At 75.4% G+C, this 111,713-nt stretch carries 118 protein-coding genes (1 of these 118 running past the window's edge); 55 read left to right on the top strand and 63 right to left on the bottom strand.

Annotated features, from left to right (window positions below; genetic code table 11):
- Together BLS21_RS09405 and BLS21_RS09400 are read right to left on the bottom strand one after the other, a co-directional pair.
- A protein-coding gene (locus BLS21_RS09405) for a class I SAM-dependent RNA methyltransferase (protein WP_281241929.1) crosses the window boundary here: on the bottom strand, positions 1-304 show its beginning. The gene continues 1,004 nt to the left of window position 1, outside the view; 304 of the gene's 1,308 nt are visible here — the first part of the coding sequence; the start codon lies at positions 302-304; the stop codon falls past the left edge of the window.
- Positions 305-380: 76 nt separating this feature from the next.
- Positions 381-2,420 (bottom strand): APC family permease, encoded by a 2,040-nt coding sequence (locus tag BLS21_RS09400; protein ID WP_091216906.1) that lies wholly within the window; start codon positions 2,418-2,420, stop codon positions 381-383.
- A 161-nt stretch (positions 2,421-2,581) separates the two neighbouring features.
- Here BLS21_RS09400 and BLS21_RS09395 point away from each other — a divergent pair, with 161 nt between their 5' ends.
- Together BLS21_RS09395 and BLS21_RS09390 are read left to right on the top strand one after the other, a co-directional pair.
- A complete protein-coding gene (locus tag BLS21_RS09395; protein ID WP_091217596.1) occupies positions 2,582-3,250 on the top strand; it encodes a potassium channel family protein in 669 nt (222 codons plus the stop codon).
- The gene (locus BLS21_RS09390) at positions 3,250-3,918 is read left to right on the top strand and encodes a potassium channel family protein (RefSeq protein ID WP_091216902.1); all 669 of its coding nucleotides are present in this window, start codon (positions 3,250-3,252) and stop codon (positions 3,916-3,918) included. The genes BLS21_RS09395 and BLS21_RS09390 overlap by 1 nt, the downstream gene beginning before the upstream one ends.
- 69 nt (positions 3,919-3,987) lie before the next feature.
- Here the strand turns inward: BLS21_RS09390 and BLS21_RS09385 are convergent, their stop codons facing one another.
- The 7 genes from BLS21_RS09385 to BLS21_RS09355 all read right to left on the bottom strand — a co-directional run bounded on the left by BLS21_RS09385 (position 3,988) and on the right by BLS21_RS09355 (position 8,791).
- The gene (locus tag BLS21_RS09385; RefSeq protein WP_091216899.1) at positions 3,988-4,809 is read right to left on the bottom strand and encodes a DUF3159 domain-containing protein; all 822 of its coding nucleotides are present in this window, start codon (positions 4,807-4,809) and stop codon (positions 3,988-3,990) included.
- Entirely contained in the window at positions 4,806-5,183 is a 378-nt protein-coding gene (locus BLS21_RS09380; RefSeq protein WP_091216897.1) for an OB-fold nucleic acid binding domain-containing protein, read from the bottom strand. The genes BLS21_RS09385 and BLS21_RS09380 overlap by 4 nt, the downstream gene beginning before the upstream one ends.
- On the bottom strand, positions 5,180-5,974 hold the full coding sequence (locus BLS21_RS09375) for an alpha/beta hydrolase family protein (protein WP_091216894.1): 795 nt from the start codon (positions 5,972-5,974) through the stop codon (positions 5,180-5,182). The genes BLS21_RS09380 and BLS21_RS09375 overlap by 4 nt, the downstream gene beginning before the upstream one ends.
- Before the next feature lie 150 nt (positions 5,975-6,124).
- On the bottom strand, positions 6,125-6,838 hold the full coding sequence (locus BLS21_RS09370) for a DUF3710 domain-containing protein (protein WP_091216891.1): 714 nt from the start codon (positions 6,836-6,838) through the stop codon (positions 6,125-6,127).
- A gap of 1 nt (position 6,839) precedes the next feature.
- Entirely contained in the window at positions 6,840-7,334 is a 495-nt protein-coding gene (dut, locus tag BLS21_RS09365) for a dUTP diphosphatase (protein ID WP_217636066.1), read from the bottom strand.
- A gap of 116 nt (positions 7,335-7,450) precedes the next feature.
- Complete coding sequence (locus BLS21_RS09360) at positions 7,451-8,320, bottom strand: hypothetical protein (protein WP_245700230.1); 870 nt, start codon at positions 8,318-8,320, stop codon at positions 7,451-7,453.
- 168 nt (positions 8,321-8,488) lie between these two features.
- The gene (locus tag BLS21_RS09355; protein ID WP_012948011.1) at positions 8,489-8,791 is read right to left on the bottom strand and encodes a DUF4193 domain-containing protein; all 303 of its coding nucleotides are present in this window, start codon (positions 8,789-8,791) and stop codon (positions 8,489-8,491) included.
- A gap of 323 nt (positions 8,792-9,114) precedes the next feature.
- Here BLS21_RS09355 and BLS21_RS09350 point away from each other — a divergent pair, with 323 nt between their 5' ends.
- A complete protein-coding gene (locus BLS21_RS09350; RefSeq protein WP_091216886.1) occupies positions 9,115-10,161 on the top strand; it encodes a phosphotransferase family protein in 1,047 nt (348 codons plus the stop codon).
- A gap of 53 nt (positions 10,162-10,214) precedes the next feature.
- Positions 10,215-10,754 carry a LytR C-terminal domain-containing protein gene (locus BLS21_RS09345; RefSeq protein ID WP_091216883.1) on the top strand — a complete coding sequence of 180 codons (540 nt, stop codon included), beginning with the start codon at positions 10,215-10,217 and terminating at the stop codon, positions 10,752-10,754.
- A gap of 60 nt (positions 10,755-10,814) precedes the next feature.
- On the opposite strand, the gene BLS21_RS09340 is transcribed toward BLS21_RS09345, so the two are convergent.
- On the bottom strand, positions 10,815-11,633 hold the full coding sequence (locus tag BLS21_RS09340) for an inositol monophosphatase family protein (protein ID WP_091216880.1): 819 nt from the start codon (positions 11,631-11,633) through the stop codon (positions 10,815-10,817).
- Positions 11,634-11,691: 58 nt separating this feature from the next.
- Between BLS21_RS09340 and ppgK the strand changes: the two genes are divergently transcribed.
- Together ppgK and BLS21_RS09330 are read left to right on the top strand one after the other, a co-directional pair.
- On the top strand, positions 11,692-12,435 hold the full coding sequence (gene ppgK, locus BLS21_RS09335) for a polyphosphate--glucose phosphotransferase (RefSeq protein WP_091216877.1): 744 nt from the start codon (positions 11,692-11,694) through the stop codon (positions 12,433-12,435).
- A gap of 303 nt (positions 12,436-12,738) precedes the next feature.
- Positions 12,739-14,013, top strand: a complete 1,275-nt coding sequence (locus tag BLS21_RS09330; protein WP_091216874.1) for an RNA polymerase sigma factor — start codon at positions 12,739-12,741, stop codon at positions 14,011-14,013.
- 71 nt (positions 14,014-14,084) lie between these two features.
- On the opposite strand, the gene BLS21_RS09325 is transcribed toward BLS21_RS09330, so the two are convergent.
- On the bottom strand, positions 14,085-15,323 hold the full coding sequence (locus tag BLS21_RS09325) for an FAD-dependent oxidoreductase (protein ID WP_091216872.1): 1,239 nt from the start codon (positions 15,321-15,323) through the stop codon (positions 14,085-14,087).
- A 484-nt stretch (positions 15,324-15,807) separates the two neighbouring features.
- On the opposite strand from BLS21_RS09325, the gene BLS21_RS09320 reads away from it, so the two are divergent.
- From BLS21_RS09320 to BLS21_RS09310, 3 genes are all read left to right on the top strand, one after another.
- Positions 15,808-16,032 carry a DUF7455 domain-containing protein gene (locus BLS21_RS09320; protein ID WP_091217591.1) on the top strand — a complete coding sequence of 75 codons (225 nt, stop codon included), beginning with the start codon at positions 15,808-15,810 and terminating at the stop codon, positions 16,030-16,032.
- Between the two features lie 143 nt (positions 16,033-16,175).
- On the top strand, positions 16,176-18,407 hold the full coding sequence (locus BLS21_RS09315; RefSeq protein WP_091216868.1) for a VanW family protein: 2,232 nt from the start codon (positions 16,176-16,178) through the stop codon (positions 18,405-18,407).
- Between the two features lie 142 nt (positions 18,408-18,549).
- Positions 18,550-19,617 (top strand): YihY/virulence factor BrkB family protein, encoded by a 1,068-nt coding sequence (locus BLS21_RS09310; protein ID WP_091216864.1) that lies wholly within the window; start codon positions 18,550-18,552, stop codon positions 19,615-19,617.
- A 234-nt stretch (positions 19,618-19,851) separates the two neighbouring features.
- Here BLS21_RS09310 and BLS21_RS09305 read toward each other — a convergent pair whose 3' ends face one another.
- Entirely contained in the window at positions 19,852-20,082 is a 231-nt protein-coding gene (locus BLS21_RS09305; protein WP_091216861.1) for a DUF3039 domain-containing protein, read from the bottom strand.
- A 77-nt stretch (positions 20,083-20,159) separates the two neighbouring features.
- Here BLS21_RS09305 and BLS21_RS09300 point away from each other — a divergent pair, with 77 nt between their 5' ends.
- Both BLS21_RS09300 and BLS21_RS09295 read left to right on the top strand, forming a co-directional pair.
- Positions 20,160-21,110 (top strand): pseudouridine-5'-phosphate glycosidase, encoded by a 951-nt coding sequence (locus BLS21_RS09300; protein WP_245700228.1) that lies wholly within the window; start codon positions 20,160-20,162, stop codon positions 21,108-21,110.
- 2 nt (positions 21,111-21,112) lie between these two features.
- Entirely contained in the window at positions 21,113-21,982 is an 870-nt protein-coding gene (locus BLS21_RS09295; RefSeq protein WP_091216858.1) for a carbohydrate kinase family protein, read from the top strand.
- A gap of 98 nt (positions 21,983-22,080) precedes the next feature.
- Here the strand turns inward: BLS21_RS09295 and BLS21_RS09290 are convergent, their stop codons facing one another.
- Positions 22,081-22,422 (bottom strand): DUF3099 domain-containing protein, encoded by a 342-nt coding sequence (locus BLS21_RS09290; protein WP_091216855.1) that lies wholly within the window; start codon positions 22,420-22,422, stop codon positions 22,081-22,083.
- A gap of 157 nt (positions 22,423-22,579) precedes the next feature.
- Positions 22,580-23,164 carry an HhH-GPD-type base excision DNA repair protein gene (locus BLS21_RS09285; protein WP_217636065.1) on the bottom strand — a complete coding sequence of 195 codons (585 nt, stop codon included), beginning with the start codon at positions 23,162-23,164 and terminating at the stop codon, positions 22,580-22,582.
- A gap of 254 nt (positions 23,165-23,418) precedes the next feature.
- Here BLS21_RS09285 and BLS21_RS09280 point away from each other — a divergent pair, with 254 nt between their 5' ends.
- A complete protein-coding gene (locus BLS21_RS09280) occupies positions 23,419-24,063 on the top strand; it encodes a dihydrofolate reductase family protein (RefSeq protein ID WP_091216849.1) in 645 nt (214 codons plus the stop codon).
- Between the two features lie 58 nt (positions 24,064-24,121).
- On the opposite strand, the gene BLS21_RS25855 is transcribed toward BLS21_RS09280, so the two are convergent.
- The 4 genes from BLS21_RS25855 to BLS21_RS09265 all read right to left on the bottom strand — a co-directional run bounded on the left by BLS21_RS25855 (position 24,122) and on the right by BLS21_RS09265 (position 27,706).
- Positions 24,122-24,307 carry a hypothetical protein gene (locus tag BLS21_RS25855; protein WP_245700225.1) on the bottom strand — a complete coding sequence of 62 codons (186 nt, stop codon included), beginning with the start codon at positions 24,305-24,307 and terminating at the stop codon, positions 24,122-24,124.
- Between the two features lie 149 nt (positions 24,308-24,456).
- Positions 24,457-25,512 (bottom strand): class I SAM-dependent methyltransferase, encoded by a 1,056-nt coding sequence (locus BLS21_RS09270; protein ID WP_091216844.1) that lies wholly within the window; start codon positions 25,510-25,512, stop codon positions 24,457-24,459.
- 493 nt (positions 25,513-26,005) lie between these two features.
- A complete protein-coding gene (locus BLS21_RS26190) occupies positions 26,006-26,131 on the bottom strand; it encodes a hypothetical protein (protein ID WP_281241925.1) in 126 nt (41 codons plus the stop codon).
- A 54-nt stretch (positions 26,132-26,185) separates the two neighbouring features.
- A complete protein-coding gene (locus BLS21_RS09265; RefSeq protein WP_091216842.1) occupies positions 26,186-27,706 on the bottom strand; it encodes a cation:proton antiporter in 1,521 nt (506 codons plus the stop codon).
- A 222-nt stretch (positions 27,707-27,928) separates the two neighbouring features.
- Here BLS21_RS09265 and BLS21_RS09260 point away from each other — a divergent pair, with 222 nt between their 5' ends.
- The 5 genes from BLS21_RS09260 (at position 27,929) to BLS21_RS09240 (ending at position 32,678) form a co-directional block, all read left to right on the top strand.
- The gene (locus BLS21_RS09260) at positions 27,929-28,930 is read left to right on the top strand and encodes a HAMP domain-containing sensor histidine kinase (RefSeq protein ID WP_217636063.1); all 1,002 of its coding nucleotides are present in this window, start codon (positions 27,929-27,931) and stop codon (positions 28,928-28,930) included.
- Complete coding sequence (locus tag BLS21_RS09255) at positions 28,927-29,586, top strand: response regulator (protein WP_091216839.1); 660 nt, start codon at positions 28,927-28,929, stop codon at positions 29,584-29,586. Before BLS21_RS09260 ends, BLS21_RS09255 begins: the two co-directional genes overlap by 4 nt.
- Positions 29,587-29,797: 211 nt before the next feature.
- Positions 29,798-31,243, top strand: a complete 1,446-nt coding sequence (locus tag BLS21_RS09250; RefSeq protein ID WP_091216836.1) for a hemolysin family protein — start codon at positions 29,798-29,800, stop codon at positions 31,241-31,243.
- Positions 31,240-32,259: a hemolysin family protein gene (locus tag BLS21_RS09245; RefSeq protein WP_091216834.1), complete on the top strand. Its 1,020-nt coding sequence runs from the start codon at positions 31,240-31,242 to the stop codon at positions 32,257-32,259. The genes BLS21_RS09250 and BLS21_RS09245 overlap by 4 nt, the downstream gene beginning before the upstream one ends.
- A gap of 248 nt (positions 32,260-32,507) precedes the next feature.
- A complete protein-coding gene (locus BLS21_RS09240; RefSeq protein WP_091216831.1) occupies positions 32,508-32,678 on the top strand; it encodes a CsbD family protein in 171 nt (56 codons plus the stop codon).
- Positions 32,679-32,825: 147 nt separating this feature from the next.
- Here BLS21_RS09240 and ngg read toward each other — a convergent pair whose 3' ends face one another.
- Positions 32,826-34,577, bottom strand: coding sequence for an N-acetylglutaminylglutamine synthetase (ngg, locus tag BLS21_RS09235; protein ID WP_245700223.1), 1,752 nt, complete (start codon positions 34,575-34,577; stop codon positions 32,826-32,828).
- Between the two features lie 342 nt (positions 34,578-34,919).
- On the opposite strand from ngg, the gene dtd reads away from it, so the two are divergent.
- Positions 34,920-35,351, top strand: coding sequence for a D-aminoacyl-tRNA deacylase (gene dtd / locus BLS21_RS09230; protein ID WP_091216825.1), 432 nt, complete (start codon positions 34,920-34,922; stop codon positions 35,349-35,351).
- Between the two features lie 252 nt (positions 35,352-35,603).
- Positions 35,604-36,587 (top strand): RNA polymerase sigma factor SigB, encoded by a 984-nt coding sequence (gene sigB, locus BLS21_RS09225; RefSeq protein WP_091216823.1) that lies wholly within the window; start codon positions 35,604-35,606, stop codon positions 36,585-36,587.
- Positions 36,588-36,773: 186 nt separating this feature from the next.
- Here sigB and BLS21_RS09220 read toward each other — a convergent pair whose 3' ends face one another.
- Together BLS21_RS09220 and BLS21_RS09215 are read right to left on the bottom strand one after the other, a co-directional pair.
- Positions 36,774-39,392, bottom strand: a complete 2,619-nt coding sequence (locus tag BLS21_RS09220) for a bifunctional acetate--CoA ligase family protein/GNAT family N-acetyltransferase (RefSeq protein WP_245700222.1) — start codon at positions 39,390-39,392, stop codon at positions 36,774-36,776.
- Between the two features lie 133 nt (positions 39,393-39,525).
- A complete protein-coding gene (locus BLS21_RS09215; protein ID WP_091216817.1) occupies positions 39,526-40,707 on the bottom strand; it encodes an acetoin utilization protein AcuC in 1,182 nt (393 codons plus the stop codon).
- A 141-nt stretch (positions 40,708-40,848) separates the two neighbouring features.
- On the opposite strand from BLS21_RS09215, the gene BLS21_RS09210 reads away from it, so the two are divergent.
- Positions 40,849-41,556, top strand: coding sequence for an iron-dependent transcriptional repressor DtxR (locus BLS21_RS09210; RefSeq protein ID WP_091216814.1), 708 nt, complete (start codon positions 40,849-40,851; stop codon positions 41,554-41,556).
- Positions 41,557-41,644: 88 nt separating this feature from the next.
- Positions 41,645-43,729, top strand: coding sequence for a S9 family peptidase (locus BLS21_RS09205; protein WP_245700220.1), 2,085 nt, complete (start codon positions 41,645-41,647; stop codon positions 43,727-43,729).
- A 97-nt stretch (positions 43,730-43,826) separates the two neighbouring features.
- On the opposite strand, the gene BLS21_RS09200 is transcribed toward BLS21_RS09205, so the two are convergent.
- From BLS21_RS09200 to BLS21_RS09190, 3 genes are all read right to left on the bottom strand, one after another.
- A complete protein-coding gene (locus BLS21_RS09200) occupies positions 43,827-44,900 on the bottom strand; it encodes a DUF4192 domain-containing protein (protein WP_091216808.1) in 1,074 nt (357 codons plus the stop codon).
- 94 nt (positions 44,901-44,994) lie between these two features.
- Complete coding sequence (locus tag BLS21_RS09195; RefSeq protein ID WP_091216805.1) at positions 44,995-45,843, bottom strand: hypothetical protein; 849 nt, start codon at positions 45,841-45,843, stop codon at positions 44,995-44,997.
- Between the two features lie 107 nt (positions 45,844-45,950).
- Positions 45,951-46,244, bottom strand: a complete 294-nt coding sequence (locus BLS21_RS09190; RefSeq protein ID WP_091216803.1) for a Dabb family protein — start codon at positions 46,242-46,244, stop codon at positions 45,951-45,953.
- A gap of 88 nt (positions 46,245-46,332) precedes the next feature.
- On the opposite strand from BLS21_RS09190, the gene BLS21_RS09185 reads away from it, so the two are divergent.
- The 5 genes from BLS21_RS09185 (at position 46,333) to BLS21_RS09165 (ending at position 51,268) form a co-directional block, all read left to right on the top strand.
- Entirely contained in the window at positions 46,333-47,586 is a 1,254-nt protein-coding gene (locus tag BLS21_RS09185; protein WP_091216800.1) for a glycosyltransferase family 4 protein, read from the top strand.
- Positions 47,587-47,588: 2 nt separating this feature from the next.
- Entirely contained in the window at positions 47,589-48,335 is a 747-nt protein-coding gene (locus tag BLS21_RS09180; protein WP_245700275.1) for a class I SAM-dependent methyltransferase, read from the top strand.
- Between the two features lie 40 nt (positions 48,336-48,375).
- Positions 48,376-49,422 carry a prenyltransferase/squalene oxidase repeat-containing protein gene (locus BLS21_RS09175; protein WP_245700219.1) on the top strand — a complete coding sequence of 349 codons (1,047 nt, stop codon included), beginning with the start codon at positions 48,376-48,378 and terminating at the stop codon, positions 49,420-49,422.
- A complete protein-coding gene (locus BLS21_RS09170) occupies positions 49,419-50,300 on the top strand; it encodes a glycosyltransferase family 2 protein (RefSeq protein WP_091217582.1) in 882 nt (293 codons plus the stop codon). The genes BLS21_RS09175 and BLS21_RS09170 overlap by 4 nt, the downstream gene beginning before the upstream one ends.
- Before the next feature lie 86 nt (positions 50,301-50,386).
- Entirely contained in the window at positions 50,387-51,268 is an 882-nt protein-coding gene (locus tag BLS21_RS09165) for a glycosyltransferase family 2 protein (RefSeq protein WP_245700217.1), read from the top strand.
- A 49-nt stretch (positions 51,269-51,317) separates the two neighbouring features.
- Here BLS21_RS09165 and BLS21_RS09160 read toward each other — a convergent pair whose 3' ends face one another.
- From BLS21_RS09160 to BLS21_RS09145, 4 genes are read right to left on the bottom strand one after another with little or no spacing between them, the layout of a single operon-like run.
- Positions 51,318-51,647 carry a TraR/DksA family transcriptional regulator gene (locus BLS21_RS09160; protein WP_091216792.1) on the bottom strand — a complete coding sequence of 110 codons (330 nt, stop codon included), beginning with the start codon at positions 51,645-51,647 and terminating at the stop codon, positions 51,318-51,320.
- A complete protein-coding gene (locus BLS21_RS09155; RefSeq protein WP_175479519.1) occupies positions 51,637-52,296 on the bottom strand; it encodes a class I SAM-dependent methyltransferase in 660 nt (219 codons plus the stop codon). Before BLS21_RS09155 ends, BLS21_RS09160 begins: the two co-directional genes overlap by 11 nt.
- Positions 52,293-53,579: a YibE/F family protein gene (locus BLS21_RS09150; RefSeq protein WP_091216786.1), complete on the bottom strand. Its 1,287-nt coding sequence runs from the start codon at positions 53,577-53,579 to the stop codon at positions 52,293-52,295. Before BLS21_RS09150 ends, BLS21_RS09155 begins: the two co-directional genes overlap by 4 nt.
- A 50-nt stretch (positions 53,580-53,629) precedes the next feature.
- Positions 53,630-54,052 carry an STAS domain-containing protein gene (locus BLS21_RS09145; protein WP_091216783.1) on the bottom strand — a complete coding sequence of 141 codons (423 nt, stop codon included), beginning with the start codon at positions 54,050-54,052 and terminating at the stop codon, positions 53,630-53,632.
- 224 nt (positions 54,053-54,276) lie between these two features.
- Here BLS21_RS09145 and BLS21_RS09140 point away from each other — a divergent pair, with 224 nt between their 5' ends.
- From BLS21_RS09140 to BLS21_RS09115, 6 genes are all read left to right on the top strand, one after another.
- Positions 54,277-54,774 carry an Hsp20/alpha crystallin family protein gene (locus tag BLS21_RS09140; RefSeq protein WP_091216781.1) on the top strand — a complete coding sequence of 166 codons (498 nt, stop codon included), beginning with the start codon at positions 54,277-54,279 and terminating at the stop codon, positions 54,772-54,774.
- Positions 54,775-54,866: 92 nt separating this feature from the next.
- Positions 54,867-55,223: a MerR family transcriptional regulator gene (locus BLS21_RS09135; protein WP_091216779.1), complete on the top strand. Its 357-nt coding sequence runs from the start codon at positions 54,867-54,869 to the stop codon at positions 55,221-55,223.
- A gap of 35 nt (positions 55,224-55,258) precedes the next feature.
- Positions 55,259-55,600 (top strand): metal-sensitive transcriptional regulator, encoded by a 342-nt coding sequence (locus BLS21_RS09130; protein WP_091216776.1) that lies wholly within the window; start codon positions 55,259-55,261, stop codon positions 55,598-55,600.
- A gap of 35 nt (positions 55,601-55,635) precedes the next feature.
- On the top strand, positions 55,636-55,842 hold the full coding sequence (locus tag BLS21_RS09125; protein ID WP_091216774.1) for a heavy-metal-associated domain-containing protein: 207 nt from the start codon (positions 55,636-55,638) through the stop codon (positions 55,840-55,842).
- A gap of 11 nt (positions 55,843-55,853) precedes the next feature.
- Positions 55,854-56,741 carry a hypothetical protein gene (locus BLS21_RS09120; RefSeq protein ID WP_091216771.1) on the top strand — a complete coding sequence of 296 codons (888 nt, stop codon included), beginning with the start codon at positions 55,854-55,856 and terminating at the stop codon, positions 56,739-56,741.
- A gap of 13 nt (positions 56,742-56,754) precedes the next feature.
- Positions 56,755-58,986: a heavy metal translocating P-type ATPase gene (locus BLS21_RS09115; protein WP_091216768.1), complete on the top strand. Its 2,232-nt coding sequence runs from the start codon at positions 56,755-56,757 to the stop codon at positions 58,984-58,986.
- 21 nt (positions 58,987-59,007) lie between these two features.
- Here the strand turns inward: BLS21_RS09115 and BLS21_RS09110 are convergent, their stop codons facing one another.
- The 3 genes from BLS21_RS09110 to BLS21_RS09100 form a co-directional block, all read right to left on the bottom strand.
- Positions 59,008-59,670, bottom strand: coding sequence for an alpha/beta fold hydrolase (locus BLS21_RS09110; RefSeq protein WP_175479517.1), 663 nt, complete (start codon positions 59,668-59,670; stop codon positions 59,008-59,010).
- A gap of 181 nt (positions 59,671-59,851) precedes the next feature.
- Positions 59,852-60,784 (bottom strand): M56 family metallopeptidase, encoded by a 933-nt coding sequence (locus BLS21_RS09105; RefSeq protein WP_091216765.1) that lies wholly within the window; start codon positions 60,782-60,784, stop codon positions 59,852-59,854.
- 2 nt (positions 60,785-60,786) lie between these two features.
- Positions 60,787-61,152, bottom strand: a complete 366-nt coding sequence (locus BLS21_RS09100; RefSeq protein ID WP_091216762.1) for a BlaI/MecI/CopY family transcriptional regulator — start codon at positions 61,150-61,152, stop codon at positions 60,787-60,789.
- A 114-nt stretch (positions 61,153-61,266) separates the two neighbouring features.
- Between BLS21_RS09100 and BLS21_RS09095 the strand changes: the two genes are divergently transcribed.
- Genes BLS21_RS09095 through cydC form a run of 3 tightly spaced genes read left to right on the top strand, consistent with a single transcriptional unit; the run spans position 61,267 to position 67,221 of the window.
- The gene (locus BLS21_RS09095; protein ID WP_091216759.1) at positions 61,267-62,808 is read left to right on the top strand and encodes a cytochrome ubiquinol oxidase subunit I; all 1,542 of its coding nucleotides are present in this window, start codon (positions 61,267-61,269) and stop codon (positions 62,806-62,808) included.
- A 34-nt stretch (positions 62,809-62,842) separates the two neighbouring features.
- Positions 62,843-63,859 carry a cytochrome d ubiquinol oxidase subunit II gene (cydB, locus tag BLS21_RS09090; protein WP_091216755.1) on the top strand — a complete coding sequence of 339 codons (1,017 nt, stop codon included), beginning with the start codon at positions 62,843-62,845 and terminating at the stop codon, positions 63,857-63,859.
- Positions 63,856-67,221, top strand: a complete 3,366-nt coding sequence (gene cydC, locus BLS21_RS09085) for a thiol reductant ABC exporter subunit CydC (RefSeq protein ID WP_091216752.1) — start codon at positions 63,856-63,858, stop codon at positions 67,219-67,221. The genes cydB and cydC overlap by 4 nt, the downstream gene beginning before the upstream one ends.
- Before the next feature lie 104 nt (positions 67,222-67,325).
- On the opposite strand, the gene BLS21_RS09080 is transcribed toward cydC, so the two are convergent.
- Entirely contained in the window at positions 67,326-67,640 is a 315-nt protein-coding gene (locus tag BLS21_RS09080) for a hypothetical protein (protein WP_091216749.1), read from the bottom strand.
- A 136-nt stretch (positions 67,641-67,776) separates the two neighbouring features.
- Between BLS21_RS09080 and BLS21_RS09075 the strand changes: the two genes are divergently transcribed.
- A complete protein-coding gene (locus tag BLS21_RS09075) occupies positions 67,777-68,322 on the top strand; it encodes a dihydrofolate reductase family protein (protein WP_091216746.1) in 546 nt (181 codons plus the stop codon).
- Here BLS21_RS09075 and BLS21_RS26185 read toward each other — a convergent pair.
- On the bottom strand, positions 68,307-68,432 hold the full coding sequence (locus BLS21_RS26185; RefSeq protein WP_281241924.1) for a hypothetical protein: 126 nt from the start codon (positions 68,430-68,432) through the stop codon (positions 68,307-68,309). The two genes, BLS21_RS09075 and BLS21_RS26185, sit on opposite strands and share 16 nt — an antisense overlap.
- 18 nt (positions 68,433-68,450) lie before the next feature.
- On the opposite strand from BLS21_RS26185, the gene BLS21_RS09070 reads away from it, so the two are divergent.
- Positions 68,451-68,678: a hypothetical protein gene (locus tag BLS21_RS09070; RefSeq protein WP_091216743.1), complete on the top strand. Its 228-nt coding sequence runs from the start codon at positions 68,451-68,453 to the stop codon at positions 68,676-68,678.
- Positions 68,679-68,681: 3 nt separating this feature from the next.
- Here the strand turns inward: BLS21_RS09070 and rraA are convergent, their stop codons facing one another.
- On the bottom strand, positions 68,682-69,173 hold the full coding sequence (rraA, locus tag BLS21_RS09065) for a ribonuclease E activity regulator RraA (protein ID WP_091216741.1): 492 nt from the start codon (positions 69,171-69,173) through the stop codon (positions 68,682-68,684).
- 81 nt (positions 69,174-69,254) lie between these two features.
- Here rraA and BLS21_RS09060 point away from each other — a divergent pair, with 81 nt between their 5' ends.
- Positions 69,255-69,947, top strand: a complete 693-nt coding sequence (locus BLS21_RS09060) for a GntR family transcriptional regulator (protein ID WP_245700215.1) — start codon at positions 69,255-69,257, stop codon at positions 69,945-69,947.
- Positions 69,944-71,119: an MFS transporter gene (locus BLS21_RS09055; RefSeq protein WP_245700213.1), complete on the top strand. Its 1,176-nt coding sequence runs from the start codon at positions 69,944-69,946 to the stop codon at positions 71,117-71,119. The genes BLS21_RS09060 and BLS21_RS09055 overlap by 4 nt, the downstream gene beginning before the upstream one ends.
- 2 nt (positions 71,120-71,121) lie before the next feature.
- On the opposite strand, the gene BLS21_RS09050 is transcribed toward BLS21_RS09055, so the two are convergent.
- Genes BLS21_RS09050 through BLS21_RS09035 form a run of 4 tightly spaced genes read right to left on the bottom strand, consistent with a single transcriptional unit; the run spans position 71,122 to position 74,385 of the window.
- A complete protein-coding gene (locus tag BLS21_RS09050) occupies positions 71,122-72,201 on the bottom strand; it encodes an isocitrate/isopropylmalate dehydrogenase family protein (protein WP_091217573.1) in 1,080 nt (359 codons plus the stop codon).
- A gap of 5 nt (positions 72,202-72,206) precedes the next feature.
- Positions 72,207-73,619 carry an NAD-dependent succinate-semialdehyde dehydrogenase gene (locus tag BLS21_RS09045; RefSeq protein WP_091216735.1) on the bottom strand — a complete coding sequence of 471 codons (1,413 nt, stop codon included), beginning with the start codon at positions 73,617-73,619 and terminating at the stop codon, positions 72,207-72,209.
- Positions 73,616-74,077, bottom strand: a complete 462-nt coding sequence (locus BLS21_RS09040) for a cupin domain-containing protein (RefSeq protein ID WP_091216732.1) — start codon at positions 74,075-74,077, stop codon at positions 73,616-73,618. Before BLS21_RS09040 ends, BLS21_RS09045 begins: the two co-directional genes overlap by 4 nt.
- Positions 74,074-74,385, bottom strand: coding sequence for a putative quinol monooxygenase (locus BLS21_RS09035; protein ID WP_091217570.1), 312 nt, complete (start codon positions 74,383-74,385; stop codon positions 74,074-74,076). Before BLS21_RS09035 ends, BLS21_RS09040 begins: the two co-directional genes overlap by 4 nt.
- 70 nt (positions 74,386-74,455) lie before the next feature.
- On the opposite strand from BLS21_RS09035, the gene BLS21_RS09030 reads away from it, so the two are divergent.
- On the top strand, positions 74,456-75,517 hold the full coding sequence (locus BLS21_RS09030; protein WP_217636061.1) for an Ldh family oxidoreductase: 1,062 nt from the start codon (positions 74,456-74,458) through the stop codon (positions 75,515-75,517).
- Positions 75,514-76,209 carry a GntR family transcriptional regulator gene (locus BLS21_RS09025; protein WP_091216727.1) on the top strand — a complete coding sequence of 232 codons (696 nt, stop codon included), beginning with the start codon at positions 75,514-75,516 and terminating at the stop codon, positions 76,207-76,209. The genes BLS21_RS09030 and BLS21_RS09025 overlap by 4 nt, the downstream gene beginning before the upstream one ends.
- A gap of 6 nt (positions 76,210-76,215) precedes the next feature.
- On the opposite strand, the gene BLS21_RS09020 is transcribed toward BLS21_RS09025, so the two are convergent.
- From BLS21_RS09020 to BLS21_RS09005, 4 genes are all read right to left on the bottom strand, one after another.
- Positions 76,216-77,289 carry an alanine racemase gene (locus tag BLS21_RS09020; protein WP_175479516.1) on the bottom strand — a complete coding sequence of 358 codons (1,074 nt, stop codon included), beginning with the start codon at positions 77,287-77,289 and terminating at the stop codon, positions 76,216-76,218.
- Positions 77,290-77,404: 115 nt separating this feature from the next.
- Positions 77,405-77,800 carry a universal stress protein gene (locus BLS21_RS09015; RefSeq protein WP_091216723.1) on the bottom strand — a complete coding sequence of 132 codons (396 nt, stop codon included), beginning with the start codon at positions 77,798-77,800 and terminating at the stop codon, positions 77,405-77,407.
- Positions 77,801-77,882: 82 nt separating this feature from the next.
- Complete coding sequence (locus tag BLS21_RS09010) at positions 77,883-78,578, bottom strand: response regulator (protein ID WP_091216721.1); 696 nt, start codon at positions 78,576-78,578, stop codon at positions 77,883-77,885.
- Positions 78,575-80,182, bottom strand: a complete 1,608-nt coding sequence (locus tag BLS21_RS09005; RefSeq protein WP_091216718.1) for a sensor histidine kinase — start codon at positions 80,180-80,182, stop codon at positions 78,575-78,577. The genes BLS21_RS09010 and BLS21_RS09005 overlap by 4 nt, the downstream gene beginning before the upstream one ends.
- Positions 80,183-80,367: 185 nt before the next feature.
- On the opposite strand from BLS21_RS09005, the gene BLS21_RS09000 reads away from it, so the two are divergent.
- The 4 genes from BLS21_RS09000 to BLS21_RS08985 all read left to right on the top strand — a co-directional run bounded on the left by BLS21_RS09000 (position 80,368) and on the right by BLS21_RS08985 (position 84,176).
- Positions 80,368-81,375, top strand: a complete 1,008-nt coding sequence (locus BLS21_RS09000; RefSeq protein WP_091216716.1) for a Bug family tripartite tricarboxylate transporter substrate binding protein — start codon at positions 80,368-80,370, stop codon at positions 81,373-81,375.
- Complete coding sequence (locus tag BLS21_RS08995) at positions 81,372-81,887, top strand: tripartite tricarboxylate transporter TctB family protein (RefSeq protein ID WP_091216712.1); 516 nt, start codon at positions 81,372-81,374, stop codon at positions 81,885-81,887. The genes BLS21_RS09000 and BLS21_RS08995 overlap by 4 nt, the downstream gene beginning before the upstream one ends.
- Positions 81,887-83,500: a tripartite tricarboxylate transporter permease gene (locus BLS21_RS08990; protein ID WP_091216710.1), complete on the top strand. Its 1,614-nt coding sequence runs from the start codon at positions 81,887-81,889 to the stop codon at positions 83,498-83,500. Before BLS21_RS08995 ends, BLS21_RS08990 begins: the two co-directional genes overlap by 1 nt.
- A gap of 250 nt (positions 83,501-83,750) precedes the next feature.
- Positions 83,751-84,176: a nuclear transport factor 2 family protein gene (locus BLS21_RS08985; protein WP_175479515.1), complete on the top strand. Its 426-nt coding sequence runs from the start codon at positions 83,751-83,753 to the stop codon at positions 84,174-84,176.
- A 4-nt stretch (positions 84,177-84,180) separates the two neighbouring features.
- On the opposite strand, the gene eutC is transcribed toward BLS21_RS08985, so the two are convergent.
- The 5 genes from eutC to BLS21_RS08960 form a co-directional block, all read right to left on the bottom strand.
- Positions 84,181-84,936 carry an ethanolamine ammonia-lyase subunit EutC gene (gene eutC, locus BLS21_RS08980; protein ID WP_091216705.1) on the bottom strand — a complete coding sequence of 252 codons (756 nt, stop codon included), beginning with the start codon at positions 84,934-84,936 and terminating at the stop codon, positions 84,181-84,183.
- A 10-nt stretch (positions 84,937-84,946) separates the two neighbouring features.
- On the bottom strand, positions 84,947-86,359 hold the full coding sequence (locus BLS21_RS08975) for an ethanolamine ammonia-lyase subunit EutB (protein ID WP_091216702.1): 1,413 nt from the start codon (positions 86,357-86,359) through the stop codon (positions 84,947-84,949).
- On the bottom strand, positions 86,356-87,822 hold the full coding sequence (gene eat / locus BLS21_RS08970) for an ethanolamine permease (protein WP_175479514.1): 1,467 nt from the start codon (positions 87,820-87,822) through the stop codon (positions 86,356-86,358). The genes BLS21_RS08975 and eat overlap by 4 nt, the downstream gene beginning before the upstream one ends.
- 401 nt (positions 87,823-88,223) lie before the next feature.
- Positions 88,224-89,123, bottom strand: coding sequence for an SDR family NAD(P)-dependent oxidoreductase (locus BLS21_RS08965; protein ID WP_091216700.1), 900 nt, complete (start codon positions 89,121-89,123; stop codon positions 88,224-88,226).
- Between the two features lie 122 nt (positions 89,124-89,245).
- Entirely contained in the window at positions 89,246-89,638 is a 393-nt protein-coding gene (locus tag BLS21_RS08960) for a hypothetical protein (RefSeq protein WP_091216697.1), read from the bottom strand.
- A gap of 91 nt (positions 89,639-89,729) precedes the next feature.
- Between BLS21_RS08960 and BLS21_RS08955 the strand changes: the two genes are divergently transcribed.
- The 4 genes from BLS21_RS08955 to BLS21_RS08940 all read left to right on the top strand — a co-directional run bounded on the left by BLS21_RS08955 (position 89,730) and on the right by BLS21_RS08940 (position 91,748).
- Positions 89,730-90,311, top strand: coding sequence for a hypothetical protein (locus BLS21_RS08955; protein WP_091216694.1), 582 nt, complete (start codon positions 89,730-89,732; stop codon positions 90,309-90,311).
- Between the two features lie 40 nt (positions 90,312-90,351).
- On the top strand, positions 90,352-90,621 hold the full coding sequence (locus BLS21_RS08950) for a DUF2277 domain-containing protein (RefSeq protein WP_091216692.1): 270 nt from the start codon (positions 90,352-90,354) through the stop codon (positions 90,619-90,621).
- An 82-nt stretch (positions 90,622-90,703) separates the two neighbouring features.
- The gene (locus tag BLS21_RS08945) at positions 90,704-91,243 is read left to right on the top strand and encodes a hypothetical protein (RefSeq protein WP_091216689.1); all 540 of its coding nucleotides are present in this window, start codon (positions 90,704-90,706) and stop codon (positions 91,241-91,243) included.
- Between the two features lie 40 nt (positions 91,244-91,283).
- Entirely contained in the window at positions 91,284-91,748 is a 465-nt protein-coding gene (locus BLS21_RS08940) for a PGPGW domain-containing protein (RefSeq protein ID WP_175479513.1), read from the top strand.
- Positions 91,749-91,803: 55 nt separating this feature from the next.
- Here the strand turns inward: BLS21_RS08940 and BLS21_RS08935 are convergent, their stop codons facing one another.
- Positions 91,804-92,052 carry a hypothetical protein gene (locus tag BLS21_RS08935; RefSeq protein ID WP_091217564.1) on the bottom strand — a complete coding sequence of 83 codons (249 nt, stop codon included), beginning with the start codon at positions 92,050-92,052 and terminating at the stop codon, positions 91,804-91,806.
- Between the two features lie 113 nt (positions 92,053-92,165).
- Here BLS21_RS08935 and BLS21_RS08930 point away from each other — a divergent pair, with 113 nt between their 5' ends.
- Positions 92,166-92,675, top strand: a complete 510-nt coding sequence (locus BLS21_RS08930) for a DUF6328 family protein (RefSeq protein WP_245700211.1) — start codon at positions 92,166-92,168, stop codon at positions 92,673-92,675.
- Between the two features lies 1 nt (position 92,676).
- On the opposite strand, the gene BLS21_RS25545 is transcribed toward BLS21_RS08930, so the two are convergent.
- Positions 92,677-92,871 carry a DUF559 domain-containing protein gene (locus BLS21_RS25545; RefSeq protein WP_217636060.1) on the bottom strand — a complete coding sequence of 65 codons (195 nt, stop codon included), beginning with the start codon at positions 92,869-92,871 and terminating at the stop codon, positions 92,677-92,679.
- 316 nt (positions 92,872-93,187) lie between these two features.
- Here BLS21_RS25545 and BLS21_RS08920 point away from each other — a divergent pair, with 316 nt between their 5' ends.
- Together BLS21_RS08920 and srmL are read left to right on the top strand one after the other, a co-directional pair.
- Positions 93,188-94,642 carry a glycosyltransferase family 39 protein gene (locus tag BLS21_RS08920; protein ID WP_245700210.1) on the top strand — a complete coding sequence of 485 codons (1,455 nt, stop codon included), beginning with the start codon at positions 93,188-93,190 and terminating at the stop codon, positions 94,640-94,642.
- Positions 94,643-94,869: 227 nt separating this feature from the next.
- Entirely contained in the window at positions 94,870-96,012 is a 1,143-nt protein-coding gene (srmL, locus tag BLS21_RS08915; RefSeq protein WP_091216684.1) for a PheS-related mystery ligase SrmL, read from the top strand.
- 101 nt (positions 96,013-96,113) lie between these two features.
- On the opposite strand, the gene BLS21_RS08910 is transcribed toward srmL, so the two are convergent.
- The 7 genes from BLS21_RS08910 to BLS21_RS08880 form a co-directional block, all read right to left on the bottom strand.
- On the bottom strand, positions 96,114-97,340 hold the full coding sequence (locus tag BLS21_RS08910) for an HNH endonuclease signature motif containing protein (RefSeq protein WP_091216682.1): 1,227 nt from the start codon (positions 97,338-97,340) through the stop codon (positions 96,114-96,116).
- Between the two features lie 135 nt (positions 97,341-97,475).
- Positions 97,476-98,135 carry a glycosyltransferase gene (locus BLS21_RS08905; RefSeq protein ID WP_091216679.1) on the bottom strand — a complete coding sequence of 220 codons (660 nt, stop codon included), beginning with the start codon at positions 98,133-98,135 and terminating at the stop codon, positions 97,476-97,478.
- Complete coding sequence (locus tag BLS21_RS08900; protein WP_091216678.1) at positions 98,132-98,986, bottom strand: NAD-dependent epimerase/dehydratase family protein; 855 nt, start codon at positions 98,984-98,986, stop codon at positions 98,132-98,134. The genes BLS21_RS08905 and BLS21_RS08900 overlap by 4 nt, the downstream gene beginning before the upstream one ends.
- Positions 98,983-99,768, bottom strand: coding sequence for an aldolase/citrate lyase family protein (locus BLS21_RS08895; protein ID WP_245700208.1), 786 nt, complete (start codon positions 99,766-99,768; stop codon positions 98,983-98,985). Before BLS21_RS08895 ends, BLS21_RS08900 begins: the two co-directional genes overlap by 4 nt.
- Positions 99,769-99,806: 38 nt before the next feature.
- A complete protein-coding gene (locus BLS21_RS08890; RefSeq protein WP_091216673.1) occupies positions 99,807-100,859 on the bottom strand; it encodes an ABC transporter ATP-binding protein in 1,053 nt (350 codons plus the stop codon).
- A gap of 34 nt (positions 100,860-100,893) precedes the next feature.
- Positions 100,894-102,396: an ABC transporter permease gene (locus BLS21_RS08885; RefSeq protein WP_091216670.1), complete on the bottom strand. Its 1,503-nt coding sequence runs from the start codon at positions 102,394-102,396 to the stop codon at positions 100,894-100,896.
- Positions 102,397-102,476: 80 nt separating this feature from the next.
- A complete protein-coding gene (locus BLS21_RS08880; protein WP_091216668.1) occupies positions 102,477-103,499 on the bottom strand; it encodes an iron ABC transporter substrate-binding protein in 1,023 nt (340 codons plus the stop codon).
- Between the two features lie 96 nt (positions 103,500-103,595).
- Between BLS21_RS08880 and BLS21_RS25850 the strand changes: the two genes are divergently transcribed.
- Positions 103,596-104,480: a GNAT family N-acetyltransferase gene (locus BLS21_RS25850; protein WP_245700207.1), complete on the top strand. Its 885-nt coding sequence runs from the start codon at positions 103,596-103,598 to the stop codon at positions 104,478-104,480.
- A gap of 86 nt (positions 104,481-104,566) precedes the next feature.
- On the opposite strand, the gene BLS21_RS08870 is transcribed toward BLS21_RS25850, so the two are convergent.
- Together BLS21_RS08870 and BLS21_RS08865 are read right to left on the bottom strand one after the other, a co-directional pair.
- Positions 104,567-105,544 carry a bacteriorhodopsin gene (locus tag BLS21_RS08870; RefSeq protein ID WP_217636059.1) on the bottom strand — a complete coding sequence of 326 codons (978 nt, stop codon included), beginning with the start codon at positions 105,542-105,544 and terminating at the stop codon, positions 104,567-104,569.
- Between the two features lie 338 nt (positions 105,545-105,882).
- Positions 105,883-106,575 carry a maleylpyruvate isomerase family mycothiol-dependent enzyme gene (locus tag BLS21_RS08865; RefSeq protein WP_175479512.1) on the bottom strand — a complete coding sequence of 231 codons (693 nt, stop codon included), beginning with the start codon at positions 106,573-106,575 and terminating at the stop codon, positions 105,883-105,885.
- 198 nt (positions 106,576-106,773) lie between these two features.
- Between BLS21_RS08865 and BLS21_RS08860 the strand changes: the two genes are divergently transcribed.
- Together BLS21_RS08860 and BLS21_RS08855 are read left to right on the top strand one after the other, a co-directional pair.
- Positions 106,774-107,157, top strand: a complete 384-nt coding sequence (locus tag BLS21_RS08860) for a PaaI family thioesterase (protein ID WP_091216662.1) — start codon at positions 106,774-106,776, stop codon at positions 107,155-107,157.
- 211 nt (positions 107,158-107,368) lie between these two features.
- A complete protein-coding gene (locus BLS21_RS08855; protein WP_091216660.1) occupies positions 107,369-108,739 on the top strand; it encodes an FAD-binding oxidoreductase in 1,371 nt (456 codons plus the stop codon).
- Between the two features lie 60 nt (positions 108,740-108,799).
- Here the strand turns inward: BLS21_RS08855 and BLS21_RS08850 are convergent, their stop codons facing one another.
- The 5 genes from BLS21_RS08850 to BLS21_RS08835 form a co-directional block, all read right to left on the bottom strand.
- Positions 108,800-109,033: a hypothetical protein gene (locus BLS21_RS08850; protein ID WP_091216657.1), complete on the bottom strand. Its 234-nt coding sequence runs from the start codon at positions 109,031-109,033 to the stop codon at positions 108,800-108,802.
- A 163-nt stretch (positions 109,034-109,196) separates the two neighbouring features.
- Complete coding sequence (locus BLS21_RS08845) at positions 109,197-109,619, bottom strand: hypothetical protein (RefSeq protein WP_091216654.1); 423 nt, start codon at positions 109,617-109,619, stop codon at positions 109,197-109,199.
- 172 nt (positions 109,620-109,791) lie between these two features.
- Complete coding sequence (locus tag BLS21_RS08840) at positions 109,792-110,763, bottom strand: hypothetical protein (protein ID WP_091216652.1); 972 nt, start codon at positions 110,761-110,763, stop codon at positions 109,792-109,794.
- A 153-nt stretch (positions 110,764-110,916) separates the two neighbouring features.
- A complete protein-coding gene (locus BLS21_RS25095; protein ID WP_175479511.1) occupies positions 110,917-111,090 on the bottom strand; it encodes a hypothetical protein in 174 nt (57 codons plus the stop codon).
- 125 nt (positions 111,091-111,215) lie between these two features.
- Positions 111,216-111,680 (bottom strand): NUDIX hydrolase, encoded by a 465-nt coding sequence (locus BLS21_RS08835; RefSeq protein ID WP_091216649.1) that lies wholly within the window; start codon positions 111,678-111,680, stop codon positions 111,216-111,218.
- Positions 111,681-111,713: the final 33 nt, after the last annotated feature.

The raw sequence follows: 111,713 nt of genomic DNA, 5'->3' as shown, positions 1-111,713 counted from the left end.
GCTGCCAGTCGCAGCCTCCGCAGCGCCCCGGGCCGCTGTACGGGCAGGGCCGCGGCACCCGGTCGGGAGCGGCCTGGAGCACCTCGACGGCGTCGGCGCGGCAGAAGCCGGGATGCCGGTCCTCGGTGACCCGGACGACGACCCGCTCGCCGGGCAGCGTGTGCCGCACGAAGACGACCCGCCCCTCGTGCCGGGCGACGCAGTGCCCGCCGTGGGCCACGGGGCCGACGGTGACCTCGAACTCGCGGCCGGTCCAGCCCGCGCCCCGGTCGGGGCCCGCCGCCCGCTTCCGGCCCCGCTGCAGGGCCCCGCCGCGAGCCTGCGAGCGGCGGGGGCCAGCGGGGTCCTGCTCCGAGGGGTGAGGACGGGGTCCTCCGCCTTCATCCATAGGGCGTGTGCTCCGCCTCGTCGGTCAGGCCCCGGCGCAGGTCACCGGGCGCGGGCCCGATGCCGCGCAGTCCGGCGTCCTCCCGGCCGATCGAGCTCTCCAGCTGCCAGGGCACCGTGGTGATCATGACGCCGGGCTGGAACTGCAGGCGGGCGCGCAGCCGCAGCGCGCTCTGGTTGTGCAGCACGTTCTCCCACCAGTGGCCGACGACGTACTGCGGCACGAAGACGACCACCAGCTCGCGCGGGCTGTCCCGGCGGATGGACTTGACGAAGTCCACGACCGGCCGGGTGATCTCCCGGTACGGCGACTCCACCACCGTCAGGGGCACGGGGATGTCGTAGCGCTCCCACTGCTGCTGCAGGGCCCGCGTCTCGGCGTCGTCCACGTTGACCGTCAGCGCGGTGAGGTGGTCGGGCCGGGTCGCCCGGGCGAAGGCCAGCGCCCGCAGCGTCGGCTTGTGGACCTTGGAGACGAGCACGACGGCGTGCACCTTGCTGGGCAGCAGCCGCGAGTCGGTGTCGGGCACCAGCTGCTCGGCGACGTGCGAGTAGTGCCGGTCGATCGCCTTCATCAGCAGGAACAGCACCGGCATCACCAGCAGGACCAGCCACGCCCCGCGGGTGAACTTGGTGACGACGATGATCACCAGCACGATCGTGGTCAGGCTGCCGCCGACGGCGTTGATCGCCTGCGACCGGCGGATGCGGCGGCGGGCCTGCGCGTCGTCCTCCGAGCGCAGCTCCCGGTTCCAGTGCCGGACCATCCCCCACTGACCGATCGTGAAACTGGTGAAGACCCCGACGATGTACATCTGGATCAGCCGGTTGACGTCGGCGTCGAAGGCGGCGATGAGCAGCGCGGCGAACCCGGCCAGCAACAGGATGCCGTTGCTGTAGACCAGCTTGTCGCCGCGGGTGTGCAGCTGCCGGGGCAGGAAGCGGTCCTGGGCCAGCACCGAGCCCAGCAGCGGGAACCCGTTGAACGCGGTGTTGGCCGCCAGGATGAGGATCAGTGCGGTGGCCGCCTGGATGTAGAAGAAGCCCGGCGACGTCGGCCCGCCGAACGTCGCGGCGGCCAGTTGCGCGATGACCGTCCGCTGCGGCTCGGTCTCGCAGGCGGTGAAGCCCACCAGGTCGCACGGGTGCTCGGCGTACTTCACGTCGGCCGCGAGGGCCAGCGCGGTGACGCCGGAGAACATCGTCGCGGCGATGCCGCCCATGAGCGCGAGCGTGGTGGCGGCGTTGCGGCTCTTCGGCGGCTTGAACGCCGGGACGCCGTTCGCGATCGCCTCGACGCCGGTGAGGGCCGTGCACCCGGAGGCGAAGGCGCGCAGCACGAAGAAGACCAGCGCCAGGCCGGTCACCTGCTCGAACCCGGGCTCGGGGGTGATGGTGTATCCCGCGCTCTCGGCGACGACCGGCGATCCGGTGAACAGGTCGCGCACCAACCCGGTGACGATCATCACCAGGATGCCGGAGATGAACAGGTAGGTCGGGACGGCGAAGGTGCGGCCGGACTCGCGCAGGCCCCGCAGGTTGGCCGCCGCGAGCAGCGCCACCAGCCCGACGGCGAGCGCGACGCGGTGCTCGTTGAGCGCCGGGAACGCCGAGATGATGTTGTCGGTGCCGGCCGCCACCGACACCGCCACGGTGAGCACGTAGTCCACGAGCAGCGCGCTGGCCACGGTCAGCCCGGCGAACTGCCCGTGGTTCTTCATGGCGACCTCGTAGTCGCCGCCGCCCGAGGGATAGGCCCGCACCACCTGGCGGTACGAGAGGACGACGGTCACCAGCAGCAGGACGACGGCGATCGCCAGCCAGGGGGCCAGGTAGAGGAACGCCGTCCCGGCCAGGGTGAGGACGATGAGGATCTCCTGCGTGGCGTATGCCACGGAGGAGAGCGGGTCGCTGGCGAAGATGGGCAGCGCCAGGCGCTTGGGCAGCAGGGACTCCCCGAGCCGGTCGCTGCGCACGGGACGGCCGAGGACCAGGCGCTTCGGGAGTTGTCCGAGATCGGACAGCGTTGGCACGGCGGCGATGGTACGGACGCCGGGACCCCTCCCGCCCCCGTCCGGAGGGTGAGTTGTGGCGCTGCGGACCGCGGTCCCACCGCGGCCCAGGTGTAGCTTCGCGGCCGGACACGCGCCGGGTCCGACCCCGGCGCACCGCACTCGTGAGCCGGGAGTCGCTCGTGCACGTGGTCGTGATGGGCTGCGGCCGCGTCGGGTCGGCGATCGCCCGCCGGCTCGAGGAGGTCGGCCACAGCGTGGCCGTGATCGACCAGGACCCGGAGGCCTTCCGCCGGCTGGGCCCGGACTTCACCGGCCGCCAGGTCACCGGCCTGGGCTTCGACCGCCAGACGCTGCTCGACGCCGGCATCGACTCCGCCGGCGCCTTCGCCGCGGTCAGCAGCGGCGACAACTCCAACATCATCAGCGCGCGCGTGGCCCGCGAGACCTTCGGCGTCCAGCACGTCGTGGCCCGCATCTACGACTCCAAGCGCGCCGAGGTCTACGAGCGGATGGGCATCCCCAGCGTCGCGACCGTCCCGTGGACGGTGAACCGGCTGCTGCGCGAGCTGCTCTCGGTCAAGGTCAGCGAGCTGTGGCGCGAGCCCACCGGGCAGGTGCTGCTCATGCGGGTCACCGTCACCGAGCCGTGGGTCGGCAGGCGGCTGGCCGAGCTGGAGACCGCCTCCGGGGCGCGGGCCGCCTGGCTGGTGCGCTACGGCGAGGCCCAGCTGCCCACCGCGGGAACCGTGCTGCAGGACGGCGACCAGCTCGTGGTCGCCTCGACCGACGCGATCACCCAGCGGGTGCACCAGGTCGTCGAGCAGGGCCCCACGGGAGGGGGACACTGATGCGGGTCGCCATCGTGGGCGCGGGCGCCGTCGGGCGCTCGATCGCCGGGGAGCTGCTGTCCAACGGGCACACCGTGATGCTCATCGAGAAGGACGGCCGCAAGGTCCGCACCCGGGCGGTGCCCGGCGCCGAGTGGGTGCAGGCCGACGCGTGCGAGGTCTCCTCCCTCGAGGAGGCGCAGCTGGCCACCTGCGACGTCGTCGTGGCCGCGACCGGCGACGACAAGGCCAACCTGGTGGTCTCGCTGCTGGCCAAGACCGAGTTCGCGGTCAACCGCGTCGTCGCCCGGGTCAAGGACCCGCGCAACGAGTGGCTCTACACCGAGGCGTGGGGCGTCGACGTCGCCGTCTCGACCCCGCGGGTGCTCGCCGCGCTGGTCGAGGAGGCGGTGACCGTCGGCGACGTCGTCCGGCTGATGAGCTTCCGCAAGGGCGCGGCCAACCTGGTCGAGATCACCCTCGCCGAGGACACCCCGTGGGCCGGGAAGCCGCTGCGCGAGGTGCCCCTGCCGCGGGAGACGGTGCTGACCGCCGTCCTGCGCGGCGACCGGGTCATCACCCCCACCCCGGACGAGCCGCTCGAGGTCGGCGACGAGCTGCTGTTCGTCACCCACGCCGACGTCGAGGAGCAGCTGCAGCAGGTGCTCTCCCCCACGACCTCGCTCTAGGAGGCCGGCTCCAGGAGGCCCCCTGCCCCCACCGGAGCAGGACCCCGCAGGGGACCGCTGGGTGTACCGCTAGGCGGCGTCGGCCCGGTGCCGGTGCCGGTGCAGCCGGGACACCACCCACAGCGTCACCACGACCTCGACGGCGGTGACCGGCAGGCCCAGCAGCAGCGAGGCCGTGCCCAGCAGCTCCACCTCGTCGGCGCGGTAGAGCACCCACTGGACGGCGACGCGGACCAGGAAGACGACGCCCCACATCAGCGTCAGCCAGGAGTAGGCGCGCACCATCCGCGGGTCGTCGCGCCAGTGCCGCTCGGGCGCGGGGTCGGCCGGCCGGGCGCCGGTCGCGGGGTCCGGCGGTGACCGGTGGTGCAGCGTCGCGTTGACCCGGTCGATGCGGCGGCGCAGACCGGGCATCGAGTGCGACGCCATCGAGCCCAGGTGGCTGGGGGCGAGGAACTCGGCGACCACGCCGACCAGCGGCCAGCGGACGGCGATCGAGCCGATCAGCACCACGCCGAGGGCGGCGTTGCGGATCAGGCCGGGGACGAAGAAGTCGCGGGCCTGACCCGAGGCGGCGGCGATGGCCACGGCGATCGCGACGCCGAAGAGCCCGCTGAAGGCCTGCTGCACGCTCTCCCGCCGCACGAGGCGCAGCGCGAAGAGCAGGACGGCGACGGCGAGCGCGGACCAGATGCCGGCGCGCAGCCCGGCCACGGAGTTGGCCACGATGAACGCGACCGTGGGCAGCGTGGCGTCGAGCATGCCGCGCCAGCCGCCGAGCTGGTCGAGGACCAGGTGCCGGTCGAAGGCCAGGCCCTGCGGCCCGGTCCCGGCGCCGTCCGCGGGACGCGCCGGACCGGGGCGCCCGTCCCCCTCGGGCGCAGCCGTCACCCGGCGCTCAGCTCGTACCGGGGGTTGTAGATGACCTGCCGCCCGTCGAAGGAGGCGAAGCGGCCGTGCGCGGTGAGCGAGCGGCCGGGCTCGATGCCGGGGATCCGCCGGCGCCCGAGCCACACGAGGGTGACCGAGCCGGAGCCGTCGAACAGCTCCGCCTCCAGGGTGGGCACCGTCTCCCGCGGCGTGTAGACGACCGACTTCAGCCGGCCGGTCACGGTGACGACGGCACCCTTGCGGCAGGCGCTGACCGCCTCGCAGCCGGCGTTCGCCGAGCCCGCGCGCAGCTCCTCCGCGTCGATCGTGTGGTCGTCGGCGGTCAGCCGCTGCAGCGTCCGCGCGAACCAACCGCTCTGGCGTGTCTGCGTCACGGCCCCAGCGTAGAACCGCCGCGGACCCCCTCGGCACGCGACCGCAGCCAGTTCCGCGCCAGCGCCCACGGCTCCCCCGCCGGGTCGATGAGCACCATGTGGTCACCCGGCACGAGACGCACGTCGACGGCGCCGCCCTGCGCCGCGGCGGCAGCCGCGTAGCGGGTGCTCTGCTCGGCCGGGACGACGTCGTCGCCGGTGCCGTGCACGCACAGCAGGTCGACGCCGGTCGGGACCAGCCGCACCGGGTCGGCTGTCGCGTAGCGCTCCGGCGCGTCCGCGGGCTCGGCGCCGAGCAGGTCCTGCACCGCCCCGTCGCCCAGCCGCTGCGCCGCGGCGCGCTCGAGGTCGAGCACCCCGGCCTGCAGGACGGCGGCGGCCACCCGGACCCGCGGCCGCGCACCCGGCGCCTCCCCCGGCAGCCGCGACCGCCCGGCCGCCCATGCGGCCAGGTGCCCGCCGGCGGAGTGTCCGACGACCGCGACGTCGGAGAGGTCCAGCCGGTCGGCGCCCGCCAGGTCCGGGAGCGCGTCGAGCGCCGCGGCGACGTCCTCCAGGGTGGCCGGCCAGCCGCCACCGGCGCCGACCCGGCGGTACTCGACCGCGACCGCGGCGAGGCCGGCCTCGGCCAGGTCCGCGGCGAGCGGGCGGGCCAGCTCGACGCCGTACGCGGCCCGCCAGAAGCCGCCGTGCAGCACGACCGCCACGGGCGCCGGGCCGGTGCCCGCGGGCAGCGTCAGCTCGAGGAACTGGTCGGGGTGCGGCCCGTAGGCGGTGCGGACGGCGCTCACGTGCCCTCCTCGCTGGCGCTCGTCGGCCGCGTTCGCGGCGCTGCTGCACCCACGCGCGAGCTCGCGAGCTCGCTCACGTGCCCTCCCCGCTGGCGCTCGTCGGCCGCGTTCGCGGCGCTGCTGCACCCGTGCGCGAGCTCGCGAGCTCGCTCACGTGCCGGGCGCGGCCTGCGGCGGGGTCCCCGGCTGGCGGACGGCCTGCTGCGCGGCCAGCTGTGCGGCGGCCTGCGGCGGGAGGGTCAGCGGCAGCTGCTCGCGGACCGGCATCGGCGCGCTCCCGCGGACGACGACGATCTGCCGGAACGCCTGCTCCAGCGCCGCCGCGGCCTCCGGGTTCTCCGCCGCCGGGCCGCTGATCATGCCGCGCAGGAACCAGCGGGGGCCGTCCACGCCGACGAAGCGGGCGGGCCGGCGCACCGGAGCGGGCGCGGGCTGGCCGGGCTGCGCCGGCGGCGTCGCCCGCACGAAACCGGCCAGCTCCGGCCCGAACGGCCCGTCGACCTCCTCGAGGTGCCCGCCCTGCCCCGAGGCGCTGCGGGCGAGGTCCGCGCGGACGTCGTCCCAGATGCCGGCCGCGCGGGGCGCGGCGAACACCGCCACCTGCAGCAGCGAGTCGCCGTAGCGCAGCGTGGCGCCGATGACCTTCTGCTGGGCGTTGACGTCGACCCGCAGCTCCGTGCCGGGGACCGCCGGCAGCAGCAGCGACCCCAGGTCGATGCGGGCGACCCCGTCGTCCGGGGCGTCGGCGGAGTCCCACGGTCCGGTGGTCGCCGCGACCTCGCGGACCTTGTGCTGCGGCTCCGGCGGCACCCCGCGCTCGCGCAGGCTGCGGTCGATCCGGTTGCGTCGCCGTCCGAACGGCATGTCAGTCGGTCCCCTTCTCCTGGACGCTCGCGTGGCCACCGGTCGACCCGTGGCCCCCGGCGCCCCGCGCGCTCTCCGGCAGCTGCTCGACCGGGACGAAGCGGGCGCGCACGACCGGCTGCACCACCAGCTGGGCCACGCGGTCGCCGCGCCGCAGCGTCAGCGGCGTCGTGGGGTCGAGGTTGACCAGGTTGACCTTGACCTCCCCGCGGTAGCCGGCGTCGATGGTGCCCGGGGCGTTCACCAGGGACAGGCCCACCCGGTGGGCCAGGCCCGAGCGGGGGTGCACGAAGCCGGCGTAGCCCTCCGGGATCGCCACCGCGACGCCGGTGCCCACCAGCGCGCGCTGCAACGGCGCGAGCTCGAGGTCCTCGGCGATCGCCAGGTCGGCGCCGGCGTCCCCGGGCAGGGCGTAGGCGGGGACGACGTCCTCCGGGGAGGACAGCCGCACCGGGACCTCCACCTCGGGGACGGCGGGGTGGGAGGGGTCGGGCACGTCCGCGACCCTATAAGGACCACCCTCCTCCCCCGCCTCGCGAGTGACCGGGCCGCGTCGAGCGACGTCCCGGGTCCGCCCCGAGGGTGCGAGAGGTGGGAGGACGGGGTCCTCCTTCAGGGGCGGGGGCGGCGCAGGTCGGCGAGCACCCGGCGGGCCAGAGCCTCGGTCGCCTTCCGGTTGGCCCGGCCGCCGAGGGCCGCGCCGACCAGGAAGGGAGCCGCGCCGGGGACGCTGCGGGCCATCCGCCGGGTCATCCGGCGGCTGAGCGTGCGCAGGCCGGCCGAGCCCAGGACGGCGCCCAGGCCCGGGACGGCGGAGTCCTCGACCGCCCGCTGCCGCGTCCAGCTGGACAGGTAGGCCAGCGCGCGGTCGCGGGCGTCGCCGGGGGCCCGCCGCCCGTACAGCTCGTGCAGCTCGCCGAGCAGGACGAGCTCGACGGCGGCGGTGAGCACCGTCTCCGCGCCGAGCTCCAGGGGCAGCGCCACCAGCGAGGGCGGGGCGAGCCACGAGGCCGCGGACAGCCCGCCGGTCGCGGCGCCGATGCCGGCGGTCAGCGTCGCGGCCCGGGAGACCAGCGCGTCGGCGATCTCGTCGTCCGTGGCGCCGGGGTGGGCCGCGCGCAGCCGGGCGGCGTCCCGGATCGGCAGCCGCGGGGCGGCGGTGGCCAGCAGGTCGCCCAGCAACGCGCTGGGGGTGCGGGGGCTCCCGCCGTCGTCCGCACCGGCCGGCGCGGTGTCCCGGGCGCCGCGGCCGACGCGCGACCCGGCGGCCGCGACCGCGGCGACGACGTCGCGCAGCGTCGCCGCGGTCGAACGGCGCCCCTCGGGAGGCGCCTCGCTCGCCCCGCCCACCAGGCCGGACACGGCCTCGGCGAGCAGCCGGCCGGCCCGCGCGAGCGGGCCCTCCTCCGCGGGCGGGGCCGTGGGCCCACCGGCCGCGCCGGGCACGACCGGGCGCGGTGGCGGGACGTCCCGCACTGGCACGGTGCGATCGCCGTGGTCCGTCACTGGTCCCTCACTCCTCCGGTCGGCGTGCCGTGGTACGGCCTGGTTGCGGGGTCCCGCCGTGAACTCGGTGACCTGCTGGAACGGCCCTCCTGCAGGGGCCCGCCCCGAGCGCCAGCGCGGGGTGGGGGGCAGGAGGGTCCTCTCTCAGGCGGCGCAGTCGCGGCAGAACAGCTGGTCGCCCTTGGTGGCGGCCAGGCGGCTGCGGTGCTGCACGAGGAAGCAGCGCGAGCAGGTGAACTCGTCCTCCTGCTTGGGCAGCACGCGGACGGTCAGCTCCTCGTTGGACAGGTCGGCGCCGGGGAGCTCGAGGTTCTCGTTGAAGTCGGTCTCGTCGACGTCGACCGACGAGGACTGCGCCTCGGCGCGCCGGGCCTTGAGCTCCTCGAGCGAGTCCTCGCCGAGCTCGTCGGCCTCGTTGCGGCGCGGGGCGTCGTAGTCGGTGGCCATGGGAAGTGCCCCTCCTCCGGGGTCGTCGCGGGCGCAGCCCGCATGGTCCGCGGCGGCGCGCGGTGGCGCCGCCGTGCTGTCCGGTCGCCGGAGGCGACCGGGGGTCGGTGGGCCGGTGACCGCGGAGGCGGGCACCGGCCGGTGCTGGTCGTTCCCGCGCCGTCCGACCCACCGGCGGACGGCGGAGCAAGCCGGCACGGTCTGACCGGCGGACCCCCCAACGTCGCGCGGCCCCCGTTTGTGCCCGACGCGCGAGGGGGGAACCACCTCGCTGCCGGGCCGGGTCGGACGGGACGCGGAGCGCCAGAGGTTACCCTGCGCCCGTGTCGACTCCTGTGGGTGCTGATCCGGCCGTCGTCGGGCCCTACCTGGCCTCCGTCCTGGGCGACGAGCGGTGGTCCCGGGTACGGGTCGAGCTCATCGCGGCGGGCATGTCCAACCTGACCTACACGGTGACCCCGGAGGGCGGGGCGGACGGCGAGGCGGTGATCCTGCGCCGCCCGCCGACGGGTGCGGTCCTGGCCACCGCGCACGACATGGCGCGCGAGCACCGGGTCGTCTCGGCGCTCGTGCCCACGCCCGTCCCGGTGCCGCGGACGCTGCACCTGTGCACCGACCCGTCCGTCCTGGGCGCGCCCTTCTACGTGATGGAGCGGGTCGTGGGCCTGCACGTCGTCGACCGGATCCCGGCTGGCTACGCCGACGAGCCGGCCCAGCGGCGGGCGATCGGCGACGGGCTGGTCGACGTCCTGGCCGACCTGCACGCCGTCGACCACGTCGCGGTGGGGCTGGGCGACTTCGGCCGGCCGGAGGGCTTCATGGCCCGGCAGGTGCGCCGCTGGACCCAGCAGTGGGACGCCACCCGCGACCGCGAGCGGCCGGGCCTGGACGCCCTCGCCGCGCGGCTGGCCCAGACCGTGCCCACCACGCAGCGCAACGGGATCGTCCACGGCGACTTCCGGCTGGACAACTGCCTGCTCGACCCGCAGACCCCCGGCCGCATCCGGGCGGTGCTGGACTGGGAGATGTCGACCCTCGGCGACCCGCTCGCCGACCTGGGGATGCTGCACGTCTACTGGCCGCAGGCCGGTGAGGAGGCCGTCGCCGGGCAGAGCACGGTGACCGCCCTGGAGGGCTTCCCCACCCGCGCCGAGGTCGCGGCGCGCTACGCCGAGCGCAGTGGCCTGGACCTCTCCGACCTGCCCTGGTACGTCGCCTTCGCCTACTTCAAGTTCGCCGCGATCGTCGCCGGCATCGTCGCCCGGTCGGCCGCCGGCGCCATGGCGGGCAAGGACACCGCCGGTTACGCCGACCGCATCGACCCGTGCGTGGAGCGGGGACGCGCCGCACTCGACGACGGTGTGATCTAGACACCCCTCCCGGCCCTAGACTCCGGTCGACCGTCAGTGACCGAGGAGAGCCCGTGAGCGCGCCGCCCACCGACCGTTCCGCGGTGCGTCCCCGCAGCGGCCGCCGGCCGATCCCGCCGCTGGTGTTCCTGCTGGTGCTCGCCCTGGCCGCACTGGTCGTCTGGTGGAACGTGTTCGACACCGAGGGCGAGCTGGAGGCCGAGGAGGCCCAGGCCTGCGCCAGCGCGTCGGCGGCGCCGCCGTCGCTGGACCCGACCACGGTCGCGCTGCGCGTCTTCAACGCCACCGACCGGGGGGGCCTGGCCCAGGAGGTGGCCGCGGCGCTGCAGGAGCGGGGCTTCGTGGTGGAGGAGATCGCCAACGACCCCACCGAGCGCGAGGTCACCGGCGTCGGCGAGCTGCGGCACGGCCCGCGCGGGAACGAGGCCGCCGCCTTCGTCCGGCTGTTCCTCCCCCAGGCCGGGGACTTCCTCGACACCCGGGCCACCGCCACGGTCGACGTCGTCATCGGCCCCGACTTCGCCGGCCTCGCCCCGCCGGAGGAGGTCCAGGCCGCGCTCGCCGCAGGCGCCAGCGCCGCCGCCGCCTGCTGAACGACCCCGTCCTCCCACCCCTCGCACGCTCAGGGCGGCGCCCTGGACGGGGCCGTTCCATCATGTTGCGACGCGGTGCAGCCGGGTGAGCAGGGCGAGGAACTCGTCGGCCACCGACGGGGCCACGGCGATGCCCAGCGGCTCGGCGAACGGCCGCCCGGGCAGACCGGTGACGACGACGCCGGCCTCGGCCGCGACGAGCGCGCCCGCGGCGACGTCCCAGCGGTTGAGGTGCATCTCGTAGTAGGCGTCCACCCGGCCGCCGGCCACGGTGCACAGGTCCAGGGCGGCCGAGCCGTGCCGCCGGATGTCGCGGACCTCCGGCAGCAGCTCGGCGACCACGGCGGCCTGCGCGCGGCGCTGCTCGGCCCGGTAGCCGAAGCCGGTCGCGACCAGCGCCTGCCCCAGGGAGGCCGGCCGGCTGCCGGTCAGCCGCACCGGCTCGGCGCCGGGCAGGGTCAGGTGCGCGCCGCCGCCCGCGGTGGCCGAGAACAGCTCACCGGTGGCGGCGTTGAGCACCACGCCCGCGACGGCCTGCCCGTCGACCTCCGCGGCGATCGACACCGCGTACGCGGGCAGGCCGTAGACGAAGTTGGTGGTGCCGTCGATCGGGTCGACGACCCAGCGCACCCCGCTGGTGCCGGTGCGCTCGCCGCCCTCCTCCCCCAGCAGCCCGTCGTCCGGACGGGCGCCGAGCAGCCGGCTGGTGACCAGCTCCTCGCAGGCGCGGTCCACGGCGGTGACCATGTCGACGGGGCTGGACTTGACGTCCACCTGCTCGGCGGCCGAGGCGCGTCCGCGCGCGACCAGGTCGGCGGCCTCACGAGCGGTGGACACGGCGAGGTCGAGCAGGTCGGCGGGCTCCGGCGTCGTGGTCATGGCCCGATCCTGCACGAGCGGGTCTGGCGCATGGCCGGACGATCACTACCCTGACCGCGTGCTCGGGTTCGGCGTGGACATCGGTGGCAGCGGGATCAAGGGGTGCGTCGTCGACCTCGACAAGGGCGAACTGCAGGGGGAGCGGCTGCGCATCGAGACGCCGCAGCCCTCGCTGCCCGAACCGGTCTACGACGTCGTGGGGCGGATCGTCGACTCCTTCGGGTGGGAGGGGCGCATCGGCGTCACCTACCCCGGCGTGGTGAAGAGCGGGGTCGCGCGCACCGCGGCCAACGTCGACAAGAGCTGGTTGGGCACCCACCTGGCCGAGGGGCTGGCCTCCCGCATCCCCGGCACCGTGCAGACGCTCAACGACGCCGACGCCGCCGGGATCGCCGAGATGCGCTACGGCGCCGGCCGCGACAAGCGGGGCATCGTCCTCATGCTGACCTTCGGCACCGGCATCGGCAGTGCGCTGTTCACCGACGGCGTCCTGGTCCCGAACACCGAGTTCGGGCACATCCAGGTCGACGGCCACGACGGCGAGAAGAAGGCCTCGGCCGCCGCGAAGGACCGCGAGGACCTCAGCTACCCGCAGTGGGCCAAGCGGGTGGACCGCTACCTCGACGTCCTGGAGGCCGCCGTCTGGCCGGACCTCATCATCGTCGGCGGCGGGGTGAGCAAGAAGGCGCACAAGTGGGTGCCCCAGTTGTCGACCCGCACCCCCGTCGTCCCCGCGCAGCTGCTCAACGACGCCGGCATCGTCGGCGCGGCCCTGGCCGCCGAGGAACGCATCGGGCAGTGACACCGGAGGTGCGCGCCCACCCGCCGCCGGATCACCACGGAGAGTGAGAACGCCCGTGGACCTGGTGTCCTCCCCAGGTCGAGGGGCACCCCGTCGGTCCGAAGCGGTGGACCCACCACAACGCGTCGTTACAATGGAGGAGCCCCGCTCCCGTCGCCCCCCAGCGGAGAGACATCCCCCGCCCGCGCCCCGGCCAAACCCGGAGCGCCCGTCGGGCCCTCCCGCTCCGGACGCCGGCCGAGGCCGCTGCCCGGGGACCAGACGGCTCCCCGGGGAACGCACCCAGCACGGGAAGGAACCTGAGTGCCCGCCGACCAGCCAGCACCGGCCAAGGCCCCCGCTCGCAAGCGGACGGCCAAGAGCGCGGCGAAGCCGACCGCCGCCAAGGGCGCCCGCAAGCCCACGATCTCCCCGTCGCCGGGAGGCGGCGAGGGCGCCGTGCTCACCGCCGTGGCCTCCGACGGCGCCACGGTCGCCGTGGTCGACGCCGGCGGCGAGGGCTTGAAGATCGACGAGACCGTCGTAGCGACCCCGGACGGCGTCGCCGAGACCGACGCTCCCACCCCCGAGGAGGTCGCCGAGGGCGGCGACTTCGAGTGGGACGACGAGGAGGAGTCCGAGGCCCTCCGCCAGGCCCGCAAGGACGCCGAGCTCACCGCCTCCGCCGACTCGGTCCGCGCCTACCTCAAGCAGATCGGCAAGGTCGCGCTGCTCAACGCCGAGGAGGAGGTCGACCTCGCCAAGCGCATCGAGGCCGGGCTCTACGGCGCCGAGCGGCTGCGCCAGGCCGAGGAGGAGGGCCAGAAGCTCTCCCCGCAGATGCGCCGCGACCTCAACTGGATCGTCCGCGACGGCGAGCGCGCCAAGAACCACCTGCTGGAGGCCAACCTCCGCCTCGTGGTCTCCCTCGCCAAGCGCTACACCGGCCGCGGCATGGCGTTCCTGGACCTGATCCAGGAGGGCAACCTCGGTCTGATCCGCGCGGTCGAGAAGTTCGACTACACCAAGGGCTACAAGTTCTCCACGTACGCCACCTGGTGGATCCGGCAGGCGATCACCCGCGCCATGGCCGACCAGGCCCGCACCATCCGCATCCCGGTGCACATGGTCGAGGTCATCAACAAGCTCGGCCGCATCCAGCGCGAGTTGCTCCAGGACCTCGGGCGTGAGCCCACCCCGGAGGAGCTGGCCAAGGAGATGGACATCACCCCGGACAAGGTGCTGGAGATCCAGCAGTACGCCCGCGAGCCCATCAGCCTCGACCAGACCATCGGTGACGAGGGCGACAGCCAGCTCGGCGACTTCATCGAGGACTCCGAGGCGGTCGTCGCCGTCGACGCGGTGAGCTTCACGCTCATGCAGGACCAGCTGACCAGCGTCCTGCAGACGCTCTCCGAGCGGGAGGCCGGCGTCGTCCGGCTGCGGTTCGGCCTGACCGACGGCCAGCCGCGCACCCTCGACGAGATCGGCCAGGTCTACGGGGTCACCCGTGAGCGGATCCGGCAGATCGAGAGCAAGACGATGTCGAAGCTGCGCCACCCGAGCCGCTCCCAGGTGCTGCGCGACTACCTCGACTGAGCCCACGACGCAGGGTCCGGTCCGCTCCGGCGGGCCGGACCCTCGGTCGTCCGGCGGCCCCCGACGCCGGCTCACCACCACAGCGGCCCGAATCGCCGCGCCCGTGCCGCCACGACGGACCACGGGGTGGACCCGTCCTTCGCCTGGTCGATGGGGTTGATGCCCAGCCGCATCGTGAGGTCGGCGCGCACCATGTGGACCCGGTTCTCGAACAGCATCTTCTCGCTGATCCAGGAGATGGCGTCCACCTCCGGTCTCCACTCCTCGTCGTAGGACGCAGCGGCGGCGACCAGCCCCGCCGGGGTGGTGCCGGACCGGCCGATGGCGAGGTCGAGTGCCATCGCGGACTCGAGCGCGGCGTTGACGCCCTGCCCGATCGGGGGGAAGGGGCCGGCCGCGTCGCCGATCAGCACGCAGCGTCCGGCGGACAGGCGTGAGCAGGTCAGCGTCTGGCCGATGTGGTGACACCGTCGCCGGGCGAACGCGGCGACCGCCTCGGGTGAGGCCAGGTCCAGGATCCGAGGGCAGTGGCGGCGCAGCCACGCGCGGGCCTCGTCGACCGACCCGAACCGTAGTTCGCGCCGGGTGCCGACGCCGCAGAACCACCGTGGGGCGTCGCCGTCGTCGTCCGCCTTGATCGCCCCCGCCACGCAGAACGGCCGGGTCGCCAGCGCCTGGAGGTAGTGCGGGTCGAGCTGGTCGGAGAGGCGGTCCAGCTCGACCATCGTGAGGTGGTTCGGCAGTTCCGCCCGTTGCAGCTCGAAGCCCGGCACCTGCTCCTGCACCGCTCGGCGCACGACCGATCCGGCACCGTCGGCGCCGATGACGAGGTCGAAGCGCCGGGTCCTCGGCGCCGCCCCCGGCGGGGTCCAGGTCACCCTCCCGGTCGCCACGTCGACGGCTTCCACGAGGCAGCCGTAGTCGAGCTGCACCTCGTCCTCGACCGTCTCCCCGAGGGCGTCGGTGAGCGCGCGCAGGATGTCGCCCCGTGAACCGGTCCATCCCGGCGCGCGCCACTCCTCGACCACCCGGCCGCCGTGCTGGATGCCGCGGAATGCCAGCAGCCGGGCGTCGAAGTACGCCGTCGCGTCGATGTGCTCCAGCGCCCGGTGGCCGTGTCCGGTGATGTCGATCGTGTAGGAGCGCTCGGGATCGAACCGGGGGCTCACCTGCGGGTGGTCGTGCCGTTCGAGCACGGTCGTGCGGATGCCGCGGCGAGCGAGCGCGATCGCCGTCAGCAGCCCGGCCGGCCCGGCCCCGATGACGACGATGCCGCCGCGCTCCGGCGGGTCGTGACGTTGGTCACTCATGGCGGCCCTGGATCCCGTGCCGTCGGATCCCCGTGCCAGGCGAGCCTGCACCCGCGGCACGAGGGTCACGAGGGGCGTTGGCCCCCACTGCCCTCGCGGATGCGTCCGGTGGGTCGCTCCGTCGTCCAGGACGATGACGGCACGATTGCGGGATGGTCACGATCTCACCCCGATGAGCCGGTCCGCCGGTGTACGCCGTCACGCGCCGGGTAGACGGCGTAGCGTGGTGCCCGTCAAGACAGCAGCGGACCCACCAGCCGGACGACGACCGGCGCACGCGAACGACGAGAACGGCACGACACGACAGACCGGCACGACCCAGTGACGTCCCTGCTGGCCCGGACCACCTGCACCACCCGCACCGGCCTCACCGTTCTCGGCGAGTCCAGCGTCGGATCGGGCGGGTCGGGAACACAGGGGGACATCCTGGCGCTGTGCAGGAGGCCGATCCGCAGCCGCGGGTCCGTGCGGTAGAGAGCGAGTGATGACCCAGATGACCCAGACGCTGACGACGACCCCGCCCGCCGACGACCTCGTCGTTCCCTTTCACTGTGACCGCTGTGGCGCACTGGCCAAGGTGCGGGTGGTCCTCGCCAGCGGCAGCGACCTCGTCTTCTGCGGGCACCACGCCCGTGAGTACGAGGGCAAGCTCCGCGACATCGCCGTCGACATCATCGAGACCGACAGCGAGCAGCGCCTCAGCCACTGACGGAGGCGCTATCGTCGCGCACAGCGATGAAGCCCTCACCCGACGCCGCCGCCGGCGTCCCGTTCCCGCCTGACGGGGACAGGGCGCCGGCGGCTCCGTCGTTCCCGGGACCTCCCGGTCGACGACTAACCGGAGATCCCGCGATGCCCCCGCAGACCCCCGCGCCGCACGACCAGCAGTCCCCCACCGGTCAGACGCCGGCGCAGCAGGTCCCCGCCCAGCCCGACCACACCGCTCGCATCGACGCCGAGGGTCTGTCCGACGAGACCCGCCCGGTCCCGCGCGACCGCGGGCCCGTCGGCCCCGAGGTGCCCGGCCCGGCGACCGCGGCCCAGACGCCCGCTCCACCGGCGACCGGCGCGGAGGACGACGCCGGCACGCCGGCCGTCGAGGACGGCGAGACCCAGGACATCCGCTTCGCTCCCGGCGAGGCCCCCGCCGAGCTGCCGCCACCCGCCGCGGAGGCCGACCAGCACACCGGCGTCCTGCCCCCGGTGACCGACGGCCCGGACGACGTCCCCGACGGCACCCGCGCCACGGGCGACGGCTCCGACGGCTCCGACGGCTCCGACGGCTCCGACGGCGATGGTCCCGACGACACGCCGCGGACCCGCCGCCCGTGGTGGCGCCGGCCGGCCGTCGTGACGCCGGTCGCCGCCGCCGGTGTCCTGGCCGCCGCCTACGGGGCGGACCTGCTGGTCTCCAGCGGCGACGTCCCCCGCAACACCGTCGTGGCCGGTGTCGACCTCGGCGGCCTGTCCCCCGCGGCGGCCACCGAGCGCCTGCAGACCGAGCTCGCGCCGCGCGTGGTCGCCGACCACGTGGTGCTGGCCGACGACGTGGAGGGCACCCTCTCCCCCGCCACCGCCGGGATCACCCTCGACGTCGAGGGCACCGTCGAGCGGGCCGGCGGGCAGCCGCTCAACCCCTGGACCCGCCTGGTGAGCCTCGTCGACGAGCGCGAGGTCGCGCCCGTCATCACCGGCGAGGAGACCGCGCTGGCCGCCCAGATCGACGTCATCGCGGAGCAGGTCGACCGCGCCCCGGTGGACGCGACGATCGCCATCGAGGGCACGAGCGCGAGCGTCGTCGAGCCCGTGCCCGGCCGCACCCTCGACCGGGAGGGCGCCGCAGAGGCCGTCACCACCGCGCTGGCCTCGGGAGGCGACCCCAGCACCCCGATCGAGCTGCCCGTCGACGTGACCGAGGTGTCCGTGGACACCGCCGCGGCCCAGCGGGTGCTCGACGAGACCGTCACCCCCGGCCTGGCCGCGCCGGTCACGGTGACCAGCCAGGACGGCGCCACCACCGTCGAGGTGCCCGAGACCGCGATCGCCGCCTCGCTGACCTTCACGCCCCAGGAGGACGGCGAGCTCGCGGTCGCGGTCGACCCGGCCGCCCTGCAGGAGGCGATGGGCGACGACTTCGCCGAGTTCGGCACGCCCGCCGAGGACGCTCGCTTCGAGCTGTCCGGCGGCAGCGTCTCGGTCGTCCCGTCGGTCGACGGAGTCGGCGTCGACCCGGCGGCGCTCGCGACACACCTGCAGGAGGTCCTGCCGCAGCCGGCGCCGCGCACGGTCACCGCCGACCTGGGTCCGGTGCCGGCGGAGTTCAGCACCGCCGACGCGGAGGCGCTGGGCATCCGCGAGGAGATCAGCACCTTCACCACGAACTTCACCAGCGCGGCCAGCGGCACGAACATCCGGGTGGCCGCCGCGGAGCTCGACGGTGCGCTGATCCGGCCCGGGGAGACCTTCAGCCTGAACGGCCACACCGGCCCACGCACCACCGCGCAGGGGTACGTCGAGGCCGGTGTCATCCAGAACGGCGCGTTCGCCACCGCTGTCGGCGGTGGCGTCAGCCAGGTCGCCACGACGATGTTCAACGCCGTCTTCTTCGCCGGCCTCGAGGACGTCCACCACAAGCCGCACAGCTTCTACATCAGCCGCTACCCGGCCGGCCGGGAGGCGACGGTCTACTACGACTCCATCGACCTCAAGTGGCGCAACGACAGCGACACCGGTGTCTACGTCGACACCCAGTGGACGCCGAACTCGTTGACGGTCACCTTCTACGGGACCAAGCGCTACGACGTCGAGTCGATCAGCAGCGACCGCTACAACCTCCGCGAGCCGGTCGTGCAGGAGAAGCCGGACGACGGCAGCTGCAAGCCGCAGGCCGGCTCGACCGGCTTCGACATCACCGTCACCCGGGTGTTCCGCGACCCAGCCAGCGGGGCGGAGGTCAAGCGCGAGGACTTCCGCACCCGCTACGCCGCCGAGCCGCGGGTCATCTGCGTGCCGGTCGACGCACCTGCCGCCCCGCCGGCGCCGGACGGCGCCGTCCCGGCCCCGGCGCCCGCCCCGGGCGGCTGAGGCAGGACCCCTGCCCCCGGCCACGGGAGGACCCCGTCCTCCTCACCCCTCGCGAGCTCGGGGCGAGCCCCGGGACGGGGCCGGCGGCGAGATCCTGCAGGCGGGCCCGGTCGGCCGGCTGACCGGCGTGCACACTGGGACGGTGCGCACCGTCCTGCCCGGGGGCCGACCGGCCGGCGCCGCACACCCCGAGGACGGTGCCGACGACGACGACCGGCCTGCGGGCGCCACCGCCGTCCGCGTGGGGACCCCGCCGGCGCGGGGACGGCTGGACGGCTGGCCCGCGCTGCTGCGGGTGCCGCTGCAGGTGCTCGGGCGCACGGTCGCCAAGGCCTGGCACGACCGCATCCTGGGGCTCTCCGCCGAGGCGGCGTTCTGGCAGATCCTCTCGGTGCCGCCGCTGCTGATCGGGCTGCTGGGCACGCTGGGCTACCTGGGCACGTTCATCGGCGAGGCCCCGGTGGCCCAGATCGAGGCGGAACTGGTGCGGGCCTCCACCGAGGTGCTGACGCCGGACGTCGTCGAGGGGCTGGTGCAGCCGACGCTCGACGACATCCTCGGCTCGGGGCGGCTGGACCTGGTGAGCGTCGGCTTCCTGCTGTCGCTGTGGGCCGGCTCCTCGGCGACGGCGACGTTCATGAACACCGTCGTCATCGCCTACGACCAGCGCGACGTGCGCGGCCCGATCCGCACCCGGCTGAAGGCGCTGTGGCTGTTCGTCATCGGCCTGCTGCTGGCGGTGCTCACGCTCCCGCTGCTGGTGCTCGGCCGAGGGGTGCTGGTCTCGCTGCTGCCGGCCGACTGGCGGGGCACCGCGATGGTGCTGGTGAACGCCGTCTACTGGCCGGTGGTGCTCATCGGCCTGCTCCTGGCGCTGACGAGCTTCTACCACGTGGTGCTGCCGCGGCGGCTGCCCTGGCACCGGCACCTGCCCGGGACCGTGCTGGCCGTCGCCTTCTTCGTCGTCGCGGCGCTGGCCACCCGCGCCTACGTGGCCGACATCCTCACCACGACGCTGCCCTACGGAGCGCTGGCGACCCCGATCGCCGTCCTGCTGTTCTGCTTCTTCTTCGGGATGTCGGTGCTGCTGGGCGCCGAGCTCAACGCGACGATCCAGTCCCGCTGGCCGGCACCGCTGCGCCGGCACCAGCGCCGCAGCCAGGCCCGGCGAGCGGCCAAGCTCGAGCGCGCCCGCGAGCTGCAGGACTGAGCCCATCGCCGGCCTCCCGGCCGACACCGCGGCCGGGTGCCGTCCCCCGGCCCGGGACGCTCCCCGCGACGATCAGGGAGGTGCGGAGACGACACACCGGATCCGGACGGCGCGTCGCCACCCGGCCTCCACGATCATCGCGGAAGCGCGCCGAGCGTGGTGACGTACGGGAACGGCCCCTCTGCAGGGTCCCGCCGCGAGCGTGCGAGCGGTGCGGGGCGGAGGGGTCCTTCCTCAGTCCTTGCGGAGCTGCTCGTAGATCTCCTTGCAGGCCGGGCACACCGGGCTGCCCGGCTTCGGGCTCTTGGTCACCGGGAAGACCTCGCCGCACAGGGCCTCGACCATCGTGCCCATGACCGCACTCTCGGCGATCTTGTTCTTGCGCACGTAGTGGAAGACCTCGTTGGCGTTGCCGGTGTCGCCCTCGCGGACGTCGGGCTTCTCGAGGAGGTCGGTGCTGCTCACGCGGTGCTCCCTCGGGTCGGGGACGGGTCCGGGAGGCGCTTCCTGGGCGGTGCTCCCCTGCCCCCCATGATGGCAGGGTGCAGCTGCCCTCCTCCGGCGCGCCCGCCGCGCCGACGTCCCCCGCGCCCGTGCTCTCCCCCGAGGTCGCCGAGGCGCTGGCCGCCGGCCGGCCGGTCGTGGCGCTGGAGAGCACCCTGCTCGCCCACGGCCTGCCCCGGCCGGACAACCGGGCCGCGGCCGACGAGGTGGAGGCGGCCGTGCGGACCGGCGGGGCGGTTCCGGCCACCGTCGCCGTCCTGGACGGCGCGCCGCACGTCGGCCTGACCGCCGACGAGCTCGACCGGGTCTGCGCCGACTCCGACCTGGCCAAGCTCGCCGTCCGGGACCTGCCCGTGGCCCTGGCCCTGGGCCGCAGCGGGGCGACGACGGTCTCGAGCACCGCCCTGCTGGCCGCCGCCGCGGGCATCGGCGTCTTCGCCACCGGCGGCCTCGGCGGCGTGCACCGCGAGGCGGCGGACACCTTCGACGAGTCCGCGGACCTCACCACGCTGTCGCGCACGCCGGTGCTCGTGGTCTGCGCCGGGGTGAAGTCGATCCTCGACGTCCCCGCGACGCTCGAGCGGCTGGAGTCGCTGTCGGTCACCGTCGTCGGCTACCGGACGACGACCTTCCCCGGCTTCTACGTCGCCGACTCCGGCTCGACGGTGGACTGGGCGGTGTCCTCGCCGGAGGAGGCCGCGGCCGTGCTCGCCACCCGGCGCGGCCTGGCCCCCGGCGGCGTGGTGGTCGCCAACCCGCTGCCCGACGACGAGCAGCTCGACCCCGCGCTGCACGACCGGGTGATCGCCGACGCCCTGGCCGCGGCGGCGCGGGCGGGGGTGCGCGGCAAGGCGGTGACGCCGTTCGTGCTCGACCACCTGCACCGGGCCAGCGAGGGCGCCACCCTGGCGGTCAACGTGCGGCTGGTGCTGCGCAACGCGGAGCTGGCCGGCCGGATCGCCGCCGCCCTGGCCGGCGTCCCGCGCTGACCGTGCCCGACGTCGTGGTCGTCGGCGACCTGGCCACCGACGTCGTCGTGCTGCTCCACGGCGACCCCGCCCCCGGCTCCGACCGGCCGGCGTCGATCCGCAGCCACGGCGGGGGTGCCGGGGCGAACGTCGCCGTCCACCTCGCCCGGCTGGGCACGCCGGTCACCTTCGCCGGGTGCGTGGGGGACGACGGCGCCGGGACCGGCCTGGTCGCCGAGCTGGCCGCCGCCGGGGTGGCGCCGGCCGTCCGCGTCGTCCCGGGCACGGCCACCGGCACCATCGTCAGCCTGGTCGAGCCGGGCGGGCAGCGCAGCATGCTGGCCGACCGCGCCGCCAACCTCGCGCTCGCGCCGGACGACGTCCCCCCGCCGCGTCGGCACCTGCACCTGTCCGGCTACACCCTCTTCGCGCCCGGTCCGCGCGCCGCGGGGCTGGCCGCGCTGGCGGCCGCCCGCGCGGCCGGCTGCACGGTGTCGATCGACCCGGCGTCCACCGGACCGCTGGCCGCCTACGGCGTCGAGCGCTGGCTGGCCGACACCGCGGCGGCCACGCTCGTGCTGCCCAACGCCGACGAGGCGCGGCTGCTCACCGGCTGCGCCGACCCCGCGGCGGCCGCACGGGCGCTGACGACCCGCCACCCGGTCGCCGTCGTGACGCTGGGCGCCGAGGGGGCGCTGTGGGCCGCCGGGAACCGGCTGGTGCACCGCCCGGCGCACCCGGCGACGGTGGTCGACACGACCGGCGCGGGCGACGCGTTCACCGCCGGGCTGCTGTCGGTCTGGCTGGCCGCCCCGGACGGCGACCCGGCAGCCGCGCTGGAGGCCGGCCTGGCGCGGGCCGCGGTCGTGGTCGCCCGGCCCGGTGCCCGGTGAGGCCCCCTGCAGGCGGAAGGACCCCTTCCGCCCCACCGGTCGCCAGCTCGCGGTGGTGCCCTGGAGGGAGCCGAGGGGCGGGGGCAGGGGGTCCTGCTTCAGTGCTCGATGACCCGGCCCGGGCGCGCGGGGTTCTCCAGGATGCGGTCCGGACGCGGCGGCGTGTAGCGGTTCACGTCGAGCTTCTTCTTCGGCGGCCGGTCGTTGGCCATCATGACCGCGATCCACGGCAACACGGTGCCGAGTGCGGCGAAGATGATCGCCAGCCACAGCGTCTGGTAGAAGACCGCCGCCAGAACCAGGCTCACCCCACGGACGGCCATGGTGATCACGTAGCGCTTCTTCCGGGCGGCGTGCTGCTCGGCCAGGCTCGGTGCTGCCTCGGTGATGAGCACCGGCTCCGGCCGGCGGGATCGCGCGGGCTGCTGGCTCGAGGCCACGGGCTTCCTCCCCTCCGCCGTCCTCCCCGGACGACGGATCCCCTCCACGGGCTGCGGCGCCGACGTCCCGACGGCGTCCAGGTCCCCGCACAGCCCGGGGTCTGCCGCCCATCGTGCCACCGGATCGCGCACGATGCAGGCGCCCCGGCACCCCGTCTCAGGAGGTCACGGCCGCCTTCGCCGCGCGCTTGGCCTCCTGCTTGAACGCCCGCACCTCGGCCAGCGACTCGGGCCCGGTGATGTCCGCGACCGACCGCCGGGAGCCCTCCTGGCCGTAGTCGCCGGCGGCCTCCCGCCAGCCCGGCGGGGTCACGCCGTACTGCTTGCCGAGCAGCGCGACGAAGATCCGCGCCTTCTGCGCGCCGAAACCGGGCAGCTCCCCCACCCGTCGCAGCAAGGTGGCGCCGTCGGGGACGTCGGTCCACAGCGCCTCGGCGCGGCCGTCGTAGCGCTCGACCAGCAGCCGGCACACCGCCTGGGCGCGGCCGGCCATCGACCCCGGGTAGCGGTGGACCGCCGGTGGACCCTGGAACCAGGCGGTCACCTGCTCGGGGTCGGCGTCGGCGAGGTCGGCTGCCGAGAGCCGGTCGACGCCCATGCGGTCGGCCAGCAGCCGGGGGCCGGCGAAGGCGCGTTCCATGGGGAACTGCTGGTCGAACAGCATGCCGAGGAGCAGGGCCAGCGGGTCGCGGCTCAGCAGCTCGTCGGCGGCGGTGTCCTGGGTCAGGCGCAGGGTCGGCACGCTCGCGATCCTGCCGCACCCGCCCGGAGGACGACGTCTGGCCGCTGTGGCGGCCACCGCCAGCCCTGGTGGAGCCGCTCGGCTGCGAGAGCCCGGCGGCCGACGCGGCGTCCTTCCCGCCGGGCAGGCCGCATCGTGGGTTCTCAGCTCGGGCATCGCCGGCCGCAGCCCGGTACCCCCTGCATTCCCGCGCGGCGATGAGTTCCCCGCTGACCGACGGTCCACCTGTCATCGACCGCGCGAGGAGGAGCCACGTGGACCAGCTGCTCAGAGTCCAGAACTTCACCGTCTCGAGTGACGGATTCGGAGCGGGTGAGCACCAGAGCCTGGAGAGGCCGTTCGGCCACGCCGACCCCGGGCTCCTGTTCGCCTGGGCCGGCGCCACGGCGAGCTGGCCCAACCGCACCGATCCCGGCGGCAGCCGCGGGCTCGACGACTACTTCACCCGGGACTTCGCCCACAACATCGGCGCCGAGATCATGGGCCGCAACAAGTTCGGTCCTCAGCGTGGCCCCTGGGAGGACCACGAGTGGCAGGGCTGGTGGGGTGCCGAGCCGCCATTCCACACCCCTGTGTTCGTGATGACCCACCATCCGCGCCCGTCGTTCGCGCTCTCCGACACCACGTTCCACTTCGTCGACGCCGACCCGGCCACGGTCCTCGGCCGGGCGCGGGAGGCGGCCCAGGGCCGGGACGTCCGACTCGGCGGCGGGGCCACCGTCATCCGGCAGTTCCTCGACGCCGACCTCGTCGACACCATGCACGTGGCGGTCGCACCGGTGGAGATCGGCTCCGGCGTACGGCTCTGGACCTCACCCGACGAGCTGCTCGACCGCTTCCACCTCGACGTCGTGCCCAGCCCGAGCGGCGTGACGCACCACCTGTTCTGGCGCAGGTGACACGACAGCCCCGACGGGACGCCGGATGCGGTGCCTGTGGGCGTGGTCGCTCCTGCGTTCAGCTGCCCCGTTGACGCATGTGCTGGTCGAACAGCATCCCGAGGAGCAGGGCCGGCGGGTCGCGGCTCAGCAGCTCGTCGGCGGCGGTGTCCTGGGTGATGCGGGGGGTCGGCACACCGGAGATGGTGCCGTGGAGCGACCCCATCGCCACCGTCCGCCGGCGGGGCTGTCCCTCGACGGGCATCGGGCCCTCCCGGCCGGACCTCTGGTCGGAGGCCCTGTCGCGGATCGGCCAGGAGCCACACTCCGACATCGGGGCACCGCCGAGCAGGTGGTGCCCCGGCTTGGCGCGACTGCCCACCTCTGTCCCGCGGGTGCAACCGATGAGCAGGATCAGGCGCGGGCCTCCAGCACGATGTTGAAGGGGGTCTCCGCCGCGCGCCGGACCGAGCCGAACCCGGCGTCGTGCAGGAGTTCGGTCAACCTCGCCTCACCCGCCTGCGCGCCGAGGGCGGTCCGGGGTTCCGCCGACATGGAGTGCGCCACGCAGAGGACCGTCGAGGCCCCGTAGTAGAGCCGTCCCACCGGGTTGAGGTTGTCCTCGACCCGGTCACCGGCCATCGGCTCCACGAGGAGGAGGGTCCCGTCATCCTTCAGCACCTCGCGGACGTGCCTGGCTGCGCCCAGCGGGTCGGACATGTCGTGGAGTGCGTCGAAGATCGTCACCAGGTCGTAGTCCGTGCCGGGGAAGTCCGAGGCGGATGCGACTTCGAAGGAGACCCGGTCAGCGAGCCCGGCCTCGACCGACCGCTTGCGCGCGACGTCCACCGACGCCGGGTGGTAGTCGAAGCCGACGATCTCCGAGGCGGGGAAGGCGTTGGCCAGCAGCAGGGTCGAGGACCCGTGTCCGCATCCGAGATCGGCCACCCGGGCCCCGGCCCTCAGCTTGGCCTCGACGCCGTCGAGAGCGGGGATCCACGAGGAGACGAGGTTCATCGCGTACCCCGGGCGGAAGAACCGCTCGACGCCCTCGAACAGCGCAGGGTCGTGGTCGTGCCACGGGAAGCCGCCCCCGGTGCGGGCCGCCTCGGTGATCCGTTCGATGTTCTTGGCGACCGCGACCGGACAGTGGAAGGCGGAGGCCGCCTGCATCCCGGCCGTGTCCGCGAGGAGGAACGCCTGCTCCTCGGTGAGGGAGTAGCGGCCGTCGGCCGGGTCGTAGGTGACGTAGCCCCCGGCGGCCTGACCGGCCAGCCACTCGCGCACGTAGCGCTCGGCAACGCCCGCTTGGGCGGCCACCTCCTGGGAGGTGGCCGGCATGGTGCTCTGCAGCGCCCGGTACAGCCCCAGCCGATCACCGAGGACGGCGCTCAGCGCGTGGTAGCTCCCGCCCACGTCGATGACGAAGCGGCCGAGGAGCTCGTTGAGCTTGTTCTCGTCGAGGGTCATGGCAGAACCTCCTCTGGATCCACGAGGCCTACAGGACCTGGTGGGGAACTGTCGCCGCCCGGGCCCTGCGGGGGCGCGCGGGCACCCGCACGAGGTGTGGAAGAGATCCCTGTTCTCGAGTTGCAGCAGCGTGGCGAGGCTGCCCCGTCGGGCACTGGAGACGGTCACGCCGGCTGCGGAGGGGGTCAAGAGGCGAAAGCAACCGATCGGGGGTGCCGCGCGCCGATGACGCCGTTCGCTCATCGGAGGTGTGCGGTGTTCCTGGCGCCCGCGGGTGCTCGCCCTCGCCGCGCGGGTCCGGGCGGCCAGCCCCGCAGCCGACCGGGTCGTGCTCCGCCAGCAGGAGGTCACGGCCCTCGACGACGTCGGGGCCCAGCAGTCGCTGGTGGACGCGGGACTCCCCTCGGTCACCGTGCCGACCCCCGTTCGGCAGCCCGGCCATCACCGTCGGCCGCAAGCCGTCCTGCCCCCCCGTCCACTGTCCAGCGGCTGGTCATGGGCTGACGGCGGGGAACGGGGAGGCGGCGAAGAGCAGGTGCACGGCGCCCCGCCGCCGGGTCGACCTGCCGGGGACGAGGCCCAGTGCGCCCACGACGGCCGCGAGCGCCAGCAGGACCATCCGCGTGGCGCCGAGTCCCCACCTGTCCGGGCGCGTCGCGGTCCGGCTGCGCGTTCACGTGCCGGTGTCGCCCAGCCAGTGGGCCAGCTTGCCGCTGCGGTGGACGGCGAGGATGCGGCGTTCGGTGTCGTGGCGCTGGGCCGGCTGGGTGAACACGAGCAGGACGTCGCCGGTGCGCAGCCGGGTGTGGGGAGCCACCGCGGAGGTGGCGCCGTCGCGCGAGAGCAGGCCGGGGGTCGCCCCGTCGGGCAGGCGGAGCTCGCTCATGTAGACGCCGTGCAGGCGCGAGCCGGGCAGGACCCGGACCTGCAGGAGGTCGGTGCCCAGCTCGTGCAGGGACGAGGTGCCGACGTCCAGGTCCAGCGGCACGCCGTTGGACCTGCCCGCCGGCTCGGAGCCTCCGGGCACGAGCCGGCGCGGGATCCCGCGGGCCAGCCGCGGGGAGGAGTAGACCGCGATGGGGCCGAGGACGGCGAGGACGAGGACGTAGCCGGCGGCGAAGGAGCCGAGCCGGGGGTCCAGGCCTGCAGCCAGCGCCAGGGAGGCGAGGACCAGCGAGAACTCACCGCGGGTCAGCACGGTCAGGCCGATGTTGGCCGCTCCGAGGCGGCCGAGGCCGTGCAGCCGGGCGGCGACGACGCCGGCGACGACCGCCAGCACGACCGTCGTCCCTGCGGCGGCGAGGATCTGCGGGAGGACGGCGAGGACGTCCCCGACGTCGATGGTCAGCCCGAAGTGGAAGAAGAAGATCGCGCCGAAGCCGTCCCGCAGCGGGTGGGTCAGCTGCCGCAGCCGGCGGGCCGTGGGCGTGGCGGCCAGGATCAGGCCGATCATGAACGCCCCGATGGCGTCGGAGACCCCGAGGTGCTCACCGGCGCCGGCCGTGGTGATCGCCAGCCCCAGGGCCAGGACGACGACGATCTCCTCGTCCCTGGTCCGCATGAGCGCGCTGACCCACCGCGTGCCGTGCCGCGCCACCACGGACAGCACCAGCAGGAACGCGAAGGCGATGCCGATGCCCGCCGCGGCCTCGGCCAGCCCGGAGGCGCCGCCCAGCACCGGCTGCAGCAGGGCCAGGTAGAGGGCGAGGAAGAGGTCCTCGATGACGATGATCCCGAGGATGACGCGGGTCTCGGGGTTCCCCAGCCGCCGGGTCTCCACCAGCAGCTTGGTGACGATGGCGGACGACGAGATGCCGACGATGCCGGCGATCACGAACGCCTCCGACGTCCCCCAGCCCAGCGCGAAGCCCAGCGCCAGCCCGCCGCCGATGTTCAGGCACAGGTAGACCCCGGCGGCTGCCGCGAGCCGCCGTCCGCCGGAGGTGAGCTGGGCGAGGGAGAACTCCAGGCCCAGGTAGAACAGCAGGAACACCAGGCCGAGCCGGGCGACCAGCTCGAGGTCCGCCGGCTCGCCGACCAGGACGAACCCGGGGGTGTGCGGCCCCAGCAGCACGCCGGCGAGCATGAACAGCGGGATGGTCGGCAGCCCGATGGGCACGCCGGCCCGGGCGACCAGGCCGCAGACGAGGAACGCGCCGCCGAGCGCGAGGAGTGCCTCAGCGACGTGGTGCACCCGACCTCCTCGAGGACGCCCTGAACCGCCTGCCCCGCCGGCCCGCACGCGATCCTCACGGGTCGGGTGCCCGGGGTGGCATCCGTGGCAGCACCCATTTCCGGGCGGCTGCAGCAGGGATGGGTGCTGGACCCCATCTTCGTGATCGGCACTTGGCCGGCGGGCTCCCGTGCCCGAGGCTCGACAGCGTCGATCACGTGCAACGGCGGGTGGGGGCAGCGCATGGCGCAGGAGGCAGGGCTGAGGACAGGGCGCGGGCTGCCGCTGTTCTGGCGTGTCTGCCTGGTCAACGGCGCCGTCTTCGCCGTGGGCACCGCAGTGCTGGCGGCGTCCCCGGCGACCGTCTCGACGCCGGTGCTGGCCCGTGAGGCGGTGGTGCTCGCCGTCGGCCTGACCGTGATGCTGGCGGCCAACGGGTTGTTGCTCCGCGCGATGCTGGGGCCACTGGACCGGCTGCGGCACCTGATGGAGGACGTCGACCTGCTCCGCCCCGGCCAGCGCCTCCGGGAGCAGGGCAGCGGACCGGCCGCCGACCTCGTCGGCAGCTTCAACGCCATGCTGGAACGGCTCGAGGCCGAGCGAGCCGCCTCCAGCGGACAGGCGTTGGCCGCTCAGGAAGCCGAGCGCCGGCGGGTCGCCCAGGAGCTGCACGACGAGGTCGGGCAGAGCCTGACAGCGGTCCTGCTCGGCCTGCGCCGGGTGGCCGACCGGGCGCCGGCGGAGCTGCAGCAGGACGTGCTGCTCGTGCAGGAGTCCGCGCGGGCGAGCCTCGACGAGGTCCGGCAGGTGGCCCGCCGGCTGCGGCCCGGGGTGCTCGACGACCTGGGCCTGGTCAGCGCCCTGACGTCGCTGGTGACCGAGCACGCCCAGCTCACCGGCGCGGAGGTCTGCCGACGGCTCTCCCCCGACCTCCCGTCGCTCGGCCCCGACGCCGAGCTGGTCGTCTACCGGGTCGCGCAGGAGGCGCTGACCAACGTCGCCCGGCACGCCGACGCCGGGCGGGTGTGCGTCGACCTCGGACCGACCTTCGCCGGCGATGCGGTGCAGCTGCGGGTCGTCGACGACGGCCGTGGCCTCGGCGACAGCCGTGAGGGGGCGGGGATCCGCGGCATGCGGGAGCGGGCCATGCTCATCGCCGCCACGCTCACCGTCGGGCCCCACCCCGACGGCGGCACCGAGCTGCAGCTGCTGGTCCCGACGCCCCGCCCGGGGGACGGCCGGTGACCGCCTCGGCGCCCACCCGGATCCTGCTCGCCGACGACCACGCCCTCGTCCGCCGCGGCGTCCGGCTGATCCTGGACAGCGAGCCGGACCTGACCGTCGTCGCGGAGGCCGGCGACGGCGCGGAGGCGCTGGCGCTGGCCCGCGTGCACGCCATCGACCTCGCCGTCCTCGACGTCGCCATGCCCCGGCTCACCGGCCTGCAGGCCGCCCGGGAGCTGTCCCGGCGATCTCCGGCCACGCGCATCCTGCTGCTGTCGATGTACGACAACGACCAGTACTTCTTCGAGGCCCTCCGCGCCGGCGCCTCCGGGTACGTGCTCAAGTCGGTCGCCGACCGGGACCTCGTCGAGGCCTGCCGTGCGGTCGTGCGCGAAGAACCGTTCATCTACCCCGATGCGCTGACCGCCCTCATGCGCGAGTACCTCCAGCGCGCCGCTCGCGGTGAACGCCTGCCCGGCAGCGTCCTGTCGGCCCGCGAGGCGGAGGTGGTCAAGCTGATCGCCGAGGGCCGCTCCTCGCAGGAGATCGCGGACCTGCTGGTGATCAGCGTCAAGACCGTCGAGCGGCACCGGGCCAACGTCCTCGCCAAGCTGGAGATGCGGGACCGCACCCAGCTGACCCGGTACGCGATCCGCGCGGGCCTGATCGAGCCCTGACCGCGGCTCGACGGGCCGTGTCGCGGATCCACCTGTCACCTCATGGGTCCGCGCCGTGACCCGCGTCGCCGGCCGGAACGGCGACCGTCCCTGCCGCGTTGAGCCGAGGAGCCTCCCGGCCCGCCACGACACCTCCACCGAAGAGAGCCATGAGCCCGTATCACAGTCCCCAGGCCGCGTACCCCCAGCTCCGCGAGGGGGTGCGTGGCCGGTGACCGAAGTGCTCTCCCTCCTGCTGGGTGTGGCGGTGGTCGGCGGGATCACCGTGCTCACCGGGTACTTCGTGGCCCAGGAGTTCGCCTACATGGCGGCCGACCGCTCCACGCTGGGTGCCCGCGCCGAGGCCGGGGACGCCGCCGCCGGGCGCGCCCTGGCCGTCACCCGCCGCACCTCGTTCATGCTGTCGGGCGCGCAGCTGGGCATCACCGTCACCGGGCTGCTGGTCGGGTACGTCGCCGAACCCCTGATCGGGGAGTCCCTCGGCGCGCTGCTCGGCGGCGTCGGCATCCCGACCGCGGTCGGCGTCGGCATCGGTGCGGTGCTGGCGCTGCTGTTCTCCACGGTCGTGCAGATGCTGTTCGGGGAACTGTTCCCGAAGAACCTCGCCATCGCCCGCCCCGAGCCGGTCGCCCGCTGGCTGAGCGCCTCCACCACCGCGTACCTCAAGGTGTTCGGCTGGCTGATCTGGGTGTTCGACCAGGCGTCGAACCTGCTGCTGCGCGCCCTGAAGATCGAGCCCGTGCACGACGTCGAGCACGCGGCCACCGCCCGCGACCTGGAGCACATCGTGGAGGAGTCGCGGGAGAGCGGCGACCTGCCCGCGGAGCTGTCGATGCTGGTCGACCGCATCCTCGACTTCCCCGACCGCGACGTCGAGCACGCGATGATCCCCCGGCCCCGGGTGGACACCGTCGCCGGCACCGACACGCTCGGCCACCTGCGCGAGCTGATGGCCTCCGGGCACTCCCGCTATCCGGTGCGGGACGTCGGGGCCGGCGACGTGGTCGGCGTGGTGCACCTGGCCGACCTGTTGACCACCACCGAGCCCGACTCCGCACCGGTGATCGCCATCGCTCGGGAGTGCCTGGTCGTGTCCACGTTCACCTCGCTGCCCGACGCGCTGCGCCAGCTCGCCGAGACGAGGAACCAGATGGGCTGCGTCATCGACGAGTACGGCGGATTCGCCGGCGTCATCACCCTCGAGGACCTCGCCGAGGAGCTGGTCGGGGAGATCACCGACGAGCACGACGCCGACGTCGACCCCGAGTACGTGCCGGTCGAGGGCGACGGCGTGTGGGAGATGGCCGGCGACGTGCACGTCGACGAGGTCGAGCGTGCCCTGGGTGTCGACCTGCCACGTGGGCACTACGAGACGATCGCCGGCCTGGTCATGGCCGCCGCCGGCACTCTGCCCGAGCCCGGCGCCACGCTCACCGTCGAGCTGCCGCCCGACCCCGGTGACCTGGTCCACGACGACGCCCCCGCTGTCCGGCACCTGGCCGTCGCAGTCCTCGCCGTGGAACGGCACGTCCCCTCCCGGGTCCGCCTGGAGCTGCCCGACCGCACCGCCCCGGTCGCCGACCCGGACAGTGGCACCGGTACCGCCACCGACCCCACCGGCCGCACGGCCGCGACCGCCGAGGAGCACACCCGATGAGCGACAACCCCGTGGTGGTGCTCGCCGCGACGGTCGTCATCGTCGCGCTGTCCGCGTTCTTCGTGGCGGTGGAGTTCGCCGCGCTGGCCGCCAAGCGGCACCGGCTGGAGGAAGCCGCACCGACCAGCCGCTCGGCGCGGGCGGCGCTGCGGAACTCCTCGGAGCTGACGCTGCTGCTGGCCGGCTCGCAGCTGGGCATCACGGCGGCGACCCTGGCGCTCGGTGCGATCAGCAAGCCGGCGGTGCACCACTGGCTCACCCCGCTGTTCGAGGCCTGGGGGCTGCCGCTGGTCGCCGCCGACGTCGCCGGCTTCGTCCTCGCGCTGCTGATCGTGACCTTCATCCACCTGGTGGTCGGCGAGATGGCCCCGAAGTCGTGGGCCATCGCGCACCCGGAGCGCTCGGCGACCCTGCTCGCCGGGCCGATGCGGGCGTTCATGGCGGTGTTCCGTCCGGTGCTGCGGCTGCTGAACACCGCGGCCAACCGGCTGGTCCGCCGCGTGGGAGTGGAGCCGGCCGACGAGGTCGCCGTCGGGCACAGCCCGGACGCGCTGCGCCACCTGGTGGAGCACTCGGCCAACGTCGGCGCGCTCGACGCGCGGTTCTCCGCGCAGATCTCCGGCGCTCTGGAGCTGGAGCGGCTGACCGTCCGCGAGCTGGTCACGCCGGACGCGCCGCTGGTCGCCGTAGCCGTCGACGCCGGCGTCGGCGCGGTGCGCGAGGCCACCCGGCGCACCGGGCACCTGCGCATCCTGCTCGGCGACCGGGCGCGGCTGACCGGCGTGGTGCACGTCCGCGACACCCTCACCGCCCCGGACGACGCGTCCGCGGCCGGGTTCGCCCGGCCGGTGTTCACCCTGGACGTCGACACCACCGTGCACGCCGCGCTCAAGGCGATGCGGGAGACCCGCAACCACCTGGCAGTCGTCACCGACAGCGGTGCGGTCCTGGGCGTCATCACGCTGTCGGACGTGCTGCGCCGGCTGTTCCCGCAGCCGACCACGGCCGCCACCTGACGACCGACCCCACCAGCGCGTGCGGCCGGGCCCGGCAGCAGGGTCGCGGGGATGCGGAGGCCCTGCTCGCCGGGGCTCGAGCGGGCGGGCGAGCGCACCGACGAGATCGACCGTGCCGGCACCCGCCCACCGGCCACGCCGGGTGGCCCGGCGCACGTCCGTGACGCTGCGGGCCCGGACCGACGTGCCACGCCACCGGTGCGGTGGCCCGCAGCATGCTGCCCGTCCCAGTGGGTAGCAGGGCCGGCATGAGCAGCGAGGACAAGATCAGCAACAAGATCGACGAGCTGGCCGGCAAGGGCAAGGAGGCCGTCGGCCGCGCCACCGACGACCCGGACCTGGTGGCCGAGGGCAAGGCCGACCAGGCCAGGAGCAACCTCAAGCAGGCCGGCGAGAAGATCAAGGACGCCTTCAAGTAGTCCACCGACCCCGGCAGCCCCGGGCGCCACCGCACGTCCGAGCCGGCTCCTCATCAGGCGGCCTGCGACTGCCGGGACGTCGCGCAGGCCGGGTACCAGGACCTCACCGCGACGCCGGGGAGCTGACCCGCGAGCCGGGCGGGTGCGTCAGCGGCGGCGGCTCTCCGGGAACAGCAGGTCGACGAAGCGCTCGGCGGTCGGCTGGGGCTCGTGGTTGGCCAGCCCCGGCCGCTCGTTGGCCTCCACGAAGACGTGCTCGGGCCCGTCGAGGTCGGGCACGAGGAAGTCCAGGCCGGTCACCGGGATGCCGATGGCCCGGCTGGCCCGGACGGCGGCCGCCGCGATCTCGGGGTGCAGCCGAGCGGTGACGTCCTCGATGGTGCCGCCGGTGTGCAGGTTCGCCGTCCGCCGGACGCGGATCCGCGCACCGGCCGGCGGGACGTCGTCCATCGCCCAGCCCGCCTCGGCGACGACGGCGGCCGTCGTGTCGTCCAGCGGGATCCGCGACTCCCCTCCGGTGGCCCGCTCCCGGCGCCGGCTGGTCCGGCGGATCAGGGTCGTGACGTCGGAGGCGCCGTCGCCGACCACGGTGGCCGGCCGGCGCACCGCGGCGGCGACCACCTCGGAGTCGATGACGACCACCCGCAGGTCCTCGCCCGCCACCAGCTCCTCGACCAGCACGTCCGGGCAGTGCTGCCGCGCCAGCGCGACGGCCGACCGCAGGCCCGCCTCGTCCCGCACCCCGACGGTGATGCCCTTGCCCTGCTCCCCGCGGGCCGGCTTCACCACCACCTCGCCGAACCGCTCGAGCAGGGCCAGAGCCGGTCCGAGGTCGTCGCCGGCCACCTCGGCGCCGACGGGGACGCGGACGCCGGCGCCCGCCATGATCCGGCGGGTGACCCGCTTGTCGTCGCAGCGGCTCATGGCCACCGCCGTGGTCAGCTCCGACAGGGACTCGCGGGTCAGCACGCTGCGCGCGCCGAGGGTGAACCGCATCTCCCCGTGGGCGGCGTCGGTCACCTCGACCCGGATGCCCCGGCGCAGCGCCTCGTCGGCGAGGATCCGGGCGTAGACGTTGAGCCGGTCGAGCCCGGCCGGGCCGGGCACGAACAGCGGCGCGTTCACCGCGTTGCGGCGCTTGACCACCAGCGCGGGCACCTGGCGGAAGCCGAGCTTGCGGTAGAGCGCGATCGCGGGGGCGTTCTCGTGCAGCACCGAGAGGTCGAGGTAGTTGCGCCCCCGGGCGAGGTAGCGCTCGGCGAGCACGCGCACCAGCGCCTCCCCCGTCCCCGGCGGGGCCTCGCCCGGGTCCACGGCCAGGCACCACAGGCTGCTGCCGCCCTCGGGGTCGCCGAACGCGCGGACGTGGTCGACGCCCGTGACCGTGCCGACGACCCGTCCGGTGCGCCGGTCCTCCGCCACGAGGTACCGGACCGTGCGGGTGGAGTGGTTGTGCCACACGGTGTCCGGGTCCCCGGGGACCATGCCGGTGCGCGTGACGATGCGCTCCATCGCGGCGACGTCGTCCGGACAGGTCACCGTGCGCACGAAGACGTTCTCGACCAGCTCTCGTCGCGGCCGGTACCGGTGCAGGTCCAGCCGGAAGGTGAGCGAGGGGTCCAGGAACAGCTCGGTGGGCGCCAGGCCCAGGAGCACCTGGGGGTCGCGCGGGTAGATGCAGATGTCGCGGCGGCCCTCGGCCTCCCCGCGCAGCGCCTCCACCAGCCGCTGCGGGTCGGCGAACGTCTGGCCGAACACGAGGCGACCCCAGCCGAGGTCCAGGGCGGCCTCGGTGTCCATGCCGCGCAGCTGGTGCTCCGACGGCGGGTGCCAGGGGGTGCCGGTGATCGTCGGGACGGCGCTCAGCGGCCGCCGCCGGACGTCAGGCCGCGCGACCACGGGACACCTCCCCGCCGTGCTGTGCCCCTCGTGGGCAGGAGGTCGGACGAGGCGTACTGGTCCACACGATGTGCTGCCACCCGGAGTCGCGCCCGGCCCGTGGGCGGGGTGTTCCACCCCGGCCGAGCCGGGAGACCATGCCCGCCCTGACGCGGACGAAACGCACCCGTAACAATCGGGCGTCGAGGGTCGGCGCCCCGACGGCCGCCGAGGGGTGCACCACATCCGACCCCGTCCCTCTGTCCGACCGCGCCGCCAGCGACCGCTGAGCGGACCCGCAGCCCGTCCGCTGCGGGACCGGGGTCCGGCACTCCGCCGATCCGCCCGACGGAGGATGACCGGGTGCGCGCGGTGGTGAGCAGGGTCGGGACGGCGGCGGTGACGGTGGACGGCGCGGTCGTCGGGGAGATCGGCCGGGGACTGCTGGTCCTGGTCGGTGTGAGCCGCGAGGACGACGCGGAGCGGGCCCGGGCGCTGGCGCGCAAGGTGCACGAGCTGCGGGTCTTCCCCACCGAGGACGGCGCCCGATCGGTGGGCGACCTCGGCCTCCCGGTGCTGATCGTGAGCCAATTCACACTGTATGCCGACACCCGGAAGGGCCGCCGTCCCTCCTGGTCCGACGCCGCCCCCGGTGAGGTGGCCGAGCCGCTGGTCGAGGAGGTGGTCGCCGAGCTGCGCCGTCGCGGCAGCGAGGTGGCGACCGGGGTGTTCGGGGCACGCATGCTCGTGTCGTCGGTCAACGAGGGGCCGATGCCCTTGCTGCTGGAGGTCTGATCCGGTCCCGGACGGGGTACCCCGACGTGACGCGACACACGCCCTGTGCGTTTGCTGGGAAACGGGCATCCGTGGAACACCCGACCCCGTCGGTGCCGTTGGACAGGGCGTACCACACGGACACACAGAGCAGGGGCTCACCGGTTCACCAGAGCCGGCCGAGGAGCCCCACCCCCGACGCCCGGGGTGCACCGTCGCCCATCGACGACCGACGGTGCGCATCCGATCCGAAGGCAAGGACGAAGACAGATCGTGACGCTGCTGCAGTCTTCCACCACCGACACCCTCGAGGTCCGCTCGCCGCGGCGCGAGCCGGACACCAGCGGGCTGGTCTCGACCGACCTCGTCCGGGTGTACCTCAACACCATCGGCAAGACCGCGCTGCTGACCGCCGAGCAGGAGGTCGAGCTCTCCAAGCGGATCGAGGCCGGTCTCTACGCCGAGCGCCTGCTCGCCGAGCGGCAGCTGACCCCCGCCCTGCAGCGGGACTACAAGGCGCTGGCCGCCGACGGCAAGGCCGCCAAGCGGCACCTGCTCGAGGCCAACCTGCGCCTGGTCGTCTCGGTGGCCAAGCGCTACACCGGCCACGGCATGACGTTCCTGGACCTCATCCAGGAGGGCAACGTCGGCCTCATCCGGGCGGTCGAGAAGTTCGACTACACCAAGGGCTTCAAGTTCTCGACGTACGCGACGTGGTGGATCCGCCAGGCCATCACCCGCGCGATGGCCGACTCCGGCCGCACCATCCGGCTGCCCGTGCACCTCGCCGAGCAGGTCAACAAGGTGGTGCGCACCCGGCGCCGGATCCACCAGGAGCTCGAGCGGGAGCCCACCGCCGAGGAGCTGGGCCTCGAGCTCGACATGACCCCCGAGCGGATCACCGAGCTGCTGGAGTACTCCCGCGACCTGGTGTCCCTGGACCAGACGGTCGGTGCCGACGAGGAGTCCCGGCTCGGTGACTTCATCGAGGACGCCGACGCCGCGGTCGCCGAGGACGCCGTGGCCTTCCAGATGATGAAGGGGGACGTGCGCAACGTGCTCGCCACGCTGGAGGAGCGGGAGCGCGACGTGGTCGTGCTGCGCTTCGGCCTCGACGGCGGTCAGCCCCGGACGCTGGAGCAGATCGGCAAGCAGTTCGGTCTGTCCCGCGAGCGGGTCCGCCAGATCGAGCGCGAGACGATGGCCAAGCTGCGCGACCCGCAGCGCGCCGACGCCCTGCGCGACTACCTCGCCTGACGGAGGACCCCGTCCTCACGACGGGGCTCGCACGGAGGGCCGGTCACCGCCAGGTGACCGGCCCTCCGTCGTGTCCGCGACCGCCCGCGGTGATCAGCTGAGCTGGTCGTCCCCGGCTCCTGGCTCACCACCGGTCGTGAGCCAGGAGCCGGGAGGCTGAGCTCAGCTGATCGTCGCGACGTGCGCTCAGACCCCCGGCGCGCGCATGCGGCGCGGACCGGGCTCGACCCGCGCGGTGGGAGGGCCGATCCGGGCGGTGGCCCCGGCCACCACCAGCGACCGGCCGCCGTGCCAGGGGTTGGGCGGGCCGACGATGACCGGCTCCAGCGCCAGCTGCAGCACCTCGGGCAGGTCGTCGGCGAGCCGGGCGACCCGCAGCAGCAGCTCCTCCAGCGCCGCGACGTCGGCCGGCTCGGAGCCGCGGTAGCCGTTGAGCAGCGGCCACGCCCGGGGTGCGCGCACCAGCTCGGCGGCGTCCAGGTCGGTCAGCGGCAGGGTCCGGTAGGCGCGGTCGCCGAGCAGGTCGGTGGCCACGCCGCCGAGGCCGAAGCTGACCAGCGCACCGAAGGACGGGTCGTCGACGATCCCCACGACCGTGGCCACCCCCGGTGCGGCCATCTCCTGCACGATCACCGGGTCGCCCGACGGGATCGCGGCGAACGCCGAGCGCACCGCGTCGGCGTCGCCCAGGTCCAGCCGGACCCCGCCGAGGTCGGAGCGGTGCCGCAGCCACGGGGCGGTCGACTTGAGCACCACCGGGTAGCCGATCTCCTCGGCCGCCGCCACCGCGGCCTCCGCGTCGGTGACCGTGCGGGTGCCCAGCAGCGGGATGCCGTAGGCGGCCAGCAGCGCGATGAGCTCCTCGTCGGTCAGCGCCCGGCCGTCCGGCGCCGAGGCCAGCGCCGACAGGACGACGTCCCGCGCGGCCTGCTCGTCGATCCCCTCGAGCTCGGGGACCTCACCGACCGGGCGGCGCTGCCAGGCCGCGTACTGCGCCGCCTTGGCCAGGGCGATGACCGCCCGCTCGGGGGTGGAGAACGACGGCACCGAGCCGCGGGCCGGCGTCCCGTCCTCCCCGGGCACGGCGAGCTCCGGCGGGATGCCCTCGGTGGAGAGGAAGCTGGCCACGACCGGCTTGTCCGCCGTCTGCGCGACCTCCAGCAGCGCCCGTCCGTACTCCGCGGACCCGGAGCGGCGGGTCACCGGGGGCAGGAACACCGCGACGACGGCGTCCACGCCCTCGTCGTCGACCGCCCCCTGCAGCGCGACGCGGAACGCCTCGGCGGAGCCGTCGGCGCCGATGTCGGTGGGCGCCTCGTGCGCCAGCTGCAGGCCCTGCTCGAGGACGGCGTCGGAGACCAGCCAGCCCATGGCGGTGGAGTTGCCGACCACGGCGACCCGGTCGCCGGCCGGCAGCGGCTGGTGCGCCACCAGCGTGCCGACGTCGAACAGCTGGGCCAGGGTCTCGACCCGGATCACCCCGGCCGAGGCGAACAGCGCCGCGACCGACTCCTCGGGCACCGCCACCGAGGTCCCGGCCAGGCCCTCGGTCATCCGCACGTGCCGGCCGCCCTTCACCGCCACCACCGGCTTCATGCGCGCCAACCGGCGGGCCAGGCGGGCGAACTTGCGGGGGTTGCCGAAGCTCTCCAGGTACAGCAGCACCACCTCGGTGCCGGCGTCGGTGGTCCAGTACTGGAGCAGGTCGTTGCCGCTGACGTCGGCCCGGTTGCCGGCGGAGACGAAGCTGGACAGGCCGATGTTGCGGCTGCGCGCCCGCTCCAGCAGCGCCGAGCCCAGCGCGCCGGACTGCGCGAAGAAGCCCACCCGCCCGTGGCCGGGGATCCGGGGCGCCAGGCTGGCGTTCAGCCGCACCCCCGGGTCGGTGTTGACGATGCCCAGGCAGTTGGGGCCGACCACCCGCATGCCCGAGGCGCGGGCCGCGGCGACCAGCTGCCGCTCGCGCACCCGTCCCTCCGGGCCGGACTCGCCGAAGCCGCCGGAGATCACGACCAGCCCGTGGACGCGCTTGCGACGGCACGCCTCGACCACGTCGGCGACCTCGTCGGCGGGCACCGCGAGGACGGCGAGGTCGACGTCGTCGGGGATGTCCTCGATGCCGGCGTAGGCCGGCACGCCACGCACGTGCCGGGTGCCCGGGTTGACCGGGTAGATCGGGCCGCGGAAGCCGTAGTCGAGCAGGTGCCGCAGGACGGCGTGGCCGATCTTGTCCTCGTCGTTGCTCGCGCCCACCACCGCGACCGACGACGGCGTGAGCAGCCGCGCGATCGACCGCGACTCGCTGCGCTGCTCCCGCTCGTAGGCCACCTGCAGCGCGGTCTCGGTCGGCGCGATCGGGAAGGTGAGGTGGACGACGCCCTCCTCGTAGGACCGGGTCGGGGTGTACCCGGCGTCGAGGAAGACCCGCACCATCCGGTTGTTCTGCGCGAGCACCTCCGCGACGAAGTTCTCGATGCCCCGCTCCCGCGCGGCGGCGGCCAGGTGCTCGAGCAGCACCGAGCCCAGCCCGCGTCCCTGGTGCGCGTCCTCGATGAGGAAGGCGACCTCGGCGTCGTCCGTGCCCGGGTAGCGGTCGTAGCGGCCGACACCGATCACCTGGTCGCCCAGCACCAGCACGAAGGCGACCCGGGTGTCGTGGTCGACGTGGGTGAAGCGGTGCAGGTCCTTGTCCGACAGCCGCTTCATCGGACCGAAGAAGCGGTAGTAGCGGGTCTGGTCGGAGCTGCGGTCCATCAGCCCGACCAGGCCCTCGGTGTCCTCGGGACAGATCGGGCGCAGGTGCACCGTGCCGCCGTCCGCGGCGATGATGTCGGCCTCCCAGTGGGCCGGCGGCTGCGGCGGCTCCGGCTCGGCGGGCGGCCCCGCTGCAGGGTCCCGCCGCGAGCTCGCGAGTGCTGGGGGGCAGGGGGGTCCTTGATCAGTCACGGGGGTCGTCCGGGTCCAGGCCGAAGTAGGGGAACGAGGCGGTCCGGGTGCGGGCGATGGCCCGGTCGACGCGGGACTCGGTGAACGGGTCCCAGTGCGCGAAGCCGGTGTAGCCGCCCTCCGTCATGTGCGTCGGCGGACGGGCGCGCAGCCCGCGCCGGACGACGTCCTCCCGCCACGACTCGGGGATCTCGGTGGCCGGGTCGAGCCGGGCTCCGGCGGCCTCGGCGATGAGGTGCGTCCAGGCGCGCGGCACGCACCGGACCAGCCCGTAGCCGCCGCCGCCGAGGGCGATCCAGCGGCCGTCGCAGATCTCGTGGGCCAGGTCGTGCACGGCCCGGTAGCTGGCCCGCTGCCCGTCGACGGTCAGCGCGAGGTCGGCGAGCGGGTCCTCGTGGTGGGCGTCGCAGCCGCACTGGGTCACCAGGATCTCCGGCCGGAACGCCTTGAGCACGCTGGGCACGACGGCGTGGAAGGCCCGCAGCCAGCCCGGGTCGTCGGTGCCGTTGGGCAGCGCCAGGTTGACCGCGCTGCCCAGCGCCGTGTCCGGGTCGCCGGTCTCCTCGGGGAACCCGGTGCCGGGGAACAGGGTGAGCGGCGTCTGGTGGATGCTCACCGTCAGCACCCGCGGGTCGTCGTAGAAGGCGGCCTGCACGCCGTCGCCGTGGTGGACGTCGAGGTCGAGGTAGGCGATGCGCTGGTGCCCCTGGTCGAGCAGCCACGAGATGGCCACGGCGGCGTCGTTGAAGACGCAGAAGCCCGATGCGCGGTCGCGCATCGCGTGGTGCAGGCCACCGGCGATGTTGACCGCGTGCTGCGCCCGGCCGCTGTGCACCTGCTCGGCGGCGAGCACGCTGCCGCCAGTGATCAGCGCCGCGGCGTCGTACATCCCGTCGAAGATCGGGTTGTCCGGCGTCCCGAGGCCGTGCCCCACCCCCGGGTCGGCCGGGGCGCGCTTGACCGCGTCCAGGTAGGCCGGGTCGTGCACGCGGGTGAGCAGGTCGACGTCGGCCGGCGTGGGCCGCAGCACCTGCAGCCGGTCGGTGGCCAGGACGCCGAGGCCGTCGGCCAGCCGCATCGTGAGGTCCAGCCGGACCGGGTGCAGCGGGTGGTCCCCGCCCATCGTGTAGCCGAGCAGCGCGTCGTCCCAGACGACCGCGACCGAGTCACTCACGGGACACTCCTCGACGGCGACGGCGATGTCCCCGGCGACGCTACCGTCGGCACCGCGGCGCCGTCCCGGTGACGGTGCCGCCGCGTGAGCGGGTGCACGGGCTCTCCCCCCGTACCATCAGGGACGACACGGAGGAGACCAGTGAACGACCTCATCGACACCACGGAGATGTACCTCCGGACGATCTTCGAGCTGGAGGAGGAGGGGATCGTCCCCCTCCGCGCCCGCATCGCCGAGCGGCTGCACCAGAGCGGCCCGACGGTGAGCCAGACGGTCGCCCGGATGGAGCGCGACGGCCTGCTGACCGTCGAGGGCGACCGGCACCTGCAGCTGTCCGAGTCCGGGCGCCAGCTGGCCACCGCGGTCATGCGCAAGCACCGGCTCGCGGAGTGCCTGCTCGTCGACGTCATCGGGCTGGACTACGCCGACGTGCACGAGGAGGCGTGCCGCTGGGAGCACGTCATGAGCGAGGCCGTCGAGCGCAAGCTGCTCACCCTGCTCGGCAACCCGACGGTGTCGCCGTTCGGCAACCCCATCCCCGGTCTCGACGCCCTCGGCGGCGCGACCTCCGCGGTGCTCGACTCCCTGACGTTGCTGTCCACCACGGCCACCCCCGAGGGGCGCCGCGTGGAGATCAAGCGGATCAGCGAGCAGCTGCAGGAGGACAGCGAGCTGATGCGCCAGCTCGCCGCCCAGGGACTGCGGCCGGGCATGACCGCTGTCGCCCAGCTGACCGCCGGCTCGATCAGCCTCGACGGCAACGTGCTGCCCATGGGCGTGGCCCAGCACGTGTTCGTCAGCGCCCTCGACGAGGACCTCACCCCGGCCGAGGCGGCTCCCCGCCTCTGAAGGAGGGCCCCCTTGCCCCCCGCCACTCGCGAGCTCGCGGCGGGACCCTGCACGGGGGCCACCGCGCTCCCGGCCTACGGTGGGCCGGGTGAGCGAGCCCGCCGACGCCCCTGCCCCGCCCTCCTCCCCCTTCGCCGACCTCGCCGCCTTCGCCGCCCTGCCCCGGCTGGCCGGGCTGGCCCTCTCCGCCGACGGCCGCCGGCTCGCCGTGGCGGTGCAGACCCTGGACGCCGAGCGGAAGAAGTGGCAGTCGGCGCTGTGGGAGGTCGACCCGGGGGGACGGCGGCCGGCCCGCCGGCTCACCCGGAGCGCGCCCGGCGAGTCCACGCCGACGTGGGCGCCCGACGGCTCGCTGCTGTTCACCTCCGCCCGCCCCGACCCCGAGGCCGGGAGCGGGTCCGGGACCGGTGCCGGCGAGGACCCCGAGCGGGCGCTGTGGAGCCTGCCCGCCGAGGGCGGTGAGGCCCGGCTGGTGCTGACCCACCCGGGCGGGATCGGGGCCGTCGGCGTCGCCGCGGACACCGGCGAGGTCGTCGTCACCGCCTCGGCCATGCCCGGCGCGACCGACGCCGAGGCCGACGCCGAGCGCCGGGAGCGGCGCAAGCAGGCCGGGGTCACCGCGATCCTGCACGAGGCCTACCCGGTGCGTCACTGGGACGCCGACCTCGGCCCCGCCACCCCGCACGTGTTCTGGGCCGGCGCGCTGCCCGCCGACCCCGCCGCCGGCGTCGAGCGCCCCGCGGTCGAGCTGCGCGACCTGACCCCCGGCGCCGTCCCGCCCAGCGGCGCCGGCGACGACCTGCACCTCTCCCCCGACGGCCGGCTGCTGGTGCGCGTGGAGACGGTGCCCGACGGTCCCGCGGGCCGGCGCGACCGGCTGCTCCTCCTCGAGACCGCGACCGGCGTGAGCCGGGCCCTGGTGGACGACCCGCTCGCCGACCTCTCGGCGCCCCGCTTCTCCCCCGACGGCAGCGCCGTGGTCTGCGTGCGGGAGTCGATGTCCACCCATGACGACCCCCCGGACTACACGCTGCTGCACGTCGACGTGGCCACCGGCGCGGCGCGGGAGCTCACCCCCGGCTTCGACCGCTGGCCCTCCGCGCCGCAGTTCGCCGCCGACGGGACGACGGTGTACTTCCTGGCCGACGACGACGGCCGGCACGCGCTGTTCCGGGTGCCGGCCGAGGGCGGGGAGCCGGTGCGGATGACCACCGACGGCGCCTACAGCGACCTGCAGGTGGCCCGCGACGGCAGCGCCCTGTACGCGCTGCGCTCGGCGTACGACGAGCCGCCCGCGCCGGTGCGGCTGGACCCGCAGGCGACCGGCCAGCACCCGGAGCCGCTGCCCAACCCCGGCACGCTCGGCCGCCTGCCCGGCAGCCTCCACGAGGTCGAGGCCACCGCCGCCGACGGGACGCCGGTGCGCTCCTGGCTGGTGCTGCCCGAGGGCGCGTCGGCCGAGGACCCGGCGCCGCTGCTGCTGTGGATCCACGGCGGGCCGCTGATGAGCTGGAACTCGTGGTCCTGGCGCTGGTGCCCGTGGGTCATGGCCGCCCGCGGCTACGCGGTCCTGCTGCCCGACCCGGCGCTCTCGCAGGGCTACGGGCAGGACTTCGTCCGACGCGGCTGGGGAGCGTGGGGCGAGGCGCCCTACACCGACCTGATGGCGGCCGTCGACGCCGTCGAGCAGCGGCCCGACGTCGACGAGACGCGCACCGCGGCGATGGGCGGCTCCTTCGGTGGCTACATGGCCAACTGGGTGGCCACCCAGACCGACCGTTTCCGGGCGATCGTCACCCACGCCAGTCTCTGGGACGTGGACTCGTTCGTCGGCACCACCGACGCTGCCTACTACTGGGAGCGGGAGTGGGGCGACCCGCTGCGCGAGCCCAAGCGCTACGAGCGGAACTCGCCGCACCGCTACGCCGACGCCATCCGCACGCCGATGCTGGTCATCCACGGCGACCGCGACTACCGGGTGCCGATCGGCGAGGCGCTGCGGCTCTGGTACGACCTGCAGAAGCGCGGCGTACCGTCCCGCTTCCTCTACTTCCCCGACGAGAACCACTGGGTGCTCACCCCGGGCAACGCGCAGGTGTGGTACGAGACGGTGCTGAACTTCCTGTCCGAGCACGTGCACGGCCAGCAGTGGCAGCGCCCCGAGCTGCTCTGAAGAAGGACCCCGTCCTCCCCACCCCTCGCAGGCTCAGGGTGGGGCCCGGGACGGGGCCTGCGGCGCGCGACCTCGCGTGCAGGGACCGGACCGTCGATCACCCGGCGGCCCAGACCTCGTCGGGGTCGGCGGACACGTCGGCCAGCATCGCCCGCAGCTCGGCCGGCGGCAGGCAGGCGGCCAGCCCGTCGGCCAGCAGCCTCGCCAGCGTGTAGGTCGGGCGGCTGTCCAGCGCCCGCTCCAGGGCGACGTTGGCCATGGCGCCGTCCCCGCGCAGCCAGGCACTGACCGCCAGCAGCGTGGCCGGGGCAGCGTCCAGCGGGGCCGGGGCCCGGCGGGTGCACTCGGTCCACAGCAGCTCGGCCGCGGCGGCGTCGTCCCCCAGCGCGAGGGTGAGCGCCCGGTCGCGCACCCGGACGTCGGCCAGCGCCCACAGCACACCGGCCACCTCGCGGTCGGGCAGCCGGCCGGCCTCGGGCGGGCGGCAGCGCCGGACGGCCCGCAGCACGGCGTCCCAGGAGCGGCGGGCCTCGGCGTCCGGGTCGGTCCGCGCCGCGCGTGCCCGGCGGTCCACCGACCGCCAGGTGGCCGCCTCCATCGCGGCGCGGGCCGGGCCGTCGAGCGGTGCGATCCGCGCCTGGAGCGCCGCACGGTCCGGGGCGAGGACCTGGCCGGCGGCGGCCGAGGCCGCCGCGAGCGGGGTCACGCCGCGGGGCAGCGGCGCACCGGCCCCCGGGGCGCAGCAGGGCTCGGGGCAGTCGTAGGACCACCAGCGGCCGCCCCGTACCAGCAGGGCGTCACGCACCGGGACGTCCAGCCCCGCCAGGGCCACGACGGCGTCGTGCACGACGTCGCGGTGCGGCAGGCCGGCGAACGCGTCGCCGCCGGGCAGCGACTCGCGCTCGTCGGGCGACTCGGAGACGACCGCGACGACGACGCCGGCGGGGTCGTCGGTGGCGACGCTGCGGACCAGGGCGGTGACCATCGCGGCCGACGCCGACCGGGCCGGCAGGTCGGCGCGCACGGTGAGGCCCACCCGGTTGCCGGTGGGCCCGCCGAGCGCGACCAGCACGATCGACTCGTGCGGGTGGAACCCGACGAGGTAGGGCAGGGCGGCGGCGATGTCCGCGGAGTCGGAGAGGGACACCAGGGGGCGGATGGGGTCGTCCATGCGCCCGACCCTCGCCGCCGTCCCCGCCCGGAGCGTCGCCGCGGGGAGATCTGTGGACCGGCCGGACGGCTGTGGACGCCCGGCCCGCGAGCGCCTAGCCCAGGGCCTCGGCCTGCACGTCGGACGCCTGCTCGAGCAGCGCGGTGAACGCCGCACGGTCGGCCTCGGCGCCCACCCGGTCGCCGGTCGCCAGCGCGACCACCCGGTCCCCGTCCCGCACCAACCCGACCAGTCCGGAGGCCTCCCGCCGGGCGCCGCCGGGCTCCGTGGCCACCACGTCCACCGACACCCCCACCGCGACGTCGCCGAGGTCGGGCACGTCGAACGTCGCCAGATCGACCGTGGCGCTGCCGTGCTCGGGCGAGCTGACCGTCACCTGCGGGCACTGCTCGACCAGCTCGGGCACCCGGCCGACGAGCTCGGCCGCGGGGCCGGCCACGGCCAGCAGCTCGGCGGTGTACGTCGTCCCTCGGACCGCGACCTGCGCGGCGAGGTGCTCCACGGCGGGCGGCTGCTGCACCGACAGCGCCTGCAGGGCCGCCGTGCACGACTCGGGCGTGACCTCGACGTCGGCCGGCGAGGCCATCCCGGCGAGCGCGCCCCGGGACAGCTGCTCCCCGGACACCGGCACGACCCGGGCGTCGGGCCCGAACGCCTCGGCGGGCAGCAGGCCGGCGGACAGGTCGACGTCGGAGGGGGTGGCCTCGGCGGACGGCGACGGCGTCCCGGTGGCCGCCGCCTCCCGGACGTCGGCGCCGGAGGCGCAGCCGGTCAGGACCGCACCGGCGACCAGGCCCGAGGCGAGCAGGGCGGTGCGGCGGGCGCGCCGCCCCCCTGCAGGGTCCCGCCGCGAGCCGGCGACCGGCGGGTTGCAGGAGCCGGCCCCGTCCAGGGCACCGCCCCGAGCCTGCGGGGGGGTGGGGAGGACGGGGTCCTTTCTCATGCACCGACGGTAACCCCGTGCGGGGCTCGGTGAGGTGCTGGAACGGCCCTCCTGCAGGGACCCGCCGCGAGCTGGCGGGTGGCGGGGAGCAGGAGGGTCCTTCCTCCTCAGACCTCGTACTGCACGGCGCTGCGCGCGGCGAGGATCGGCTTCACGTGGTCGGCGATGATCTGCAGGTGCACCGGGTCGTCGGCGTAGCGCCGCCAGGCCTCGACGTCCGGGAAGTCGGCGACCAGGGCGGTGTGCGCGTTGCCCTCGCGCAGCCCGGCGTCCGGACCGACCGCGAAGGAGGTCATCCCGCCCACCTCCTCGGGCAGCCGGCGCAGGGCGGCCAGGGTCTGCTCCCGGCGCTCCTCGTCGGCGTCGTCGGACCAGGTGAAGAGGACGACGTGACGCAGCATGCGGCCACCCTGTCAGGCACCCGGGCGGCGCCGCAGCACGGGGCTCCCCGGAACGGCCGGGAACGGGGGCTGGTTAGAGTCGCCGACCATGGGACGGCCGCTGCGCATCGCACTGCTGTCCTACCGCAGCAAGCCGCACAGCGGCGGCCAGGGCGTCTACGTCCGGGCGCTCTCCCGCGAGCTCACCGCCCTCGGCCACGGGGTCACCGTGTTCAGCGGCCAGCCCTACCCCGAGCTGGACGACGGGGTGCCGCTCGTCCGCGTGCCGAGCCTGGACCTCTACCGGGAGCCCGACCCGTTCCGCACCCCGCGCCCGTCGGAGTTCCGCGACCGGATCGACCTGCTCGAGTACGCCACGATGTGCACGGCCGGCTTCCCCGAACCGCTCACCTTCAGCCTGCGCGCGGCCCGGCTGCTGCTCCCCGAGGCACCGCGGTACGACCTGGTGCACGACAACCAGTGCCTGGGCTCGGGCCTGCTGCGGCTCACCCGCGCCGGCGTGCCGACCGTGGCCACCGTGCACCACCCGGTGTCCATCGACCGCGACCTGGAGCTGGCCGCCGCCCCCTCGCTGCGCCGCCGGCTCACGCTGCGCCGCTGGTACGGCTTCACCCGCATGCAGGCCCGCGTCGCCCCGCAGCTGGACGGCGTCACCACCGTCTCGGAGAACTCCCGCCGCGACATCGAGACCCACCTCGGCGTCCCCGCGGACGCCATCCGGGTCGTCCCGGTGGGCATCGACCCCGACGTCTTCACCCCGCCGCCGGCCGGCCGGCCGCGCGACCCGTACTCGATCGTCGTCACCACCAGCGCCGACGTCCCGCTCAAGGGGCTGGTGCACCTGCTCGAGGCGGTCGCGAAGCTGCGCACCGAGCGGCCGGTGCGGCTGACCGTCGTCGGCAGCGCGCGGCCGGGTGGGCCGGCCGAGGCGGCCCTCGACCGGCTGGCGCTGCGCGACGCCGTCCGCTTCACCGGCCCGCTGCCCGAGGCGGACCTGGTCCGGCTGCTGCAGGGCGCCGCCGTCGTCGCCATCCCCTCGCTGTACGAGGGCTTCTCGCTGCCGGCGATCGAGGCGATGGCCTGCGGCACCGCGCTGGTCACCACCGACGCCGGGGCGCTGCCCGAGGTGGTGGGCAGCAAGGCCGGCCTGCGGGTGCGCGCGGGCGACGTCGGCGAGCTGACGGCGGCCCTGCAGCTGGTCCTCGACTCGCCGTCCCTGGCCGACCAGCTGGGCCGGGCCGGACGGCGCCGGGTGCTGGCCTCCTACACCTGGCGGTCCACCGCCGAACGGACGGCGGAGTGGTACCGCGAGGTGCTGGAACGGAAGGCGCGTCCTTGCTGACCGTGGACTACGACCGGCTGGACCTGCGGCCCGGGATGACGGTGCTGGACCTGGGCTGCGGCGAGGGCCGGCACGCGTTCGAGGCCTACCGGCGGGGCGCCCGGGTCGTCGCCGTCGACTGGGGCGTGTCCGAGGTCGAGACGACGAAGCGCTGGCTGGGCGCCATCGCCGAGGCCGGCGAGTCCCCGGCGGGGGCGCGCTACGGGGTGGTGCGCGCCGACCTGCTGGCGCTGCCCTTCCCCGACGGGAGCGTCGACCGGGTCATCGCGTCGGAGGTGCTCGAGCACATCCCCGACGACGCGACCGCGATGGCCGAGATCGCCCGCGTGCTCAAACCCGGCGGCACGGTCGCGGTGACGGTGCCGCGGTACGGGCCGGAGCGGGTCTGCTGGGCGCTGTCGGACGCCTACCACGCCAACGAGGGCGGCCACATCCGCATCTACCGCGGCGACGTGCTCCGCGCCCGGCTGTCGGCCGCCGGCCTGGTCCCCGGCGGCCAGCACCACGCGCACGCGCTGCACGCACCGTTCTGGTGGCTCAAGTGCGCCGTCGGCGTGGAGCGCGACAGCGCCGCCGTCCGCGCCTACCACCGGCTGCTGGTCTGGGACCTGACGCGGCGGCCCTGGCCGACCCGGTTCGCCGAGCGGCTGCTGGACCCGGTGATCGGCAAGAGCCTGGTCGTCTACGCGGAGAAGCCGGCGGCAGCTGCCTCGGCCGGCGCGACCGAGCTGGAGGCGACCGCTGTCTGAGCTGCTCCCCGAGCTGCCCGGTGTGCTGAGCGGGGAGCAGGTGCGCGCCACGGTGGCGGCGATCGCCGCCGAGCAGGCGGCCGACGGCGCGCTGCCCTGGTTCCGCGGCGGCCAGCTGGACCCGTGGGACACGGTCGAGGCCGCGATGGCGCTCGACCTCGGCGGCGAGCACGCGCGGGCGCGGGCGGCCTACCGCTGGCTGGCCCGCCGGCAGCGACCGGACGGCTCGTGGGCGTCGGAGTACCGGGACGGCGCCGAGACCTCCCCCGCCGCGGAGAGCAACCACGCCGGCTACCTCGCCGTCGGGGTCTGGCACAGCTGGCTGCTCACCCGCGACGAGTCGCTGGTCGCCACGCTGTGGCCGGCCGTGCGCCGCGGCCTGGACCTGGTCACCCGCATGCAGCTGCCCGGCGGCGCGGTCGGCTGGGCGCTGCGCCCGGACGGCACCGCCGACGACACCGCGCTGCTCACCGGCAACGCCAGCCTGTTCCAGGCGCTGCGCTGCGGGGTCGCGCTGGCCGGCCTGACGGGTGAGCCCCAGCCGGACTGGGAGCTCGCCGCCGCCGACCTGGGCGCCGCCCTGCGCACCCGGCCCGACGCGTTCGCCGACCGGTCGCGCTACTCGATGGACTGGTACTACCCGGTGCTCGGCGGCGCGGTCACCGGCGAGGAGGCCGACGCCCGGCTGGCGGCCGCCTGGGACCGCTTCGTCGTCCCCGGGCTGGGCGCGCGCTGCGTCGCCGACCGGCCGTGGGTCACCGGCGCGGAGACCTGCGAGCTGGCGCTCGCGCTGGCCGCCGCCGGACGGCCGGACGCCGCGCTGGAGCAGGTGGCCGCCATGCAGCACCTGCGGGCCGACGACGGCTCCTACTGGACCGGCTACGTCTACCCCGACGACGCCCGCTGGCCGGTCGAGCGGACGACGTGGACCGCGGCGGCCGTCGTCCTCGCCGCCGACGCCCTCTCCGGCGCGACCGCGGCGTCGGGCCTGTTCACCGACCCGGGCGCGCTGCCCGCGGCCGGGACGGCAGGGTCACAGGAGACCGCGGATTGGCTGCCCGGCGGCGCGGGCAGGGTGCTGCCGTGAGCAGCCCTCCCCGCCCCGGCCCCCCTCTCCCCGGCGACGTGGCCGTCGTCGTCATGAGCCAGAACCGCCGCGAGGACCTCCTGCGCACGCTGCCGCGCCACGAGGCGCCGGTGGTGCTGGTGGACAACGCCTCCACCGACGGCACCGCTGAGGCGGTGCGGGCGGCCCTGCCCGAGGTCACCGTCGTCCCGCTGGAGCGCAACGTCGGGTCCTACGCGCGCACCCTGGGCGTCGAGCGGGCCGGCACCGAGTTTGTGGCCTTCGCCGACGACGACTCGTGGTGGGCGCCGGGTGACCTGGCCCGCGCGGTGGAGGTCATGCGCGCGCACCCGCGGCTGGCGGTGCTCAACGCGCGGATCCTGGTCGGCCCCGAGGAGCGGCTGGACTCGTTCTGCACCGAGCTGGCGCGCAGCCCGCTGGGGACACCCGACGACCTGCCCGGCCCGGCGCTGCTCGGGTTCATCGCCTGCGGCGCCATGGTGCGCACCGCGGCGTTCCTCGCCGTCGGCGGCTTCGACCCCGTCGTCCGCTTCCCCGGCGAGGAGGAGCGGCTCTCGCTCGACCTGGCTGCCGCCGGCTGGGGCATCGCCTACGTCGACGGCGTCACCGTGCACCACCACCCGTCGCCGCGGCGGTCGGCACCGGAGGGCCGGCGGACGGCGATCTGGCGCAGCCGGCTGCTCACCGCGGTGATGCGCCGTCCGTGGGCACAGGTGGCCGGGCTCGTGCTGCGGGCGCTGCGCACCGGGGGGCCGGAGCGCCGCGGGCTGCTGCGCGCGCTGCCGGAGGTGCCGGCCGCGCTGCGCCGCCGCCGGGTGGTCCCGGAGCACGTCCGCGCCGACCTGCGCGTGCTGGCCGAGGCCGGGGCCGCCGCGTGACGGCGACGCAGAACGAGGGCCCTCCTGCCCCCCACCACTCGCAGGCTCGCGGCGGGACCCTGCAGGAGGGCCGACACGACCCGCGGGTGTCGGTCGTCGTCATCACCCACCAGCGCCGCGACGAGGTGCTGCTGGCCCTCTCCCGGCTGGTCGCGCTGCCCGAGCAGCCGCACGTCGTCGTCGTCGACAACGGCTCCACCGACGGGACGGCGGAGGCGATCACCGAGCGCTTCCCGCAGGTGGAGCTGGTCGCCAGCCCGGAGAACCTCGGCGCGATCGGCCGCAACGTCGGCGTGGCCCGGGTGGACACCCCCTACGTCGCCTTCTGCGACGACGACACCTGGTGGGACCCGGGGTCGCTGCGCACCGCGGCCGACGTCCTCGACGCGCACCCGCGCCTGGCGGTGGTGACCGCGCGGATCCTCGTCGAGCCCGGCGGGCGCGAGGACCCGATCGTGCCCGAGCTGCGCGACTCCCCCGTCCGCGGCGCCGCCTGGCTGCCCGGGCCGGCGCTGGGCTCCTTCCTCGCCGGCGCCTCCGTGCTGCGCCGGGAGGCGTTCACCGAGGTCGGCGGCTTCTGCGAGCGGCTGTGGCTGGGCGGCGAGGAGGAGCTGATGGCCGGCGACCTGGCTGCCGCCGGGTGGGAGCTGTGCTACCTGCCCGCGCTGACGGTCCACCACCAGGCGTCGAAGGCGCGGGACTCCCACCGCCGGCGCCGCGACGGCATCCGCAACACCCTCTGGACGACGTGGCTGCGCCGTCCCGTCCGCCCGGCCCTGCGCCGCACCGTGCACCTGCTGCGCACCCTGCCCCGCGACCGGGTGACGGCCCAGGGCCTGTGGGCGGCCGCTGGCGGGATCCCCTGGGTGCTGCGCGAGCGGCGGGTGCTGCCCCCGCACGCCGAGGCCCGCTTCGCCGCCCTGGAGCACGCCCAGCGGACCTCGACGGCCCGCCGCTACGTCTCCTGAAGGACCCCCTCGCCCCGGCTCGCGAGCTCGCGGCGGGGGCGAGGTGCCCTCAGGTCGCGCAGTCGATGCAGGTGCGCGCGGTGGGGCGGGCGGCCAGGCGCTCGGGGGCGATGGGGCGGCCGCAGGTCTCGCAGCGGCCGTAGGTGCCGGCCTCGACGGCGGTGACCGCGGCGTCGACGTCGGCCAGCCGGCGGCGCGCCTGCTCCAGCAGCGCCGCCACCTGCTGGCGCTCGAACGCGATCGTGGCGCCCTCCGGGTCGTGCTCGTCGTCGGCGTTCGACGCCCGCGACGCGGCGACGATGGCGTCGAACTCGCGGGTCAGGGCTTCGACCTGCGCCTGGGCGGCGGCCCGCTCCACCCCGAGCCGGTCAGCGCTCACGGCGCAGCAGCCGCAGGGAGCCGGTGCCGGGCAGCTCCGCGAAGTCGCCCGACGCGAGCACCCGTCGGTAGACGCCGTAGGGCGCCTGGCCGCCGTCGGCCGGGTCGGGGAAGACGTCGTGGATGGCCAGGGTGCCGCCGACGGCCAGCTTGGCCACCCACGCGTCCTGGTCGCGGCGGGCGGACTCCTCGGTGTGCGAGCCGTCGAGGAACAGCAGCGCGAGCGGGGTCGTCCACAGCGGCGCCAGCACCTCCGAGCGCGCCACCACCGCGATGACGACGTCCTCGGCGCCGGCGTCGGCGATCGTCCGGCGGAACCGCGGCAGCGTGTCGAGCAGCCCGACGGCCGGGTCGACCAGCGACGGGTCGTGGTACTCCCAGCCCGGCTGGTGCTCCTCCGAGCCGCGGTGGTGGTCGACGGTCACCACCTGCCGGCCGGTCTCCCGCGCCGCGGCGGCCAGGTAGAGCGCCGACCTCCCCATCCAGCTGCCGACCTCGAGCAGCGGCCCCGGGACGGCGACGGTGCGGGCCGCCTCGTACAGCGCCGTCCCCTCGTCGTCGGGCATGAAGCCGGGGGCGGCCCGGGCGGCGGTCAGGAGGTCCTCGGCGGGCGGCGCGAGCGGGCGGGACACCTGCTCAGCCTCGCTCACCGGGCGAAGCGGGCGCGCAGGGCGGTCAGCCGCTGGTCGGTCGCCGCGCCCGCCCGGCTGCCGGCGGCCTTGGCGAAGAAGGCGCCGGCCGCTGTCGTCACCGGGACGGCGAGGACGAGCGCGATCGAGCCGACCAGCGTGCGGATGACCTCCTCGGCCAGTGCGGCGCTGGTCAACGTCGTCCACCACGACCGACCGGACAGTTCGAAGAGCATGAGCAGCGGCAGCGAGGCGCCCGCGTAGGCGAAGACGATGGTGTAGACGGTCGAGGCGATGTGGTCGCGGCCGACCGCCATCCCGCGACGGTACAGCTCCCGCCACGTCATGCCCTGGTCGACCTCGTGCAGCTGCCAGATCGCCGACGCCTGCGTGATCGTCACGTCGTTGAGCACGCCGAGCCCGGCGACGGCGATGCCGGCGAGCACCAGACCGGAGAAGTCGAGGGTCGGGTCGAAGGTCTGCAGCTGCACGGTCTCCTCGCTGGTCAGCCCGGTCAACCGGGCTGCCGACACCGCCACCGCCCCGAGGACGGCCACCAGGGCCAGCCCGAAGAGGGTGCCGACCAGCGCCGTCGTCGTCCGCGCGGAGAAGCCGTGGGCGAGGTAGAGGACGACGAACATGATGGCCGCCGAGCCGACCAGGCTGACCAGCGTCGGCGAGGAGTCGCCGAGCAGGCCGGGCAGCAGGAACTGCAGCATGACGAAGAAGGCGAACGCCAGGCCGACGAGGGCGGCGAAGCCGCGCAGCCGGGCGACCGCCACGGTCACGACGGCGAAGGCCAGGGTCAGGACGACGACGGGGACGTCGCGGTCGTAGTCGTAGAACGCGTACCCGGTCCCGCCCTGGGCGGCCGGGTCCCGGGTGAGGACGAGGACGTCACCCACCTCGATCCCACCGGCGTAGACCTCCGGCGGGAGCTCCACCTGCTGGAACTCCCCCGCCCCGTCGCCCTCGAGCACCTCGACGACGACGTTCGCGCAGGTGAGCTGCTGCGCGACCTGCCCACCGCCGCCGGGGATGGAGCAGTCGAACGGCTCGACGGCGGAGACCCGGCCCTCGGGGTAGGTCGTCCCCGGCGGGGTGAACTGCACCGCCGCCTGTTCGGCGCGGGTCGGCTCGTCGCCGGGCCAGAGCACCACCAGCCCGACGACGGTCGCCAGACCGACCGGCACGAGCAGCAGGAGCATCAGCCAGACCGCGCGCCGTCTCCGGGTGAGCACCTCCGGGGTCGGCGGCGGCGCGTCCGGGTCGGGACCGTGGCTGTGGGGGTGGCTCGACGGCACCCGGTCAGGCTAGGAGCTGGACCGCGACGCGCCGTCCGCGACACCGGCACTCAGCCGGCGCCGCCCTCCCGGTCGACCCGGTCGTCCTCCACCGCCTGCTGCTCCTCGACGGGGAAGCGCAGCCACAGCCCGGACAGCTGCAGGGGCCGGGCGACCGCGGCGGGCGGGGCGACGAGCGCGACCTCCACGCCCCGCGGCTGGCCCAGCTTCTGCAGCTGCACCAGCACGGCCATCCCGGCGGAGTTGAGGTACGTGGCCGCGCGCAGGTCCAGCCGCACCCGCCGCAGGTCCGGCCGGCTGAGCATCAGGTCGGTCATCGTCCGCACCAGCGGACGGCGGGCCTCCTCGGTCAGTTCCCCACCGACGGTCAGCGTCGCGACGTCGCCGTCGAGGTCGGTGGTCACCGCGGGTTCCAGGTCGCCGCGCTGCTGCTCGGTCTCCCCCTGCGCTCGGGGGGCACTGGTGTCGTCCACGGGCGTCTCCTGCCCCGGGGGGACCCCGCTCACGCCTGGGCGTGCGTGCGGCGCACCGGCAGTGCGGCACGTCCGCCCGCCCGCGACGGTCGACCGGAGAACGGGAACAAAGCTCCGCAGAGGATGTTTACTGGGGTGCATGATCGAGGTATTCTCTAGTCGCCACTAGAGGTTCACCTCGGGCAGCGAACACGCCAGCACGAACACAGGAGGTTGACACAGCGATGGCCATGCTGACCGCCTATGACCCGTTCGCCGCCACGAACGCCGCCTTCCGCGCGCTCGACCAGCTGACCGGCCGAGGCGGTGGGCTGACCGCCCGCCCGCTGTCGGGCATGCCGATGGACGCCTACCGCGTCGGTGACAACTTCGTCGCCCACTTCGACCTGCCGGGCGTCGACCCCGGCTCGATCGACCTGCAGGTCGAGGGCACCACGCTGACCGTCACCGCGGAGCGCTCGGTGCCGCAGCTGGAGAACGCCGAGTGGGCGATCGCGGAGCGCCCGTACGGCAGCTACACCCGGCAGCTCGTGCTCGGCAGGAGCCTGGACACCGACCGCCTCGAGGCGCACTACCACGACGGCGTGCTCACCGTGAGCATCCCGGTCGCCGAGAAGGCGCGGGCCCGCAAGATCACGGTGACCCGTGCCGACACGCCGGCCGCCGTCGAGGGGCGCACCATCGAGGGCGAGACGTCCGAGCGCAAGTCCGTCGAGAGCTGATCGGCGGCGACTCCCCGAGGGCCGGGTCCGTGCGGACCCGGCCCTCGCGCTTTCCCGGCCCCGTGCCACCCCGCAGACCCCGGAGGATCGCCATGCCCGCACCCGCCTCCCGGGACGACGACCCGATCGGCCGTCTCGACGACCCGGACTTCCCCGCGCTGACCATGAGCCAGGCCGCGGAGCTGCTCGGCGTCCAGGCGGCCTTCCTGCGCAGCCTCGACACCGCCGGCGTCCTCCAGCCCCACCGCTCGCCGGGCGGGCACCGCCGCTACTCCCGCCACCAGCTGGCCCTCGCCGCGCGGCTGCGCGGCCTGCTCGACGACGGGCACACCCTCGCCTCGGCCGAGGTGATCCTCGGGCTGCAGGACGAGCTGGCCGACGCCCGCGCCGACACCGCGCGGCTGCAGGCCACGGTGGACCGGCTGCGGGCGCGCGACGCCGACGGGTGACCGACGACGCACGGCGAAACATGCCCTAGGGGGGTATGGTTGTTCCCGAGCGCCCACCGGACGCATCGGGAGGACACACCGTGGAGACCAGCAGCCAGCACGGCTACATCCACCGCAAGGACGACTACCTCAAGCGGCTGCGCCGCATCGAGGGCCAGGCCCGCGGCCTGCAGCGGATGGTCGAGGACGAGAAGTACTGCATCGACATCCTCACGCAGGTCTCGGCGATGACGAAGGCGCTGCAGTCGGTCGCCCTCGGCCTGGTCGAGGAGCACCTGTCGCACTGCGTCGTCCAGGCCGCCCAGGCCGGTGGCCGCGAGGCCGACGAGAAGGTCCGCGAGGCCTCCGAGGCGATCGCCCGCCTCGTCCGGTCCTGACCCACCCCCACCCCTACCGCCCACAGGAGTCCAGCGTGAGCACCACCAGCTACACCGTCGTCGGCATGACCTGCAGCCACTGCGTCGACGCCGTGACCGAGGAGGTCAGCGCCGTCCCCGGGGTCGCCACCGTCGACGTCGACCTGACCAGCGGCGGCCTGACCGTCACCAGCACCGAGCCCGTCGACGACGACGCCGTGCGCGCCGCCGTCGAGGAGGCCGGTTACTCGGTCGCGAGCTGAGGGAGTTCCTCGTGCGGACCCCGGTCAGGCTCGCCGTCGTCGCCGCCGGCCTCGGCGCCGTCTTCGCCGCGGCCGTGGGCGTCGGCGCGGCGGTCGGCCCGGTGAGGACCCCCGAGGCGCACCCCGCCGCGGCCGCTCCGGCGCCGGAGCACGCAGCGACCGGCGCCGGCTACGTCCTCGACGTCCTCGGGGAGCAGCCCGCCGCCGGGACGGCGACCGTGGCGTTCCGGGTCCTCGGCCCCGACGGCGCCCCGGTGACCGAGTACAGGCAGGACCACGGCGAGGACCTGCACCTCGTCGCCGTCCGCGCCGACCTCTCCGGCTACCAGCACGTGCACCCCGACCGCGCGCCCGACGGCACGTGGCGGGTGCCCCTCACCCTCACCCCCGGCAGCTGGCGCCTGGTGGCCGACACGACGCCGGCCGCCGCGGGCGAGGACGACGACACCGAGGGCATCGCCCTGACCGCCGACCTGCAGGTGGCCGGCACCTACGACCCCCAGCCGCTGCCCGAGCCGGCCGCGGTGACCGAGGTCGACGGTTACACCGTCGTCCTGACCGGGGAGCCGACCGCGGGCGCGGAGTCCGAACTCACCTTCAGTGTCAGCCGCGACGGCCGCCCGGTCACGGACCTGCAGCCCTACCTGGGCGCCTACGGGCACCTGGTGGCACTGCGCGAGGGCGACCTCGAGTACCTGCACGTGCACCCCGTCGAGGACGCGCACGTCGCCCCGGCCCCCGGCCCGCACGTCGCCTTCGCGGCGACCGCGCCGTCCGCCGGCACCCACCGGCTGTTCCTCGACTTCCGGCACGGCGACGCCGTGCACACCGCCGCGTTCACGGTGCAGGTCACCGGGACGGCGGCCGACGAGTCCGCCGCGCACGGGCACGGCGGCTGAGGAGACCCAGCACATGAGCACCCCCGATGTCCGGACCGGCGAGGTCGAGCTGCTGATCGGCGGCATGACCTGCGCCTCGTGCGCCGCCCGCGTCGAGAAGAAGCTGAACCGGATGGACGGCGTCACGGCGACGGTCAACTACGCCACCGAGAAGGCGCGGGTCTCCTTCGGCGGCGACGTCACGACCGACGACCTGATCGCCACGGTCGAGAAGACCGGCTACACCGCGGCGCTGCCCGAGCCGCCCGCGGCCGACGCCGAGCCCGCCGCCGACGACGACCCGACGCGTGCCGTGAGGCAGCGCCTGCTCGTGTCCACCGTGCTCACCGTGCCGGTGGTCGCGATGGCGATGGTCCCGGCGCTGCAGTTCACCTACTGGCAGTGGCTCTCGCTGACGCTGGCCGCGCCGGTCGTCGTGTGGGGCGGGCTGCCGTTCCACCGCGCCGCGTGGACCAACCTGCGGCACGGCGCAGCGACGATGGACACGCTGGTCTCCCTGGGCACCGGGGCGGCGTTCCTCTGGTCGCTGTACGCCCTGTTCCTCGGCACGGCCGGCGAGCCGGGCATGACGCACCCGTTCGAGCTGACCATCGGCCGCACCGACGGCAGCGCGAACATCTACCTCGAGGCCGCGGCCGGGGTGACGACGTTCATCCTCGCCGGGCGGTACGCCGAGGCCCGCTCCAAGCGGCGGGCCGGGGCGGCGCTGCGGGCACTGCTGGAGCTCGGCGCCAAGGAGGTCTCGGTGCTGCGCGGCGGCGCCGAGACCCGGGTGCCGGTCGACCGGCTGGCCGTGGGCGACCGCTTCGTCGTCCGGCCCGGGGAGAAGATCGCCGCGGACGGCGTGGTGACCGAGGGCGCCTCGGCCGTCGACGCCTCGATGCTCACCGGGGAGTCGGTGCCGGTGGAGGTCGGCCCCGGTGACACGGTCGTCGGTGCCACCGTCAACGCCGGCGGCCGCCTGGTCGTGCGGGCCACGCGCGTGGGGTCGGAGACGCAGCTGGCGCAGATGGCGCGGCTGGTCGAGGAGGCGCAGAACGGCAAGGCCGCGGTGCAGCGGCTGGCCGACCGGGTCTCCGGCGTCTTCGTGCCGGTCGTGCTGGCGCTGGCCGCCGCGACCCTGGGCTTCTGGATCGGCGCCTCGGCCGGCCTGCCCGCCGCCTTCACCGCCGCGGTCGCGGTGCTGATCATCGCCTGCCCCTGCGCGCTGGGGCTGGCCACGCCGACCGCGCTCATGGTCGGCACCGGTCGCGGTGCGCAGCTCGGGATCCTCATCAAGGGCCCGGAGGTCCTGGAGTCCACGCGGGCGGTCGACACCGTGGTGCTGGACAAGACCGGCACGGTCACCACCGGCCGGATGACCCTGCACGACGTCGTCGCCGCGACCGGGCAGGACGCCGACCGGGTGCTGGCGCTGGCCGGCGCGGTCGAGTCCGGCTCCGAGCACCCGGTCGCCCGGGCGATCGCCGCGGCCGCGACCGAGCGCACCGGCCCGCTGCGGCCGGTCACCGGGTTCGCCAACGAGGCCGGGCTCGGTGTGCGCGGGGTCGTCGACGGGACGGCGGTGCTCGTCGGGCGGGCCGGCCTGCTCGCCGGCGTCGACGTCCCGGTGGAGCTCACCCGGGCGCAGGACGCCGCGGAGGCGGTCGGCCGGACCGCCGTGCTCGTGGCCTGGGGCGGCGTCGCCCGCGGGGTGCTCGCCGTCGCCGACGCGGTGAAGCCGACCTCGGCCGAGGCGGTCCGCCGGCTGCGTCAGCTGGGTCTGCACCCGGTGCTGCTGACCGGCGACAACGCGACGGTGGCCCGCGCGGTCGCCGCCGAGGTGGGCATCGGCGACGTGGTCGCCGAGGTGCTGCCGCAGGAGAAGGTCGCCGTCGTGAAGCGGCTGCAGGGCGAGGGCCGGGTCGTGGCGATGGTCGGCGACGGGGTGAACGACGCCGCGGCGCTGGCGCAGGCCGACCTGGGGCTGGCCATGGGCACCGGCACCGACGTGGCGATCCAGGCCTCCGACCTCACGCTGGTGCGCGGCGACCTGCGCGCGGCGGCCGACGCCATCCGGCTCGCCCGGCGCACCCTCGCGGTCATCAAGGGCAACCTGTTCTGGGCGTTCGCCTACAACGTCGCGGCTGTCCCGCTGGCCATGGCCGGGCTGCTCAACCCGATGATCGCGGGCGCGGCGATGGCGTTCAGCTCGGTGTTCGTGGTGACCAACAGCCTGCGGCTGCGGGGGTTCCGGCCGCTGTGACCCGCGCCTGAGCCGGGCAGGTCAGCGGGCGACCGCGCGCACGAACCGGCGGAGCTCCTCGACCAGCAGGTCGGGGACCTCCATCGCCGCGACGTGGCCACCGCGGTCGAACTCGGTCCACGAGACGAGGTCGACCACCTGTGCCACCGCCGCCCGCGGGGGCCGGAAGAGGTCGTGCGGGAGCACCGCCACGCCGGTCGGCACCTCCCGCGACCACCCCGGCGCCGGCGTGTGCGCGCGCTCCGAGTAGAGCTGCGCGGGCGAGGGCCCGGTGCGGGTGAACCAGTGGACGGCGACGTTGGTCAGCAGCTGGTCGACGTCGATCTCGCTCGCCGGGTCGGTCCACTCGGCGAACCGCTCGGCGATCCAGGCGAGCAGCCCGGCCGGCGAGTCGGTCGGCGCGGGCGCCAGCGCCAGCGGCCGGGTGCCCTGCAGCTCGGCGTAGCCGGACAGCTCGCGGGTGTAGTGCGCCACCTCCTCCTCGGCGGCCGGGTCGCCGTCAGCGGCCGGCCCGGGCGTCATCGTCACGTGCAGCCCGGCGACGTGCGCCGCGTCGGCGGCGGCGAGGTCGCGCCCGACGTACGCGCCCCACTCGCCGCCGTGGACGACGTAGCGGTCGTACAGGTCGTCGACCTCCACCCGGGGCACGTCCACGCGGAACGGGGTCACGTCGGTCCCGGACACGTCCGCCAGCCTGCTGCACCGCCGTAGGCCCGGCGACCTGCACGCCGGCGGAGTCGATCACGGGGTCGTCGCAGGCGACACGCGCCGACCCGCCGTCCGGGGCCGCACCGACCCCATGGTCAACGCGGTGGGGCGCCGTCGGGGCTCAGGCGTCGATGCCTCGGACGGCGTCCGCACCGGCCTAGAGGACGGCCGGCAGGAGCAGCAGCGCGGTCGGGACCAGGAGCAGCAGGCCGGCCGAGAGCAGCGCGAGCACCCGTGCCCACGTCGGCAGCGGGGACGGCGGCTCGAGCAGCCGCACCACGCGCGCCCCGACCGCGCTGCCGGTGACCGCGAGCGCTCCGATCGGCACTCCCCCTCCCCCGGCCCCGTCGGCCGCGACGACGATCGCCTGCGCCAGCGTCCGACGGGGCGCTCTCCCGGGCAGCGAGCCGAGCGCGACGTCGTCGGCACGCATCTCCACCAGCGTGCGCACCGCGGCGTGCGCGCGGGCCGCGGCGGGCAGCACCGGCAGCGCGGCCTCCCACGCCACGAACGGCAGCAGGTACAGGTGGTGGTGCTCGCGCAGGTGCGCCCGCTCGTGCGCGACGACGGCGGCCAGCTGGGCGTCGTCGAGCTCGGCCACCATGCCGGAGGACAGCACCAGCAGCGGTCGCGCGCCGGGGATGCAGAAGGCGACCGGAGCGGGGTGCTCCAGCAGCCGCGCGTCGGGCAGCGAGGCCGGCTGGACGACGAGCTCCAGCAGCTCGCGGTGCCGGCGGCGGGTGCGGGTGGTCCGGACCCAGGAGAGCAGCAGGACACCGACCAGCTCGGTGGCCAGGACGGCGGCGAGGGTCAGGGTGACCCAGTGGTCCCCGCGGACCGGCGCCTCGGCGGGGTGCCCGGTGGCCACGGCCCACGCCGCCTCGGGCAGCGAGTGGCCCCACGGCGCGAGGCCGTGCACCAGCAGCGCGCCGATGATCGACAGGCCGCCGGCCAGCCCGACCGCCTGCCAGCAGACCAGGGCCACCAGCGGGTCGCGCCGCGGCCAGCGGGCGCGGGCCAGCAGCGCCGGCACCGGCCACGCCAGCAGGGCGGACAGGACGGCGAGGGCGGCCGCGGTGGCGGGCAGCAAGGTCAGCGGGGCTCGTCGTCCGGGCCGGCGGCGGCCAGCAGCTCGCGCAGCAGCCGGGCCTCGTCGGGGTCGACACCGCCGACGAAGCGGGCCAGCACCGCCTGCCGGTCCCCGGCCTGGCCGAGCACCTCGTGCATGAGCTCGGCGGCGTGGTCCGCACGGGTGCCGCGGGCGCGGAAGCGCCGCGGCCGGCCCTCGTCGTGGACGACGAAGCCCTTCTGCTCCAGCCGCGACAGCACGGTGTGCACGGTGGTCAGCGCCAGGCCGCGGCCGGCCAGGCCGTCGCGCAGCTCGGCCGCCGCCAGCGGCCCCTCGGCCGACCAGAGCCGGTCCATGACCGCCCGCTCGAGATCTCCCAGCGATGCCACGGCTCCTCCTGTCCCCGGGATCACACCGGCATGTTCTACGTCTTGTAGAAGTTGCTCTTCTACGAGGCGTAGAAAGAACGTGTCGATCGTACGACGACCGGAGAGGGGCCCGCGGTGGACGTCCTGGACGTGGCGCGCTGGCAGTTCGGCATCACGACCGTCTACCACTTCCTGATGGTCCCCCTGACCATCGGCCTGGGGGTCCTGGTCGCCGTCATGCACACCCTCTGGGTGCGCACCGGCAAGCCCGAGTGGCTGCGGATGACCCGCTTCTGGGGCCGCATCTACCTGATCAACTTCGTGCTCGGCGTGGCCACCGGCCTCGTGCAGGAGTTCCAGTTCGGCCTGGCCTGGAGCGAGTACTCGCGCTTCGTCGGCGACGTCTTCGGCTCGCTGCTGGCCCTCGAGGCGCTGCTGGCCTTCTTCCTCGAGTCGACCTTCCTCGGGCTGTGGATCTTCGGCTGGGGCCGCATCCCGAAGAAGCTGCACCTCGCCGCGCTGTGGGCCGCGGTGGTCGGCTCGATCGTCAGCGCGTACTTCATCATCGCGGCCAACTCCTGGATGCAGCACCCGGTCGGCGTCGAGGTCGACGACGCCACCGGCCGCCCGGTGCAGGTCGACTTCCTCGCCGTCCTGACGAACAACACCGCGCTGGCCGCCTTCAGCCACGCGATCGTCGCCGCGCTCATGGTCGCCGGCGCCCTGCTGGTCGGCATCGGCCTGTGGCACCTGCGCCGGCGCAAGCTGGCCGGGCAGCCGACCACGGACGTCGACCACGCCGTGTGCCGCCGCTCGGTGCGGCTGGGCGGCTTCGTGTCGCTGGCGGCCTTCGTCCTCGTCGCCCTCACCGGCGACTGGCAGGGCAAGCTCATGTACGAGCAGCAGCCGCTCAAGATGAGCTCGGCCGAGGCGCTCTGCGAGACCGAGGCGCCGGCGTCCTTCTCGGTGTTCGCCTGGGGCAAGCTCGGCTCCAACGAGTGCGACGACGTCCACTCGATCACCGTCCCGTACCTGCTCTCATACCTGGCGCACGGCGACTTCTCGACCGCCGTCCCCGGGGTCAACGAGCTGCAGGAGGAGTACGCCGCCGTCTACGGCGCGACCTACCCCGACGACCCGTCGCGGTTCGGCGCGCTGGCCGGCGAGGAGATCGACTACACGCCGCTGCTGGGCGTCACCTACTGGAGCTTCCGGCTCATGATCGGCATGGGCGCGGTCTCGGCCGGGGTCGCCGCCTACGCGCTGTGGGCCACCCGGAAGGGCCGGGTGCCGACCTCGCGGCTCGGCGTCCACGGCTCGCTGCTCGCCGTCGCCGCGCCGTTCGTGGCCAACGCGACCGGGTGGGTCTTCACCGAGATGGGCCGCCAGCCGTTCGTGGTGTACCCGAACCCCGACGTCCCGGTCGGCGAGCAGACGTACTTCTTCACCGCCCAGGCCGTCTCCCCCGGCATCAGCGCCGCCGAGGTCTGGACGTCGCTGTCGCTGCTGACCCTCGTCTACGGCGCGCTGGCCGTCGTCGAGCTGTGGTTGATCACCCGCTTCGTGCGCCGCGGCGTGACGACCGGGGACGGCGCCCCCACCCCCGGCACCCCGACCGGGGGGACGCCGGAGTCCCGCCGCGACGCCGACGACGACGTCCTGTCCTTCGCCTACTGAGTCCTCGTCCGACCACCCACCCAGGAGCTTCCCCGTGGACCTGCAGACCCTGTGGTTCGCCGCCGTCGCGCTGCTGTGGACCGGCTTCCTGCTGCTCGAGGGCTTCGACTTCGGCGTCGCCGCGCTCCTGCCGGTGCTCGGCCGCCGTACGGCCGAGCGGCACCTGATGCTGCGCACCATCGGCCCGCTCTGGGACGGCAACGAGGTCTGGCTGATCACCGCCGTCGGCGCGGTCTTCGCCGCCTTCCCGGGCTGGTACGCCACCTGGCTGCCGGCGCTGTACCTGCCCTTCGTGCTGGTGCTGTTCGGCCTGATCGTCCGGGCGGTCGCCTTCGAGTGGCGGCACTCCCACCACACCGACGCGTGGGACACCACCTGGACGCGGGTGATCACCGCGGGCTCGCTCGTCGCCGCGGCCGGCATCGGCGCGGCGCTCGGGGCCACCACCCTGGGCCTGCCGATCGACGCCGACGGCGACCGGGTCGGTGGCGCCTTCTCCGGGCTGGGCTGGTCGGCGCTGCTGGGCGCGGTCGCCGTCCTGGCCTTCTCGGTGGTGCACGGCGCGGTGTTCCTGTCGCTGAAGACCGACGGCCCCCTGCGGGCGGCGGCCCGGCGCCTCGCGCTGCGGTGGTCGCCGGTGGCCGCGCTGCCGCTGCTGGCCTGGGCCGGCCTGGTGCACCTGCGGTACGGCACGCCGGCCACCGGGGCGCTGTGGCTGGTCGCCGCGCTCGCCGTCCTGGTCGCCTGGGCCCGGCTGCGGGTGGGCCGCGAGGGCCAGGCCTTCGCCGCGTGGGGCGCGATGCTGGTCGCGGCGGCCGCGACGCTGTTCGGCGCCGCGTACCCGGTCGTCGTCCCCTCGACGATCGACCCGACCTTCGACGTGACGATCGCCGACGCCTCGGTCAGCGACTACACGCTCACGGTGATGACCTGGGCCGCCGGGATCGGACTGCCCGTGGTGCTCGGCTACCAGGCGTGGACCTACTGGGTGTTCCGCAAGCGGCTGACCGCCGAGCCGCAGCACGGCGAGCCCGCCGGGGCGCACGCGTGAGGTCGGACCGGGGCCTGCTCGGTCCGCTGGCCGGCGTGCCGGGCGTGACCGGGGCGCTGGTCCGTGCCGCGCTCGCCGCACTCGGCCAGGTGGCCGGGCTGGTGCTGCTGGCGGCCGGGCTGGCGCACGCGGTGGCCCGCGCGGCCGGTCAGGACGACGGCGCACTGACCGGCCCGCTGCTCCTCGCCGCCGCGGGCGGTCTGCTGCGCGCGCTGGCCGGCTGGGCCGGTGAGCTGACGGCGGCGCGGGACGCCCGGCGCGCCGAGGAGCAGCTGCGCGCGGCGCTGACCGCCCGGCTCGCCGCCTCCCCCGTGGCGGTCGCGGCGGCCGGGGGTCCCGGCCCGGCGGCGCTGCTGGCGACCACCCGGCTGGCCGAGCTCGGGCCCGCGCTCGCCACCCGCCTCCCCGCGCTCGCGCAGGCGCTGGTCGTGCCGCCGGTGCTGCTCGTCGTGCTCGCCTGGACCGACCTGCTCTCCGCCGGACTGGTCGCGGTCACCCTGCCGCTGGTGCCGCTGTTCATGGTGCTGGTCGGCCTGACCACCCGCGACGGCACGGCCGCCGCCGCCCGGGCGCTGGACCGCCTCGCCGCGCACGTCGCCGAACTGGTCCGCGGGCTGCCGGTGCTGGTGGGCCTGGGCCGCGCCGCCGAGCAGGCCGCGGCGCTCGCCGAGCTCGGCGACGCCTCGCGCCGGCGCACCCTGTCGGTCCTGCGGCTGGCCTTCCTCTCCGCACTGGTGCTCGAGCTGCTCGCCACGCTGTCGGTGGCGCTGGTCGCGGTCACCGTCGGCCTGCGGCTGGTGCACGGCGACCTCGACCTGGCCGTCGGCCTCACCGCGCTCCTGCTGGCGCCCGAGGCCTTCGCGCCGCTGCGCAACCTGGGTGCCGCCCACCACGCCGGGGAGGACGCCGCGCTCGCGGCCGCCGAGGCCCGCGCGGTGCTCGCCACCCCGGTCGCCACCGCCGCCCCGACGGCGGAGGACGACGACCCGCGCGGCGCCGACGTGGCCGTCACCGGGCTGACCGTCCGCTTCGCCGGCCGCAGGGTCCCGGCGCTGCCCCTGGTGGACCTCGCGATCCGGCCGGGCGAGATCGTCGCCGTGCGCGGCGCCAGCGGCTCGGGCAAGTCGACGCTGCTCGCCGTCCTCGCCGGGCTGACCGACCCGGCCGCGGAGGTGCACGGCACGGTGTCCGGCGTCCCGGCCGGCGGCGTCGCGTACGCGTCGCAGCACCCGCGCACCACCGGCGCGACCGTCGCCGACGAGCTGCGCCGGCACGCGGACTCCGAGGCCGGTGTGGACGAGCTGGTGGGCGAGGCCCACGTCATCGAGGCGCTGGCCCGGGTCGGCGCGGCCGATCTGGCCGGCCGCGACTGCACCACCCTCTCCCCCGGCGAGCTGCAGCGGGTGGCGCTGGCCCGCGCGCTGGTGCGGGTCCGCCGCGGCGCCCGGCTGCTGCTGCTCGACGAGCCGACCGCGCACCTGGACGACGCGGCCGCCGCCCGGGTGGCCGCGGTGCTGGCCGGGCTGCGCGGCACGGTGAGCGTCCTGCTGGTCACCCACGACGCAGGCCTGGCGGCCCTCGCCGACCGCACCGTCGACCTCGCGTCCCCGGCCGCGACCGATCGTCCCGTGGCGGGTGCGACGACGTCGTGGCCATCGGCCCCGGACGGCCACGAGACCGTCGCACCCGCCGCCGCACCGGCACCGGCGGGTGCGACGACCACCGGCCCCGGGCTGCGCTGGCCGCCGCGGGCGCTCGTGCGCGCGGTCGCCGCCGGTACCGCCTCGGCCGGCGCGGGCGTGGCGCTCACCGCCGTCTCGGGCTGGCTGATCGTGCGGGCCGCCGAGATGCCGCCGGTGCTCACCCTGCTGGTGGCGATCGTCGGCGTCCGGGCGTTCGGGCTGGGCCGCGCCGGGCTGCGCTGGGTGGAGCGGATGACCGCGCACGACGCCGCGCTCCGGCTGGCCGCGGACCTGCGCGTGCGGGTCTGGCGGGCGCTGGCCGCCCAGGGCGTCGCAGCCGACCGCACGCCGGGCTCGGCGCTGGCCCGCGTGGTCGGCGACGTGGGTCTGGTGCAGGACCTCTCCGTGCGCGTCGTCCCGCCCGCCCTGGTGGCCGGCACCGTGAGCACCGCGACCGTCGGCGCCCTGGCGCTGGTCTCCCCCGCCGCGGCCGGCGCCGCGGCGGCGGTCCTGCTGACCACCGTCGCGCTGGTGCTGCTCGCGCACCGGCGGGTGGACGCCGGCGCCGCGCGCGCCGAGGCGGCGCTGCGGGTGGCCGCGCTGCGCGAGACCACCACCGCGCTCGAGGGCGCGGCCGATCTGCGGGCGCACGGCCTGGCAGGGCGGACGGCGGCCGACCTCGCCGCGCTCGCCGCCGACCGCACCGGAGCCGACCGCGCCCGCACCCGCGCCGGCGCCCTGGGTACCGGGGTCGTCGTCCTGGGCACCGGGCTGGCCGCGGTCGCCGCGGCGGCGGCCGGTGCCACGGCGGGGGTGACCGGCCCGGCGATCGCGGCGGTCGCGCTCGCACCGCTGGCCCTGGCCGAGCCGCTGGCCGGGCTCGTGATCGCGCTGCAGCGGCGCGGCACGCTCGCCGACGCCCGCGACCGGCTCGACGCCGTCCTCACCGCGCCGGTGCCGGCGGACCCCGCCGACCCGCTCCCCGTCCCGGCGCCGGTGCGCACGCTCGCGGCCGACGGCCTGGTGGCCGGCTGGCCCGGCGGCCCGGACGTGCTCCGCGGTCTGACGGCCCGGGCCGACGCGGACGCCGGCTGGCTGGTCGTGCGCGGGCCCTCGGGTGCCGGCAAGTCGACGTTCCTCGCCGTGCTGCTCGCCGCCCTGCGGCCCCGAGCGGGCAGCTACGCGCTGGGCGGCGTCGACACCGCGCGGCTGACCGGGGACGGCGTCCGCTCCCGCATCGCGTGGCTACCCCAGGACGCGCACGTGTTCGCCTCGAGCATCCGCGCCAACCTGGCCCTCGCCGCGCCGCGGGGCGGACTGGCCGGGCCGGACGGCGAGGCCCGGATGCGCGCGGCACTCGACGCCACCGGGCTCGGCGGGCTGCTGGCCGCGCTGCCCGCGGGCCTGGACGCCCCGGTCGGCGCGGGCGGCACCGCGCTGTCCGGCGGCGAGCGGCGCCGGCTAGCCGCGGCGCGGGCGCTGCTGGCCGACCGGGACGTCGTGCTGCTCGACGAGCCGACCGCGCACCTCGACCCGCCCACCGCCGCGGCGCTGCTGCGCGACCTGCGGGCGGCGCTCGCCGGCCGGGTCGTGGTCTGCGTCACCCACGACGACGGCGTCGAGGAGCCCGGCGACACCGTCGTGCGGATCGGCGCGACGCGGGCCGCGCTGGTGAGGTGACAGGGCGGCCCCTGCAGGTGGAAGGACCCCGTCCTCCTCACCACTCGCACGCTCGTGCCGACCCGCTGGACGGGGCCACGAGGCGTGGGGAGCAGGGGGTCCTCTCAGGCGGCCGCGGCGTGCGCCCGGCCGGGGGCCTCCGGCCGGGCGCGGACGACCTCGAACCCCGGGAAGGCCGGCAGCGCGGGGTCGACCACGACGGGCACGCCCGGGGACGGTCCCAGCAGGCGGCGGCCGGCCACCGCGGCGCGCTCGTCGGGCGTCAGCTGGGTGAGCATGCGCTCGTACAGCTCGGGCCGGATGCGGAGCTCGCGGGGCGGGGCTGCGCCGGGGGTGACGGCGACCGCGATCAGGTCGCCGGCGATGTCCGGCCGGCCCCAGTGGGTGGGGTGGGTTGCTCTGACGATGGCCTCGGACATGGTGCCCTCCTGGGCGGTTCCCCCGTGCTCTGTTCAACACCAGGGGGAGGTGGCGCATGCCTGGTGTAGCTCAGAGGTACGACAGTCCTGAGCTGATACGACCCGTCCCGTCGGTGCCGTCGGGCACCCTGCCGGCATGGACGCGTCCTTCACCGGTGCGGTGTTCCTCGGCATGAGCGTCGACGGGTTCATCGCCCGTCCCGACGGCGACCTCGCCTGGCTGACCGGCGGCGAGGACGCCGGCGGCGCCCCGGACGACGGCGAGGGCGGCGACTTCGGGTTCGCCGAGTTCGTCGCCGGGATCGACGCGCTGGTCATGGGCCGCGGCACCTACGAGGTGATCGCCCCGCTGGCCGAGTGGCCCTACCAGGGCAAGCCGGTGCACGTCCTCAGCACCACGCTGGAGCCCGACCCCCGCGTCACCCTGCACCGCTCGTTCGACGAGGCGGTCGCCGCGCTGACCGCCGCCGGGTACCGCCGCGTCTACGTCGACGGCGGACGGGCGGTGCACGACTTCCTCGCCGCCGGGCTGGTCGGGGAGCTGACCCTCTCCCGGGTGCCGGTGCTCATCGGCGAGGGGCACACGCCGTTCGGGCCGCTGCCGGCCGACGTGCTGCTCGACCACGTCCGCACCCGCACCTTCCCCGGCGGGATGGTGCAGACGACCTACCGGGTGCGCTGAGCGCTCGAGCAGGTCCGGCCGGACCCGCCGCCCGTCGCGCCGCCGTGCGCGACCCGCACCTCGCCGGTGCGGGTGAGGTCGACCGCCTCCTCCGGGCCCGGCTCGGGCACGGCGCTACCGTCAGGACCGTGCGGGTGTCGAAGCTGCTCGGCCTGGCCGGTCTCGCCGGCGTCGCGGCGACCGGGGCGGTGCTGGCCCGCGGCGAGCGGCAGCGCCGGGCGCACACCCCCGCGGAGGTCCGCACCCGGCTGCGGGAGCGGCACGCCGCGCCGGCCGACGTCCCCGAGCCGGTGACGACCGCGGAGCTGCTCTCCGGGCGCGGGCACCGGCTGGCCCGGGTGCTGCGCCGCCGCTGACGCTCAGGCCGGCGGCGCGGGCAGGACGACGATCCCGTCCCGGTCCGCGGCCAGCCACTCCCCCTCGCGGAACACCACGCCGGCGAAGACGACCGGCAGCCCGACCTGGCCCGAGTGCAGGCCCTTGACGCTGCGCCGCGGGTGGGTGGCCAGCGCGCGCACCCCGATCGGCTGGGCGTCGAGCTCGTCGGCGTCGCGCACCGCGCCGTTGACCACCACGCCGGCCCAGCCGTTCTGCGCCGCGAGCACGGCGAGGTTGCCGCCGAAGAGCGCGCAGCGCAGCGAGCCGCCGCCGTCGACGACGAGCACCCGCCCCTCCCCCGGCTGCTCGACGGCGGCGCGGACCAGGGCGTTGTCCTCGAAGACCTTGAGCGTGGTGACCGGCCCGCTGAACGCCGGCCGGTCGCCGAAGGCCTGGAACACCGGGTCGCACACCTGCGCCTCGGGGTGGTCGTCGGAGAGGTCCGTCGTGGCGTGGGCCGGCGCGTCGGTCATGGACCGAGGTTATAACCTGGGGAGGTCGGGGCGCAGCTCCACCGGAGATGTGCAGCTCAGCGAGGTACGGAGGTTGTGAGGGTGCACGGGACCGGCGTCGCCACCAAGAGCGAGCTGGCCTACGCGCGGGTGCGGGAGATGGTCCTCGGCGGCGAGCTCGAGCCGGGCTCGGTGCTCAACCAGGCCACCCTGGCCCGGCGGATCGGCGTCAGCACCACCCCGCTGCGCGAGGCCCTGCGGCGGCTGGCCCAGCAGGGTCTGGTCGAGCTCGGCGCGCACCGCGACGCCCGGGTGGCCCCGCTCGACGCCGCGGAGGCGCGCGACCTCGTCGAGCTGCGGCAGGACCTCGACCCGCTCGCCGCCGGCCTGGCCGCCCAGCGCCGCACCGCCGCCGACCTCGCCGAGATGGCCGACAGCCTGGCCCGGCTGGAGTCGCTGGCTCCGGACCCGTCGCCGGCCCAGCTGGCGAGTCACCGGCGGTTCCACTCGGCGCTGTACCGGGCCTCGCACAACGCGCTGCTGGTCGAGACCCTCGACGGCCTGTGGGACAAGACCGACCGCTACCGGCGGCACGCGCTGCGGGCCGGGCGCAGCGAGGAGGAGGCCGCCCGGCGGGCCGAGGAGCACCGGCTGCTGGTCGAGGCGGTCTCCGACCGCGACGCCGCGGCGGCCACCGACCTCATGCGCCGGCACGTGGAGACCAGCCTGGCCGCCCGCGCCGCCGGGAGCCTGACTGCCGGGACCGCGGCTGCCGCCGACCGGTCGCCGGCGTGAGCGCGCGGCTCCCCGGGGGACGGCGGATGCTCGGGCTGCTGCTCGCGCACTCGGCGCTCACCCAGGTGGTCACCTTCGTGCTGCGCCCGACGACCGCCTACCGGGCGATCGAGCTGGACGTGCCGACCGCCTGGCTGGGCGCGTTGACCGCCTCGTTCGCCGTCGTCCCGCTGGTGCTCGCCGTCCCCTCGGGGCAGGCCACCGACCGGTTCGGCGAGCGGCGGGTGATGCTGGCCGGGGCGGTCCTGCTGCTGCTCTCGGCGGTCGTCCTCGCCAGCGGGCGCGGCGGGGCGGCCGGGCTGGTGGCCGGCAGCGTGGTGCTCGGCACCGGCCACCTGCTCTCGGTCGTGGGCCAGCAGGCGGCCGTGGCCAACACCGCCGGGCCGGGGCGCTTCGACACGGCGTTCGGGCACTACACCTTCGCCGCCTCGCTGGGGCAGGCGCTCGGCCCCGCCCTGATCACCGTGGCCGGCGGCGAGGGCGCCCTGCCCGACACCCGCCCGATCTTCCTCGTCGCGGCGGGGATCGCCGTCCTGCTGCTGGCGTGCACCGTCGTCCTGCGGTTCCCGGTCCGCGAGCGCTCCGGCGACGCCGCCGAGCCCGGCGGCATGGGCACGCTGCTGCGCCTGCCCGGCCTGCTGCGCGCGCTGACCGTCAGCTGCGTCGTGCTCGCCGCCGTCGACATCACGCTGGTCTACCTGCCCGCGCTCGGCGCCGACCGCGGGCTGGCCGCCGGCACCGTCGGCCTGCTGCTGACGCTGCGCGCCGCCGCCTCGATGACCTCGCGCTTCTTCCTCGGCCGGCTGGTGCGGCTGACCGGGCGACGGCGCTTGATGCTGTCCAGCGTCGCGCTGGCCGCGGGGACGATGGCGGCGGTCGCGGTGCCGATGCCGGTCGCCGGGACGGCGGCGCTCGTCGTCCTGCTCGGGCTCGGGCTCGGCGTGGGGCAGCCGCTGACCATGTCCTGGCTGGCCGAGATGGCCCCGGCCGGGCTGCGCGGCCGGGCGATGTCGCTGCGGCTGACCGGCAACCGGCTGGGCCAGGTGCTCATCCCCAGCACCGTCGGGCTGCTGGCCGCCGGCGTCGGCTCGGCCGGGGTGCTGTGGGCGACGGCCGGGGCGCTGGCCCTGGCCGGGGCCGCCGCCCGCCGGCTGCACGTCGACGGCCCCTGACCTCAGGCCCCGGCGATGCGCGCCACCACGGCGTCGGTGAACTCCCCCGTCGAGGCCGAGCCGCCCAGGTCGCCGGTGCTGACGCCGTCGCGCACCGCCGCCCGGACGCCGTCGTCCACCCGGACCGCGGCGTCGCGGAGACGCGCGTCGCCGTGCCGCGTGCCGAGCCAGTCGAGCAGCATCCCCGCCGAGAGGACCATCGCGATCGGGTTGGCCAGCCCCTTCCCGGCGATGTCCGGGGCCGACCCGTGGGCGGCCTGGGCCATGGCGCGGTCGCCCGAGGCGTTGAGGGACGGCGCGATGCCCAGGGAGCCGGCCAGCTCGCCGGTCAGGTCGGAGAGGATGTCGCCGAACATGTTCTCGGCGACGACGACGTCGAAGTCGGCGGCCCGGCGCAGCAGGTGCACCGTCATCGCGTCGATGTGGAAGTCGTCGACGGCGACGTCGGGGTACTGCTCCGCCACCTCGAGGCAGACGCGTTTGAACAGGCCCGAGCTCAGCTGCAGCACGTTGGCCTTGTGCACGACCGTGAGCCTGTTGCGCCGGCGCCGGGCCAGCTCGAACGCGGCCCGGGCGATGCGCTCGATGCGCGGCCGGGTGAAGACGCCCATCGCGATGGCGACGTCAGGGGTGGGCATGTACTCCCCGGTGCCCGCGTGGGTGTTGCGGTCGGCGTAGAAGCCCTCGGTGTTCTCCCGCACGATCACCAGGTCGGTGCCCGGGGCGATCGCCCGGCCGCCCTCGAAGGCGCGGGCCGGGCGGGTGTTCGCGTACAGGTCGAAGTGCTTGCGCAGCGTGCCGCTCGGGTTGAGCTGCGACCGGTGCGGCTCGGGGTAGGCGACGCTGTCGTGCGGGCCGAGCAGCCAGCCGTCGAGCCCGGCCAGCGCCTCCAGGGTGACGTCGGGGATGGCGCTGCCGTGCGTCTCGATGGCCGCGGCGCCGACGGGCAGCTCCTGCCACTCGACCGGCGCGGCCCCGGCGGCGGCCAGCGCCGCGTCGACGACGCGGACCGCGGCGGGGACGATCTCCGGCCCGATGCCGTCGCCGAGCAGGACGCCGAGGCGGTGGGGGGTGTTCCTCATGGTGCTCACTCCGATGCGGGGGCCGTGGCGGCGGGCGCGTCGAGCACCCACCACGTGCGGACGTTGACGAACTCGCGGATGCCGGCGGCGGCCAGCTCACGGCCGTAACCGCTGGCGCGGGTGCCGCCGAAGGGCAGGCGGACGTCGGAGGCGACGACCGCGTTGACGAAGGCGGCGCCGGACCGGATCCGGCGGGCGACGGCGACCCCGCGCTGCGGGTCGCCCGTCCAGACGCTGGCACCGAGCCCGAACCTGGTGTCGTTCGCGACGCGCACGGCCTCGTCGTCGCCGTCCACCGCGATGACCGCGGCGACCGGGCCGAAGACCTCCTCGTCGTGGGCCGGCATCCCGGGCCGGACGTCGGCCAGGACCGTGGGCGCGTAGAAGGTGCCCGGCCCCTCGAGGCGGCGTCCGCCGGTGAGCAGCCGGGCGCCGGCCGCGACGGAGGCCCCGACCTGGCGGTGCACCCCCTCGAGCAGGTCCGCCCGGGCCATCGGGCCGACGTCGGTGCCCGGCGCCGTGGGGTCCCCGACGGTCAGCGCCTCGACCTCGGCGACCAGCAGCCCGGTGAACTCCTCGACGACGGCGGCGTCGACGACCAGCCGCTTCGGCGAGATGCAGCTCTGCCCGGCGTTGAGGAGCCGACCCCGCGCGGCCAGGGCGGCGACCCGCGGCAGGTCGGCGTCGGCCAGGACGACGAAGGGGTCCGAGCCGCCGAGCTCCAGGACCGACTTCTTGATCGCGTCGCCCGCCGCGGCACCCACCGCGCGGCCGGCCCGCTCGCTGCCCGTGATGGTGACCGCCCCGATGCGCGGGTCGCCGATCAGCCGCGCCGTCACCGCCGGCACGTCCGGCTCGGCGACGACCAGCGCGGTGAACAGCCCGTCCGGCGCTCCCGCGGCGGCGAGCACCCGCTGCACCGCGAGCGCGCAGCCGGTGGTGTTGGGCGAGTGCTTGAGCAGCGCGGCGTTGCCCGCCATGAGCGCCGGTGCGGCGAAGCGGACGACCTGCCAGAGCGGGAAGTTCCACGGCATGACCGCCAGCACCACGCCGACCGGCTCGTAGCCGATCCAGCTGCGGTCCGCGGCGGTGGCGACCGGCTCGTCGGCGAGGAACGCCGCGGCGTGCTCGGCGTAGTAGTCGCAGGCCGTGGCGCACTTCTCGACCTCGGCGCGGGACTCGGCCAGCGGCTTGCCCATCTCCCGCGTGGCCAGCAGGGCGAGGTCGTCGGCCTCGGCGCGCAGGACGGCCGCCGCCCGCCGCAGCACGGCGGCGCGGTCCTCGGAGGAGCAGGCGGCCCAGCCCACCTGGACCTGTTGCGCCCGGTCCAGCGCGGCGTCCACGTCGGCGTCGGAGAAGGCCGCGTACTCGGTCAGCCGCTCCCCCGTCGCCGGGTCGACGGTGACGACGGCGCTCATGCCGGCTCGCCCGACGACGGCAGGGCCCCGCGGTCGCTGTCGGACAGGTGCTCGAACGTCTCGCCGGTGGCGGTGATGGTGCGGGTGACGTCGCGCCCGCCGTAGACCCAGTAGATGGTCATCGTGCCCTCGCCGCGGTTGCGGAAGCAGTGCGGGACGCCGGCCGGGACCCAGGTGGCCTGCCCCGCGACGAGGTCGAACTCGTCGTCGCCGACGACCGCGGTGGCCTCGCCCTCGTACACGAGGACGGTCTCCTCGACGTTGTGCGAGTGCAGCGGGATGCCGGTGCCGGGCGAGAAGACGGTCATCCCGGTGGTGACCCGGTTGCCCTCGCAGTTCCACCTGCCGACGAACGGGATGGTGACGACGCCGTTGCCGCGGTCGAAGCGCTCGATCTGCTCCGGGCGCAGGACCATCGACGGCGGGACGGGCTGGATCGGCCCTGGTGCAGTGCTCATGCGGACTCCTCGGCGGTGTGGGTGACCAGCAGGTGGCCGGGCGTGTTGACCTGGTCGACGAGGACCTCCTCGGCGATCACCCGCCAGGCGGCGAAGTGCGGGGAGGCCTTGTGCGCGGCGAAGGCGTCCGCGTCGGCGTAGAGCTCGTAGAGCACGAAGCGGTCCTCGTCGGCCGCCACCGAGCAGACGTCGAACCGCAGGCAGCCGGGCTCGTCGCGGACCGACGCCTCCGCGTTGGCGGCCATGCCGGCGAGGAACTCCTCGCGCCGGCCCGGCCGCACCTGCATGTGGACCACCAAGCTGAACACCCTCGACCTCCGACATCTTGTATGCGAAGCTGTATACAGCTCAGCACACAACGCGTGGAGGAGGCAAGTGGTGACGGAGGAACGGTTCGAGCCGGAGTCGCTGAGGGTGCTCGCCGGAGGGGTCCTGACGGCGCTGGGCGTGCCCGGCGCCGACGCGGCGCTGGTCGCCGACTCCCTCGTGCAGGCCGACCTGTGGGGCCACTCCTCGCACGGCCTGCTCCGGTTGCCCTGGTACGCGGCGCGGCTGCGCTCCGGCGCCATGCGTGCGGTCACCGAGCCGGCGGTGCTGACCGACACCGGTCCGCTGGTGCTCCTCGACGGGCGGGACGGGATCGGTCAGGTGCTCACCGACCGCGCTCGCGCCCTGGCGACCGACCGGGCCCGCCAGCACGGCGTCGGCGTCGTCGGCGTCCGCAACTCCAACCACTTCGGCACGGCGATGTGGTTCACCCGGCGGGCGGCACGCGACGGCCTCGTCGCCGTCCTCACCACGAACGCCAGCCCGGCGATGGCACCGTGGGGCGGGCGGGAGAAGCGCGTCGGCACCAACCCGTGGTCGATCGCCGCGCCCGCGCCGGACGGGCGGGTGGTCGCGGTCGACATCGCGAACACCGCCGTGGCCCGGGGCAAGATCTACCTGGCGCAGAGCCGCGGCGAGTCGATCCCGGAGTCCTGGGCGCTCACCGCGGACGGCGCGCCGACGACCGACCCGGCGGAGGGGGTGCTCGGCGTGGTCCTGCCGATGGCCGGGCACAAGGGATACGCGATCGCCTTCATGATGGACGTGCTCTCCGGCGCGCTCACCGGCAGCGGTGTCGGCACCGAGGTGCACGGACCGTACGAGCCCGAGGCGCGCAGCCGCGCCGGCCACCTGTTCCTGGCGATCGACCCGTCGGCGCTCGGCGACCGGGCAGACTACGAGGCCCGCGTGCAGCGACTGATCGACGAGGTGAAGAGCGTGCCCCTGGCGCAGGGCTCCGACGAGGTGTTCCACCCGGGCGAGGTCGAGGACCGCGCCGAAGCGGCGAACCTGGCCGCTGGCGGGGTGGTCCTCGCCGCCGAGTCGCTGGCCGACCTGCGACGGCTGGCCACCGAGACGGGCGTGCCCTTCGACGGCGGAGCGGTGCGGTGACCGGCCTGTCCCCCAGCAAGGCCGACCAGGTCCACGCGCAGCTCAAGGAGGAGATCGAGCTCGGCGAGCTGGCACCCGGGACGCCGCTGTCGGAGCTGTCGCTGGTCGAGCGCACGGGCGCGTCCCGGACGCCGGTGCGCGAGGCGCTCCGCCGGCTGGCCGCCGAGGGCCTGGTGGACCTCACGCCGCGGCTCGGCGCCCGCGTGTCGCGGGTGTCCGCGCAGAACGTGCGCGACCTGTTCGAGTTCCGGCAGCTGCTGGAGCCGGCCGCGATCCGCCAGGCGACCGCGACCGCGGCGGCCGATCCGGCGGTGCGGCAGGCCTTCGCGGACATGCGGGCCGGCTTCGCCCGCATCCAGCGCCAGGCGCCGTCCCAGGAGCGGTCGCGCGCGTTCTACGAGCTGGCCGACCGGTTCGACTGGGCGGTCATCGAGGCGACCCGCAACGAGCACCTGCGGCGGGCGATCGCCGACCTGCGGCCGCACACGGCCCGGCTCCGGAACCTCTCGCACCTGGACCCGCGGCGGACCGACGTGTCCGTCGGCGAGCACCTGGCCATCTGCGACGCGCTGCTGGCCGGCGACGCCGACACCGCGGCGTCCCTCATCGCCGGGCACCTCGTGGAGAGCGTGCGGACGATCTTCCGCAACCTCGCGGGCGCGCCCGCCGAGAGCATCGAACTGCTCGGCTGACCGGCTCTACGCACCTCGAGCGTCGATCTCCCACACATCGACGAGCTCGTCACCGCTGACGACGTGGGCGACGTCGAAGAGGTTGATCGAGGGGTCGAGGTGCGGGACGACGCACTCGATCCGTGCACCGGGGGGCGGCCGGCGGCCGGGAGCGACGTCGAGTCGGCCGTGCTCGTCGCTGACCGGTCGGTACGTCGACGTGGCCAGGTCGATCCCCTCCGGCACGCGCGTCAGTAGCGGGTCGTACCCGTACTTGCTGGCGAAGCGCTTGTCGCCGGCATCGGCGATCGCGTGGCCGTCCCAGTTGGCGCTGAGGATGCTCGCCTGGACGGTGAGCGCGTAGCCGAAAGGCCACACGGCGACGTCCGCGGAGAACGGCATCGCCAGGTACTCCACGTCCATCAGCGCATAGCTCCCGCACTGCACCTCGGTGAGGACGGGGTCCCGCAGGTCCAGGGCGACGGAGCCGGTGCTGCCGCCGGTCACGATCGGGGCTGCCGGCAGCAGATCCGCCAGCGCCTCCCGGTGGCGCGTCACCAGGTTCCGGAACTCCGCGTGTGCCCGTTCCCGCTCGGCCGGGTCGGGCATGTGGGAGAGCTGACCGGCGTAGAGCTGCAGTCCGGCGAGCCGCAGCCCCGGCAGCTGCTGGACGTGCTCGGCCAGCCGGCGTGCGTCGTCGACCGAGCTGCAGCCGGACCGCCCTCGACCCGTGTCGATGTCGATGAGGACGTCGGCAGCACGGTCCCGGGCGACGAGCGCATCGCTCAGTCGGTGCGCGGTCTCGGTGTGGTCGACCACGAGCGTCAGATCGCACCCCCGCGCGCGCAGCTCGACGACCCGGGCGATGTTGGTGTCCGACGCGACGACGGACGTCAGGAGGACGGACGTGTCCAGTGCAGCGAGGGCCTCGGCCTCGCCGACGGTCGCCGCACACAGACCGTCGGCGCCGGACTCGAGCTGCAGCCGGGCGATCTCGAGGCACTTGTGCGCCTTGAGATGTGGCCGGTGCGAGACGCCCGTACCGCAGAGAAGACGGCGCATCGCGGTCAGGTTCGATCGGAGGGCGTCCCGGTCGATCACGAGCGCCGGGGTCGGGAGGCTGTCGCGAGATCCTCGTGCACCGATGAAGCGCCGTGGGCTGGGAGCCATGACGATGTCCCCGTGTCCCGTCTCGACCGCGGAACCCGATGAGACCTCAGTAGGTGGCCTTGACCGCCAGCACCGGGCAGTGCGCGTCGAGCAGGATCCGCTGCGCCTGGCTGCCGGTGATCAGCTTCCCGGTGGGCGTGCGGCGGCGCATGCCGATGACGATCAGGCTGGCCTTGACCCGGTCGGCGGCGTCCACGACCTCGTCCGAGGCGTCGTGCCCGGCCACCCGCTGGTCGATCTCGTAGACCACCCCCGCGCCGTCGAGCTTGGCCCGCACCTGGTCCAGCGCCCGCTCCGAGGCGAACCGGGGGTCCTGGAGGACGTCCCCGCGCGAGCTGTTGACGACGTGCAGCGGCTGGTCGCGCAGCCGGGCCTCGGTGATGGCGGCGTCGAGGGCGGCCTCGCCCTCGGGGGTGGGGACGTAGCCCACGACGATGGTCATGGCCGGAGCGTAAGCGGCGGCACGATCCCGGCCGCGCTTGTGCCCCTAGCGGTCGTTGCGGTCGTTGCGTCCCCGCCGCCGCTCACCCGGGACGCTGCGGGGAGCGGAGGGTGAACCGCCGCTCCGGCCGCCCGGCGGTGCCGTAGCGCTGGCGGACGTCGGCCTCCTCCTGCGTGACCAGCTGCTCCAGGTACCGGCGGGCGCTGACCCGGGCCAGCCCCGTGCGCTCGCTGCACTCCGTGGCCGACAACCCGTCCGCGCCCGCCGCGCCGAGCACCTCCCGCACCAGCTGGAGGGTCTCCGGCGCGATGCCCTTGGGGGTGGTGGGCACGGCCCGGCCCCCGCCGCGCGCCCCGGCGAAGACCCGGTCGACGTCGGCCTGCCCCGCCTGGACCAGGGCGGCCAGCTCGGTCCGCACCGCGGCGTACTCCCGCAGCCGGGTCTCGAAGGTGCGCCGGTCGAAGGGCTTCACCAGGTAGTGCAGGACGCCGCCGTGCAGGGCACTGCGGATGCTCTCGGCGTCCCGGGCCGCACTGATGACGACGACGTCGACCGGCGCGCCGTCCGCCCGCAGCCGGCGGAGCACCTCCAGGCCGGTCATGTCCGGCAGGTAGACGTCGAGCAGCACCAGGTCCGGCCGCAGCCGCTGGACCGCGGCGAGCGCGTCGGCCCCGCTGGACGCCGTCCCCACCACCTCGAAGCCGTCGAGGGCCGCCACGAACCCGGCGTGCACCTTGGCGACCATGAAGTCGTCGTCGACGATGAGCGTCCTGATCACGCGTCCACCAGCGACGCGCCGACCGGGATGCGGGCGGTGAACACCGAGCCGTCCGACGAGCTGGCCGTCACCTCACCGCCCCGCCGGGTGCAGACCAGCTGCACCAGGGACAGCCCGATGCCGCGTCCGCCGGGGACCCCGGCCTCATCGGTGGACCGGCCCTCCTTGGTGGACACCCCGCGGCGGAAGACCTCGGCCTCCATGCCCGGGGGGACGCCGGGGCCGGAGTCGCGGACGACGACGTCGACCTCGTCGTCCACCAGGCCCAGGCCCACCTCGACCCAGCGCTCGGCGGCGCCCGAGGCCGCGTCCAGGGCGTTGTCGACCAGGTTGCCGACGACGGTGGCGACGTCCGTGCTGAGTTCCGGGCTCAGCACCGGCAGCGCGGAGTGCGGCGCGACGCGCAGGTCGACACCGAGCTCGGCGGCCTGGCTGGCCTTGGCGATGAGCAGCGCGGCCAGCGCCGGGTCCCGGACGGCGTCGGTGACGGCGGCGCCGAACTCCGAGCGGCTGGAGCTGATCCGGTGCACGAAGCGCACCGCCTCCTCGGCCTCGCCCAGCTCGATCAGGCCGGCGATGGTGTGCAGCCGGTTGTCGAACTCGTGGGCCTGCGCGCGCAGGGTGTCGGTGACGTGCCGGGTGAGCTCCAGCTCGCGGCGCAGCTCGAGCAGCTCGGTGCGGTCGCGCAGCGTGGTCACCGACCCCAGCGGGCGGCCCCGGCTGGTCAGCGGCAGCCGGTTGACCACCAGCACCCGCCCGGCGCTGCCCACGGCCCGGTCCCGCTCGACCCCGGTGGACAGCAGCGCGGCGCGCACCTCCTCGGCGACACCGAGCTCCTCCAGCGTGCGGCCGAGGGCGTTCCCGGGGATGCGCAGCAGCCGGATCGCCTCGTCGTTGACCAGGGTCACCCGGCCGCGCAGGTCCAGCCCGACCACGCCCTCGCGGATGCCGTGCAGCATCGCGTCACGGTGCTCGACCAGCCCGGCGATCTCGGCCGGCTCCAGCCCGAGCGTCTGCCGCTTCACCCGGCGCGCCACCAGCAGCGACCCGCCGATGCCCAGCGCGCTGGCCAGCCCCAGGTAGGTGAGCAGGTTGGGTGCGGCCTCCTCCAGGCTCCCCAGGACCCCGGGGTAGCGCCGCTGCACCGCGACCAGGCCGAGCACGCGGTCCCCGCGCGCGGCGTAGACCGGCGCCATGGCGACCGCGGCGTGACCGCCGGGCAGCTCGACGTCCCCCACCCACGACCGCCCCTCCAGCACCCGGCTGGCGCCGAGGTCGAGCGGCCGGCCGAGCAGCTCGGGGTCGGCGCTGGCGAGGACGGTCCGGTCGACCCCGGCGACGACGACGTCGGCGGACCCGGAGGTGCTGCGGCTCTCCTCCGCGGTGATGCGGACGTACTCGACGCGGCCGAGCTCCACCGCCGTGCGGGTGGCGCTGCTGTTGGCCAGCGTCTCGGCGATCTCCAGCGCGCGGCGGCCCTCCACCTCCTCCGCGCGCTGCATCGACTGGGCGACGGTGACGGCGGCGACGCCGACGAGCACGACGCAGACGATGACCACCTGCAGCGCGAGCAGCTGGCCGGCGAGCGAGAGCCGCCGGTTCACGGGGGACTCCTGACTGGTCGGGGACGCGGCACGCCATCGGACCCGGGCCGGACCCGCCGGCGCAACACGACGCCGTGCACACAACGACCACAACGTCCGATGCGCACGCAAGCGTGACACGCGCCACGCGCGTTGCGACCGTCCCTGCGAGCGGCGGACGTCCGCCGGACACACAGGAGGAACCCATGCGCAACGCTTCCCTGCGGAAGCTCACCGTCGGCACGGTCGCCGCCGGTCTGCTGCTGACCGGGTGCGGCACCACCGCCGAGGGCGGCGCCGCCTCCGGCGGCGGCACCCAGGAGGGACCGGTCAGCGGCCTGCGGGTCATGGTCCCGAACTCCCCCGGCAGCGGTTACGACACCACCGCCCGCGCCTGGGCCCAGGTGGCCGAGGAGGAGGGGCTGGCCGAGACGATCGAGGTGTTCAACCTCGAGGGCGCCGGTGGCACCGTCGGCCTGCAGCGCCTGGTCAACGAGACCGGCAACGCCGACATGCTCATGCAGATGGGCCTGGGCGTGGTGGGCGCGCAGTACAGCAACCAGTCCGAGGCCACCCTCGACCAGACCACGCCGATCGCGCGGCTGATCGAGGAGGCCGAGGCGATCGTCGTCCCGGCGGACTCGCCGTTCCAGTCCATCGACGACCTGGTCGCCGCCTGGAAGGCCGACCCGGGCAACACCCCCGTCGGCGGGGCGTCCAACCCCGGCGGCCCCGACCACCTGACCCCGATGCTGCTGGCGCAGCAGGTCGGCGTGACGCCGACCTCGGTCAACTACGTCGCCTACGACGGCGGCGGCGAGCTGCTCGCCGGCATCCTCGGCGGCGACGTGGCCTTCGCCGCGACCGGTATCGGCGAGGTCACCGAGCCGGCCGCCTCCGGTGACGTCCGCATCCTCGCGGTCACCAGCGAGCAGCCGGTCGAGGGCGTCGACGCGCCCACCCTCACCGAGGAGGGCGTGGACCTGACCTTCACCAACTGGCGCGGCATCGTGGCGGCCCCGGACATCTCCGCCGAGGAGGCCCAGCGGCACGTCGACCTGATCACCCAGGTCCACGACAGCGAGGCCTGGCAGCAGGTGCTCGAGGACCAGGGCTGGACCGACGCCTTCATCACCGGCGACGAGTTCGGCTCCTTCCTCGACGAGGAGAGCCGGCGGGTCCAGGGCGTGCTGAGCGAGCTGGGCCTGACGTGAGCACTGCCTCCTCGGGAGGCACGACCCGGGAGCAGGGCCGCTCCGAGTTCGGTGTGGCCCTGTTCCTGGGGGCGCTCGGCGTCCTCGTCGTCGTCTCCGCGCTGCTGCTGCCGGAGAGCCGGATCGCCCGCGGTCCGGTCGGCCCGGCCGCCGTCCCCCTGGTCGTGGGCGGCCTGCTGGTCGTCACCTCCGCGTTCCTGGCCGTCGACGTCTGGCGCGGCGGCCGCGGTGAGCCCGAGGGCGGCGAGGACATCGAGCTCACCGGGCGCAGCGACTGGCGCACCGTCGCGATGCTCGCGGCGGCGTTCCTCGCCAACGCCGTCCTGATCGAGCCGCTCGGCTGGGTGTTCTCCGGCGCCATCCTGTTCTGGGGCAGCGCCTTCGCGCTGGGCAGCCGGCACTACGTGCGCGACGCCGTGATCGCCGTCGCGCTGTCCATCGGCAGCTTCTACCTGTTCGCCCTGGGGCTCGGCATCGTCCTGCCCCCGGGCATCCTGAGGGGGATCCTCTGATGGACGCCTTCGTCGAACTGGGGAGCGGTTTCGCCACCGCCCTGACGCCGACCAACCTCGCCTTCGCCCTGCTCGGCGTGCTGCTGGGCACCGCCATCGGCGTCCTGCCGGGCATCGGGCCGGCGATGACCGTCGCGCTGCTGCTGCCGCTGACCCGGGGACTGGACGTCACCACCGCGCTGATCATGTTCGCCGGCATCTACTACGGCGGCATGTACGGCGGGTCGACGACGTCGATCCTGCTCAACACCCCCGGCGAGAGCGCCTCGGTGGTCACCGCGATCGAGGGCAACAAGATGGCTCGCGCCGGCCGCGCCGCGCAGGCCCTGGCGACCGCGGCGATCGGCTCGTTCGTGGCCGGCACGATCGCGACGCTGCTGCTCGCCCTCCTCGCGCCGACGGTCGCCGGCCTCGCCGTGCAGATCTCGCCCGCGGACATGTTCGCCGTGATGCTCCTGGCGTTCATCGCGGTGACGTCGGTGCTGGGTAGTTCTCGCGTGCGCGGCATGGCCTCCCTCGGCCTGGGCCTGACCATCGGTCTCATCGGCATCGACGCCACCTCCGGCCAGCAGCGGCTCACCTTCGGCATCGCCGAGCTCGCCGAGGGGATCGACGTCGTCGTCGTGGCGGTCGGCCTCTTCGCCGTCGGCGAGGCGCTGTGGACGGCGGCCCACCTGCGCCGCCGCCCGATCGAGGTCATCCCGGTCGGCAACCCGCGGATGAACCGGTCGGACTGGCGCCGGTCGTGGAAGCCGTGGCTGCGCGGCACCGCCATCGGGTTCCCGTTCGGCGCCGTCCCCGCGGGTGGCGCCGAGGTGCCGACGTTCCTCTCCTACGTCACCGAGAAGCGGCTGTCCAAGCACCCGGAGGAGTTCGGCAAGGGCGCCATCGAGGGCGTGGCCGGCCCGGAGGCGACGAACAACGCCTCGGCCGCCGGCGGCCTGGTCCCGCTGCTCACGCTCGGCATCCCGACCACCGCGACCGCGGCGGTCATGCTCGCCGCGATCGAGAGCTACGGCATCCAGCCGGGGCCCCGGCTGTTCGACACCGAGCCGGCACTGGTGTGGGGCCTGATCGCCAGCCTGTTCATCGGCAACGCGGCGCTGCTGCTGTTGAACCTGCCGCTGGCACCGCTCTGGGCCCGGCTGCTGCGGATCCCGCGCACGTACCTGTACGCGGGGATCCTGTTCTTCGCCAGCCTCGGGGCCTACGCGGCCAACGCGAACGTGTTCGACCTGTTCATGCTGCTGGTCATCGGCGCCCTGGGCTTCATGATGCGGCGCTACGGCCTGCCGCTGCTGCCAGCGATCATCGGGGTCATCCTCGGCCCCTTCGCCGAGGAGCAGCTCCGGACGGCGCTGCAGATCAGCAACGGCGAGCTCAGCGGGCTCGTCGACCCGGTCGCGGTCGTCGTGTACGTGATCGTGGCGCTCATCCTGCTGTTCCCCCTCGTCCGCCGGCTGCTGCCGAAGAAGGCGCACGTGCCGGTGCTCGACGAGGCGGTGCACGAGATCGAGGAGGCGCACCACCACCACGGGACGACCGAGGCGATCTCGGTCGAGACCCGGGCCCAGAAGGGCTTCGAGAGGCCCAACGACTCCGACGGCTACTGACGGGGACCGCAGAGGGGGAGGGAGGCCGTCGGCCTCCCTCCCCCTCTGCCGTCCATGCTGACCGGAGCCCACTCGCACCGGGACGGAGGGCGACCGCCACACCCGGTCACGACCGCTCCCCTTCCCCGCGCCCACGGCGGGGCCGACACTGCTCGCGCCCGCCGGTGTCGCCGGGTGTCGTTCTGGGTCGTCCGCCCGGCGACGCCGACGCGGTGCCCCGCCCATGCGGCCCTCCCGCGAGGAGGCAGACATGACGACGCAGACCGGCGCGGCGCCCTCCGCCTCGGCACACCCCAACGCGCAGCGGATCCGGGACGCCTACGACGGCTTCCTCCGGGGCGACCTCGGTCCTCTCGACGACCTCCTCGCCGAGGACGTCGAGTGGCACGAGACCGGCCGCACCCAGCTCACCGGGGTGTACCGCGGCCGCGACGCGGTCCGCGAGATGCTCGGACGGCTGGGACAGCTGACCGAGGGCAGCCTCCGGCTCGACCTCCGCACGGTCCTCGCCGACGACACCGACGGCGTGGCCGTCATGCGGACCAGCGCTCGCCGCGGGGGCCGCTCCTTCGAGGACGTGCTGGAGGTGCACGTCTACCGGTTCAGGGACGGCCGGGTCACCGAGTGGCGCCAGGCGTTCGACGACCAGTACGCGGTCGACGCCGTCCTCGGGTGAGCCGTCAGCCGGCGCCGGCGGGCAGCGCCGGACCCTCGTCCTTGAGCACCACGCCCGAGGCGCCGAGCTCGCGGGCCGCGCCGAGCAGCGCGGCCACGGTGTCGGCGGCCTGCGCGTAGGACAGCCCGTGCGGCGGGCGGACGTTGGAGACGCAGTTGCGCTCGGAGTCGATCCGCCCCGGCCGCGGGCCCCAGGTCAGGTAGACGCCGAGCGAGTCCGCCGACGACAGCCCCGGCCGCTCGCCGATGAGCACGACCACGGCCCGGGCCCCCAGCGCCTCCCCCACCGCGTCGCCGAGCGCCACCCGCGCCTGGTGCGCCAGCACCAGCGGGGCGACCGACCAGCCGGGCAGCCGCTCCAGCAGCGCCGTCACCAGGCCCGCGGCGTGCTCGTGCACCGCCCGCGGGGAGAGCCCGTCGCCGATGACCACTGCCAGGTCGGCGCCGGTGCGCGGCAGCTCGGTGCCGGCCGCGAGCTGCCGGCCGAGGTCGGGCCGCTGCAGGTAGGTGGCCCGGTCGGGCGCCGCCGAGCGCACCTCGAGCAACTCGACGTCCGGTAGCTGCGCCCGGACCAGGGACGGGTCCAGCGGCTGGTGCACCGCGTCCCGGGCCGCGGCGTGCGCGGCGCGGAACTCCAGCTCCCGCGCGGTGGGCAGCGCGTCGCCGGCCCGGCCGAGCGCGACCCGCGCGCGGGTGGCCGCGCGGAGCACCGCCCACGGGTCGTCGCTCGCCGGCAGCGGCCGGTCCAGTGCGTCGGTCATGCTCCGCTCCTCACGACGACGCCGCCGCGAGGAGGGCCCGCGCGGCGGGCGCGTCCGCGGTCAGCTCGCGCACCCGGCCGGCGTCGTCGAGCAGGTCCATGCGGGCCAGCCACGCCTCGAACTCCGGCGCCGGCCGCAGCCCGAGCACCGAGCGGGCGGTCAGCACGTCGGAGAAGGCCAGCGACTGGTAGTGCAGCATCACGTCGTCCATCCCGGGCACGGCGATGAGGAACGTGCAGCCGGCTGCCCCGAGCAGCAGCATCAGCGAGTCCATGTCGTCCTCGTCGACCTCGGCGTGGTTCGTGTAGCAGACGTCCACGCCCATCGGCAGGCCGAGCAGCTTGCCGCAGAAGTGGTCCTCCAGCCCGGCGCGCAGCACCTGCTTGCCGTCGTAGAGGTACTCCGGGCCGATGAAGCCGACGACGGTGTTGACGATCAGCGGGTCGAAGTGCCGGGCGACGGCGTAGGCGCGGGCCTCCAGGGTCTGCTGGTCGACCGGCCGGCCGCCGATGCCGTGGTGCGCATCGGCCGACAGCGCCGAGCCCTGCCCCGTCTCGAAGTAGGTGACGTTCGAGCCGACCGTGCCGCGGCCCAGCGCCAGCGCCCCGGCGCGGGCTTCGGCGAGCAGGTCGAGGGTGACGCCGAAGCCGCGGTTGGCCGGCTGGGTGCCGGCGACGGACTGGAACACCAGGTCGACCGGCGCGCCCTGCTCGAGCGCCCGCAGCGTGGTGGTCACGTGCGCGAGCACGCAGGACTGGGTCGGGATGCCGTACCGGGTGATCACCTCGTCGACCAGCTCGAGGAGCGCGACCGTGCGGGCCGGGGAATCGGTGGCCGGGTTGATGCCGATGACGGCGTCCCCGCAGCCCTGCAGCAGCCCGTCGACGATGGACGCCGTCACGCCCAGCGGGTCGTCGGTCGGGTGGTTGGGCTGCAGCCGGGAGGCCAGCCGGCCGGGCAGGCCCAGGGTGCTGCGCAGCCCGGTGACCACCCGGGTGCGCCGGCCCACGGCGACCAGGTCGGCGTTGCGCATCAGCTTCGAGGTGGCCGCGACCATCTCCGGGGTCAGCCCGGGGGCCAGCTCGCTGATCGACGCCTCGTCCCCTGCAGCGGCCCAGGCCAGCAGCCGGTCGCGGAACTCCCCCACGGTGAGCGACGCGACCGGCGCGAAGGCGACCGGGTCGTGGGTGTCGAGGACCAGCCGGGTGACGTCGTCCTCGTCGTAGCCGACCACCTGCTCGTCGAGGAAGGTGGCCAGTGGCAGGTCGGCGAGCACCGTCTGCGCGGCGACCCGCTCGGCGGCCGACTCCGCGGCGCAGCCGGCGAGGACGTCGCCGGAGCGGGCCGGTGTCGCCTTCGCCATCAGCTCCACCAGCGTCGGGAACTCGTACGTGTGCCCGCCGACCGTGCCCCGCCGTGTCATCGCACGTCCTCCTCCGCGTCGGCCAGCAGCTCGAACTCCTCCTCGGGCGCGGAGGCCACCAGGTGGTGCCGGCTGTAGAGGGCGAAGTACGCGAGGAACGCCCCGTAGGCGGCGAGGGTCCACAGCGCGGCGGTGACGTCGACGAGGAAGGTGGCCACGACCGCGGCGGCGGCGAGCACCAGCGCCACCCCGGTGGTCGCCGTCCCACCCGGGGTCCGGTAGGGGCGCGGCAGGTCCGGCTCACGGCGGCGCAGCACGATGTGGCTGACCATCATCAGCACGTAGGACACCGTCGCGCCGAAGACGGCCATGTTGAGCAGCATCGCGCCCTGGCCGGTCAGCGACAGCACGAAGCCGATGGCCCCGGGCACCAGCAGGGCCAGCATCGGCGCCTTGCGCGCGTTGGTCACCGACAGCGCCCGCGGCAGGTAGCCGGCGCGGGAGAGCGCGAAGGTCTGCCGCGAGTAGGCGTAGATGATCGAGAAGAAGCTGGCCACCAGCCCGAACAGGCCGGCGTAGTTCACCACCCGGGTCAGGCCCTCGGGCGCGCCGGCACCGGCCAGCGCGTCGACCGGCGGGTTGCCCGAGCCCGCGATCGCCGCCGACCCGGCCGCGCCCGGGGTGAACACCAGCATGAGGACCGCGAGGACGACGAGGACCGCCATCGCCGCGACGATCCCCCGCGGCATGGACCGCGCCGGGTCGCGGGCCTCCTCGGCGGCCAGCGGCACGCTCTCCACGGCGAGGAAGAACCAGATGGCGAACGGGAAGGCCGCCCAGATGCCGATCAGCCCGTACGGCAGGAACGCCGAGGCGCCGGCGGCGTCGGTGGGCGCGATGTCGAGCAGGAGCGCACCGTCGAACCGCGGGATCGCGCCGGCCAGGAACACCACCAGCCCGGCCAGCGCGACGACGGTGACGGCGAACATCGCCTTGAGCGCCTCGCCGACGCCCAGGAGGTGGATGCCGACGAACAGCGCGTAGACGGCGAGGTAGACCCACCAGCCGTCGGTGACGCCGAACAGCCCGAGGGACTCGACGTAGGCGCCGATGAAGGTGGCGATGGCGGCCGGCGCGATCGCGTACTCAATGAGCACGGCGACGCCGGTGGCGTACCCGCCCCACGGGCCCAGGGCGCGGCGGGCGAAGGTGTAGCCGCCACCGGCGGTCGGCAGCGCGGAGCCGAGCTCGGCCAGCCCGAACACCATCGCGGTGTACATGACCGCCATGAGGACGACGGCGATCAGCAGCCCGCCGAAGCCGCCCTCGGCCAGGCCGAAGTTCCAGCCGGCGTAGTCGCCGGAGATGACCGCCGAGACGCCCAGCCCGGCCAGCAGCAGCCAGCCCGCCGTCCCGGTGCGCAGCCGGCGCCTCTCGAGGTAGCCGGCCTCGACCCGCTCGGCCTCGACGCCCGCGTGCGCGGACCTCGGCGGGGTGCGGCGGGCAGTGGGATCCGCGGTCACGGGCGCCTCCGGGTGTGGGCCCGCCGGCGGCGGGCAGGGCCAGCGTGGTCCGGCATCCGGCACAGGTCAACGGCCTGCGCCGGGCGCAGCACGCTGTTCACGGCGCCGTCCTGGGTGCTGCCGCCTCCGCCCGCGCGCGGGAAGATCCCGCCCGGACACCGCCGGACCGGGTGCGACCCGGGGGGCACCGGTGACGCCGGGACGGGACACGCGGTCGGACGACGGCGAGCTGCTCCCCCCCTGCTCGCGGCGGGCGGTGACCTGAGGCCCTTCCCGGGCGACCTTGGTCGAGGGGCGCAGCCGGGGTGCGCTGGACCCCTACGCCACCGAGCCGCGGGTGTTCGGCGCCGACGACGAGGCGACCGCGTACCGCTGGGCGGGGCGGGCCACCGCGCAACGCCTCAGAGGCCGTGCCAGCGGCCGTCCTTGGCGTTGCGCTCCTGCCGCGGGGCGAACACGTTGCCCTCGGTGGGCGGAGCGCCGTCCCCGGCCAGGGCGAACACCCGGAACAGCGGCCCGACCAGCGCGTCGTAGACCGCCGGCAGCAGCCGGAACCCGGCGATGACGACCGGGTTGGCGAACCCGGACTGCACCAGCCGCCGCGGCCGGTCCAGCCGGGCCACCACCGCGCGCGCCACCCGCTCCGGCGAGTACACCGGGGGCGGCGGCCGCCCGGTGCTGCCGGCCCACGTCGCGCCCTGGTAGTAGATCGGGGTGTTCACCCCGCCGGGGGCGACGGCGGAGACGTGCACGCCGGGAGCGTCCCGGGTCTCCTGCTGCAGCGTGCGGACCAGGCCCAGCTGCCCCCACTTGGCGGCCGCGTAGGTGCCCATGAGCGGCGCGGTCACCGAGGCCAGCAGCGAGCTGACGACGACGAGGTGGCCGGCACCCTGACGGCGGAACACCGGCAGCGCGCTGCGGGCGACGTTCGCGGTGCCGTGCAGGGAGGTGTCCACGACGGCCTCGAAGGCCGCGCGGGGCACGTCCTCGATCCGGCCGTAGGCCATGGTCTGCGCGGAGTGGACGACGGCGTCCAGGCGCTCCAGCCGCTCGACGGCGGTCTCGACCGCCCGCTGCACGGCGTCCGCGTCGGTGACGTCGGCCGGGCAGACCAGGACGTCGGCCGCGCCCTTCGCGCGGGCCTCGGCCGCGGTCTCCTCCAGCGCCTCGCGGCCCCGGGCGACGAGCACCAGCCGGGCGCCCCGGGCGGCGAGGGTGTGCACGGTGGCCCGGCCGATCCCGCTCGAGGCGCCGGTGACGAGGGCGGTCAGGGGGCGGGACGGCGCGGCGGGCGGCGGCATGCGGCTCCTCGGGCTCAGGAGGGGGGCGGACGCGCGGACGGGTCTCCTGCGCGTCGGTGGAGTGGCTCTACCCGCCGCCCCTCCGGGTCATGCGGGGGAGTCCCCCGCCGGCCCGGCCCGGGTCACGCGGGCAGGAGGTCGAGCAGCCAGCCGGGGCCGGTGACCGGTACGCCGTCGGGCAGCCGGGCGCGCAGGCCGCGGTCGGCGGTGACCACCAGCTGCTCCCGTGCCTCCGCGGCCAGCCGGGCGGCGCACCCGACCAGGGCGTCGTCGCCGCTGCCCCCGGCCCGCACCAGGGTCACGCCGTCCGGGGCGTCGACGCCCCTCGCGGCGCCCTCGACGACGGCGACCACCTCGTCGCAGACGACCGTTCCCCCGCCGGGCGCGGGCAGCTCACGGCCGGCCAGCGGAGCGAGCCGCCGCAGCAGCCGGGAGGTCGCGCCGGCGCGGTCGCGCCACCAGCCGTCGGGCCGGGAGCCGACCACGTTGGCGGTGTCCACCAGCAGCACGGCCACCGATCCCGCCCCTCTCCGGCGTGTCGTTTCCCCTGGCGCGCACCGGGCACCCCGCGGGCACGGCCGGCTCCGATCTTCCCCAGGAGGCCCCATGGCGCGCACCGACCACCCCCTGCCGGGAGCCGACGGGACGGCCCGGGAGGCCGCCTCCCGGGAGGCCGTGGCCGTCCAGCAGGCGGAGTTCGGCGGCACCCAGTGGGGAGCGGCCTTCTTCGGCTGGCTGTCGGCGACCGGCCTGGCGGTGCCGCTGCTCGCGCTGGTGTCGGCGGCCGATGTCGCGCTGGGCCTGACCGAGGGGGCCTCGGCCGCGGCGATCGGGCTGCGCGGCGCGGTCGCGCTGCTCGTCGTCCTGTTCCTCTCGTACCTGGCCGGCGGGTACGTGGCCGGGCGGATGTCCCGCTTCAGCGGCGCCCGGCAGGGCCTGGCCGTGTGGCTGGTCGGCCTGGTCGTCGTCCTGCTGTGCTCCGGCGCCGCGGCCCTGATGGGCAGCGAGTTCAACGTGCTGGCCCGGCTGGAGCTGCCGCGCATCCCGGTCGGCGAGGGCACCGCCACCACCGAGGGCCTGGTCACGCTCGCCGCTGCCCTCGCGGCCACGCTGGTCGGGGCGCTGCTCGGCGGCGCCCTGGGCACCCACTACCACCGGAAGGTCGACCGGGCCGGCTTCGCCGGCTGAGGTTCCCCGGGCGTCAGCGGGCGCTCCTACGCTCCCGCACATGTGCCGCAACATCCGGCCCCTGGCCAACTTCGAGCCACCCGTCACCGACGACGAGGTGCACGCCGCCGCGCTGCAGTACGTGCGCAAGATCAGCGGGACGACGAAGCCCTCGCAGGCCAACGCGGAGGTCTTCGACCGCGCCGTCGCGGAGGTCGCCGAGGCCTCCGCCCGGCTGCTGGCCGCGCTGGTCACCACCGCGCCGCCCAAGGACCGCGAGGAGGAGGCGGCCAAGGCGCGCCGGCGGGCGGCGCTGCGCTACGGCACCTGAGAACGATCACGCGCCATCGAGTGTGGATCTCCGAGACGGGGTAGAGCGACTCCACCCACAGACTTCCAGGAGGAGCTCAGCAATGGCGCGTAACACCCTGTCCCGCTCGCTGCACGACCTCGGACTCTCCGCCTGGTTCGGCGGCACGCTGGCCAACGCCGTCGCGCTCAACGCCGCGGCCGGTGAGGCCGGTAGCGCCTCGGACACCGGCCGGGTGGCCAACGCCGGCTGGGACCGGTGGACGCCGGTGAACGCCGCGGCGATCGGTGCCCACCTGATCGGCAGCGTCGGCCAGCTGCGGGCCAACCGGCAGCGCGTGGCCAACCAGGAGGGCGTGGGCGGGATGAGCGCACTCAAGACGGCGTTGACCGCAGCCGCCCTGGGCGTCACCGCCTACAGCCGCGCACTGGGCAGGGTCGTCTCCGACGCCGGGGCCACGCCGTCCCGCTCGGGCACCAAGCCCAGCAAGCGGGCCAGGGCCGAGGTCGCCGCCGCGCAGGCGAAGCTCGACCAGCTGCAGTGGGTGATCCCCGCCCTGACCGGCGCCCTCGTGGTGATCAGCTCCTACGCCGGTGAGCAGCAGCGGCCCAGCGAGGTCGCGCGCGGGATCGCTCCGCGCTGACCGTCCGCCCCCACACCTCCGAGCCCGACCAGGAGTCCCGGTGACCCGCACCCTCGACGCCCACGACCGGACGCACGCCGGCGGCGGGGCCACCCGTTGCCCGGACTGCACCGACGGGCTGGGCCAGCCGCGGCCGGTGGAGCCCGGCTCGTGGCGGGACCGCGTCCGGAGCAAGCCCGGACTGGCCACCGCCTACCGGGTCGGGGTGTTCTTCGCCGGGCTGCTGTTCGTCCTGCTCGGCCTGGCACTGACCGTCCTGCCCGGGCCGCTCACCATCCCGCCGGTCCTCATCGGTCTGTGGGTGTGGTCGACGGAGTTCGAGTGGGCGCGGCGGTTCTTCGTGGCGTTCCGGCGCAAGGCCCGTGACACCTGGTCGCACGCCAAGCAGCACCCGGTGAGCTCGGCGGCGGTGACCATCGGCGGCCTGGTCGCGGCCGGTGTCGCCTTCTGGGCGGTGGGCCACTACCACCTGGTGGACCGCGCCGTGGCAGCCGTCACGGGCTGACCGCGCACGGAGGAGGCCCGGTGGACCGGATCGGTCCACCGGGCCTCGTCGTGTCTCAGCTCCGTCCGACCTCGCCGGGGTCGGGGGTGCGGAACGGCGGGTCGTCGTCCGGACCGTCCTCTGCCGTCCCGTGCGCGTCGGCGTCCCGCGGGCCGACGTCCTCGGTGCCGGCCTCCTCGGGCCGGTCGGGCTCCTCGCCGCCGATGCCGAAGCCGTCGGCGGTCGGCGGAGCGCCCGAACCGGGGTCGGCCGCGGGGATGCCGTCGTCCCCTCGGCCGAGGTCGGGCTCCATGGGCGTCCACATCGACACGTCGTCCTCCCGGGGTACTCGGCGAACGAACTGCAGGTACCCGGCCCTGCCGCGTGGCACCATCCCGAGCCCAGGCGGATGGACGGGTGGTGAGCACGGTGACGGACGTGCGACCGGCTCAGCGGCGCGACGACTCGCAGGGTGAGCCCGGGGAGAGCCGCAAGGAGCGGATCGACCGCGAGCTGATGGAGCTGCTCAACGAGCTGCGGGTGGCGCTGCCGGGAGTGCAGTTCCTCTTCGCCTTCCTGCTGATCGTGCCCTTCCAGCAGCAGGGCACCCCGTTCACCGACTTCCAGCGGGACGTCTACTTCGTGACCCTGCTGGCCGCCGCGGTGGCGACCGGGTTGCTCATCGCGCCGGCAGCACAGCACCGGGTGCTGTTCCGCCAGCACGACAAGGAGGCGCTGCTGCGGCGCAGCAACCGGTCGGCGTTCCTCGGGCTGACCGTGCTGGCCGTCGCGATCGTCGGCGCGGTGTTGCTGGTGACCGACGCGGTCTTCGACCTGACGCTGGCGTGGATCACCGCGGTGGCCATCGCAGTGTTCCTCGTCTGGTGGTGGATCGCCGTCCCCCTCTGGAAGAGGGCTCACAACCGGCAGGACGAGCCGCTCGCCTGACTCACTCCTCGTCCGACCGGTGGCCGAGCGCCCGGCAGATGGCGTCGGCGACCCCGTCGGGGTCCTCGTGCTCCCAGAAGCGGAGCACCCGCCAGCCCTCGGCGCGCAGCACCGCGTCGGCCCGCCGGTCACGGGCGACGTTGCCGGCCAGCTTGGCGGCCCACCACTCCCCGTTCGCCCGCGGCGGGGCGGCCACCGTGCGAGGTCCGCCACCGGCCCCGTCCAGGGCACCGCCCCGAGCTTGCGAGGGGTGGGGAGGACGGGGTCCTTTCATCGGTAGCGGACCCCGCGGGCGTGCAGGCGGCGACGGACGGCGAGCTCGTGCGCGGTGTCGCGGCGCGGTTGCCGTCGGAACCGCCGGGCGACCGTCTCCGACGACGGCGGCGGGCTCGGCCCGGGACCTGCTGCCACCTCTCCCCTCCCCTGCGCTCCCGTCCCTGCGTCGGGCCGGACGCTACGGCGCGCCGACGACAGGTCCGGCCGCCGAGGAAGGGTCGCCTAACCTGCTGGGCGTGAGCACGACGGCGGACCGGGTGTCCGCACCGCCGCAGTCGGTCCGCGTGCCGTCGCCGCCGGCCGGCTGGTCGGTGCTCGAGCTGCTGCCACCGCTGGCCGTCGTCCTGCTGGGCACGGTGCTGCTGCTGCCGGGGCACGGTCTGTGGTTCGACGAGCTGTTCACCGCCGAGGTGGGGCGCCGGCCGTACGCCGAGATCCTCGCGGCGATCGTCGAGGGGCGCGGGACGACGAGCTACCTGGCCGACGTCCCGCCGTCGTACAACGCGCCCTGGTACTTCGTGGTGCACACGTGGGTGCTGTTGCCGGGGATCGGCGGCGACACGTCGCTGCGGGTGCTGTCGCTGCTGGCGACCGCCGGCGCGCTGGCCCTCGTCACGCGGGCGGTGACCCGGCTGACCTCGCGTGCGACCGGGGTGCTGGCCGGGGTCGTGCTGGCGTCGAGCCCGCTGCTGCTCGAGCAGGCGGTGGAGGCCCGCCCGTACGGGCTGGCGGTGCTGGCGACCGGCGGGGCGCTGCTGGGGCTGGTGCGCTGGCTGCAGGGGGCGGCGCGGGGGCTGCTGCTGTTCGGGCTGGCCGGCGCGGGGATGGGGCTGGCGCACTGGTACGCGGTCACGGTGCTCGCGGCCTTCGTCGTCGCGGCGCTGCTGCTGCGCGGGCGGCGGGCGTGGCCGGTGGTGCTCGCCGGTGCCGCTGCGGCGCTGCCCGTCGCCGGGCTGGTCGGGGTGAACCTGCTCAACGGGACCGGTGCGCGCAACGCCGTGCACCTGCGCGACACCGAGGGGACGCTGGCCGACCTCGCCGTCGTGGCCTGGGCCGGCGGGCTGCGGCCGCTGGTGTGCCTGACCGTCGGGCTGGCGGTGCTGGGCGCGCTGCGCGCGCTGCGCGGCGCCGGCGCGCGGGTGGTCGGCACCTGCTGGGTGCTCGTGCCGCTGGGCCTGCTGCTGCTGGCCGAGCAGGTGCGGCCGGTGTACCTGCCGCGCTACCTGCTGGCCGGGTTGCTGGGGCTCGGTGTGCTGGCGGCGGTGGGCGCGCTGACGCTGCCGCGGGCCGCCCGGGCGCCGGTCGCCGGGCTGCTGGTGGCGTGCTCGCTGGTCGCGTCCTCGCCGCTGGCCGAGCGCGAGCCGCGGGAGCGGGCGGACGACGTGGTGGCGCTGCTGGCGGAGCGGCACCGTGCCGGCGAGCCGATCGTCGCCGCGGACCAGCGCTCGGCGACCGGCCTGGACCACTACGTGCGGACGGCGGCGCCGCGGCTGCGGCCCGACGTCGTGCTGCCACCGGACGACGCCCCGGCGACCGCGGACCGGGTCTGGCTGGTCCGCCGGGTGATCCGCGGCGAGGTGGTCTCGACCGACGACGACGACGTCCTGCGGGCCGCGGGGCTGCGGGTGGTCGACGAGTACGCGTTCGACGCCTCGAAGACCGACCTGCTGGTGCAGGTCTGGGGGCGCTGAGCTCGTCCACCTCCGCCGGCGGCCGGCCACCGGTGGCGCCGATATCCGTTGGGCGGGGTCGCTCGCCGGCGCTACCGTCGATCCGTGCCCGAGCGCAGGACCTCCTTTGCCCGCCCCCGGCTGCCGAGCAGCCGTGCGGGCACCGAGGTCTGCCGGTAGCCCGTTGACGGAGCCGTCGGCCGGGGGTGTCCCCCCACCACTCGCCGACGACCCGGAAGGGGCCTTCCGTGACCACCCTGCTGTCTCCACGCGACCTCGAGGTGGCGCTCGAGCTGCGCGACCTGTCCGACCCCGCCGGCGGCCCGCACGCGATGCAGCCGCTGCTCGACGACGTGCTCGCCGCCCTGACCAGTACCTGGTCCTGCAGCCTGGACGTGCAGCGGCGCCGGCCGCTGGTGAGCGTGGAGGACAACTACGACCGCCTGGGCTACGCGGCCGCCGACGTCACCCGGGACGCCCGGTACAGCCGCTACGCCGCCGAGACCGTGATGCTGCGCAGCCACACCACCGCAGGCGTCCCACCCGCACTCCGCGCGCTCGCCCGCACCGCCGCCGTCGAGGCCGATGTCGACGTGCTCCTGGCGCTCCCCGGCGTGTGCTACCGCCGGGACAGCATCGACCGGCTGCACGTGGGCACACCGCACCAGGTGGACCTGTGGCGCATCACCACGACCGGGTCCGCCGGCCGGCGGCTCGACGCCGACGACCTCGAGCAGATGGTCGAGCTGGTCGTCGGCGCCGTGCTGCCGGGGGCACGCTGGCGCACGTCACCTGCCCAGCACCCCTACACCGCGAGCGGCCTGCAGGTCGACGTGTGCACCGCCTCGGGGTGGGTGGAGCTGGCCGAGTGCGGACTGGCCGCCGAGCACGTGCTCGCCGGCGCCGGTCTGGCCCCCGACCGGTACACCGGCCTGGCGCTGGGCATGGGGCTGGACCGGGCGCTCATGGTCCGCAAGGGCATCCCGGACATCCGCGTGCTGCGCTCGACCGAGCCGCGCATCGCGGCACAGCTGCTCGACCTGCGTCCGTGGCGGCCGGTGTCGTCGCAGCCGTCCGTGCGCCGGGACCTGTCCATCGTCGCCGACGCCCCGGTGGACGCCGAGCTGCTCGGGGACGCCGTCCGCACCGCGCTCGGCCCGGCGGTCGAGGACCTCGAGGCGGTGACCGTTGTGTCCAGCACCGGATACGCCGACCTGCCCGATGCCGCTCGCCGGCGACTGGGGCTGCGTCAGGACCAGGTCAACGTGCTGCTGCGGCTGGTGCTGCGTCCCTTGTCGGGGACCTTGACCGACCAGCGCGCCAACGAGCTGCGCGACCAGGTCTACGCGGCCGTCCACCGCGGACCACATGGCGAGTGGGCCACACGCTGAGACGCTCGCTCCTCGCCGGTGCCGACGCGCGGGTAGCCGGCAGCCGGCCGGTGCCCCCGGAGGTGGGCGTCGGTCGGCTGCCGGCTGCGGCGGGTGTGGGGTCAGGCGGCGGTGGCCAGGGGTGGTCCGGTGCGGCCCGGGCCGGTGCGGATCTCGGTGCCGTCGGGGCGCCGGGTGCGCCATCGCCCGTCGGGTCGGCGCTCGACGCGGAAGCCGTGGTGGACCTTGGTGTGGTGCCGCTCGCACAGCAGCGCGGCGTTGGCCAGGTCGGTCGCGCCGCCGTCGATCCAGGCCAGCAGGTGGTGGACGTCGCACCACCAGGTGGGCGCCGCGCAGCCGGCGAACACGCAGCCGCCGTCGCGCACCTCCGCGGCGCGGCGCACGTGGGCGGGGAACAGCCGCACCGTGCGGCCGTGCTCCAGCGGCACCCCGCCGGGGCCCATGACGATGCGGGTCACCTGCCCGTCGCAGGCCAGCCAGCGGGCCCGCGCCGCGGAGATGGCCGCGCCGAAGCCCAGGCCGGCGGCGCCCCGGCCGGTGGCCGGGTCGACCAGGTCCTCGATGCCGACCGTGACGAGGACCTGCGGCTTGTGCCCGCGCAGCGTCGGCAGGCTGCCGGCGGCCAGCTGGTTGTCGCACAGCTGCACCAGCGCGTCGGCCAGCCGCTGCGCTCGTGTGCGCTCATCGGCGGCACAGCGGCCGGCCTGGACGAGGGACTCCAGCGCCGCCTGCAGCCTCTCCCCACCGACGACGTCCAGGTCGAAGCGGCCGGTGATGCTGCCGTCGGCGTGCTTGGTGAGGGCAAGCCGGCGCCCCTCGGTGGGGTCGGGCTCCGGGCCGTCGGCGTCGAGCCGGTCCAGGTAGTGGTGCACCGCCTTGGCCACGTCGGCGCACGGAGCGGTAAGGGCCACGCCGGTGAGCACGGTGTCCACCACGGCCAGCTCCACGCCCTGCCCAGCGGCCAGCGCGAGCGCCTCCGGCTCGGCCACCCGCGCGATGAGCCCGGCCTGCTCACCGGTGACGTGTCCGGCCGCGCACGCCGCGGCCAGGGCGGGCAGGTGCGCCAGCGCGCGACCGGTGCGCACCACCCGGGCGGCCTCCGCGACCGCCAGGTGGCCGTGCCCGCGCAGCCAGGAGCCCATGGTCTTGAGCCCGTCGACCTCCGCGGCACCGGACACCTCACACGCGCGCACCGTGCGGGCGACCTCGGCGGCGAGCCGGTTCTGCGCGGCCAGCAGCGGGCCCAGCCGCTCCAGCAGCGCCGGGCCGAACAGCGGTGCCAGGTCCTCGGCGGCCAAGGCGTCGAGGGAGGCGAACAGCTCGTCCACGACACCTCCCACCGGATCGATCAAGTGTTCGAAGTCTAGCCGGTCGAGGGCGCCGCCGCAGTACGAATCCCCAGGCCAGCCGCCTGTCCACAGGACAATGGGAGAGCTTGACGGACCTCGGAGCACACGGTCGAGCTACCGCCGACGCAGCGCCCACCACAGCGAGCGCACCGACTGCCGCAGCCGCGCCCGCGCCGTCCACGCCGAGCGTCCCTCCGGTCGCACGTCCCGCGCGACCGGCACGCTGGCCACCGGCCGCCGGGCCATCCCCACGGCCAGCACCACGCTGGGGGCGTCCGCAGCCAGCACGGCGGCCCGTACGGCAGGGCCCAGAGCGAGGAAGGCGCCGGCGTCCGGCGGCAGGCCGGTCAGCCGCGCGGCCACCCGGCGGTGCAGCCCGCCGGTCACCCGCCGCGCCCACGACTCGTACGCCCCGCGCCGGCCGGCGAACACCGCCTCGACGTTCCCGTCGGCCAGCCGGTCGAGCAGCAGCGGCACGGCCTCCGGCGGGTCCTGCAGGTCGGCGTCCATGCACACCCACACGTCGGCGTCCGGCTCGTCGGCCAGGCCCTGCCGCAGCGCGGCGTGCTGCCCGCCGTTCACCTCGAGCACGGTCCCCCCGACCCGCGGGCCGGCCAGCCGCAGGGCGACGTCGGCACTGCCGGCAGGACACGCGTCGACCACCAGCCGCAGCCGCCAGTCCCGCCCGGCCAGCGCCGTCCCCAGCCGGTCGACCAGCGCCTCCAGCGTCGCCGCGTTCCGGTACACCGGGACGACGACGGCGACGCGGGTCACGACAGCGCGGCCCAGGTGCGGGCCAGCCCCTCGGCCAGGTCGACGGAGGGCCGCCAGCCCAGCCGGGACGCCGCCAGCGACGGGTCGCTGACCCAGCAGCCGGTGTCCCAGTCGCGGCCCGGGTGCGCGCCGGCCGCGACGGCGATCGGCCGCCCGGTCACCCGCGACGCGAGGGACACCAGCTCCTCGGTCGAGGTCTGCGCACCGGTGCCGATGTTGAGCACCTGCCCCGGCGGCAGGTCGTCGGCGAGGGCGGCCCGCACGCAGGCGTCCACCACGTCGCCGACCCACACCCAGTCCCGCCGGCTCACCCGTGCCGGCAGCGGGACCACCCCGCCCGTGCGCGCGGCCGCCAGCACGACCGGCACCAGCCGGGTCGGGTGGTCGCCGGGCCCGTACACCTGGAACGCGCGCAGCACCGCCGACCGCACCTCGCGCTCGGCCGCGGCGGCCTGCAGCAGCAGCGAGCCGGCCGCCTTGGTGGCGCCGAAGAACCCGCGCGGCTGCAGGGCGGCGTCCTCGGCCAGCGGCACCGGCGCGGCGGCGTACTCGGTCGAGGACCCCAGCCGGACCACCGCCCGGCACCGGTCGGGCAGCGCGTCGACCAGCCACGGGCTGGTGTTGACCGCGACGGTGTCGGCGCGCTCCGAGGGGGTCGCCTTCCGGCGCGCGGCGGCCAGCGAGAAGACGACGTCGGGGTCGGCCGCCCGCACGGCGGCGGCGGCAGCGACCGCATCGGTCAGGTCGACCGACGCCCGCGTCAGCGGGACGACGTCCCACCCGTCGCCTCGCAGCCGGGCGACCAGGTGCCGGCCGACGAAGCCGCCAGCACCGGTGACCAGGGCCCTCACGCCGACTGGACCGCGGGCACCCCGGTCACGGCGGCGACGAAGGCGGCCCGGCGCTCGGCCACCTCGTCCGCGGTGGCCGTCGCCAGGCCGGTGAGGACGGCGAGCAGCCGCGGCACCTCGACGAAGGGGTTGCGCCCGGCCATGTCGGCGGTGAACGAGCGCCGCAGGAACGTGAAGTCCGCGCCCAGCCGGACGAGCTCGGCGGCGAGCAGCCAGGCCGGCACCGGGGCGCCGCCCTCGGGCAGGGTCAGCCCGCCGACGCCGAACGCCCCGGGCACCCCCGCGCGGACGGCGTCCACCGTGCCGTCGACCAGCGGCGTGAACAGCTGCTGCGCACCGCGGTCGATGCGCAGGTCGTTGAGGCCGACGTAGACCCGCGACAGCGGCCGGCGGGCCAGCTCGGCCGCGCGGGCCACGCCGTCCTGCGTCTCGACCAGGATGCCCAGCCCGCAGCGGCCGGCGACCAGGTCGAGGGTCCGGTCGACCTCCTCGGCCGTGCGCACCATCGGCAGCAGCAGCTCGTCGGCGCCGCGTGCGACGGCGTCGTCCACCTCGGCCGGCGTCCACGGCCCGAAGCCGTTGACGCGGCAGAGCACCCGGCCGTCGGTGGCCGCCCGCACCCGGCTCAGGTCGGCGGGGGTGTCGCTGTTGATCTGGGTCCCCTCGCCGAGCTGGCGGCGGTGTTTCCCGCGCCGCTCCCAGTCCACGACGATCCCGGCCGCGCCCGCGGCCACCACGTCGGCGCCCCAGCCGGGGTCCACCGTGAAGAGGAAGAGGTCCACGCAGGTGAGCTTAGGCACACCTAACCCACGGCCGACACTCAGGCCGGTACCCGCGCGTCGTCCCCCGGGAACGGCAGCGCCGCGCCGAGGACGCCGACCGTCACGTCGTCCCCCGCCGCCGGCAGGTCCCAGCCCTCCAGCCGGGCGCTGAACTCGACCCCGGAGGGCAGCTCGAGGCGTACCCGCGCGTCGTGGCCGAAGAAGTCGACGCCGCGCACGCGGGCGCGCGGCCCGGCCCCGGCCGCCGGTCCGAGCCGTAGCTGCTCCGGGCGCAGGAGCACTCGCACCGGGCCGTCGGGGCAGGTCCGGTCGAGGTCGAGCACGCCGAGGGCCGAGTGCGCCCGGCCGCCGCGGACGTCGGCGTCGAGCACCACCGACTCCCCCACGAAGGTGGCGACGTCGAGATCCTGCGGGCTGCGGTAGAGGGTGCGCGGGTCGGCCAGCTGGACCAGCGTCCCGCCGCGCAGCACGGCCACCTGGTCGGCCATCGACAGCGCCTCGGCCTGGTCGTGCGTGACCAGCACCGCGGTCGCGCCGGCCGCGGTCAGCGCGTCGGCGACCGCCTGCCGCGTCTCCTCGCGCAGTGAGGCGTCCAGCGAGGAGAACGGCTCGTCGAGCAGCACCAGGGACGGAGCGGGTGCCAGCGCGCGGGCCAGCGCCACGCGCTGCTGCTGGCCGCCGGAGAGCTGGTGCGGCGAGCGCTCGGCGAGGGCGGCGTCGAGGCCGACGAGCTCCAGCAGCGCCGCCACCCGGCCGGCGTCGCGGCGCTGGCGGCGCGGCAGGCCGAAGGCGACGTTGCCGGCGACCGACAGGTGCGGGAACAGCCCGCCCTCCTGCGGCACGAAGCCGATGTGGCGGCGCCGCGCGGGCACGCTGCGGCCCGCGCCGGCCACCGTGCGGCCGCCGATCTCGACGGTGCCGCGGTCGGGGTCGTCGAAGCCGGCGACCAGCCGCAGCAGCGTCGTCTTGCCGCAGCCGGAGGGTCCCAGCAGCGCGGTGAAGCCGCCCTCGGGCACGTGCAGGTCCACGCCGGTGAGCACGGGCGTCGCGCCGTAGGACTTCGTCACGCCGGTGACGGTCAGGGAGCTCATGGCAGCGGTCCTCGGAGGGTCAGGGGGCGGGGGCTCACGTCGTCAGCCCCCGCCGGGCGTCGCGGGAGAGCAGCACGGTGGCCGGCGCCGACAGCAGCACCATGACCACGGCGTAGGGGGCGGCCGCGCCGTACTCCAGCGCACTGCTGGCCGACCAGAAGGCGCTGGCCAGCGTGGTGGTGCCGATGGGCGCGAGCAGGAGCGTGGCGGTCAGCTCGGTGACCACGGCCAGGAACACCAGCGCCGCGCCGGCGCCGAGGCCGGGGGCCAGCAGCGGCAGCGTGACCCGGCGCAGCCGGTCGGCCGCCGAGGAGCCCAGCGAGGCGGCGACGTCGTCGTAGAGCGGCGGCGCCTGCTCGACGGCGGCGCGCACGGTGACGATCGCGCGGGGCAGGAACAGGATCGCGTAGGCGGCCAGCAGCACCGGCACGGTCTGGTAGGCCCACGGCGTGACCTCGAGGGAGACGGTCACCAGCGCGAGGGCGATGACGATGGCCGGCACCGAGCTGCCCAGGTAGGTGCTGCGCTCCAGCAGCGTGGCCACCCGGCCCCGCGCCCGGACGGCGAGCCAGCCGGTGGGCAGCGCCATCGCGGTGGTGACGACGGCGGCGACCGCGGCCAGCCCGAGCGTCGTCCCCGTGGTCTCCAGCAGCGCGGACCGGTCCAGCGCGGTCGACGAGCCGCGCACCATCCACAGCGCCAGGCTGCCCAGCGGCACGGCCAGTGACAGCGCGACCAGCCCGCCCAGGCCCAGCAGCGCCGGGACGGCGAGGGCCCCGAGCCGGACCGGCCGCCCGGCGCGCGCCACCCCCGCCCCGGTGCGGGCGTAGCCACGCACGCCCCGCAGCCGCAGCTCGGCGAGCAGCAGGCCCAGGCTGAGCAGCAGCAGGACGCCGGCCAGCGCGGTCGCGCCGGGCCCGTTGAAGGTCGCCCGGTACTGGTCGTAGATGGCGGTGGTGAAGGTCGGGTAGCGCAGCATCTGCAGCGCGCCGAACTCGGCCAGCACGTGCAGCGCGACGAGCAGGCTGCCGCCGAGCAGGGCCACCCGCAGCTGCGGCAGCTGCACCCGCCGGAACACAGCAGGGCCGGAGAGACCCAGGCCGCGGGCGGTGTCCTCCAGGGCCGGGTCCAGGCCGCGGAAGGCGGCGACCACCGGCAGGTACACGAAGGGGAAGTAGGACAGGGTCACGACCAGCAGCGCGCCGCCGTAGGTGTCCAGCCCCGGCAGCAGCGAGATCCAGGCGTAGCTGTTGACGAACGCCGGCACGGCCAGCGGCGCGACCAGCAGCACGTGCCAGAGCCGCCGTCCCGGCAGCGCCGAGCGCTCCACCAGCCAGGCCGCGCCCACCCCGAGGACGGCGCACAGCAGCACCGTGCCGACGACCAGCTGCGCGGTGTTGCCCAGCAGCTCGGCGACCCGCGGGCGGAACACCAGCTCCCGCACGCCGGCCCAGCCGACCTCGACCACCTCCGCGACGACGAACGCCAGGGGCACCAGCGCGAGCACCGCGACCGCCACGGCGAGCAGCAGGGTCAACGGGGCGCGCGTGCGCGACCGCCCCGGGACGACCGGCCGGGCCGTCGTCCCGGGCTCGGCGGCCGGCGACGCGGGAGCGCTCAGAGCAGCCCCACGTCCTGCATCAGCTCGGTGACCCGCTGCTGGTCCAGCGACCCGGGGTCGACCTGCGGTGCCTGCAGCTCCTCGAGCGGCGGCAGCACCTCGGCCGAGGGGACGCCGTTGCCGACGGCGTACTCCAGCGCGCTGCTCTCGGCCAGCCGCTGCTGGGCCTCGGGGCCGGTCAGGTAGGCGACCAGCTGCTGGGCCTGCTCGGGCTGGTCGGAGGAGGCCAGGACGCCGGCGCCGGAGACGCTGAGGAAGGCGCCCGGGTCGGAGTTGCGGAAGAAGTGCAGCTCGGCGTCGTCGCTCTTCAGGCCGTTCTCGGCGCGGTCCCGGTAGAAGTAGTAGTGGTACATGACGCCCGCGTCGATCTCGCCCTCGTCGGCGGCCACCATCACCGCGCTGTTGCTGGGGTAGACGTTCGCGTTGCGCTGCAGCCCCTCCAGCCAGGCCCGGGTCGCCTCCTCGCCGCGCAGCGCCAGGACACCGGCCACGATCGCCTGGAAGTCCGCGCCGCCCGCGGCGATGCCGATCCGGCCCTCCCACCGGAGGTCGGCCAGGTCGAGGATCGACGCCGGCAGCTGGTCCTGCGGCAGCTGGGCGGGGTTGTAGACCAGCACGGTCGAGCGGGCGGCGAAGCCGGTCCAGTTGCCCGTCGCGGGCCGGTACTGCGCGCCGACCTGGTCCAGCGTCCCCTGGTCCAGCGGCGCCAGCAGGCCCTCGCGGTCGAGGACGTCGATCGACGGGCTGTTCTCGGTGAGGAAGACGTCGGCCGGGCTGGCCTCGCCCTCCTGCACGATCTGGTTGGCCAGCTCGGCGTCGTTGGCGTCGCGGAACTCCAGCGCGATGCCGGTCTCGTCGGTGAAGCCCTCGAGCATCGTGCGGACCAGGCTCTCGTGCTGGGCGCTGTACACCGTCAGCGTCTCGGCGGCCCCCGCGTCGCCTCCGCCGCAGCCGGCGAGCGCCCCGGCGACGGTGAGGGCGGAGAGGGCGGTCGCGGTGGTCCGCACGAGCCTGGTCACGTAGGAGCTCCAGAAGATAGGCAAGCCAAACCTCAGCAGAAGGTGTACCACGGGCGGCAGCGGGGCGGCCCTGCCCGGTCGGCTACAACTCATCGCATGACCGCTGCACCGCTGCGCATGCGCACGGCCCGCTTCGCCGAGCTGACCGGCACCGAGGTCTACGGCCTGTGCCGGCTGCGGGTCGACGTCTTCGTGGTCGAGCAGCAGTGCCCGTACCCGGAGCTGGACGGCCGGGACGTCGAGCCGGGCACGGTGCACCTGTGGTTCGCCGACGAGGACGGCGGGATCGCGGCCACCATCCGCGTGCTCGACGACGGCGACACCCGCGCGATCGGCCGGGTGGCGACCGCGGCCGCGCACCGCGGCGAGGGCCTGGCGGCGCGGCTGATCGAGGCCGGGATCGCGCTGTGCGGGGGCGCGCCGATCACCCTCGGCGCGCAGGCGCACCTGGAGGGCTGGTACGCCCGGTTCGGCTTCGTGCGCAGCGGCCCGGGCTACGTCGAGGACGGCATCCCGCACGTCCCCATGCGCCGCGAGCCGACGGCCTGGGACCCGCCTGCCTCACCGTGGCGGCCCCGTCCAGAGGCTCGCCGCGAGCCTCTGAGGGCCGCCTTGCAGGGTCCCGCCGCGAGCTTGCGAGTGGCGGGGGGCAAGGGGGTCCTTCCAGAGGAGGACGGGGTCCTTCTGCTGCTGCGGACGGCGGCCGACCGGCTGGAGGCGCTCGCCGCCCGGACCACGTCCGGCGACTGGCGGGTCGGCGGCCTGCTGGCCACCCGGCCCGAGGTGGTCGCGCACTCCCCCGACGGCGGCACCGAGCACGTGGCCGAGGCGCGGGCGGGGACGGGGGCGTGGATCGCGGCGCTCTCCCCCGTCCTGGCCGCGCCGCTGGCCGGCTGGCTGCGGGCCGCCGCGGCGGCGGGCGGTCCGGTCGACCCGTCGGCCGAGGCGTTCGCCCGGGCGCTGCTGGCCCGGCTGCCCTGAAAGAGGACCCCGTCCTCACCGCTCGCGAGCTCGCGGCACGCCTCCGGACGGGGCCGCGGCGGGGTCTGCAGGCGCGGAGGCCTGCTTCAGGCGTCCCCGCGGCGGCGGCCGGCGGCGCGGGCAACCGCGTCGGACCGCTGGAGGACCGGCCCGCCCGGGGCGGCGCCGAGCCGGTCGAGCACCGCCGGGGCGACCCGCCCGACCTCGGGCAGCACGCCGTCGCTCTTGTGCACGTTGCTCGACCACACCGGTTCGGGGTGGGTGTCGACCCCGGCCGCGATGTCCTCGGCGGTGCGCAGCTTGGCGACCTTGTGCACGAGGACGCCGAAGCCGATCTTGGCCACGACGTCGGCCGCGGAGTAGCCGACCTGCATGGCGGTGAACCAGGCGGGGGTGACGTCGGCGAAGACGGGCACCGCATAGACCAGCGGGTAGACCCCGAAGCTGCTCAGCAGCACGATCGTCGCGTTCCGCAGGCTCACGGCCGCTTCGGGGCCCATCGTCGGCAGCGACCGGCGCACCGCACCGATGAGCGCGACGTAGAGGTAGCCGAAGAAGGCGGTGCTGATCAGGCCCCACACGAGCAGGGCGGTCCGGTCCCGCCCCTGGTCGAGCACCTGGGCACCGAGGTAGCCGGTGACGATCATCAGGAACGCCGCGGCCATGGTGCTGGAGCGCAGCCGGCGGGCGGCGGACCCGGCGACCGAGCAGACGGCCAGCAGCTCGACGGTCAGCAGGGGCACCGTGATCGACCAGTCGATGTAGCGGGTGCCCTCCGTCGTCCGCGCCTCCTCGGTCGGCACGTACACGCCGTCCTCGAGGCGGAAGCCGCTGTCCCAGTCCTGGTACAGCAGCGCGTAGGCGACCGTCGCCACCGCGGCGAGGCAGAGGGCCGCGTACGACGAGGGCCGGTACCGCGCGGAGACCTCGTCCCGGCTGGTCAGCGAGTACAGGAAGTAGGCCAGCAGCGCGAAGCCCGCGCCGAGGATCGCGAACTGCACCACGTCGTAGAGGCCCAGCGGCATGGTCTGCAGTTCGGGAACGGGCGGCTCGGTCGGGTCCACGGACCACTCCGGAGGGTCGGGGGCGGGCGGGCCCGTGCCCGGTACCCGGGCGAGCGCGGAGTGCAACCGCGGGTCCGCGCGGTCGGAGGGAGGTGTCCGACGCCCCCGTGACGCCGGACGCACCGCAGTCTACGAGACCGTGAGGTTCAGGTATCCGCGGCCGCGAGCAGCTGCCCGGCCGGCCGCAGGCACCACCGCGGCTCCGGTGGCTGTGCGCTCGACGTGGTCCCCGACCGCGCCGGGACCACACCCGGCGCACGACGACGGGACAGGCGGACGGCGGGAGCCCGCCCCGGGAGGGCAGCCCGCCGCAGGGCCGAGCGGGGACGGCGTGTGCCTCACATCCAGCGGGGCAGGGCCGGCAGGTCGCCGTCCGCGGTGAGCTCCTCCCCACGGCTGCGCCCGGTGAGCCAGCCGGTGACCGCCGGCAGCGACCCGGAGACGGCGACCGCGCCGCTGCCCCACTCGCGGTCGCCGGCGAAGACGACGACGTCGGGCGTCTCGCCGCGGCGCTCCCACGAGGCGAGCACCTCCTCGCAGATCGCGGCCTGCACCCCCTCGTCGACGTCGGCGAAGCCCACGCCGGCGTCGAGGTCGACGGCGTGCACGACCACCTCGATGCAGCGCATCCACGGCACCTCGGTGGCCGGCACCTCGCGGCCGTGCAGGGTGCGCACCGGCGCGGCCCACGCCCCCCCCGGCAACCCGCGGACGGCGTCGGCGAAGCGGGCGGTGGCGGCGACCAGCTCGGTGCGCAGCCGCGGCGCGTCGAGCGCGGCGGTCTCGGCGATGCCCGCGTCGCGGGCCTCCCGCGAGGGGTACATGGGCGTCTCGGTCCCGGTGCGCGCCCAGGTCAGCAGGTTGCCCAGCGCGTCGGCGTTGCGGGCGACGTGGGCCACCACGTGCTGGCGGTCCCAGCCGGGCAGCAGCGAGGCCGCGTCGAGCTCCTCGTCGGTCAGCCGGCCCAGTGCGGTGGCGAACAACCGCTCACCGTCGGCCCACCGGTCCAGGACCTGCTGCGGTGCACTCACGAGCCCTCCTCGCTGGCGCTCGTCGGCCACGTACGCGGCACTGCTGTGCCCGTGCACGAGCTCGCGAGCTCGCTCATGTCTGCTCCTCCCGACGGCGCCGGCCGCGCCGGCGGGACGGCCCCGACGCTAGGGCCCCGGGGGCCGCGACACGAGCCCCGCCGGTGCGTCGGCGGGTGCGTGCGCGGGTAGCGCGGCGGCATGAGCGAGCAGACGAGCCCCGGTGGCTTCGCAGGACGGATCGGCGCGCAGGTCGAGGACGCCGACGACGGCGGCGCGCGGATCGCCTTCGAGGTGCGCGAGGAGCACCTGAACCCGGCGGGGACGCTGCACGGGGGCGTGGTGGCCACGCTGGTCGACACCGCGATGGGCCAGGCGGTGCGCACCACGACCGGGGACGGCGAGGTGCCGGCGACCAGCCAGCTCACCGTCACCTACCTGCGGCCGGGGCAGCCCGGCGTGCTCGTCGTGACCGGCCGGGTCCGCACCCGCGGGAAGCACCTCACCGTCTGCGAGGCCGACGTCGAGCAGGCCGGCGAGGCGGTCGCGCACGCCGTCGCCACGTTCGCCCTGCTGCAGCGCTGACGCCGACCGGCGCCGCGCCGCCGGCGCACGGTCGATGGTCCCTGTCCGCGCGGCTGCGGCGTCACTACGGTCGGCCCCGGCCGGCGACGACGGGGGCTGCGCCGGGCCAGGAGCGAGCTCCCGCAGTCCCCGGGTCGGAGGCCGCGCGCTGCTGGCCGGGCCGCACCCCCGCCGGCGTCGTCCACCGTTCCGGACGACAGCTGGAGGGTCCATGACCACGCAGGTGCCAGGCACGCTCGCCGACCGCATCCGGGGCCAGGTGATCCGGCCCGAGGACCCGGGCTACGAGGAGGCGCGGCACGTCTACAACGCCATGATCGAGGCCCGGCCGCACCTGATCGTCCGGTGCGCCGGCACCGACGACGTGGTGGCCACGGTCCGGTACGCAGCGGAGACCGGTCGCACGGTCGCCGTCCGCGGCGGCGGGCACTCCGTGCCCGGCTTCGGCACCGCGGACGACGCGGTCGTCGTCGACCTGTCGTCGATGCAGGCGGTGGACGTCGACCCGGGCGCCCGGACGGCGTCCGCGGGCGGCGGGACGACGTGGGGCCGGTTCAACGACGCGACCGCCGCCTCGGGCCTGGCCACGACCGGCGGGATCATCTCCACCACCGGAATCGGCGGGCTGACCCTCGGCGGTGGGATCGGCTACCTGTGCCGCGCCGCGGGCCTGTCCTGCGACAACCTGATCGCCGCTGAGGTGGTCACCGCCGACGGCCGGGTGGTGACCGCCGACGAGGACGAGAACGCGGACCTGTTCTGGGCGCTGCGCGGCGGCGGCGGCAACTTCGGCGTCGTCACCCGCTTCACCTACCGGCTGCACCCCGTCGAGACCATCTATGGCGGGCCGATGTTCTTCGAGCTCTCCGACGCGCCCGCGGTGCTGACGTTCTTCCGCGAGTTCATCCGCGACGCGCCCCGCGAGTACGGCGGCTTCCCGGCCTTCCAAATCGCCCCGCCGCTGCCGTTCGTGCCGGCGGACCGGGTCGGCGAGCCGTTCGCCGCGGTGGTGTCCTGCTACACCGGGCCGGCCGAGGAGGGCGAGCGGATCATCGACGGGCTGCGCGAGGTGGCGATGCCGGTCGCCGAGCACGTCGGGCCGATGCCCTACCCGGCGCTCAACAGCGCCTTCGACCCGCTGGTGCCACCGGGCCTGCAGCACTACTGGAAGGCCGCGTTCGTCACCGAGCTCACCGACGAGGCGATCGCCGCGCACGTCGAGCACGGCCCCCGCGTGCCGGTCGTCAACTCGACGGTGCACATCTACCCGATCAACGGGGCGGTGCACGACGTGCCGTCGGACGCGACCGCCTTCGGGCACCGGGACGCGGACTTCGCGACGGTGATCGCCGGGATGTGGCCGGACCCGGCCGACAACGAGGCCAACACCCGCTGGGTCCGCGACTACTACGCCGCGATCGCGCCGCACTCCCAGGCCGGGGGATACACGAACTTCGCCTCGGCCGACGACGCGCCGAAGGTCGCCGAGAACTACGGCGCCAACTACGCGCGGCTGCGCGAGGTCAAGCGCGCCTGGGACCCGGGCAACCTGTTCCGTCTCAACCAGAACATCGCGCCCTAGGGAGGACACGCGGAGGGGCCGGGGCCGGACGTCGTCCGGCCCCGGCCCCGGCGCAGGAACTCAGCTGCTCATGCGCGAGCGCAGCAGCGCCTTGCCCTGCTCGGCGCCCTTGCGGCTGTCGCTCTGCGCCTTGCGGAACAGGTCGGCGAGCTCGTTGTCACCGTCCCGTTCCGCGTCCTGGATGTAGGTCTCCAGCCGCAGCGCGTTGCTCAGGCACTGCTCGGTGAACCAGATGAGGTTGTAGTCCTTGTCCTTGGTGCCGGTGACGTCGCCGGTCTCCGTGGCCTGGCTCATCGCGTTCCTCCTCGACGGTTGCTCGGGCTGTCGCGCGTCGGCGCCCCGTGGCAGCTGCCGCGGACGACGCCGGCAGGGCAAGTCCAGCGGATCGGCTCGCGCAGCGGAACCGGCCCGTGCGCGCCGAGTGCCTGCTGGAACGGCCCCGCAGGAGGGTCCTCCCTCAGCGGGGGCGGGTGCCGGCGAGCTCGCGGGCGGCCGCGGCCGCGTCGGCGTCGAGCACGCGGGCGCGCTCCTGGCGCTCGATGAGCTGGTGGTAGCGGGTCCAGGCCTCCTCGGGCCGGACGTCGAGCGCCGCGGCGATCTGCTCCCAGGAGGCGCCGCCGCGCAGCGCGGCGCGGAAGCCGGTCAGCTGACTGTCGCGGGCCTTGTGCGCGACCACCTCGCCGAGCGCGAGCAGCTCCAGCGACTCGGGGACGTCGAGCGAGGTGGTGGCGGACCTGAACGAGGTCCAGTCGTCGGCGTCGACGTCCTGCGCGGTGTTCAGCGTGGTCTCCCCGCTGTCCCGCCGGGCCAGGAAGTCCAGGCGGGTGACGGCCGTCGTCAGGGAGAACTCCTGTTCGAGGGCGTCGGGTGTGATGCTCATGCGGCATCCCATCCCCGGGGTGCGCCGCAGGTCAAACGAGGTGCGACCGAGATCTCCCCGATCGGGCGAGCCCGGACCGACCGCGCCCGGACGTGCACGGGCAGCCCCTCCCCACAGCCGCGAGGGCCCGCTCCCGGGGTGGGAACGGGCCCTCGCGAGGGGTGGTGCAGCGTCACTCGGAGACGCCCACGGCCTCCTTGGCCAGCGCGGCCAGCTGCGTCTGCGTGGCGTTGACGACGCTGGTCCGGTTCTTGTGGGTCTCCTCGTAGCGGATGATCACCCGGACGTCGTGGGCGCTCTTGAGCTCCTTGACCGCCTTGATGGCGTCCTGGGTCGACAGCGAGTCGTAGCCCTTGATCGGCAGCTCGTCGGCGCTGACGTCGCCGAGCTCCTCGCGGGCGGCCTTGGCGGCGTTCGCCGCGTCCTTGTTGCCCTCGCGGCGGGCGATCCGCTCGGCCCGGCGCAGCGCGGCGCTGCGGCCGACGGTCAGCGTCTCGCGGACGGCGTCGGTGAACGAGGAGGCCTTGTCGGACGCCTCGTTCAGCCGCTCGCCGGCCTGCTCACGACGCTGGTGCACCGACTCGACGACCTCGTTGACCCGGTTGGCCCAGAAGCGGACCGGGGCGTTGGCCGCGCGGGCGGCGGTGCCGGCGACCCGCTGCAGCGCGGTGGCCTGCAGCGCGGCCGGGCCGCCCATGGCCTCCTCGGCGAGGACGACGGTCAGCCACTCGACCGTGGCCTTGTGCGCGGTGACCAGCCGCTCGGCGAGCTGGCGGACCTTCGGCAGCTCGGCCTGCTCGGCGAGCACCTTGAGGTAGGTGGCGCGGTCGAGCAGCTGGTGCTCCAGCGACAGGTCCTGCAGGAGCGCCTCCTCGAGCGGCTCGGCCTGCTCGAAGCCGGCCTTGAGGACGGCGGAGAGGCGGCCCACGGCCGGGGTCACGACGTCCGGCACGCCACCGAGGGCGCGCAGCTGGTCGGTGATGACCCGGGTCCGCTCGGCGGCGTTGTCGGCGTTCTGGGTGAGCTCACGACGCACGGCCTCGGTGCGGGCCTGCGAGACGCGGGTGCGGGCGACCTGCTCCTCGGTCTGGGTCAGCAGGACGAGGGCGCGGAGCTGGTTGATGATCTTGGCGTTGTCGGTCATGACTTGGGGAACTCCAGACATCGGGGATGACCTGACGTCTGGAGTCTTGCCCACGATCGCCCGCCTGCTAACTCCTGCAAGCGCAGTGCTTGCTGTGAACCGCATCACGACACGTCGACGGGTCGACGTGTCGACTGGGGTGGACGGGTCGGCTCAGCGCGCGGGGACGGCGGGCTTCGACGGGCGGTCCAAGCGGAGCACCGGCTGGGTGAGCTCGTCGGCCAGCGGCGTCCGGGGCCGCGCCGGGGCCACCGGGACCACCGCGCCGCAGCCGACGCAGAACCGGCCCGCCTGACGGGCCGCACCGCACTTCGCACACGCCGACATCGGCGTCCTCCTCGTCCTCGGAAGTCCGGCGACTTCGCTCGGCCGGGAGCCTGCCAGGACGGCGGCCTGCTCCGGGGCGGTGTGGGACGGGTGGGACGAGCTGTCGTCCAACCGTTGCGCGACGATCACGCGAGCAGGTCGAGCAGCCGGTCGAGCAGCGGCACCTGGCCCGTCACCAGCTTCTCGCGGGCCTCGTCGACGGTCAGCCAGGCGGCGCGGTCGATCTCGGGGAACTCCTGCACGCGGCCCGAGCGCGGCGGCCACTCCAGGGAGAAGGTGTTGCTGACCGCGGCCGCCGCGTCGAGGTCGCCTTCCGCGGCCCAGGCGGTGAGCCGCTTGCCGCCGGACTGGCGGACCTCTCCGAGCGGCACCAGGTCGGTGACCGGTGCCGGGGAACCCAGCTCCTCGGCGAACTCGCGCAGGGCGACGTCCCGCGGCTCCTCGTCCGGGCCGTGCTCCCCCTTGGGGATCGACCAGGCGCCGGCGTCCTTGCGCGCCCAGAACGGCCCGCCCATGTGCCCGACGAGCACCTCCACGCCGCGCTCGGGGTGGCGCCGGTAGAGCAACAGCCCCGCACTGGTCCTCGGCATCCCGCCCCCTCCCCTCCGAGACCTCAACCCCTG

Origin of the sequence: Geodermatophilus siccatus (assembly GCF_900103785.1) — a bacterium.
Classification (GTDB): domain Bacteria; phylum Actinomycetota; class Actinomycetes; order Mycobacteriales; family Geodermatophilaceae; genus Geodermatophilus; species Geodermatophilus siccatus.
Note: the sequence above shows the minus strand (reverse complement) of the source record. Positions and strands in the feature narration are given on the sequence as shown.

Bases quoted from the DNA above. Each gene is read 5' to 3' on its own strand.
- BLS21_RS09140 (WP_091216781.1), top strand. From the start codon at position 54,277: ATGGCCATGCTGACCGCCTATGACCCGTTCGCCGCCACGAACGCCGCC.
- BLS21_RS08945 (WP_091216689.1), top strand. From the start codon at position 90,704: ATGGCGCGTAACACCCTGTCCCGCTCGCTGCACGACCTCGGACTCTCC.
- rraA (WP_091216741.1), bottom strand. From the start codon at position 69,173: ATGACCGACGCGCCGGCCCACGCCACGACGGACCTCTCCGACGACCAC.
- BLS21_RS08850 (WP_091216657.1), bottom strand. From the start codon at position 109,033: ATGAGCCAGGCCACGGAGACCGGCGACGTCACCGGCACCAAGGACAAG.
- BLS21_RS09355 (WP_012948011.1), bottom strand. From the start codon at position 8,791: ATGGCCACCGACTACGACGCCCCGCGCCGCAACGAGGCCGACGAGCTC.
- BLS21_RS09245 (WP_091216834.1), top strand. From the start codon at position 31,240: ATGAGCGACAACCCCGTGGTGGTGCTCGCCGCGACGGTCGTCATCGTC.
- BLS21_RS25095 (WP_175479511.1), bottom strand. From the start codon at position 111,090: ATGTCGGCGTGTGCGAAGTGCGGTGCGGCCCGTCAGGCGGGCCGGTTC.
- BLS21_RS08860 (WP_091216662.1), top strand. From the start codon at position 106,774: ATGAGCGAGCAGACGAGCCCCGGTGGCTTCGCAGGACGGATCGGCGCG.
- eutC (WP_091216705.1), bottom strand. From the start codon at position 84,936: ATGACCGACGCACTGGACCGGCCGCTGCCGGCGAGCGACGACCCGTGG.
- BLS21_RS09015 (WP_091216723.1), bottom strand. From the start codon at position 77,800: ATGACCATCGTCGTGGGCTACGTCCCCACCCCCGAGGGCGAGGCCGCC.
- BLS21_RS08975 (WP_091216702.1), bottom strand. From the start codon at position 86,359: ATGACACGGCGGGGCACGGTCGGCGGGCACACGTACGAGTTCCCGACG.
- BLS21_RS09075 (WP_091216746.1), top strand. From the start codon at position 67,777: ATGGACGCGTCCTTCACCGGTGCGGTGTTCCTCGGCATGAGCGTCGAC.
- BLS21_RS09390 (WP_091216902.1), top strand. From the start codon at position 3,250: ATGCGGGTCGCCATCGTGGGCGCGGGCGCCGTCGGGCGCTCGATCGCC.
- BLS21_RS08840 (WP_091216652.1), bottom strand. From the start codon at position 110,763: ATGACCGACAACGCCAAGATCATCAACCAGCTCCGCGCCCTCGTCCTG.
- BLS21_RS09115 (WP_091216768.1), top strand. From the start codon at position 56,755: ATGAGCACCCCCGATGTCCGGACCGGCGAGGTCGAGCTGCTGATCGGC.
- BLS21_RS09000 (WP_091216716.1), top strand. From the start codon at position 80,368: ATGCGCAACGCTTCCCTGCGGAAGCTCACCGTCGGCACGGTCGCCGCC.
- BLS21_RS09190 (WP_091216803.1), bottom strand. From the start codon at position 46,244: ATGCTGCGTCACGTCGTCCTCTTCACCTGGTCCGACGACGCCGACGAG.
- BLS21_RS09130 (WP_091216776.1), top strand. From the start codon at position 55,259: ATGGTTGTTCCCGAGCGCCCACCGGACGCATCGGGAGGACACACCGTG.
- BLS21_RS26190 (WP_281241925.1), bottom strand. From the start codon at position 26,131: ATGGTCCTGCTGGCGCTCGCGGCCGTCGTGGGCGCACTGGGCCTCGTC.
- BLS21_RS09080 (WP_091216749.1), bottom strand. From the start codon at position 67,640: ATGTCCGAGGCCATCGTCAGAGCAACCCACCCCACCCACTGGGGCCGG.
- BLS21_RS09050 (WP_091217573.1), bottom strand. From the start codon at position 72,201: ATGAGGAACACCCCCCACCGCCTCGGCGTCCTGCTCGGCGACGGCATC.
- BLS21_RS09185 (WP_091216800.1), top strand. From the start codon at position 46,333: ATGGGACGGCCGCTGCGCATCGCACTGCTGTCCTACCGCAGCAAGCCG.
- BLS21_RS08890 (WP_091216673.1), bottom strand. From the start codon at position 100,859: ATGAGCTCCCTGACCGTCACCGGCGTGACGAAGTCCTACGGCGCGACG.
- BLS21_RS25850 (WP_245700207.1), top strand. From the start codon at position 103,596: ATGACCGCTGCACCGCTGCGCATGCGCACGGCCCGCTTCGCCGAGCTG.
- BLS21_RS09135 (WP_091216779.1), top strand. From the start codon at position 54,867: ATGCCCGCACCCGCCTCCCGGGACGACGACCCGATCGGCCGTCTCGAC.
- BLS21_RS09315 (WP_091216868.1), top strand. From the start codon at position 16,176: ATGCCCCCGCAGACCCCCGCGCCGCACGACCAGCAGTCCCCCACCGGT.
- BLS21_RS08955 (WP_091216694.1), top strand. From the start codon at position 89,730: ATGGCGCGCACCGACCACCCCCTGCCGGGAGCCGACGGGACGGCCCGG.
- BLS21_RS08935 (WP_091217564.1), bottom strand. From the start codon at position 92,052: ATGTGGACGCCCATGGAGCCCGACCTCGGCCGAGGGGACGACGGCATC.
- BLS21_RS09200 (WP_091216808.1), bottom strand. From the start codon at position 44,900: ATGGACGACCCCATCCGCCCCCTGGTGTCCCTCTCCGACTCCGCGGAC.
- BLS21_RS08855 (WP_091216660.1), top strand. From the start codon at position 107,369: ATGACCACGCAGGTGCCAGGCACGCTCGCCGACCGCATCCGGGGCCAG.
- BLS21_RS25855 (WP_245700225.1), bottom strand. From the start codon at position 24,307: ATGCCCGTCGAGGGACAGCCCCGCCGGCGGACGGTGGCGATGGGGTCG.
- BLS21_RS09040 (WP_091216732.1), bottom strand. From the start codon at position 74,077: ATGAGCACTGCACCAGGGCCGATCCAGCCCGTCCCGCCGTCGATGGTC.
- BLS21_RS08965 (WP_091216700.1), bottom strand. From the start codon at position 89,123: ATGCCGCCGCCCGCCGCGCCGTCCCGCCCCCTGACCGCCCTCGTCACC.
- BLS21_RS08835 (WP_091216649.1), bottom strand. From the start codon at position 111,680: ATGCCGAGGACCAGTGCGGGGCTGTTGCTCTACCGGCGCCACCCCGAG.
- BLS21_RS08950 (WP_091216692.1), top strand. From the start codon at position 90,352: ATGTGCCGCAACATCCGGCCCCTGGCCAACTTCGAGCCACCCGTCACC.
- BLS21_RS09270 (WP_091216844.1), bottom strand. From the start codon at position 25,512: ATGACCCTCGACGAGAACAAGCTCAACGAGCTCCTCGGCCGCTTCGTC.
- BLS21_RS09260 (WP_217636063.1), top strand. From the start codon at position 27,929: ATGGCGCAGGAGGCAGGGCTGAGGACAGGGCGCGGGCTGCCGCTGTTC.
- BLS21_RS09240 (WP_091216831.1), top strand. From the start codon at position 32,508: ATGAGCAGCGAGGACAAGATCAGCAACAAGATCGACGAGCTGGCCGGC.
- BLS21_RS08990 (WP_091216710.1), top strand. From the start codon at position 81,887: ATGGACGCCTTCGTCGAACTGGGGAGCGGTTTCGCCACCGCCCTGACG.
- BLS21_RS09195 (WP_091216805.1), bottom strand. From the start codon at position 45,843: ATGAGAAAGGACCCCGTCCTCCCCACCCCCCCGCAGGCTCGGGGCGGT.
- BLS21_RS09370 (WP_091216891.1), bottom strand. From the start codon at position 6,838: ATGCCGTTCGGACGGCGACGCAACCGGATCGACCGCAGCCTGCGCGAG.
- BLS21_RS08845 (WP_091216654.1), bottom strand. From the start codon at position 109,619: ATGAGCATCACACCCGACGCCCTCGAACAGGAGTTCTCCCTGACGACG.
- BLS21_RS09045 (WP_091216735.1), bottom strand. From the start codon at position 73,619: ATGAGCGCCGTCGTCACCGTCGACCCGGCGACGGGGGAGCGGCTGACC.
- BLS21_RS09325 (WP_091216872.1), bottom strand. From the start codon at position 15,323: ATGAGTGACCAACGTCACGACCCGCCGGAGCGCGGCGGCATCGTCGTC.
- BLS21_RS09320 (WP_091217591.1), top strand. From the start codon at position 15,808: ATGACCCAGATGACCCAGACGCTGACGACGACCCCGCCCGCCGACGAC.
- BLS21_RS09340 (WP_091216880.1), bottom strand. From the start codon at position 11,633: ATGACCACGACGCCGGAGCCCGCCGACCTGCTCGACCTCGCCGTGTCC.
- BLS21_RS08985 (WP_175479515.1), top strand. From the start codon at position 83,751: ATGACGACGCAGACCGGCGCGGCGCCCTCCGCCTCGGCACACCCCAAC.